This is a genomic window from Pseudomonas sp. NFPP02, assembly GCF_900119355.1.
Taxonomy (GTDB): Bacteria; Pseudomonadota; Gammaproteobacteria; order Pseudomonadales; family Pseudomonadaceae; genus Aquipseudomonas; species Aquipseudomonas paracarnis.
Genome location: NZ_FPJI01000007.1, coordinates 1 through 115,343 on the forward strand (window position 1 = coordinate 1; position 115,343 = coordinate 115,343).

Here is a 115,343-nt window from a genome sequence, read left to right on the forward strand (position 1 = left end):
GTCATCAAACAGTAGGCGTATATTTTTATGCCAAATGCGTCCTTAAGCTCTCGAAGGTCTCTCACGTAGCGCTGGTAGTCCTCCTCGGCAGCAAAGACCACCTGGCGGTTGTGACCACGCTGTACAACATGATGAGGATAGTTGGGCAAAACGACACGTCCCACTCTGGGCATAGGTAACCTCCTTCCTTAGAGAGTTACAGCCTAGCAAATGGAAAAAAATAAATCTGTCCCCTTTTTTCTATCAGAAAAAAATAAATCTGTCCCCTTTTTTCTGTCATCAAACAGTAGGCGTATATTTTTATGCCAAATGCGTCCTTAAGCTCTCGAAGGTCTCTCACGTAGCGCTGGTAGTCCTCCTCGGCAGCAAAGATCACCTGGCGGTTGTGACCACGCTGTACAACATGATGAGGATAGTTGGGCAAAACGACATGTCCCACTCTGGGCATAGGTAACCTCCTTCCTTAGAGAATTACAGCCTAGCAAATGGGGAAAAAATAAATCTGTCCCCTTTTATCCAGTCCCCTTTTATCCAAAACCTTACCCGATGCTGATGCAAACGCGTTCGGCGGCAAGGGCCGAGGTCAGGAGAAATGGACAACCAAAGAAGGTTAAGTAAGTGCCATTCAAATCTGTCCCCTTTTTTCTATCAGAAAAAAATAAATCTGTCCCCTTTTTTCTGTCATCAAACAGTAGGCGTATATTTTTATGCCAAATGCGTCCTTAAGCTCTCGAAGGTCTCTCACGTAGCGCTGGTAGTCCTCCTCGGCAGCAAAGATCACCTGGCGGTTGTGACCACGCTGTACAACATGATGAGGATAGTTGGGCAAAACGACACGTCCCACTCTGGGCATAGGTAACCTCCTTCCTTAGAGAATTACAGCCTAGCAAATGGGGAAAAAATAAATCTGTCCCCTTTTTTCTCAATGCGAGTGAGCTTTTGGCTTCGGCATCAGCAATGGCGAATGAACAGGCGTTTTCCTCAAACGGATCACAGCGACTTCAAACCTTCGGGTTGGCCCAGCTGATCGAAAGCGCGCACCTTCTAGTAAACGATGCTCTGAAAAAAACGAGTCCAGTAACCCTCTGATTTTTAATGGAGAAAAATAGATGAGGATAGGTTACGCAGTTTTATTCGAAATATCGTGGCCTACCCCATCTATCACTTATATTTAAACAATTGAATACTTACAAAAAAATGGTGCCTTATAGACATCCATTTTGGCTAACTATAAAGCTAGCAGGTACCAAAAAATAAAACCACGTTATTAAACAGCAAACCGCCAATAGAGCAATCAAATAAATCTGCCCCTTTTCCACTCCAACTAGACTGAAAATTTTTTTGAGTAACGCTCTTCTAATCTTTCAGCAGACCTTAGAACGCCATCCCCATCATCAGGAAAGAAAGCAGAATAAACATCTGCTGCAATTTTCATCAGGGAAACGTAGTCAGGCACTGGGATACTTGAAGTTTCCACTTCGCCCAAAAAGAAACTAACCTCATTGAAACTTTCTGGATCGTCCCAGTCCTGATCAAGGGCGTAAAAAAAACCTTCACTCACAGAGAAGCCAAATCCCTGCGAAGCGTCATAGATGAACGCTGGAAAATTAGTCCTTCCCCTCGCCATAGAAGCCTCTATCAATTCGTAAAGATCTTCATAGTCCAGACCAGTTGAAGCAAATGACTCCTTGAACCTCTTAAGCCAAGCCAAGCTATCCATTAGTTTGTCCTCGGGGGCATAGTGATAAAGGAATTTGTTATTTCTCCTGTCTTGCTATTACGTGTCACTTGGAAGTGATAGCCATCAACTTTAATACTAGCTTCTCTCAACGCTGGGTTGGTTTTAAACAAAGACTCGGCTTGGACTGCCGCTCGACTAGACATATCAGCCACCCTGCTATCCGGCAGAACCTTTGGATCGTAAGTCGTTTTCGTGGATGTAGGCTTATACTCACCCATTTTGCCACCTGTCAGCGAAAACGCGTAACCAGAGGGCCTAACATTTCGCCAGTAAAGTACCGAGTTCCTAAGTCTTTAGCAGGCTCCATCCCTCCGTAATACTCCTTCATACGAACTCTATCAGAAATCTCTTTCAGATATTTCTGCAGTAGAAGCATAACTTTATCAACATCACTAAAAACAGAATCGTCAAAACACAGCTCTACGTCAACACCGCCCCCACATTTTACAACTCTAAGTAATACAAAAAAATCGGAGGAAGCAGATACAATATCAAAACCATACAACTTAGCAGACACACAAACATCACCTTCAAAACGACAAAGCTCCGCAACCATACTTTGATCAAGGCCCAAGCAACTCGCAATACCGAGCACTTCTGAAGCTGTCACATCGTCGACGCGCTCCGAATGACTCTCCAAATCCTTCAGAAGAATAATAATATCGTCTTCAACCACACCACCTAGAACAACCTCATATAACTCTTTCATAAATTAGTCGACAAACCCTTTAAATGCCCCATCTAAATTCAACCGTATGCCACGCCCGTCGCCAAGACGTTTCTCTATAAATGGAATTCCTTTTTCTGTTGTCACCGACTTAAACTCGCCGGGAGCACGTATTATTTCACGTAACTGCTTCATAGCCTGCTCGTTCCAAGTAGCCATAGACCCTGTAGTCTTACCCCAAATATCAGGATTTCTACCCGCGTGCTTCGATAGTGCATGACCGATAACGGTGGAACCTTTGTAAGGTAATTGAACGAAAAAAAATGGACAGATTTATTTTTTCAGAGACTCATCCGCTACGTCTCAAGATCTTCACAAAGCCCAAACCTCAAAAAACCTGCCCCCTTTTCTTGTCAAGTAAGTGACGCTCAAATTTGCCCCATTTTTTCTTCTAGCCTCACCCCGACTCAACAATGAAATCTTTCGCTAGAATCATCGCCTCAAAAAAACCAGAGAATGGAACTCTCAAAGTCGCGCTACTTAAGTCAGCAAAGATCTCCACCTCTAAAGCGTCCACCCCTTTATCCTGATTAACTTGAGCAATTGGTTCGCCTTTATATTGAATCTCCGCAGTCAGCCTTTTATAGCGATTATCACTAAAGCCCAGAACTTCAAAATCCGAATTACTTTCAAGTTTCATGGTTTCGCCTTAGGGTCCAAAAACCCAGAAAATGAGCCATCATTATTGTAGCGCAGACCTCTTCCATCGGGAGCCCGGACCTCTAGCCCACCGCGACTCAAATTTGAGAATGTTGAATTTGGATTCTTGAGAACGTCATCAATAATACCGAGTGCAGTTGCATTTTGCTTTTCAATTCCACCTGTGAGTTTTGGGAACGTTCCAGTAGCTCGCTGGCCAGAAGCATGCTTTGTGAGCGCCCTAGCAGCCTCTGTCAGACCTTCCTTATTGATAGGATTTGAAGCTGCGGCAGATAGATCATCGAAAGTGCGGCCGCCGAAATTTTGCAGGGCGGAAGGCAATCCTTTTGCACCTCCCATCACAAGCCGACCTAATACTGCCGCCAGCCCAGCACCTGTGAGTTCACCGGCCATAAAATAGCCCCAAGCCTTGACGAACTCGTTAGCCGGTTGAACCCCTTCAAAACCTTGTCCTTGGGCCAGCTCCAGCTGTGCTTGGGCAATTTGGTCGTTAGTGGCACCTTTTTCCAGCATGTCCTTTGCCAGAGTAGTCGCCGCTGATCCGTATTCACTTAAGCCTGGTGGCAGATGCTCCAGAAAATTGTATTGCGTCAGGTTTTGCGCAACCCAAGCCCCTTTCTCGATCTTGGCAGCGTCCGCATCTTTCTGCCCCGCAGCCGCCAACACACCCACGATCTGCGAACTCATCGTCAGCAACTCTTCGTTGCCGTTAACCAGCGTATTCAGATGAGTAACCAGCGCCTCATTCGCCCCCGCTGCCAACGCACCGGTTTTAAAATCGCCGCCCGTAGCCTCAGCCAGCAAACCACCTACCATCGCGTGAATCGCAATCTTGGGTGCCGACCCATCGGCAACTACACCTTGGGTGTAATTTCCCACCAGATTGAAACTAGCTGCCGCCAACGTATTGAACAGCGCACTTTTTAATGCATCGCTGGCGCTACCGCCCTGCCCGAGTGCCTTGCTCAGCAGCATGGATGTGCCGCTTTGCAACGTCTGGTTGGCGGCAAATTTACCGACACCGCTCCATGTATTCAGTAGACCTGGCGTCGTGACTTTCCCAGTGATTGTGTTTGTTTGAGTCCCCGTCCAATCACCAAAATATGCAGCGGTCATGCCAGCCGTGACGCCAGCAATCACATACCCCTTCATCGCATCCGAAGAAGTCACGTCCTTGAGTACCGCGCCCAAGTTGCCACGGTTGTTAACGACACTGACCGTAGCGTTGGTCGCTGCTCCTGCAGCCACTGCTCCAGCTCCAGCTGCCACGCCAACGCCCGCCCCTGCGCTGGCAGCCGCACCCGCAGCCAACGGCCCAACCACCGCCGCCATCACAATCGCAATAATGATCTGCGACGCAGGCCCCAACCCTGAGTTGCTGTACTTGAAGCTGTCATGAATCTCCTTGACCTGCCTCCAGTCCACATCCCCACGAGCCTCTGCATCCTTAATCCAGGCCAGTTGCGGATCGGCCTTGACCATCGCCTCAATCGATTGGCTGACGGTCTGTTGATTGACCTGATTGACGTCGATCTTCAGGCCTTCCACCGCCTTGATCGCGATGTTGCCCTCGGCAACCATCTGGGTCTGGCGCAGTGTTTCGTCGGTGTTGCCTTTGCCTTTGGAGGACACCCAGAAGGCATTGTTATTGCTCTTCTCATGACTCTCCTGATGCAGATCCTTCACCGCCTCAAACGTCACCGCCCCTCCACTGACAATCGCAATATCCCCACCACTCTCAAGCTTCGCCGCCTGATACTTCTGATCCCCACCGCTCTCCAGCGTCAGGTCTCCACCCGTCTTGACCTCACTCCCGACATTCTTCACATCGGTCACTTCATCACGCTGGGTCTTCTTGCTGCCCCAACTGCCCTTCTTGCTCATGTCATACAGCGAGTAATGACTGTCCTGCGCCGCCAACATTTGCAGTTCGTTATCCGCATGCACATAGGCTTCATTGCCCGCGCTGATTTTGCTGGCGACTAGCGTGAGGTCGGTGCCGGCGATGGCGATCAGGTCGCCGCCGGCTTTGAGTTCGGCGCTTTGTTGGGTGACGTCGTCCAGTTGAGTAGTGGTTTTGGTGCCGCCTTTTTTACCTTTGGAGTAGTCGTGTTGTTCGTTGGCGGCAGCAGCCAGGGTCAGGTTTTCGCCGGCTTTGACGCTGAGGTCTTTGGCCGCGCTTACGGTGCTGGCGACCACGGCGATGTCGCGGCGGGCGTCGATGGCGAGGTTGCCGCCGACGTCCACGGCGGAGGTATGTTGCAGGATGGTTTGCTCGGTGCCGCTGATGCGACGGCGTTGGTAGGCGTAGTCGTCCTGTTCGGTCTGGCTGGCGATCAGTACGTCGCGCCCTGCGGTTACGCTGGCGTTGCCACCGGCCTTGAGGTTGCTGCCGAGGTTAAGCACGTCGCGCCCGGCGTTCAGTTTGAGCGTGTCGGTGGCTTCGAAACGGGAGGCTTCGCTGGCCACGTCGTTGCGCAGTTGGTAGCCCTGGCCTTCCTGTTTGAAGGTGGTGACGGTGCGTTCGTTGATGATATCGCCGGTCACGGCGGTGGCGCTGATGTCGCGGCCATTGATGATGCCGCCACGGCTGTTGCGGATCGAGTCGGTGGCGAGCATTTCCAGGCGGTTGCCGGCTTGCATCAGGCCGCTGTTGTCGATGTTGTTGGCAACCATGTTCAGGTTGTTGGTGGCACGCAGGGTGCCGCTGTTGTGCAGGTCGCCGCCGGTGACCAGGCTCACGTCCTGGCCTTGGATCAGCGCGCCGTTGGGGGCCAGGCGGTTGTCGGCCTGGGCCAGGTAGAGCACCGGGGTGAGGACTTTCTGGCCGTTGATCTCGGCTTCTTCCATCCAAACGATGTCGTGGGTCAGTGCCGCGACTTGCTCGGCGGTGAGGGACACGCCGAGTTGCAGGTTGAGCGAGTCCTTGTAGGAGATGGCGTTGTCCATCAGGTAGCGGAACAGTGCGTCGTCGCTGGCGAGGCCGTTGATGTAGCGTTGGCCGGTACGAGCCACAACGGCTTCGCGGATCAGACGTTGCTCGTACAGGCCGTCGCCCAAGCGCTTCCAGCTGGTATCGGGGTTGTAGCCGAGTTTGCCGAGCAGGTAGTCGGAGCTCATGAACTGCTTGAGGTCGGTGAGCGCCGGGTTGGTTTCGATCAGATATTTGTGGCTGTTATCCGCCGGGGTGATGTCCGGCATTCCTTGAACACGGATGACGGAGGGCGCGCGGTTGTCCAAGGCCAGCGGGCCCTGGCCGTTGACTGCACCGCTGACGGGCTGGCCATCGAGGCTGAAACCGCGTTCTTGCACGGCGTTGTAGTCGAGGGTTTTCTCGCGCTCGGCGGCGCTGATTACACGTCCACTCACGCTGAAGTCACCGCTACCGGTAGCCGCGTTACCCGCTGCACCACCCTTCGCGGCCTGGCCGCTGAGACGGAACAGGCCGTTCTGGCTGGTCGGCAAACTGAAGCCGGGCAAGGTCACCGGGTTGACCTGGCGTTGGGCCAGATCTGGCGGTAGCTGTGCGGTGATCGCCGGCTTAACGGTGGAGGCAAATACCTCGGAATTGGTGTTGCGGTTGGCCGCCGGGGTGTCGATGTGGGTAGCGTTGGGGCGGATGACGCTGTTGTCGATCCTGGAGGTCGCATTGACCGTCACCGCACCTGCGGCCTGAATCACCGCCTGTGCAATCACGCTGCCGGTGGTGGGCACTACATAGCTACTGCTTTCATAGAAATTGCCAACGCCTGCCCTGACCTGGTCCATCGTCATCTGGCCCGGGCGGTAGTCGCCTGAGTTGGGATTGTTGTAGATGTTGAACTGGTTCTGGCGCTCCATGAAGGTGTTGTAGATGCCACGGTCGCGGGTATAGAGCCCGGAATTGAAGTGACGCTCTTCGCCGCCTGCCGCGCCGCGGTTGGTCAGCACATCGGTGTTGATCAGGATATTCCCGGCGGCGGATACCGAGCTGTAAAGGTTATCGAAGGTCTGGCTGCCCACAGTCAGGTCGCCACCGGCGTTGATGAACGCAGAGGCCGAGCTGCCGGTGATGACATCTTCGTATTTCTCCACCGAGTTGAAGTACAGCTCGCAGCCTTTGCCTTTGCAGTAGTCGTTCCAATAGATATTGAGGTTGCCCGACACCAGCTTCATTTCAGTGGTGAACTGGTCACGACGGTTGCTCAGGGTGTCTGCCAGCAAGCGCATGCCGGTGCCACTTTCCAGGCTGCCGGAGACGTTCTCGATCAGGCTGCTGCGCGCGCTCGCATCATCCCGGGCGATGTCCAGGGCGCCGAGGCTGTAGACGTCGCCATAGCGGTTGCTGAAATCATTGACGCGCAACGCCATGTCGTTGCCGCTGAAGAGCAAGCCCTTGTCATTGACCAGGTGCGTGGCGTTCAGCCGGACTTTTCCGGCGCCGCCCAGGGTGCCGTAGTTGTTCAGGGTGGTGGCATTGACTGTCAGGTCGCCGATGGCAGTCAGGCGCCCGTGGTTATTCAGGCTCGTGCTAGTGACCTGGTTGAGTGCGCCGCCGGCAATGCGGGCGTTCTCGCCCAGGTCCATGCTGGCGCTGGTGAGGCTCATGTTGCCCAGGCTGCTGACGCGGCCGTTGCCGCTGTAGCCACCGGTGAGCGTCACACTGAGGGTGCCATCACTGGCCAGAAGGCCGTCGTTGGTCCAGGTGTCGCCAATGCCGACCAGGCTTTGTGCACCGAGCAACTGGCCGCTGGCGGTCTGGGTGAACTGGCCGATGTCGAGGTTCAGGCGCCCGGCCTGGATCACGCTGCTGTTGGTCCAACTGGCAGCCTTGATGTCCAACTGGCCGTTGGTGACGAAGCTGCCGCCGGCCCGGGTGACTTGGTCGGAGGTCAGGTCGAACGTACCGGTGCCGGTGTGTACGATGCGCCCGCCGTTATTGTCCAGGCCGGCGGCTTGCAGGTTCAGGTGTTCGTTGGCGCTTTCAAGCACGCCGAAGCGGTTATCGAACAGGCCGGAAACATCGATGTCGGTCGTGCCCGTACGGCCCATGGCCCGCAGGTTACCGCCGACGTTGTTGATGGTTTGCGCAGCAAGGCGCAGGACGTCGTCGCTTTCAATCAGGCCATAGCCATTGCTCAGGGCGCCAGTGAGGCCGAAGTCGATATTGCGTGCACCGACCTTGCCGCCCTTACCGGCCGCCGTGCCCTGGTTATCGAAAGCCTGGGCAGTGACCTTGAGCAAGGTATCGGCGTAGACACCGCCGCCCTGGTTATTGAAGGTCGTGGTGACGATGCGGCTTTCACCGCCGAGTGCGGACAAATGCCCCATTTGGTTGAGCAGCCCGCCCTTGGCTTGGATATCCAGCGACTGCGCCTGAGTGATGCCGTTGCTGTTAGTGAACAACCCAGTGACCAGTTTGACCCAGCCCTTGCTGCTGTTGAGTACGCCACCGGCCGTGTTGGCTACACTGGCGGTTTCCAGGTCCAGGTTGCCACTGAGGCTGTCGACGCGGCCGCCCTGGTTACTCAGGGCGCCGCTGAGGCGCAGGCGGTTATCGGTCTGGCTTTGCAGCGTGCCTTGATCGTTGGTGAGGGCGCGGGCGGTAAGGTCGAGCTTGCCCTTCTGGCTGAACATCAGGCCGTCTTGCTGGTTTTGAACGTCACCGGCCAACAGCTTGATCACCAGGTCTTTCTGGCTGGCAAGCGTGCCTTTGGCGCTGTTGTCCAGGTCGCCATTGGCGAGGGTCAGGTCAAGGCGATCCTGGCTGACCAGTTGGCCGCCTCGGTTGCCCAGGCTGGCGGCGTTCAGCAACAGGGCTGCGCCACTGGCCAGGCGCGCATTGTTGGCATTGATCAGCGCGCCACTGAGGGTGCCGTCCAAGGTGCCCTGGCTGATCAGTTGGCCAGCACTGTTGTCGAGACTCTCGCCGATAAAGGTGATGTTGGCGGCGTTGATACGCCCACCACGGTTGAGAATTTGACTCTGGGCATTATTGAAGCCCAGGTGTTGAGCTGCGGAAATCAGGCCGTTGTTGCTGTTATCCAGGCGACCGGCAACGTTGAGGTCGACATCGGCCTGGCCGGAGATGATCCCCTGATCATTGTTCAGGCTGCCCGCGATGAGCGTTTGTTTGCCCATGCTGACCAGGGCACCCGCCGCGTGGTTATCCAATACACCGGTGAGGTCAGTGTGCAGGGTGCCACTCTTGCTCGACAACGTGCCCTCGGCGCTGTTGTCGAGGCCATTGCCGACCACCGTCAGACCGTTCCAGCCGGAGATCAAGCCCTTGTTGGTGTTGACCACGGTATCCGCTTCAAGGCGCAATTGATCGGCACTGAGGATGACCCCGCGATCACCGTTATCGATGCGTTTGGCGGCGATGGTGAACGCCGTCTGGCTGGAGATTTCGCCTTGTTCTCGGTTGGTCAGGTTAGCCAGGCGCGCGAAGGTCAGCGGACCTTTGGCGCTGATCAAGCCTGCGCTGTTTTCGAGATTTCCGCCTTGCAGATCGAGGCTCACAGCGCGTTCGCCGATCAAGCGACCCTGGCGCTGGATCAGCTGTTGGACGATGAGTTTCAAGTCGCCCTTGGCTGAGATTTCGCCATCCAGGCTTGAGTCGACTGTTTGCCCGGTCAGAGTCAAATCAGCCTGGCTGTTGATCAACCCGGCAGTGTTATCGAGGTTGGCAGTGGTCAGGTTCAACGCCTGTTGACTGCCGATCACACCCGCGCGGTTATCCACATTGGCGGCGGTGACCGTCTGGCTACCATCGCTGACGATTCGCCCGCCCTGGTGATTGTCCAGCGCGCCAGTGTTGAGCGTCTGGAGCGTGCCGGCCGAAAGGCTGCCTTTGTCGCTGTTGTTCAAGGAGCCTGAGGTGGTCGTCAAAACCGTAGCGGCGGTGATCTGCCCTTGGTTATGGTTATCCAGCGCGCCGGTGACCTTCAGCTCCAGCGCACCACGGCTGGCGAGCGCGCCACCGGCCTGGTTGTCCAGGCTGTCGGCTACCACCTGCAGAACGCTCCCGGCGGACAGTACACCTTCCACACTGTTATCCAGCGCCTTGGCGATACGTACCTGCAGGCTGTCGCCACTGATGACTTTACCGCCGCGGTTATTCAGCGCATCGGCCATCAACAGGAATGATTGGGTGCTGGAGATTTCACCGCCCTGACTGTTGTCGACGGTGCCCAGGTTGTTCAGCAGCAGTTGGCCCGGTGTCGCGATCAGGCCGTGGTCACGGTTGATCAGTTGCCCATGGCTCAAGTCCAGGTCGATGCTGGTATTGCTGATCAGTTCGCCACGATCATGTTGGTCCAGCCCGGTCAGGGTTGCCTTGACCGTGGACTTGGCGAAGATCGAACCTTGTTGGCTGTTGTCCAGTCGCCCTGTGTTGAGGGTGATGCCAGCGTCACTGCTGATGCCGCCGCGCTGGCTGTTGTCCAGGCCGGCGCTGCGCACGTCCACCTGTTGCTTGGCGCTGATCACGCCGCCCTGGCTGTTGTTCAGCGCCGTGCTGGCCAGCGTGGCGATGCCATCAGCCAGCAGCTTGCCAGCCTGATTGTTCAGTTGGCCCTGAGTGGTGATCGACAGCGCATTGGCCGCAGAAAGAATACCGCCCCGGCTGTTATCCAGGGTGCCAGCCCTGACGGTCAGTCCGCCCTCGCTCAGCAGCGTGCCCTGCCCTTGGTTGAGCAAGTCTCCGGTCAGGCTAATGGTCAGGTCTTTTTGGCTGGTAACGCGGCCACCCAGGCTGTTATCCAGTTGGTCGCCATTCAATGCCAGGCTCTCACGCCCCGCCAGCAAGCCGTTGCTCTGGTTGAGCAGGCGCTGCACCGTGAGCGTCAGGCCGCTGTCGCCGATGACCTTGCCGGTGGTGTTGTTCAGTTGATCGGCGACCACCAGCACCTTGGCCTGGCTGGAGATCTCGCCTTGCTGATTGAGGATGGTCTGGCTGCGCAGGTCCACGCCCTTGGTGGCAGCGATAAGGCCGCCGTTGCGGTTATCCAGGGACGCGCCGGTCAGGTTCAGCGCACCGTCGCTGACGAGTTCGCCCGCTTGTTGATTGAGCACACCGACGGTTGCCTGCAGGTCGCCCTTGGCGCTGATGCGACCGGCGCCGTTTTCGAGCTGGTTGGCGTTGAGGGTCAGCGCACCATCGCTGCCCAACTTGCCGCCATTGATGTTGTTCAACTGGTTCAGTTGCACGTGCGCGGCGGCCTTGGTGCTGATCACGCCCGCTTGGCTGTTATCCAGATCGCCGCCGGTGAGGGTCAGCGCGCCGTCGGCAATGACCAGGCCACCGTGGTTGATCAGGCTGTCGCCGTGCAACGCCAGGGTGGTTTTGCTGGACACCAGGCCGCCCTGGCTGTTGTTCAACTGCCCTGCGGTTATTTGTTGAGCCCCCTGGCTGACGAGGTTGCCTTCATTGCGATTGTCCAGCAGCCCGGCGACGGTCAGGTTCATCACGCCTTGGGCGGCGATGGAACCTTTGTCGCGGTTATCCAGGCTGGCCGCCTGTACTGTCAGGCTGGACGCAGAGAAAATCCCCAGGCGGTTATCGATGGTACCGCTGGCGGTTACGTTGAGGTTGCTGCCCAGCAATTTGCCTGAACGGTTATCCAGGTTCGTGGCAATCACGGTTGTGTGGCTGGCAGAGATTTCACCCGCCTGGTTACTCAGTTGCCCTGCGGTTACACGGGCCTGCGCCTGGCTGGCGACCAGGCCGTTATCGTTAGTCAGTTGGCCAGCGTTGAGCGTCAGGTTCTTGAGGCCGATCACGCGACCGTTCTGGTTATCCAGCGCGGCGGTCACCGTAACGTCGGTGCTGTTTTCACTGTGCAGCAGACCGTTGGTGCGGTTATCCAGACCGGTGGCCGTGACCTTGAGCGAGTCCTTACCCAGTACACGACCGCCACGGTTGTCGAGTTGACCGGCGTTAATCACGGCGGTGGTACCGCTCAGAGTGCCGCCTTGATTGTTCAAGGTTTGGTTGGCCGTGGCGGTAAGGGTTCGGCTGGCAACCACGCTGCCGCTATTGCTCAGGTTTGCCGCGCGCAGACTGACATCGCCACCGGCATTGCGGCTTTCATCGGCGTTGACACCGGCTTCGATGATGCCGCTGTTGACCAGCGCCCCACCGCTGGTCACGGTGATGCTGTCGCGGGCCGCCAGGCTTTTCTGGTTGCTCAGGCCTGTCGTGGTTTGTACATCGACTCGCGTGCCGGCATACACCGCACCCGCAGCGTCCAATTGACCGGCCTTGATCACCACCGCTTCGCTGGCTTTGGCATTAGCCAAACTCAGTCGTCCAGTGGCATCGAGCTGAATATCACCGCCACTGGCCATTAACGTACCGTCGAGCTTCACGCCCACCCCGGCCTCGGTGCCCACCAGTTTGATCGCCCCGGCATACATCCCACCCAACGCCGTCGAATCAATCGCGAGCTCGGGCTTAGCGCTGCCGTCGTCGGCGCGGGCAGTGGCTTGCAGGCTTTTAGCATCGACGTCATTGCGCCCGGCAACCACACTCAAGTTGCGCGCATTGATCTGTGCGTTAATCCTGGCCGAGCGGGTGATGATTTCAAAGCGGTCGACGTTATCGGCGTTCAAGCCCTGGCCGTCGATGGTCACGGCGCCGCCATCAACCTGGTAACGTTGCAGTTGGCCGCTTGCGTCGAGTATCGGTTTGCCGGTGGTCAGGGTGACGTTGGGGGTGTTGATGAAGCCGCAGCCGCTGCAAGTAATGCCATAGGGGTTGGCGACGATGACCTTGGCCGACTGGCCCGCCACTTCGGTGTAGCCGCGCAGTTGGCTGGGACTGCCGCCGTTGACTTCGTTGAGGATGATGTTGGCGGCGCGGCCTTGCAGGTTCGGGTTGCCGAGGATGATGCCGCCCAGTTGCGTCGATTGGGTACGGTCGGTGGCGTTGTTGAGTATCACGCCGTTGGCGCCGACGTTGTAGTCCTTGAACTGGTTGTGGGACAGGCCACTGCCATTGGGGGCGGCGATGTTTACCACCGGCACGCCATTGCCCGCCTGGCCGACCGTGGTGCCCGGCGCGCTGACCACGATGCCTTCGGCCTGGGCCAGCAGCGGTTGCCAGAACAGCGCGTTGGCCAGGATCAGCGCCACGCCACGTTTGGGCAGGCCCAGGAACGCGTCACGGCTTTTCAGGGCAGCAGAAGGCTGGCGAACCAGGAAGGCAAATTGGCGAACATCCATTTCAAATTCTCGTTGCAACTGGGCGTTGAATTACAGGAAGAAATCCATGCGGAAGTAGATCGGTGCTTCGCGCTCAAGCAGCGCGGCCGGTCGTTCCAGCGAGTGGGCAAAGGTCACGCTGGTGCTCACGTGTTGGCCGCGGGCGAACAGCTCAAGGGAGTTGCTCGAGACGCGGCCGTGCACTTCGCCGTTGTAGCGACCATTGCGGATCACGCCTTGGTCGTAGCCCACGCTGGCACCGTACTCGCCGAACACCGGGCGCAGCCAACCGAGGGTCACCGGGCGGCTCCAGCGCAGGTCATTGCGCCAGTAACCGCCGCTGTCGCCGGTCAGTTGCTGATCCTTGTAGCCGCGTACCGACGCCGAGCCACCGAGGCTCATGCGCTGGGGGCTGAACAGCACGTCTTCGCTGCGTTGGCCGGTGGCCAGGCTGGTGAAACTGAACGACTCTCCCCACAGCGTGAAGGGTTGCAGGTAGCTGACGGTGGCGGTGTATTTGCGGTAGCGCGCATCCGGCACGCCAGGCATGGGGTTGTGATTGCCTTGGGCGTCGAAGGCGCCGGTGCCGTTTTGCATGCCCACATCGACGTTGACGAACGCACTGCCGATACGACGACCATGGTTGATGCCCAACTGCAGTTCACTGAGGCGGTTGCTGCTCTCTTTGAGGCGGCTGCTATCGATGTAGTTGTTGGTGCGCAGGTGGGACAGGCCGACGTTGAGCGACGTCTTGCTCACGGCATCACGGTGGATCACCCGCTCAGCGCGTAACTGATGGTTTTCACTGTCACCGGTTTGCTTGAAGTCGAAACCGTCGCCCTGGACGACCGAACGGTAGTCGCTCTGGTTGTAGCTGTAGCTGAAGTTCCACCAGCCCCAGGGCACGTTGTAGTAGAGCATCGCGTTCTTGGAAGTTTTCTGATGGTCGCTGACCGCGTCATGGCCGCCGCGCAGAATCAGCTGATCGGCCAGGCCCAGCGGGCTGTCCCATTCAAAGCCGGTGCCCCACTGCTGTTCGCCGGTGCTTTTCTGGCCGTCGTTGTTACGTGAAAGGCTGGCGCGCCATGGCTTTTGCGGGTTGTTTTTGACCAATACCGAGCTGCCGCCCACGGCCTCGCCCGGGGTCAGCTCCATCTGGGCTTGATTGGACGGCAAGCGATTGAGTTGGTCGACGGCCTGCTCGATTTCTCGCAGGTTCAATATCTCGCCGCTTTTGCCGGGAAAGGCCATGGCCAGCTCGCGGTCCGTCAACTTGCTGTTGTCGGCGCCCTTCAAGCCTTCGAGTTTGCCCTCCACCACCAGCACTTGCAGATGCCCCTTGGACATGTCCTGTTGCGGCAAGTAGGCGCGACTCGTCATCAGGCCTTTGTCGATGTAGAAGTCGGTGAGGTCTTTGAGCAGGGCGTTGAGTTGTGAGACGCCCAGGCATTGACCGATGTACGGTTTGAGCAGACGCTCGCGTTCAGGGGCAGGCAGGTGGTCGGCCCCCTGGAGTTCAATGGTTTGGATCGGGAAGCAACGGCTGTCCACCGGGGCTGCTGGCGCTTCGGGCCTGGCCTCTTTGCCGGGCAGTTCCTTGAGTTGTTCAAGGCGGCGTTGCTGATCTTCCAACAGGCGGTTTTGCCGGTCGCGGATCAGGTCCTGATCACCCGGAAGGGTTGCCGCCATCACGCTGGGGGAGGCGAGGCAGACAAGCAGGGCAATGCTCAGTGAATACCGAGTCCGTGGCGGTTGGGAATTCATGTTCGATCCATCGAATTTACGAAGGGTGGCAAACTAACATCGACCGCCTTTCTCGCCAATAATCTGACCCACCTTTGGGTAACACCCTAAAAAAACTGTAACTAGCTGACAAATAAAGAAAATAATCGAATAAGAATGGATATTGCTTGAAGTTATTGGTTATTTTCCGACCAGCGGTATCAGATTTGATACACATCGAGCACCCACACGAACGCCCGGACTATTGGGTCAGCACCGGTCCGCATATGAATATTTGAATTTAAGGAATTTTTGGACGACAACGGAAATTTGCGCAGACGTTGACCCAACGTCGACTCGGGCAGGCCAAATCACAGGCAAAAAAAAACCCGGAAATCCTCACTTGCGTGGGCCTTCCGGATTTTCTAAACCGCCAAAAATGGTGGGTCGTGTGGGATTCGAACCTACGACCAATTGGTTAAAAGCCAACTGCTCTACCAACTGAGCTAACGACCCGCTGTGTGGTGGCGCGTATAATACTGATTTCTAAGGATTATTCAACACCTTATTTTAAATAAATCAGAAAAAACGCATTTGAACGGTAATTCGGTGGGTAGAACGCCTATCGCAGCAGCCGGATCAGCGCCCCGGCTCGTCGTTCCACAGGTACTTGTGCAGCTGCAATTGCAGGCGTACCGGCAGGTTGTCCGCCACTACCCAATCCGCCAGGTCACGGGCATTCAGGTCGTGATGGCTTGGCGAGAACAGCACCTCGCCCGCTCGACGCTCCAGGCCATACTGGATCAGCTTGGAGGTGGCCCAGTCATAATCGTCACGGGAACAGATGACGAACTTGACCTGATCGTTGGCCGTCAGCAAGTCCATGTTCTCGTAGCGATTGCGGTGGGCTTCCTTGGAGTCCGGGGTCTTGAGGTCAACCACTCGGCTGACGCGCGGGTCGACCGCGGAGATGTCCAGGGCGCCACTGGTTTCCAGGGAGACCTCGTAACCGGCATCACACAGCTGTTTGAGCAACGGAATGGCGTTGGGTTGCGCCAGAGGCTCACCGCCCGTCACGCAGACGTAGCGCGGCCGGTAACCGGCAACCTGCTCCAGGATGTCGTCGAGGGTGCGCACAGTGCCGCCGCTGAAGGCGTAGGCGCTGTCACAGTATTGGCAACGCAACGGGCAGCCGGTCAACCGTACAAAGACAGTGGGCAGGCCAGCAGTGCGCGTTTCACCCTGCAACGAGTAAAAGACTTCGGTAATACGTAATGTGTCTTGCATAGTCGCCACGGGCGTAACAGCTAAACAGGCTGTCCGCCTCCGTCAGGCACTTCAAGGGATTGCGCCAACGCGTCAACCCCAGGAAGCGTGTTTCATAAAAGGGCGTGGATTCTAACGAAAAAACCCGCGACAAGCGCGGGTTTCTTCTGAACGGGCTGCATTGCTTACAAGCGTTGCAGGTCCCGCTGGGCCAACTGCGCCGCGGAGGTACCCGGATACTGGGCAACCACCTGCTGCAGAATACCTTTGACCTTGTCGGTGTGACCCAGGCGGCGTTCTACGTCAGCTAGTTTGTACAGCGAATCCGGAACCTTGGCGTGCTTGGGGTACAGCTGGCTGACCTTGGCAAAAGCCTGGCCCGCGCCCTGCAAATCACCCTTTGCCAGGTTGACCTCACCCAACCAGTACTGGGCATTGCCCGCGTACTGGCTGTTGGGGTACTTGCGCAGGAAAGCGGTGAAGGCCTGACTGGCCTTATCGAAATCCTTGGCCTTGATCAGGTCGAAGGCTGCATCGTAATACAGTTTTTCCTTCGCCGGATCACCCGGTTCACTGCTGGCGGCAGGGGCAGCCGCGGCGGCCCCCGCTGCTGCGCCACCGGCAGCGGCACTGGGTGCGCCACCGGTAGAAGAATTATCAGGAGTAGCGGCAGGTGCAACACCGGCTCCAATACGACGGTCAAGATCCTGGTAACGCTCCAGGCCTTCTTGCTTCAGCTGGTTCACTTGGTTCTGCAGAACTTCAATGGCGCCTTGTTGCTGGGCCAACTGATCCTGCATGCGTTGCAGCTGGTTGAACAGTTCGCCCTGTGCCGAGGGAGCGGACGTAGCCGCTCCCCCCGCATAGGCGCCGTTCGTGCCATAACCCGCTGGCGGATAACTGCTCCCGCTATTGTTATAGCCTGAGTTGCTATCCGTTACAGGAACCGCAGCCCACACCGCAAGCGGTGCGAAGCTGAGAGCCAATACAGTTAGAGCACGACGGCACGTTCGCATGACGAATTACTTACGCAGTTCGACGCGACGGTTCTGAGCCCACGACTGTTCGTCGTTGCCAGTTGCAACTGGACGCTCTTTACCGTAGGAAACCAGTTCCAGTTGGCCTGGAGCAACACCTTGCAGTACCAGGTAGCGCTGAACGGCTTTCGCACGACGCTCGCCCAGTGCCATGTTGTACTCACGAGTACCACGGGCGTCAGTGTTACCTTCCAGAACAACGCGAGCGCCGTTAGCTTTCAGGTCCTTGGCGTGAACGTCCAGAGCGCGCATGGCTTCTGGCTTCAGGTCCGAACTGTCGTATTCGAAGTAGAAAGTGGTGATAGCGCGCAGAGCAGCTTCTTCGCTCAGGGAGCCGTCGACCGCACCAGTGTTGGCGCCGTAACCAGCGTTTGGATCAACAGCTGCGCCTTCACCGGCATTGTCGCCGCCTTTAGAGGAGCAACCAACGGCTACGGACAGAGCCAGAGCCAGAGCAGCAAACTTACCAAACTTCAGCATTTCCATCGTGAAACTCCTAATGAACCCCAGTGTGTTAAGTACTTCTTTTTGTAGCGCCGCGTCAGTTCAGGTAAGGGGACCAGGATGGTTCTCTGACTTCGCCTTGTGCGGTAGGAAGTGGGAGCCTTACGCGTCCGTTGATGGACACGAGCATCAAGACTCCCCGGCCCTGCTGGCGGGTGGCGTAGATTACCATGGTGCCGTTGGGCGCAACAGTGGCTGACTCATCAAGGTTGGTATCTGTAAGGATTTTTACGGTTCCGCGCTGCAAATCCTGGGCCGCAACCCGGAAATTAGTGAAACCATCCTGACGGTGAATCATCACCAACGTCTTTTCATCGGCCGAAAGCTTGGGGTTGGCGTTGTAGTTACCAATAAAGGTCACACGTTCCGCACCGCCGCCGTTCACATTTGCCTTGTAGACCTGAGGCTTGCCGCCACGGTCGGAGGTGAAGTAGATGGTCGAGCCATCCTTGCCCCAGAACGGTTCGGTGTTGATGCCCGGGCCGCTGGTCACACGCGAGAGTTGACGCGAGGCCATGTTCATCACGTAGATATCCGGGTTGCCGTCCTTGGACAGCACGAAAGCCAGGCGCGAACCGTCCGGCGACCAGGCTGGCGCACCGTTGAGGCCTTCGAAGTTGGTGATCTGCTCACGACGGCCAGTATCGATGTGCTGCACAAAGATACGCGGGCGACGCTGTTCGAACGATACGTAGGCAATACGCTTGCCGTCCGGCGCGAAGCGCGGCGACAGGATTGGCTCACGGGACTGCAGCAAGGTCACTGCACGAGCACCGTCGTAGTCCGAACGCTGCAGGGTGTAGCGGGTATTGTCTACAGAGAAACGCTCAGCCGTGACATACAGTAGGCGCGTCGAGAACGCCCCCTTGATACCGGTGAGTTTTTCAAACGACTGGTCCGAGATGTAGTGAGCCATGTCGCGCAGTTGTTCGGCGGTACCCGATACGCTGCCGGTCAAGACCTGCTGTTCGGTGGCCACGTTGAACAACGTGTACTGGATCTGCAGGCGACCGCCGGCCGGCGTGATGCTGCCGACCATCAGGTACTGGGCACCCACCGCCTTCCAGTCACGGAAGATGACTTCGCTGGCCTGGGTTGGCTGGCTGATCATGTTGCCTTTTGGAATCGGCGCGTAGTAACCGGAGTTACGCAGGTCGTCGCTGACGATCTGGGCCATGTCGTCCGGCAGCACGCTGCCGCCCTGCCAACCGAACGGCACGACTGCAATCGGGGTGGCCCGATCACTGCCGCTGGTTACCAGGATGTTCTTTTCATCCGCCGCCGCTATCCCTGCCATACAGCAAATAACGACAAGCATTCCTCGAAGAAGGTTTCTCACAAGGCTAGATCCTCAGGTGTGAATGTCATCTTGAATGAACGATAGGGAGCGAAGTCACTTGGTTTCATTCCCTGCATCTCGGTCAACCGGCCAATATTCTTGACCGCGGCAACCGCCGAACTGTCGAACGAACCGTCACCACTGGACTTGGCCACGCTGACCGAAGTCACCGTACCGTCCGGCAACATGCCGATCTGCAGCACTACTGTCATGCCTTTACGTGCCGAAGGTGGACGTGTCCAACCTTCCGCTGCCCGCGCCCGAATCAGGTCGTCGAAACTGCCCGCGACTTCATCGCCACGCTCATCGGCCAAGGCTTGCTGACGCTGCGGCGTGTCGGAAAGCAAATCTGCCAGGGCCTGGGCCTTTTTCTCTTCGGCGGATTTGCGTGCTGCTTCCTGGGCCTTTTTCTTGGAGGCGTCGGCGGCAGCTTTCTTCTTCGCTTCGTCGGCGACTTTCTTCTTCGCCTCGTCTGCTTCAGCTTTTTTCTTGGCGTCTTCGGCGGCTTTCTTTTTCGCGTCTTCGACTATCTTTTTCTTGGCTTCTTCAGCGGCCTTTTTCTTGGCCTCTTCTTCGGCAGCCTTTTTGGCTTCTTCTTCCGATTTCTTCTTGGCTATATCAGCCAATTGTTTCTCTTCGGCCTTTTTCGCTTCGGCAGCTTTCTCGGCTTTCTTGGCTTCATCAGCCTTTTTAGCCTCGTCGGCCTTCTTGGCTTCGTCAGCCTTTTTCGATTCCTCGGCCTTTTGAGCCGCCTCTTCTTTCTTTTGTTCCGCAGCAGCCTTCACCGCTTCCTGCTCGACCTTCTTCTGTTCCATCTGCTCGACTTCAGTCTGGCGCGCGGCCGACTTCTGGGCCTCACCCGCAATCTTCTGATTGGTCTGGGTGGTGGCCTGACTTTTCGATTTCAGCTGATACAGGGTCGCCTGCACGATCGGCTTGGCTGGCGGCAGGTCCGGGGTCATGGCAAAGCTGACGAACAGCATGCCGAACACCAGGACGTGCAGGGCAATTGCCCACACGCCAGGCCAGAAGTAGCTTTCCGAGGCGGACGGCTCTCGCTGTTGCTGCATCAGGGCGCCTCGGTAATCAAGCCAACGTTACCGACGCCGGCCTTCTGCAGCCCGCCCATGGCGCCCATGACGGAGCCGTAGTCGACCGATTTGTCACCCCGGATAAACACCTGGGTGTGCTTGCCGCCTTCGTTGCCGGAGCGAATGATCTTGGTCACCGCATCGGTCATTGCAGGCAAGGTCAGGGCCTTGTCCTGCTGCTTTTGCGTATCGACTTCGCTGCCAAGGTTCCAGTAATAGGTCTTGTCAGCCTTGATCGAAATGGTCAGGACCTGAGTGTTGTTGTCCTGCGGCAAGGCTTCACTGGAAACCTTGGGCAGATCAACTTTCACGCCCTGGTTGAGCATCGGCGCGGTCACCATGAAGATCACCAGCAGCACCAGCATCACGTCGATGTAGGGCACTACGTTCATCTCGGCGACCGGCTTGCGCTTTTTGCGAGCTCGAGCGATTAAAGCCATTGGGAATTACCTGCTTATTCTTCGCTGGTGTGCACTTTACGGTGCAGGATCGCCTGGAATTCATCGGCGAAGGTGTAGTAACGGCCGATCAAGGTTTCGCTGGTTGCGGCAAAACGGTTGTAGGCGATTACTGCGGGGATAGCGGCGAACAGGCCGATCGCGGTGGCGATCAGGGCTTCGGCAATACCCGGGGCCACGGTGGCCAGTGTGGCTTGTTGCGCCTGGGCCAGGCCGCGGAAGGAGTTCATGATGCCCCATACGGTACCGAACAGGCCGATGTACGGGCTGACAGAACCCACGGTGGCAAGGAACGGCAGGCCCTGCTCGAGTTTCTCTTCTTCGCGGGAGATGGCCACGCGCATGGCACGGGCCACACCTTCCATCACCGCTTCAGGATCGACACCTGGCTGCTGGCGCAGGCGCGAGAACTCCTTGAAGCCAGCACGGAAGATCTGCTCGACGCCCGAATCCGGATCCGGGTTGCTGCCTGCCTGGCGGTACAGTTTGGACAGGTCGATACCCGACCAGAAGCGCTCTTCAAAGCTCTCCAGGGCACGTCGACCGGCGCGCAACATGTTGCTGCGCTGAAAAATCATGACCCAAGAGGTAACCGATGCGGCTACCAGGGTCAGCATGACCAGTTGAACCACGACACTGGCATTGCTGACCAGGCTCCACATGGAGGAATGGTCGACGACGGTAGGTTCCACGCTAAATCTCCTGCTTTGATTGTTGACCCGCGCCGCTCACGGCGGCAAAGGCCGCGCGTAGAGTTTCGGGAATGGCCCGAGGTTTCAAGCTGTTGGTGCGCACACACGCCACCAGGAACTGCCCCTCACAGAGCAGCGTTGCATCCGTGGCCCGCCTGACCTGCTGCTTGAAACGCAGGCTGGCACGGTTCAATTCGATGACTTCAGCGCTGACCAGCAACTCATCGTCCAGTCGCGCCGGCGCGTAATACCGCGCCTCGCTGGAATGCACGACGAATAACAGGTCGTCGCCTACCAGCTCGGACTGGGCAAAACCCAACTCCCGCAGCCGCTCGGTTCGAGCCCGTTCCATGAATTTCAGGTAATTGACGTAATAAACGATGCCGCCGGCATCGGTGTCCTCGTAATAAACGCGACAGCGATGTGCGAACGACTGATCCCCGTTTTGCGCGCGCATACTCTAGTGCTTACTCCTCAGGTTGCCAATTGGCTGGGCAACTGTTTTTTCATTCCTGAACGCTTTCAAATGACGACGCCAGACACTGGGACAGCACAAAGCTCGGATAAATCACCCCACATGACAAATACCCTGTAGGAGCGAGCTTGCTCGCGAAGAACCTGAGCACGCCGCGTATAACCAGACATACCGCGTTATCGTTGGCGTTTTTCGCGAGCAAGCTCGCTCCTGCAATTTTTTAATCGTCCACTGCATCGAGGAATTCGTCTACCACGGGCATCTCTCCCAATCGTGACGGAATGTTTAGCCCGAAGTGCAAATAGGCATGACGCGTCACCACCCTGCCCCGCGGGGTACGCATGATATAGCCCTGCTGGATCAGGTACGGTTCCAGCACATCCTCAATGGTATGGCGCTCCTCACTGATGGCTGCGGCCAGGCTGTCCACGCCGACCGGGCCACCGTCGAATTTCTCGATCATGGTCAAAAGTAGGCGTCGATCCTGGTGATCAAAACCATGTTCGTCCACATCCAGCAGGTTCAAGGCAAGGTCCGCCACGGCCTTGGTGATGTGGCCCTTGGCACGCACCTCGGCAAAGTCTCGCACGCGGCGCAGCAAACGGTTGGCAATTCGTGGCGTACCGCGAGCGCGTCGAGCGATTTCAAAGGCGCCTTCCGGGTCCAGGGGCAAGCCGAGGATACTCGCCGACCGGCTGACAATGGTCGCCAGATCGGCGGTGCTATAGAACTCTAGACGTTGAACAATGCCGAAACGGTCTCGCAGCGGGTTGGTCAACATGCCCGCGCGGGTGGTCGCGCCCACCAGGGTAAAGGGCGGCAGGTCGAGCTTGATCGAACGGGCCGCAGGACCTTCGCCGATCATGATGTCGAGCTGGAAGTCTTCCATGGCTGGGTACAGCACTTCTTCGACAATCGGCGACAAGCGATGGATTTCGTCGATAAACAGCACGTCATGGGGTTCAAGATTGGTCAGCAACGCGGCCAAGTCGCCAGGACGCTCAAGCACCGGGCCGGAGGTGGACTTGATCGACACGCCCATTTCCTGGGCGATGATATTGGCCAGAGTGGTCTTGCCCAAACCCGGCGGGCCGAAGATCAGGGTGTGGTCCAGGGACTCACTGCGCCCGCGAGCGGCCTGGATAAACAGCTCCATCTGCTCGCGCACGGTGGGCTGGCCGATGTATTCGGCCAGGCTCAACGGGCGGATGGCCCGGTCCTGGACTTCTTCACGGTCACGCGGGCCGGTGGCCGCGATCAGACGATCGGCTTCAATCACTTAAATCATTCCCTTCAGGGCACGGCGAATCATGTCTTCAGCGCTCAGGTTCTTGTCCTTGATGGCCGATACGGCCTTGCTGGCTTCCTGGGGCTTGTAGCCCAGGGAGATCAGCGCATTGACGGCATCGCTCTCGGCGTTGGCGACCTGGGCCGCCGGCATATCCGGCTGGTTCGGTACCAGGGCGAACATGCTCGGCACCACCTCCCAGGCTTTGAAGCGGTCCTTGAGCTCGACCAACAAGCGCTCGGCGGTCTTCTTGCCCACCCCCGGCACCTTGGTCAGGGCCGAGGTATCCTGGGCCGATACAGCCCGGACCAATTCATCCACTTCCAGGCTCGACATCAAGGCCAGGGCCAATTTGGGCCCCACGCCATTGAGACGAATCAGCTCGCGGAAGAAATCGCGGTCACGCTTGCCGATGAAACCATAGAGTAGTTGCGCGTCTTCGCGCACCACTAAATGAGTGTGCAAGGTTATCGGCTCGCCGACCGACGGCAGGCGATACAGGGTGGTCATGGGCACTTCCAGCTCATAACCCAACCCATTCACATCCAGAATCAGGTGCGGCGGCTGTTTCTCAGCCAGGGTGCCGCGCAAGCGTCCAATCACGGTTCAGATCCTTAAAGCTTGGGGGTCAGATCGGAGCCTGACCGCAAAAATAACGATTGCGCTGATGCTATCAGAGACGCAGCCGCCCGCCACGACTACGTGCTGCGCCCAAGCCGTGAGGCAACAGGCTGGAGCGGGTATGGGCATGGCAAATGGCGATGGCCAGGGCATCCGAGGCGTCGATCTGCGGCTTTGAAGTGAGCTTGAGCATGTGCATGACCATCATTTGCACCTGCTCCTTGTTGGCGCCACCGGTGCCGACCACGGCCTGCTTGACCTGGGTCGCGGTGTATTCAGCGATCTCCATGCCCTCCTCGGCACCTGCCACGATGGCAGCGCCCCGGGCCTGCCCGAGCTTCAACGCCGAGTCGGCATTCTTGGCCATGAAGACTTTCTCTATGCCCATGGTGACCGGGCCGTAGGTCTGGATGACTTCACGTACGCCGCGATAGACGATCTGCAGCCGCTCGGCCAATTCCCCTGCGCCAGTGCGGATGCAGCCCGAGGCGACGTACACACAGCCGCGTGGGGTCTGCTGCACCACGCCAAAGCCGGTGATGCGCGAACCGGGGTCGATACCTAGGATTAAAGTCATAACGCCTGCGGGTTGGATTTACAACGGTATGTGCCAGGCACACATTTGTGTAACAGCATAGAAGCCCTGTGGGAGCTGGCTTGCCTGCAATGCGGGCACCTCGGTGCTTCTGTCAAATCGAGGTGATGCTATCGCAGGCAAGCCAGCTCCCACAGCGGATATTCATCGTTCTTACGCGAGCTGTTCGGCCACAGACTCAGGGATGTCGGCATTCGAATACACATTCTGCACGTCATCCAGGTCTTCAAGCATGTCCAGCAGCTTCAGCACCTTCTGGGCACCGTCCAGGTCCAGTTCGGCACTGGTGGTCGGCAGCATCACGATCTCCGCGTCGGTGCCGCTGAAACCAGCGGCTTCCAGGGCATTACGCACGGCGTAGAAGCTGGCGAACGAGGTGAACACATCGATGGAGCCGTCTTCGTTGGTGACCACGTCATCGGCATCCGCTTCCATCGCGGCTTCCATCAGCGCGTCTTCATCAGTGCCCGGTGCGAAGGTGATCTGCCCCTTGCGCTCGAACAGGTAGGCCACCGAGCCGTCCGTGCCAAGGTTGCCGCCACACTTGCTGAACGCATGGCGCACGGCTGCCGCGGTACGGTTGCGGTTGTCGGTCATGCATTCGACCATCACCGCCACGCCGCCCGGGCCGTAGCCTTCATAGGTCAGCTCGACCATATCGTCGGTGTCGGCCGCACCGGCACCACGGGCCACGGCGCGGTCGATGATGTCGCGGCTCATGTTGGCGCCCAGCGCCTTGTCCAGCGCCAGGCGCAGACGCGGGTTGGAGCCCGGGTCACCGCCACCCTGACGGGCAGCGACGGTCAGTTCGCGAATCCACTTGGTGAAGATCTTGCCTTTCTTGGCATCCTGACGCTCTTTGCGGTGCTTGATGTTCGCCCACTTGGAATGGCCAGCCATAACACAACTCCGAATTCTCTAGAAACCTTATCAATCCCGCCCCAGGCGAGATTTCCCTCTTTTAAACGCAAAGGCGCATCCGAAGATGCGCCTTTTTGACTGCGTACAACCTTATCGCGCTTTCACGCTGCAGCCTTACTCAGCCTTCGGCGTCTCGCGCAGGCGGATGTGCAGCTCGCGCAGTGCCTTGGCATCAACCACACCCGGAGCCTGGGTCATGACGTCCGCAGCGCTCTGGGTTTTCGGGAAGGCGATCACTTCACGGATCGACTGGGCGCCGGTCATCAGCATCACCAGACGGTCCAGGCCGAACGCCAGGCCACCGTGCGGCGGCGCGCCGTATTTCAGGGCGTCGAGCAGGAAGCCGAATTTCTCTTCCTGTTCCGCTTCGTTGATGCCCAGCAGGCGGAAGACCGCTTGTTGCATCTCTTTGCGGTGGATACGGATCGAACCGCCACCCAGTTCAGTACCGTTCAACACCATGTCGTAGGCACGGGACAGCGCGCCTGCAGGGTTGGCTTCCAGCTCTTGCGGGGAGCACTTCGGTGCGGTGAACGGGTGGTGCAAGGCGCTGAAGCTGCCGTCGTCGTTCTCTTCGAACATCGGGAAGTCCACAACCCACATCGGCGCCCATTCGCAGGTCAGCAGGTTCAGGTCGTGACCGAGCTTGATACGCAGCGCGCCCAGGGCCTCGCTGACGATCTTGGCCTTGTCGGCACCGAAGAACACGATGTCGCCGTCAACCGCACCGACGCGATCGAGGATCGTGTTCAGGTTGGCTTCAGGGATGTTTTTCACGATCGGCGACTGCAGGCCGTCGACACCGTTGGCGCGCTCGTTGACCTTGATGTACGCCAGACCCTTGGCACCGTAGATGCCGACGAACTTGGTGTAGTCGTCGATCTGCTTGCGCGGCATGCTCGCGCCGCCAGGCACACGCAGGGCGGCGATGCGGCATTTAGGATCGTTGGCCGGGCCGCTGAACACCTTGAAGTCGACGTCCTTGAGCTGGTCGGCCACGTCCACCAGCTCCAGCGGGTTACGCAGGTCTGGCTTGTCGGAACCGTAGCGGCGCATGGCTTCTTCGAAGGTCATGTGCGGGAATTCGCCGAACTCCAGGTCCAGGACTTCCTTGAACAGGTTGCGGATCATCTGCTCGGTCAGGCCCATGATCTCTTTTTCATCGAGGAAGCTGGTCTCGATGTCGATCTGGGTGAATTCCGGCTGGCGATCGGCACGCAGGTCTTCGTCACGGAAGCACTTGGCGATCTGGTAGTAGCGGTCGAAACCAGCCACCATCAGCAGTTGCTTGAACAGCTGCGGCGATTGCGGCAAGGCGAAGAAGCTGCCGGCATGGGTACGGCTCGGTACCAGGTAGTCGCGCGCGCCTTCCGGGGTGGCCCGGGTGAGGATCGGGGTTTCGACGTCGAGGAAGCCGTTTTCATCCAGGAAGCGGCGGATGCTGGTGGTCATGCGCGAGCGCAGGCGCAGCTTCTCGGCCATTTCCGGACGACGCAGGTCCAGGAAACGGTAGCGCAGGCGAGTTTCTTCGCCCACGTCGGAGTATTCGTTGAGCGGGAACGGCGGGGTTTCCGACTCGTTCAGCACTTCCAGCTCATAGCCCAGCACTTCGATGCCGCCGGACGCCATGTTCTTGTTCACGGCACCGGCCGGACGCAGGCGTACCTTGCCGGTGATCTTCACGACGTATTCGCTGCGCACGCGGTCGGCGGCGGCGAAGCTTTCGGCGCGGTCCGGGTCGAACACTACCTGGGCCAGACCATCACGGTCGCGGATATCGAGGAAGATTACCCCGCCGTGGTCGCGGCGACGGTGAACCCATCCGCAAAGGGTGATTTCCTGACCTTCCAGGGTCTCGTTCAGTTGGCCGCAATAGTGGCTGCGCATCATGGTCGTGGTTTCACTTCTCGTAATTCGAAATTCGGTGGCAGGCCCGCCTCGTCACCGCACATTAAAGCAGGGGACGGATAATGCAGGAGCCTGCGCGTAGAGTTCAACTCAGTCTGCTTTGTCGCCGCCGGCCAGGTTCTTCTTGGCACCGGTCTTGAAATCAGTCTCGTACCAGCCGCTGCCGCTCAGGCGGAAGCCCGGCATGGACAACATCTTCTTCAACTCAGGTGCCTGGCAGGCAGGGCAATCGACCAGCGGCGCGGCGCTGATCTTCTGAATGGCTTCCAACTGATGACCACAGGAAGCGCATTGATAGTCGTACATGGGCATGGAGATGTCTCGGCGATCAGATCGTTACAGCGCCACGCCCTGCCCTGTGCATAAAGCCCGGCATGCGCAGCAAAGCGCGGGATTATATCTGGTAAATCAATACAGCGCAGCCGGCTTTGTGCCCAGGACCCGGCCCGTCGGGCTGAAGGCCCGGCCATCGGACTACTGCGCGAGCGTATCCCCGGACGTGAGGGCGCCCCGACCTTTGAGGACGTGAACCACGCACACCACCCTCACCAGCCCACTGAAGTTCTTCACGCCTCCGTAACGCAAATGCACTTCCCGATCGACATAGGACAACAGCGCACTGACCGAACAGGTATTGAGCCTGGCGATTTCCGTCAGGATATTCCAATAGATCTGTTCAAGCCGCAGGCAGGTAGAAAACCCATTGAGCCTGACCGAACGGGACAGTGGCTTGGCCAGCCCCATATCAAAACCCTTGGTAAAAGGGTCGACCTTTATCTTGTGAAAACCACAGGCTTCCATCATTCCCTTACCCACTCCACGTGACATACACCTGACACTCCATTGCCAAACAGCAGCCAATGGGCTTCTCCCATTGGACGATGGCCTATAAAACAGCAGCCAGCGCAGAGCAGCCAGAAGACGGGGAGTTGTTAGTTGTAGGACAACGCCAGGAAGCGCAGGGAAACCAGCAGGCGGCGCCGAAAAGGCGCCGCCTGGGTTCGACAGTTACTGGTTTTCAAGCAGGGAGCGCAGCATCCACGCGGTTTTCTCATGAACCTGCATACGCTGGGTCAAGAGGTCCGCCGTCGGCTCATCACTGACTTTGTCGAGCAATGGGAAGATGCCTCGCGCGGTACGCGTGACTGCTTCCTGACCGGCCACCAACTGCTTGATCATCTCTTCGGCGCTCGGCACCCCCTCTTCTTCCTTGATGGAAGACAGGCGGGCGTAAATCGAATAGGCACCCGGCGCCGGGAAGCCCAGGGCACGGATACGCTCGGCGATGGAGTCCACTGCCAGCGCAAGCTCGTTGTACTGCTCTTCGAACATCAGATGCAGCGTACGAAACATGGGGCCTGTGACGTTCCAATGGAAATTGTGGGTCTTCAGATACAGAACATAGGTATCGGAGAGTAGGCGGGAAAGTCCGTCGACGATGGATTTACGGTCTTCTTCACTGATACCAATATCGATTGCCATGTGTTTCCCCTTCAATTGACGAGCATTCATTGATCAGGTGCAGTTCCACTCTAGCAAGAGAGTGCGCCACGTGCAGCCCGACACACTCGGGCTGCATGCGGCAAATCGCCCCGCACCGACTGCGGGATCTGACTTGGCAAGCCTATTTACCTGTAGGAAGGGTCTAGGCCACCACTGAAAAAATCCCGCACCTGTCTAGGACAAGCGTTTGACGCAGAAATGCCGTGGCCGTGGCAACACCCCGAAATGCTTGATTTGAGTAGGCACAGCCTTTGCTGTTAAATAGACGCGGTGTGGCTGCCGTTTATTCCTGCGGCACGTCACATAGGCTGATACCCGCGCACGTGCTCAACGCCTCCCATTGTTCAGAAGCGAACCGTGCCAGTCAGCTCTTCCTTGTGATCCGTCTTAACGTGAGTTAACCAAAATGTTGAAAATCGTCCACCTGCTAACGGGCGTCGCAGCCTTGCTGCTGTCCTTTATTCCGAGCCTGCAGCCTGAAAGCCTGCCCTACCTGGAACAACACGACGCCCTGTACCTGGCCTTGTTCGGCCTTCTTAACCTGACGCTCGCGCCGGTAATCCCTTACTGGAACAAAGGCACGCGTCATCAACTGCAAAACCTGGTCAGTGCGCTGCTGGTGCTGACTGTTGTCGTACAAACCCTCACCCTCCTGGCGCCCATGCCTGAAGTCGGGGGCCATCCGGCCATCCTGCTCAGCCTGGTGATCGCTGTGGTCGCCATCGTTCTTCACCTGGCCATCAGCTTCTACCGCTCGTCTCCAGCGGCCGCGTCGCAAAACTATGACATGACCAACCGGGATACCGGGACCGTCAAGTGGTTCAACACCTCCAAGGGCTTCGGCTTCATTTCCCGCGACTCGGGCGACGATATCTTCGTCCACTTCCGAGCCATTCGTGGCGAAGGCCATCGCGTCCTGGTCGAAGGCCAGCGCGTAGAGTTCTCGGTGATGAACCGTGACAAGGGCCTGCAAGCCGAAGATGTCATCGCTGCCCTGCCGCGTCGCTGATCCCAGCCCTCGCAGCAAAAAAAAACCGCGATCCAGCCTTGGCTGGGTCGCGGTTTTTTTATTGCTTGCGCACTCAATAGTGTGGCGGCGGCGCTTCCTCTTCGGATGACTCGAACTGCCCGCCCATTTCTTCCTGGCGCTTGAGCAGTGCATTCATTTGCAATTGCAGACGTTCGACGGCCCGCTGCTGGGTGACCAGGATGTCGTTGAGGGTCTCAATGGTGTCGTCCTGGAAGGCCAGGCGGCTTTCCAGGTCGGTGACGCGTTCTTGCAGGTCCATGGTTCAGTCCTGGGTAAAGATGAAGTCGGCAGGCAATAGCTCTCGCAATCGGCTGCGAGTCGCGGCCACCTGCTCTTCGGTGTAGGGCCGGGCCGGGTGCTTGCCCCACACCGGGGCTGGCCAGGCGGCGTCGTCGCGCTTGCGCACAATCACATGCACATGCAACTGGCTGACCACGTTACCCAGCGCGCCGATGTTCATCTTGTCGGCCGCCAGCCCGTCGTTAAGCAGCTGCGCCAGGGCCGTCGTTTCTTGCCACAAGGTTTGTTGATCTGCGACATCCAGTTGAAACACTTCGCTGATACCTTCGATGCGCGGCACCAGGATGAACCAGGGGTAATTGGCGTCATTGGACAGCAGCAGGCGACAGAGCGGGAAGTCCCCAATGGCCAAGGTATCTTGTTGCAGGCGTTGATCTAAGGCGAACACGTGGCACTCCGTTCGGCAGGTCGGTAACAGGTGCCCAGCATACCTTCGAATGCCCAAGGCTTCACGGGCAATGCTGGCGGCCTTGAGGCAACCAGGCAAAAAGATGCACCCTTTAGAGGCAACAGCCCAGGTGAGCAACGCTAGGCCGGGCCTCAACGGGATGCACCAAAATAACCCACCTGTGCCTCAAAGGGATCCGCCGATTACCCACTGATAAGGGTCAACCGGTAACGTTTTACCCAGGTACAGGATTCAGGTACCACCGAACCGGGGTAACACCCTGGCGTCAAGCCCAACCGAAATGGCGTAAAACCCCCGTGCTTATGCGGTTTTTACAGGCTCATCACACTTTTCACGAAAAAATGACATTCGGTAAGTGGTTTGAGCACGCTTGTTGCATTCACCCCCATATCGTCGGCAACGACACCCGTTTGGACACAGGTGTTTCGCGATAAAAATAGTGGCGTTTCAATGTGTATCAGGGATGCGTTCAAACTTTGAAAGAAGTCTGAAAACAGCATTGAAGTTGTCAGCCTGGATACATTTCAGGCTGTGAATTTGCGACATGGATCTAGCGATTTACGACAGCCTCGTAAAGAAGCTGAAAGGATAATTGAGTAAGTATCGTCAATAGGGTCTGCGTGAGATAACTTTGCGCCGACACAAAAAGAAAGAGCCGCCCAGATAAAAATACAGGTGGGACGGCAGTACTCTTCCTAAAACCAAAGGAGCAAATCACGATGCGCGTGATGAAGTGGAGCATGATCGCCCTGGCTGTTTCAGCAGGCACCTCGCAGTTCGCAATGGCGTCCGCCCAGGACGATTCCAAGGGCTTTGTTGAAGACAGCACGTTCAGCATCAATACTCGCGCGCTGTACTTCAGCCGTGACTTCCGTAACAACCCGTCGGGCCCAGGCTCCAAGAGCCGTGCTGAAGAAACCGGCCTGGGCTTCAATGCCCTGTACGAATCGGGCTTCACCCAGGGCACCATTGGTGTCGGTGTCGACGTGATCGGCCTGATGGGCGTCAAGCTCGACAGCGGCAAGGGCCGCGCCGGCACCGGCCTGTTCCCAACCGGTTCCGACGGTCGCTCGCAAGATGACTATTCCAAAGGCGGCGGCGCGGTGAAGTTCCGCATCTCCAACACTGTGCTGAAAGTCGGTGACCAATACACCACAGCCCCAGTGTTTGCCTCCGACGACAGCCGCCTGCTGCCAGAGCTGCCGCAAGGTATCTCCATCACCAGCAACGAAATCAAGGGCCTGAAGCTTGAAGGCGGTCACTTCACTTCCAGCGTCGCGCAGAACCAGACCTACCACGACAGCCTGGGCCTGACCAAAACCGACTTCGTCGGCGGTGTGTATGCCTTCACTCCAGAAGTCACCGGCAGCCTGTACTACGCGAAAACCGAAGATTACTTCCGCAAGTACTACAGCAACCTGAACTGGACCCACGCCCTGAGCGATGATCAGTCGTTCGCCCTGGACTTCAACATCTACGACACCAAGAGCGACGGCGCCGGCCTGCAACGCGCAGAGAAAGATGGCGTGACCAAGCTCGACAACCGCGCCTTCAGCTTGCAGGGCGCGTACACCATCGGTGCTCACACCTTCACCCTGGCAGCCCAGAAAGTCACCGGTGACGGCGACTACGGTTACGGCGTAGACGGCGGCGGCACTGTGTTCCTGGCCAACTCCATCGCCCGTTCCGACTTCAACGCCGAAGGCGAAAAGTCCTACCAGGCGCGTTATGACATCAACATGGCAACCTTCGGCATTCCGGGCCTGAGCTTCATGACCCGTTATGTAACCGGTAGCGGCGCCAATACGGGCACCACCTCGAATGGCAAAGAGTGGGAACGCGACATCGAAGCCAAGTACGTGATCCAGAGCGGCCCGGCAAAAGACCTGAGCCTGCGCCTGCGTCAAGCGACTTACCGTTCCGGTGATGGCGTGTACTACGGTTCGCCGTCGATCGACGAGCTGCGTCTGATCGCCAACTACCCGCTGAACATCTTGTAATTGCCGGTTCAATTACAACGATGACTTGAGGCTTCGGCCTTAAACAAAAAGCCGCTCCTCTGTTTAAACAGGGAGCGGCTTTTTTATTGCAGTTTTATTTCAACCAACAAAACAACTAGCAAGCTAAGTAACTAGTTTTTCAAAGCTGACCTTTCGGCCAACTTCGATAGCATCACGCCAAGTTACTTCGGCGCACTTTCCTGCATCACCCGAATAACCCGTTGCGGAAACGGAATATCAATCCCGGCCGCTTTCAAACGGTCACGCGCCAGTTCATTGAACATAAACATCACGTCCCAATAATCCGGTGTGTTGGTCCAGCAACGCAGGGAGACGGTGATGGAACTGTCGCCCAAGGTCGACACCACCGCCACGGCGGCAGGGTCCTTCAGTACACGCGGGTCTTCAGCCAAAGCCAGCAGCACTTCACGGGCCTTCTGCAGGTCCGCCTCATAGTCCACACCCACGTCAAACACAACCTTGCGGGTCGGCTGGCGGTTGGTGTTGGTGATAAGGCCGTTGGACAGGCTGCCGTTGGGAATGATCACCGTCTTGTTGTCGCCGGTGCGCAGCACCGTGTGGAAGATCTGGATGCTGTCGACGGTACCCGAGGTACCCTGGGCTTCGATCCAGTCACCGATACGGAACGGGCGGAACAACAGAATCAACACGCCGCCGGCAAAGTTCGCCAGGCTGCCTTGCAAGGCCAGGCCGATTGCCAGGGTAGCGGCACCGATCGCCGCAACGAACGAGGTGGTGGCCACACCAATCATCGAGGCCACGTTGACCACCAGCATGACTTTGAGCGCGATGTTCGCAAGGCTGGTGATGAAGTGTTGCAGTGCCAAGTCAGCGTTACGCATGGCCAGCAGACGGCCCACGCGGTGAGTCAAGACGTTGATCAGCCACCAGCCGATGGCCAGGGTGACCAACGCCAGCAATACGCGGCTGCCGTATTCCATGATCATGGGGAGCCAAGACTGGGAGGTCTTGATCAGGTGATCCATTTCAGCGTTCAAATCCATCTACTTTCTCCTGTTGTGCGGCGATAAGGCTGTATTGACTGCCTGAAAACGCAATTGAGCCCCGAAGGGCTCAATTGTAGGCACTGATGCTGGGGCGTGGGACGCCAAAAGTGCCCACAGGTTCCCCAAAGTGCCATCAGTCGCGGAAGTTATTGAACTGCAGCGGCATGTCAAATGTCTTGGCGCGCAGGGCCGCAATGGCCTCTTGCAGGTCGTCACGCTTCTTGCCGGTGACACGAACCTGCTCGCCCTGGATGGCGGCCTGGACCTTGAGCTTGGCGTCCTTGATGTGCGCCACGATCTTCTTGGCCAGCTCTTTGTCGATGCCTTCCTTGAGCACGGCTTCCTGCTTCATCAGTTTGCCTGAGGCGTAGGCGTCCTTGACTTCCAGGCACTGCACGTCGATCTTGCGCTTGACCAGGGCCAGCTTGAGGATCTCGATCATCGCTTCCAGCTGGAAATCGGCTTCAGCGGTCAGGTTGACGGTCAGTTCCTTTTCCTTGAATTCGAAGCTGCCCTTGCCTTTCAAGTCATAGCGACGGTCCAGTTCCTTGACGGCGTTCTCGACGGCGTTGGTGACTTCGTGTTTGTCCAGTTCAGATACCACGTCGAACGAAGGCATGTGATTTCTCCAATATAAGGGGCGGGCTCAGTAGAGATGGAGCGCGCCCGAGCTAAAATGCCGGGGCATTATAGCGGTTCTTTCGCGCCGTTCACCGCTGGCGACCTTATGGAGTACACACTGATGTCGACCCCGTGGCATATTCTTGGCGCCGGCAGCCTGGGCACCCTCTGGGCCACGCGGCTGGCACGTGCGGGGGTGCCCGTCAGGCTGATTCTGCGCAATGAGGCGCGCCTGGCCGACTATCGAGCCGGCCAAGGGCTGACCCTGGTCGAGCAGGGTGTGGAACAGACTTACCCGGTAGTCGGTGAAACGCCTGACAGCCCGGAGCCGATTCATCGCCTGCTGGTCGCGTGCAAAGCCTACGATGCTCAAAGCGCTATCGCCCAGTTGCACCCTAGACTTGCGCCCGACGCCGAACTGATCCTGCTGCAAAACGGCCTTGGCAGCCAGGACGCAGTGGCTGCACAAGTGCCGTTGGCCCGTTGCATCTATGCCTCAAGTACCGAAGGCGCGTTTCGCGAAGGCGACTGGCGGGTGGTATTTGCCGGCCATGGTTACACCTGGCTGGGGGATGCGAGCCACCCCACGCCACCGCTGTGGCTGAACGACCTGCAAGCGGCCGGCATTCCCCACGATTGGGCCAGTGATATCCTCACACGCCTGTGGCGCAAGCTGGCGCTCAATTGCGCCATCAACCCGCTGACCGTGCTTTACCAGTGCCGCAACGGCGGTTTGCAAGCCCACGCGTGTGAAGTGGCAACCTTGTGCGCTGAATTGGCCGAGCTGCTGGAATGCTGCGGCCAGCCTGCTGCCGCACAGGACCTGCACAGCGAAGTGCAGCGGGTGATCCAGGCCACGGCGGCCAATTACTCGTCCATGCACCAGGACGTGGCCAACCACCGACGTACCGAGATCAGCTACCTGCTGGGCTATGCCTGCCAGGCGGCGGCCCGCCATCAATTGGTGTTGCCGCACCTGCAACAGTTGCAAGCGCGCCTGGTCGAATATCTGCGCGCACGCGGATTGGCCAGCGACTGAGGCACGCGCTACCCTGCCTACCTGTCTATCACCTGGGAAACCCCTGATGCCATTGCGCCAGCGTCTTGAAAATCTACCGGTAGGGCAGAAACTGCTGGCGGCCCTGCTGGTGTTGTTGACCACCGTATTGCTGGTGGCCAACCTGACGTTTATCAGCGCCGCCTACTGGATCTCCCAGGAAAGCATGGCCCCCCAGGCCTTGCAGTCCATTGGTCGACTGGTGTCCAACCCCGCGCTTGCCGCCGAGGCTCTTGAGTCTCCGACCAAGGCCGAGGCGCTGCTCAATGAGCTGACCAGCTATTCACCGTTGCGCGCCGCCGCTTTGTACGATGGCGAAGGCAACCGCCTGGCGCAGATGCAGCACGGCGACCGCCTGCACCTGCCGGACCACTACCGGCATATCGAAGCGTGGCGCCTCACTGAATTTCGAAGTAACCAGGTCATCACCCTGCCCCGTGGTACTCAGCCTTCGGGGCATTTGTTGCTGGTGGCCAGCAGTGAGCTGCCGGTGGCGTTCTATACCGGCACGCTGACCGCCAGCCTGGGCATCCTGATTTTCAGTGTGTTGTTGTGGCTGGTCATCGCCCGGCAGATCAAACGCCTGATCACACGGCCAATTCATGAACTTGAAGAACTGTCCCGCCAGGTGACCCGCGAGGAGAACTACGCTTTACGCGCCGGGCGTGGCAACCGTGATGAAATCGGCAGCCTGGCCGAAGCGTTCAACACCATGTTGTCGCGCATCGAAGCCCGCGAGCAGCAACTCAAACGCGCGCGCGACGACTCCCAGGCCGCGTATGACCAGGCCCAGGGTTTGGCCGAAGAAACCCGGCATACCAACCGCAAGCTGGAACTGGAGGTCCAGGTACGCAGCAAGATCGAGAAAAAGCTCACGGGCTTCCAGAACTACCTGAACAGCATCATTGACTCGATGCCCTCGGCGCTGATCGCCCTGGACGAACAACTCTATGTCACCCAGTGGAACCAGGAAGCTACCGCCCTCTCCGGTACGCGTCTGGACGAAGCCCTGAACCAGCCGGTGTTCCTGGCCTTCCAGCCGCTCAAGCCGTACCTGCCACAGATCAAGGCCACCGTGGAGCAGCACACAGTGGAGCGGATAGAACGGGTCACCTGGATCAAGGACGACGAGCCCAAGCATTATGCGCTGACGTTCTACCCGTTGATGGGCGGCGCCGGGCGCGGTGTGGTGATCCGAATCGACGACATCACCCAGCGCCTGTCCCTGGAAGAAATGATGGTGCAATCGGAAAAAATGCTCTCCGTGGGCGGCCTGGCCGCAGGTATGGCCCATGAGATCAACAACCCGTTGGGCGCGATCCTGCATAACGTGCAGAACATTCGGCGGCGCCTGTCCCCCGAGCTGCCCAAGAACCTTGAACTTGCCGAACAGGTGGGCATCGAGCTGGAGACGGTCAACCGATACCTGCAAGGCCGCGAAGTCCCGCAACTGCTCGACGGCATTCAGCAGGCCGGGGCGCGTGCCGCGAAAATCGTTACCCACATGCTCAGCTTCAGCCGCCGCAGCAATCGCCAGATGGCGCCCTGTGATTTGCCAGCGCTGATCGACCAGGCCGTGGACATCGCCGGTAACGACTTTGACCTGACCATCGGTTTCGATTTCAAGGGCCAGGCGATCATCCGCCAGTTCGATCCGCAACTGGGCCCGGTGCCCGGCACCGCCAACGAGCTGGAGCAAGTGCTGCTCAACTTGCTGAAAAACGCTGCCCAGGCGATTCACCTGCGCGAGGACGACAGCGAGCCGGGGCGCATCATCCTGCGCACCCGCCTCAACCCGCCGTGGGCGGAAATCCAGGTGGAAGACAACGGCATCGGCATGAGCGAAAACGTGCGCAAACGCACGTTCGAACCGTTCTTTACCACCAAGGAAATCGGCCAAGGTACCGGGCTTGGGCTGTCAGTGTCGTATTTCATCATCACCAACAACCACAAGGGCCAGATGGAAGTGCATTCCACCCTGGGCCAGGGCACCTGCTTTACCTTGCGCCTGCCTTTGGCCGGCAGCCAATTGCCCCCCACTGAACTTACCCAACTGGAGCACTGACCATGGGCTTTCGCCTGTCGAAGATCTACACCCGTACCGGCGACAAAGGCGAGACCGGCCTCGGCGACGGCCGCCGCGTGCCCAAGGACCATCCACGCGTGGAAGCGATTGGCGAGGTGGATACGCTGAACAGCCAACTTGGCCTGCTGCTGGCCAACCTTGAAGAACAAAGTGGCAAGCACCCGGCGTTGAAGGACGTGATTGAAGTGCTCACGCCTTGCCAGCACCGTCTGTTTGACTTGGGCGGTGAACTGGCAATGCCGGTATACAAGGCGCTGAATGCGGCGGAAGTGGATCGGCTGGAAGCAGCGATTGATCGCTGGAACGAGGAAGTCGGGCCGCTTGAGAATTTCATCCTGCCCGGCGGCTCAGCCTTGATTGCCCAGGCCCATGTGTGCCGCAGCCTGGCGCGCAGCGCCGAGCGCCGCTGTCAGCACTTGAATGCGGTGGAGCCACTGGAGGGTGTGGGGTTGGCGTACATCAATCGGTTGTCGGATTTGCTGTTTGTGGCGGCCAGGGTGATTGCCAAGCGCCAAGGCGTTGCGGAAGTGTTGTGGCAGGCGGCGGCCAAGCCACACTGACCTGATCGCTCCCACGCTCTGCGTGGGAATGTATCAAGGGACGCTCCGCGTCCAAAACGTGACGCAGAGCGTCACAGGAGGCATTCCCACGCAGAGCGTGGGAATGATCATCATCAGAGCTGCATCACACCTGCGGCCAGAACGCTCGAATACCTGCCACACCTTGCGCACCAGCCTCCCAGGCCTGCTCCCGCTGCGCCGGCCCAACCCCGCCCAACAGAAACACCGGCTTGCTGAACCCGGCGATCAACTGCTGCGCCTGCTCCCACCCCAACGGCTGGGCATCCGGATGGGTCTGGGTCGGCTGCACCGGCGACAGGGTGACGAAATCCACGTCCATCATTTCTGCCAGGGCCAGCTCTTCCGCGTTGTGGCACGAAGCCGCCAGCCAACGGTCTTTGGGCAGTGGGCGGCCCTTACTGGCGTATTTGCGCAACTGCGCCGAGGTCATGTGCCAGCCGGCAGCTGGGAAATCCCCCAGCCACTCGAACGGCCCCTTGAGCATCAATTGCGCCTTGCCGGCACACAGGCCCACCGCATCTACCGCCAGGTCACGGTATTTGGGGTCATAGCCGTTGGGCGCACGCAGTTGAACCAGCTTGATGCCACCAGCAATAGCCTTTTGGATACCGCGCAACAGCGTCGGGGTCTCCAGCTCGCCAGGGGTGATCAGGTACTCGGCGGGCAAGCGTGCCGCGGCGACAATCGGCGCATTCGCCGCCGGAAATTCATAGTTGACCAGGTCCCGCGGTGCCACCCACGCCAACGGCTGCCCTTCAGCGCCATGGGGCTCGCCGGTAAAAGCCGAGACTTCCCAGACATCCAGCAATACCTGCTTGTCCGGATAGTCATGTTGCACCTTGATCAGCGGCCGCGCCGTGGTGACCTGGATGCCCAGCTCTTCCTGCAATTCACGGGACAAAGCCGTGGCAACCGACTCATCAGCCTCCACCTTGCCGCCGGGAAACTCCCAGAGCCCGCCTTGATGCTGAGTATCGGCACGGCGCGCCAGCAGGATCCTGCCATCGACACCGCGGATCACCGCTGCTGCTACATGCACTCGTTTCACGCCACTGCTTCCTCTCGTCGTAGCCCTTTGTAGGAGCGAGCTTGCTCGCGAAGAACGTCAACGATAACGCGTGCATCCAGGATAACCGCGATGGCATTGAGTTTTTCGCGAGCAAGCTCGCTCCTACAGGGGGAGGGTCATTTTCAGGTACGGTATTCCGCGTTGATCTTCACGTACTCGTGGGACAGGTCGGTGGTCCAGATGGTTTCGCTGCAGTCACCACGACCCAGTTCGATACGGATGGTGATTTCTTCCTGCTGCATCACCGCCGAGCCCTGGGCTTCGGTGTAGGTTTCGGCGCGGGCGCCACGGCTGGCGATGCACACGTCACCCAGGAACACGTCGATCTTGCTCACGTCCAGGTCCGGCACGCCAGCACGGCCGACAGCCGCGAGGATACGGCCCCAGTTCGGGTCCGAAGCAAACAGCGCGGTCTTGATCAGCGGCGAGTGCGCCACGGTGTAGCCCACATCCAGGCATTCCTGATGGTTGCCGCCACCGTTGACTTCAACAGTGACGAACTTGGTCGCGCCCTCGCCGTCACGCACGATGGCCTGGGCCACGTCCATGCACACTTCAAACACTGCCTGTTTCAACGCCGCGAACAATGGACCTTCGGTGGACGTGATTTCCGGCAGGTTGGCCTGGCCGGTGGCGATCAGCATGCAGCAGTCGTTGGTGGAGGTATCACCGTCGATGGTGATGCGGTTGAACGACTTGTTGGCGCCGTCCAGCATCAGGCGTTGCAGCACATCACGGGAGACCTTGGCGTCGGTGGCGATATAACCGAGCATGGTGGCCATGTTCGGACGGATCATGCCTGCGCCCTTGCTGATACCGGTGACGGTGATAGTCACGCCCTCATGCACGAACTGACGGCTCGCTCCTTTTGGCAAGGTATCGGTGGTCATGATGCCGGTAGCGGCAGCCGCCCAGTTATCCGCAGACAGGTCATCGAGCGCGGCTTGCAGGGCACCTTCGATTTTTTCCACCGGCAGCGGCTCACCGATCACACCGGTGGAGTACGGCAGCACCTGGCTGGCATCGACGCCGGTCAACTGGGCCAGCTTGGCGCAGGTGCGCGCCGCCGCGACAAGGCCCGGCTCTCCGGTGCCGGCGTTGGCATTGCCGGTATTGGTCAGCAGGTAGCGAATCGACCCGGCCACTCGTTGCTTGGCCAGAATCACCGGCGCAGCGCAGAAGGCATTGAGGGTGAACACGCCCGCCACGGTCGAGCCTTCCGCACAACGCATCACCACCACATCCTTGCGCCCCGGGCGCTTGATGCCCGCCGAAGCGATACCGAGTTCAAAACCGGCAACCGGGTGCAACGTGGGCAAAGGACCAAGACCAACAGCCATGAATGCGCTCCTCAAAAATAGGTGATGTCTGTGCCGTCGCTATCGACGGTGGGAATTAATGGCAAAACGCCGCGACGGCAAAGGCCGGTCGCGGCGCGGGGTGTTGCAGCGTCAGGCGAAAATCTTATTCGATCTGGCCGTGGCAGTGTTTGAATTTCTTGCCCGAACCGCAGTAGCACAGCTCGTTGCGGCCCAGCTTCTGGTCATTGCGAACCGGGGTCTGGGCCAGGGCCACATCGACCTCTTCACCCAATGCTTCAGGCTCATCCAGACCCGGCGCTTCGTCATGCTGGAACTGCATGCGCGCCGCCAGTGCTTCGGCTTCCTGACGCAGGCGTGCTTCTTCCTCGATCGGGTCTTCGCGACGCACCTGAACGTGGGACAGCACGCGGATCGAATCGCGCTTGATCGAATCCAGCAATTCGGAGAACAGCGTGAACGACTCGCGCTTGTACTCCTGCTTCGGGTTCTTCTGGGCGTAGCCACGCAGGTGGATACCGTGGCGCAGGTGGTCCATGGTCGACAGGTGGTCTTTCCACAGGTCATCCAGCACGCGCAATACGATCTGTTTCTCGAAGGTGCGCAGAGCTTCGGCACTCGCCTGCTCTTCTTTCTCGTTGTACGCCGCCAGCAACTCGGCCATCAGTTTTTCGCGCAGGGTTTCTTCATACAGGTGGTCGTCTTCGTCCAGCCATTGCTGAACCGGCAAGTCCACACCGAAGTCGCTCTTCAATGCCGCTTCCAGGCCGGCAACATCCCACTGCTCAGGCAGCGACTGTGGCGGAATATGCGCGCTGACAGTGGCGTTGAGCACGTCCTGACGGAAATCAGCGATGGTCTCGCCAATGTTGTCGGCGGCCAGCAACGTGTTACGCATGTGATAGATCACTTTACGCTGTTCGTTGTTGACGTCGTCGAACTCGAGCAGTTGCTTGCGAATATCGAAGTTGCGGCCTTCTACTTTGCGCTGGGCCTTCTCGATGGCGTTGGTCACCATGCGGTGCTCGATCGCTTCACCGGACTGCATGCCCAGGGCTTTCATGAAGTTCTTCACCCGGTCCGATGCGAAGATACGCATCAGGCTGTCTTCCAACGACAGGTAGAAACGGCTGGAACCGGCATCACCCTGGCGGCCGGCACGGCCACGCAGCTGGTTGTCGATACGACGCGATTCGTGACGCTCGGACGCGATCACCTGCAAGCCACCGGATTCCAGCACAGCCTGGTGACGCTTCTGCCAGTCGGCCTTGATCTGGGCGATCTGCTCAGGCGTTGGGTTGTCGAGCGAGGCCACTTCCACTTCCCAGTTGCCGCCCAACAGGATGTCGGTACCACGACCGGCCATGTTGGTGGCGATGGTCAATGCGCCTGGGCGACCGGCCTGGGCAATGATCTCGGCTTCTTTTTCGTGGAACTTGGCGTTCAGTACCTTGTGCTCGATGCCTTCCTTGTTGAGCAGGTTGGACACGTGCTCGGAGGTCTCGATGGTGGCGGTACCCACCAGGATCGGACGGCCCTTGGCCATGCCGTCCTTGATGTCGTTGATGATCGCCGCGTATTTCTCTTCGGCGGTCAGGAACACCAGGTCGTTGTAGTCTTTACGCGCCAACGGTTTGTTCGGCGGAATGACCATCACGGCCAGGTTGTAGATCTGGTGGAATTCGAACGCTTCGGTGTCGGCCGTACCGGTCATGCCGGACAGCTTGTTGTACAGACGGAAGTAGTTCTGGAAGGTGGTGGACGCCAACGTCTGGCTTTCGGCCTGGATGTTGAGGTGTTCCTTGGCTTCGATGGCCTGGTGCAGGCCTTCGGACAGACGACGACCGGGCATGGTACGACCGGTGTGCTCGTCAACCAGTACCACCTGGCCGTCCTGCACGATGTATTCGACGTTGCGATGGAACAGCTTGTGGGCGCGCAGGCCAGCGTACACGTGGGTCAACAGGCCCAGGTTGTGCGCCGAGTACAGGCTTTCGCCTTCGGCCAGTTCGCCGATCTGGGTCAGCATTTCTTCGACAAACTGGTGACCGGCTTCGTTGAGTTCGACCTGGCGGGTCTTCTCGTCGATGGTGAAGTGACCTTCTTTGGTCACCACGCCTTCCACTTCCTCGATGTGCTGCTCAAGACGCGGGATCAACTTGTTGATCTCGGTGTACAGGCGCGAGCTGTCTTCGGCCTGGCCGGAGATGATCAGCGGGGTACGGGCTTCGTCGATGAGGATGGAGTCGACTTCGTCGATCACGGCAAAGTTGAGTTCACGCTGGAATTTTTCATCCATGCTGAACGCCATGTTGTCGCGCAGGTAATCGAAACCGAATTCGTTGTTGGTACCGTAGGTGATGTCGCAGGCGTACGCGGCGCGCTTCTCTTCCGGCGGCTGGAACGGCGTTACCACGCCGACGGTCAGGCCGAGGAATTCATACAACGGGCGCATCCAGTTGGCGTCCCGGCGAGCCAGGTAGTCGTTCACCGTCACAACGTGCACGCCCTTGCCGGACAGTGCGTTGAGGTAAACGCCCAGGGTTGCCACCAGGGTCTTGCCTTCACCGGTGCGCATTTCGGCAATCATGCCTTCATGCAAGGTCATGCCGCCGATCAACTGGACGTCGAAGTGGCGCATGCCCATGACGCGCTTACCGGCTTCACGGGCGACCGCGAAGGCTTCGGGCAGCAGCTTGTCGAGGGTTTCACCTTTGGCTATGCGGGCCTTGAACTCTTGGGTCTTGGCGCGCAATTGCTCGTCCGACAGAGCAACCATCTGCTCTTCGAAGGCATTGACCAGCTGCACCGTCTTGAGCATGCGTTTGACTTCGCGCTCATTCTTGCTTCCAAAAAGTTTCTTTAACAAAGGCGCAAACATATCGGCAGGTTCTTCCACACATAGGGATGGAGGGCGCACCGTGAGTGGCCCGAGCAGCCCTCACGGCCGCATTGCGAACGCGCATTCTACCCGGAATCGTGGGTGAGGAAAGTGGCGTTGTTCCCTGAGACAGGCACGGCATAGTGAGAGGGCATGTTTAAAATAAGGGCTTTTGCTGGAACTTCAACCCACCAGGCGCAGAAGTTACTTATTGATTTGACGGAGAAAGCCCTGCCGACGCAGAGCCTCGGGGCATACAGGCGCTTTCTGCTAAGATAGCCGCTCTGTTACCTAAGGTGTCTAGACATGGCATTTCGCCCTCTCACAGCCCGCGCCCCCGGCGCGTTGCTCCGCGAAGCCAAACCGCTGAAAGCTATCTTCGGCCAGGCGCAACGCTTGGGCCATCTGCAACGCCTGCTGGAAAGCCAACTGCAGCCGGCCGCCCGGGAACATTGTCACGTCGCCTCCTGGCGTGAAGGCAACCTGCTATTAATTGTCACCGATGGGCATTGGGCCACCCGCTTGCGCTACCAACAGAAGCGCTTGCAGCGCCAGTTGATGGCGTTCGACGAATTTGCCAATTTGACGCGCATTCAGTTCAAGGTACAGCCACCCACCGTGCCGCAAGGCGCAGTGGGGCATACCATGGACCTGTCGGAAACGGCCGCCGAAACCCTTCAGGCCACTGCTGAAGGGATCAACGACCCGGGGTTGCGCGCTGCCCTGGAACGGCTGGCCGCCCATGCCCGGCCCAAAGCCTGAAGCGCTATTTGCGTTTGCTGCCGCCCAGCAACGAACCCAGCAACCCCCGCACCAACTGGCGCCCCATCTGATTGGCGGCCTGCTGCATGGCTGATTTCAACGCCTTGCCCGCCGTGGTCCCCAGGAATGCACCCGCCTTGTCGGTGAAGCTCGGCTCTTCGGCGGCCGGAGCAGCCTGCTCGGCAGGCCCAAGCTCCTTGCGGGCCATCAGCACCTCATAGGCAGACTCACGATCCACTGGTTTGTCATAGCGCCCCAACAGCGGCGAACTGGCAACCAACGCTTTACGTTCGGCTTCGGTGAGCGGCCCGATCCGCGATTGCGGGGGAGCAACCAGTACGCGCTGGACGACTTCCGGCGTGCCCTTTTCCTGCAAGGTTCCCACCAATGCCTCACCGGTGCCCAATTCTGTAAGCACCGACAAAGTATCGAACGTCGGGTTGGGCCGAAAACCGTCCGCCACCGCTCGCAGGGATTTCTGCTCTTTGGCGGTGAATGCGCGCAAACCGTGCTGGATGCGCAGGCCCAGTTGCGCCAGTACCGTATCCGGCAGGTCGCCCGGCGACTGGGTGACGAAGTACACGCCAACCCCTTTGGAACGGATCAGGCGCACCACTTGCTCCAGACGCTCCTGCAAGGCTTTTGGCGTATCGGCGAACAACAAGTGCGCTTCATCGAAAAACAACGCCAGCAACGGTTTGTCGGCATCGCCGCGTTCCGGCAATTGTTCGAACAACTCTGCCAGCAGCCATAACAGGAAGGTCGCGTAGACCTTCGGCGCTTCATGCACCAGGCGGCTGGCGTCCAGCAGGTGGATGCGACCACGCCCATCACTGGCGGGCTGCAAAATATCCTCCAGTTGCAGGGCCGGCTCGCCAAACAAGGCTTCGGCGCCCTGCTGCTCCAGCACCGCCAGGCGTCGTAACAAGGCCTGGCTGGAACCGGTGGTCATCAAGGCGGCGTCTTCGCCCAGCAGTTCCGGGTGATAGCGCAGGTGATTGAGCAGTGCCTTGAGGTCCTTGAGGTCCAGCAGCAACAGGCCTTCGCGGTCGGCCACTTTGAACGCCGCATAGAGCGCCGACTGCTGGCTGTCGGTGAGTTCCAACAGGCTGCCGAGCAAGAGCGGGCCCATTTCACTGATGGTGGTGCGCAACGGATGACCGGATTGGCCGTGGATATCCCACAGGGTGACCGGGTACGCCTGGGCCGTGTAATCAAGGAAGGGCATACCGGCGATGCGCTCGGCCACTTTGCCCTGGGGGTTGGCGGCGGCGCCCAGGCCGCAGAGGTCGCCTTTGATGTCGGCAGCGAACACCGCCACGCCCGCATCACTGAAGGCTTCCGCCAGGCGCTGCAAGGTGACGGTCTTGCCGGTGCCGGTGGCGCCGGCGATCAACCCATGACGGTTGGCCAGGCGCATGGACTGGGCGATGGGCTGGCCGTCAGGGCCTGCACCGATAAGCAGTTGTGTGGAGTCAGGCATTTCGTCACCTATGGTTAATCTTTAGTGCCGCGAGGTCGATATAGACGGATGTAAGCCCGACAAAGACTAAAAAACGGTCAGATAATTCCGATACGGACCAACGGAGCTATCACCAGAAATACCACACCTTTTTTAACGCTGCCATTTCGCGCCTCCCGCATTGGATGCGCCTCGGATATTAAGACCTTAGCGGACCCTTCAAGCCATGAACAAAAATCTGCGCTTCAGCCACAAGATCCTGCTTGCAGCCTCCCTTATCGTCATCGCCGCCTTTGCGTTGTTTACCCTCTACAACGACTATCTGCAGCGCAACGCGATTCGCGACGACCTCAACAACTATCTGCACGAGATGGGCGACGTTACCGCCAGCAACATCCAGACCTGGCTCACCGGACGTATCGCCCTGGTGGAAAACGCCGCACAGAACATCGCCATCAACCCTGAAAAAGCCGTCGTCGCCAGCCTGCTGGAGCAGAAAGCGCTGACCTCGTCATTCATGGCGACCTACGTCGGTGACAGCCAGGGCACGTTCACCATCCGCCCTGACACCAAGATGCCCGACGGCTTCGACCCGCGTGTTCGCCCCTGGTACAAGGGCGCCCAGGCCAGTAACGGCTCGACCCTGACCGAACCCTATATCGACGCGGCGACCGGGCAACTGATCATCTCCGTTGCCACGCCAAGCGCCAAGGGCGGCCAGAGCATCGGCGTGGTCGGTGGCGACCTGAGCCTGCAGACCCTGGTGGATAACATCGGCGCGCTGGATTTTGGCGGCATGGGCTATGCATTCCTGGTCAGCGCCGACGGCAAAGTGCTGGTGCACCCCGATAAAGCCCTGGTGATGAAGACCCTGTCGGACGTTTATCCAAAAGACACGCCGAAGATCAGCGGCGACTTCAGCGAAGTGCAAGCCAATGGCAAGACCAATATCGTGACGTTCACACCGATCAAGGGCCTGCCATCGGTGAACTGGTACCTGGGCGTTTCGGTGGACAAGGACAAGTCTTTCGCCATGCTCAGTGAGTTCCGCACCTCGGCGGTGATCGCCACGATCATCGCGGTGGTGATCATCATCGCCCTGCTCGGCATGCTGATCCGCGTCTTGCTGCAACCTTTGCACCTGATGACCCGCGCCATGCAAGACATTGCCGATGGTGAAGGCGACCTGACCCGCCGCCTGACCATCCAGAACAATGATGAATTCGGCACCCTGGGCAATGCTTTCAACCGCTTCGTCGAGCGCATTCATACCTCGATTCGCGAAGTGTCTTCAGCCACCGAGCACGTCAATGAAGTAGCCCTGCGGGTGGTCAGCGCCTCCAACTCGTCGATGGTCAACTCTGACGAACAGGCCAACCGCACCAACAGTGTCGCTGCCGCCATCAATCAACTGGGGGCCGCAGCCCAGGAGATCGCACGCAACGCCGCCCAAGCCTCCAGTCAGGCCAGCGACGCCAGGCACTTGGCCGAAGACGGCCAGCAGGTGGTTGAACGCAATATCAAGGCGATGACGCAGTTATCCAGCATGATCAGCACCTCAAGCACCAATATCGAAGCACTTAACAGCAAAACGGTGAATATCGGCCAGATTCTTGAGGTGATCACCAGCATTTCCCAGCAAACCAATCTGCTGGCGCTCAATGCGGCGATCGAAGCGGCGCGCGCCGGGGAAGCCGGGCGTGGCTTTGCGGTCGTGGCCGATGAAGTGCGCAACCTCGCTCATCGCACTCAGGAGTCGGCGCAACAGGTGCAGACGATGATCGAAGAGCTACAGGTGGGTGCCCGGGACTCGGTGACTACCATGAGCGAAAGCCAACGCCACAGCCTGGACAGCGTGGAAATCGCCAACCTGGCAGGCGAGCGCCTGAACAGCGTGACCCAGCGCATTGGCGAGATCGACGGCATGAACCAGTCGGTCGCCACCGCAACGGAAGAACAAACCTCGGTGGTGGAGTCGATCAATATGGACATCACCGAGATCAACACCCTCAACCAGGAAGGGGTGGAAAACCTGCAATCGACCCTGCGCGCCTGCTCGGACCTGGAACAACAGGCCTCGCGCTTGAAGCAATTGGTGGGCAGCTTCCGGATTTGAAATTCACCCGTAGGAGCGAGCTTGCTCGCGAAAAACGTCAACGATAACGCGGGCTGCCTGAAGAAACGCGACGTCTGCGAGTTTTTCGCGAGCAAGCTCGCTCCTACAGCGTGCGTTTGTCCACTCCCGCCACCGTCATGCTGCGAATCTAAACCGAACATCTATCCTTACCTCAGGTCCATCTAGGGAGAGCAATGGATCGGAGGGATGTTCATCGTGCATATCGCTGACATAACCATGTTCTACGCCCCGGCCAGCGGTGGCGTACGCACTTACCTTGACGCCAAGCACCGGCGTCTGGCGCTCAAGCCGGGCATTCGCCATAGCCTGTTGATTCCTGGCGCACACTTGAGCGAGCAGGACGGCATCTTCAAAGTACCGGCGCCCGCCCTGCCCTTCGGCAAAGGCTATCGCTTCCCCCTTCGTTTGGCGCCTTGGCGAAATGTCCTGCACGATTTACAGCCCGACCTGATCGAAGTGGGCGACCCTTACCTGACCGCCTGGGCCGCGCTGGATGCCCGACGCCAATTGGATGTGCCGGTCATCGGCTTTTACCACTCCGACCTGCCACTGCTGGTGAGCAACCGCATGGGGCCTTGGTTTACCCCCAATGTTGAAGCCTATGTGCGCAAACTCTATGGGAATTTTGACCGAGTGCTCGCCCCCAGCCAGGTAATGGCCGACAAGCTCACCGGGCTTGGCGTCAGAAATGTCTTCGTGCAACCCCTGGGCGTAGACCTGCAAACCTTCACCCCTGAGGTACGTGACCCCGGCCTGCGCGCCGAACTGGGGATTGGCGAAGACACTCGGCTACTGATCTTCGCCGGGCGCGGCTCCAAGGAGAAAAACCTGCCGGTGCTGCTCAACTGCATGAAACGCCTGGGGGAAGGCTACCACTTGCTGCTGGTGGGCTCCGGCATGCCGGCCAGCGTGCCAGACAATGTCACCGTGGTTGACGGATTCCGGCCCGCCCAACATGTCGCTCGGTTGATGGCCAGCGCCGACGCCTTACTGCATGGTGGCGACCAGGAGACCTTCGGCCTGGTGATCCTGGAAGCCATGGCCTGCGGTATTCCAGTGGTCGCCGTGGCGGCCGGGGCCTTTACCGAGATTGTCGACGAGCGTTGTGGCCTGCTGTGCGCGCCAAACAACCCCAAGGCCATGGCCGAGGCGGTGCACGAGCTGTTCAGTACCGACAGCCGACGCCTGGGTGCTCAGGCTCGGCGCCATGTCGAGCAGCATTATGCGTGGGACACGGTAGTCGACAGCCTGCTGGGGCATTACTGCGCCGTGCTGGGCAGCCATGAACCGATGCTCGCCCATGGCTGAGCGCGCGCTGATGCTGGTACTGCACGACGTGGCTCCGCACACCCGGGCCGACTACCGGCCGTTCGTCGAGGCCGTCGATGCACTGGGCCACGTGCCCATCACTTGGCTGGTGGTGCCAGACTTCCATCACCATGACGACTTGGCCGCCCACCGCGATTTTCGGCGCCTGCTCGACAGCCGTGTCGCCAAGGGCGATGAGCTCACCTTGCACGGTTACTACCATTGCGACGACCAACCTCGGCCGCGTACGCCAAAAGAATGGTTTATGCGACGCATCTATACCCACGAAGGCGAGTTTTACCAGCTGTCCGAAGCCGAGGCGTTGCGGCGGTTGACCGCCGGCATTGAGGTATTTGAGCGCAATGGCTGGCCGCTGCATGGCTTTGTTGCGCCCGCCTGGTTGATGAGCGACGGCACCCGGCAGGCATTGCGTCAGTTGCCGTTGAGCTACACCAGCGACCCACAACATCTTTATCGCCTGCCGGACTTTACGCCTATCAACGCCCCCGGCCTGGTGTGGAGCGCCCGCAGTGCCTGGCGCCGGGGATTGTCCAAAATCCTCAGTGATCGCCGTGAACAGCGGTGGCAGGAGGCCCCGCTGATCCGACTGGGTTTGCACCCGGTGGACATGCGCCACAGGTTTTCCCGCGATTATTGGCTAGACACCCTGCAACGCCTGCTCAACACGGGGCGCGTCCCCCAAACCAAGGCCGCCTGGCTGGCGACGCAGCCATGGGCCGACTGATCTGGTTAGTGTTGGCGCTCTTGGTGGCGCTGGTGATCCCATTGTGGCTGGGCGGCGGCGAAAGCATTGCGCGCCTGCGCCAGTTTCCCTTGCCCCAGTTACTGGGGATGTTCGCCATGATCATTGGCTGCTGGCTGATCAACAGTCTGCGTATCCGCCTACTGCTTGGCGAGCATCGCGGCGAGTTAGGCCCGCTTAAAAGCCTTGGCGTGGTGATATCCACCGAGTTCGCCATGTGTGCAACACCCGGCGGCAGCGGCGGGCCGTTGACCCTGATGGCCCTGCTGGCACGCAATGGCATCCGCCCCGCCCAAGGCAGCGCGGTGTTTGCCATGGACCAGTTGAGCGACCTAGTGTTTTTTCTCTGCGCACTGGTGGGGATCTTGCTCTATGCGCTGTTCCATAGCCTCAGCCCGCGTCTGGAGTGGTTGCTGGGGCTCAGCGCCGTGTCGATGGTGGGTGGGGTAATCAGTGGCTGGGCCGTGGTGCATTTTCACCGACGGCTGATTCGCCTGGCGGGTTTGGCACTCAAGGCCATGAAGGTCAGTGCTACCACCCGCCGACGCTGGGCACGCCGGTTGCTGCGTTTTCTTGCGGCGTTCAGCGCCACCCTGAAACTACCCCGGAGCACCTTGCTTGGGGTCTTTGCGCTGACCAGCCTGCATTGGCTGCTGCGTTACAGCGTGCTGTACCTGGCGCTGCGCGGGTTGGGGGGCGAGGTGCAGTGGGCCTGGAGCTTTCTGATCCAGATGTTATCCCTGACTGCCGGGCAGTTCAGCCTGGCGCCAGGCGGGGCCGGCGCTGCGGAGTTGACGTCAGCGGCACTGCTGGCGCCCATGGTGGGCACATCCACAGCGGCTGCGTCGATTCTGATCTGGCGCGCGGTGACCTACTACTTCTATTTGCTGGCCGGTGCGCCAGTGTTTCTATTGATGGTCGGCAAACCGCTGCTCAAGCGTCTTTTTCAGGGGCGGCAGGCGGCTGGTCCTGCGCCTGTGTCTGTTCCCATAAACGCGCCGCGCCTGGAAAATCAGTACCATCCTCGGCATCCAGCGCGTCCGGGTCGTAACGACTCAAACAGCCCTCGCCCAAGGTAGCAGGCGCCCGTGAGGTGGCTTTATCCAGCGGGTCGCTCATGGGAATCTCCTGAAACAGAAATAAAAAAGGGCCTGGAGAGTTTTACCTCCAGGCCCCGGTGTCTTCAATCAAAACCGCTGGGTCAGAAGACCACGGTCTTGTTGCCGTGCACCAACACGCGATCTTCCAGGTGGTAGCGCAAGCCACGGGCCAACACCATCTTCTCGACATCACGGCCGAACCGCACCATGTCTTCAATACTGTCGCTGTGGCTGACGCGCACCACGTCCTGCTCGATGATCGGGCCGGCGTCCAGCTCTTCGGTCACGTAGTGGCAGGTTGCACCAATCAGCTTCACGCCACGCAGGGAAGCCTGGTGATAAGGCTTGGCACCGACAAAGGACGGCAAGAAGCTGTGATGGATGTTGATCACCTTGCCAGCGTATTCGCGGCACAGCTCCGGTGGCAGGATCTGCATGTAGCGCGCCAGCACCACTACATCCGCGTCATGCTGCTTGACCAGGCGCGACACTTCGGCGAATGCCGGCTCCTTGTCCTGTGGGTTGACCGGCACATGGTAATAAGGGATGCCATGCCATTCGACCATGCTGCGCAGGTCGTCATGGTTGGAGATCACGCAGGCAATCTCGCAATCGAGTTCATCGCTGTGCCAGCGGTGCAGCAGGTCTGCCAGGCAGTGGGATTCGCGGCTGGCCATCAGCACCACGCGTTTCTTCTGCTCTGTATCGGTGATGTGCCAGGTCATCGAAAACTCTTCGGCAATCGGCGCAAACGCCTCGCGGAAGGCTTCCAGGCCAAAGGGCAACGTATCGGCACGGATTTCGTGACGCATGAAAAACCAACCACTGAGATCGTCCGAGTGATGGCTCGCCTCGGTGATCCAGCCATTATGGGAAGCCAGAAAGTTACTGACCTTGGCAACGATGCCAACCCGGTCCGGGCAAGCAATCACCAGCCGAAAAGTGCGCATTAGGGGGAAACTCCAGAACTTCACAAAGGCCGCTATTCTAGCGATTACGCAGAAAAACTGCAGTATTCCCTTGCACCTTATCTTGAGGCATGGCCGTGGTAACACCCCTTAATCGTGTAAGGTTTTACCAGCGCTATATGACGATACAACGGCATGCTCAGGCCGGTAGCAAAAAATTAAGGTGATTATCTTTTGCGCATAACGCTTACTAATTAACTCATCGGCCAGGTTTTCTCCCACACATTCAATGTCATTCGCCTAAATACCGTCTTAAATGTTTACTTGATGAAATTGCCTGACTATTATTAGGCCACTCACCCTGTCAATCAGCGTTCTACATAAGGTAGTCCACATGTCACTGATCAACGAATACCGCGCCACCGAAGAAGCTATCAAAGAGCTGCAAGCCCGTTTGAAGAACCTGTCCGAAGACGACAAGCTGAAAACCGAGCTGGAATTCGAAGGCAAATTGCGCACCCTGATGGGTGAATACTCCAAATCCCTGCGTGACATCATCGCGCTGCTGGATCCAGAGTCGAAAGTTAAAGCACCGCGTGGCGCTGTGAAAACTACCGGCACCAAGCGTGCTCGCAAGGTCAAGCAGTACAAAAACCCGCACAACGGCGAAGTGATTGAAACCAAAGGTGGCAACCACAAAACTCTGAAAGAGTGGAAAGCCAAGTGGGGCGGTGACGTAGTTGAAGGTTGGGCAACCCTGCTGGGCTAAGCCCGGTCGGACGTTCACCCGATACGTCACACATGAAAAACGCCAGCTTGCTGGCGTTTTTTATTGTCTGAATATTCTGTAGTTATGCACCTACAGATTCAGGCGCGCCGCTAAGGAATCCACATAGTCCTGCCATTGCGCCAGTACCTGGCACTGAAACGATGTAGCACTAACCGCCAACTCCTCACGCGCCTGCTTAAATGCCAAGAGGGTATTCGGCGCCCCCCACTGTGCATCCGACAAACGTTGCTGACAGAAAAGTTTCCAGCGTTGTTGCTCCTCATTGTTCAAGGTTTCAGGAAAGTTACGCGCCCGGTAGCGAAATAATAATTCCGGCAAACGATGATCATCGAACGGCCACTGCTGACGGGCTAATTGCGCGGGCTCTGCCATGCGAACTTGCTCACATAAACGGCGGTCACGGTCACCAATAAAACCCTCGTAGAGCTGCTGCTCCGGGTCCGAGTTTGACGCAAAGTCTTCCTCGGCATAAATGGCCGCTAACTTGTCCCGCCAAACTTCATGTGCGTCAGTTAGCCGCAGCGCCCGCGCGAGGCAAGCTTCCTTATCCAATTGAAGGCGCTCGAGGTCTTGAGGGCGCAGCACCTTCAACGGCGCAACCACCGGGCAGCGGTTGATATGCAGCAACTTGAGCGGAACCGGCAGTTCACCTTCGGCTAGCTCATCGCGGCGCGTGTAAAGACGCTGACGCAGCGTCGTCGCATCCAGGTCCAACAGCCCTTGTGGATCGAGCCCCAGGTCACAGACGATCAAGGCATTGCGATTGCGCGGGTGCCACGCCAGGGGCAAGACCACGCCCAGATAATGGCGCTCGGCGGAAAAACGCCCCGAGATATGCACCATCGGTTGCAGCAACCGCACCTGATCCATGACCCGCTGCTTGCTGCGCAATTGAAACAACCATTCATACAACTTCGGTTGTTTCTCCCGGACCAACCGCGCCAGGGCGATGGTTGCACGCACATCCGACAACGCATCATGGGCCTGGCCATGGTCGATGCCGTTGGCCTCGGTCAAGCGTTCGAGCTTGAGGGTCACACGCCCATCCTGCTCGGGCCAGTTGATGCCCTCCGGCCGCAGGGCGTAGGCGGTGCGCATCACATCGATCAAGTCCCAGCGACTGTTGCCGCCCTGCCACTCGCGCGCATACGGGTCGAAAAAATTGCGGTACAGACTGTAGCGCGTCATTTCATCGTCGAATCGCAGGGTGTTGTAGCCGGCGCCGCAGGTACCTGGCGCGGCCAGTTCGGCGTGCACCCGAGTCATGAAATCGGCTTCGGCAAGGCCCTTCTCGGCGAGGACACCCGGCGTGATGCCCGTGATCGCGCACGCTGCCGGGTGAGGCAGGATATCGTCGCTGGGCTGGCAATAAAGATTGATCGGCGCACCGATCTCATTGAGCTCAAGGTCGGTGCGGATCCCGGCTACCTGGAGCGGGCGATCATTGCGCGGGTTGATGCCAGTGGTTTCATAGTCGTACCAGAAAATCGAGGTCACGGGCTATTCCTGTGCTGAAGATCGACAAAGTCTAGGCGCTGCAAGGCGTTGGGAGCCAGCGATACCTGACTGTATAAATATCCAGAAAACCCTCGAATGGTTGCTTCCACCGTCGACACTGCTAGCATCCGTGTCTCGCAAGTCGCCTCGCACTGCCAAGGATCGCAATGCCATCAACGCCTTTGGATACCCACTATCAGATAGAAACGCCGGAGGGCATCGACCTGCCCCTGCGTCCTGCTGGCCTGCCCTCTCGGGCATTGGCCTTTGCATTCGACCTGGGCGCGCGAGGGATCATCATGGGGATCCTGCTAGTGCCGCTGGCGCTGCTCGGCAATGTGGGGATCGGGCTGGGTTCGCTGCTGCTGTTCGTGGTGAGCTGGTGGTACATGGTGTTGTTCGAAGTGCTCAACCAGGGCTGCTCGCCGGGCAAGCAGGTCATGGGCCTGCGCGTGGTGCAGGATGACGGCACGCCCATTGGCTGGTCGGCATCATTGATCCGCAACCTGCTGCGTTTTGTCGACATGCTGCCCTTCGGTTATTTCCTCGGCGCGATCAGTTGCCTGCAGCATCCGCACTTCAAGCGGCTCGGCGACCTGGCGGCAGGCACGCTGGTGGTCTACCGCGATCTGCCGCTGGTACGCCCGAGCATCCCTCAAGCACCCGCCCTGCGCCTACCCTTCGCACTGGAGCTGAGCGAACAGCGGGCCATCCTCGGTTTCGCCGAACGCCAGGCGGAACTCTCGGCCGAACGGGTGCATGAACTGGCCGCCATCCTCGCAGGGCCCCTGCAGGTGCCTGCACCGCGTGCCGTGGAGCAACTCAACGGTGTAGCGCGTGGCTTGTTGGGGCCGACATGAAGCAAAGCCTTTTTGAAAGCCGCCACCAGCATCAATGGCAAACCTTCGCCGAGCAGTTGAAGCAACTGGAGCAAGGTAAAGCCAAGGCCGCCGATGTCGCCGACTTCCCGCATCAATATCGACGCCTGTGCCAACATCTGGCCCTGGCTCAGCAACGCGGCTACAGCAGTTACCTGGTCGATCCGTTGCAACAGCTGGCATTGCGCGGCCATCAACAACTGTATCGTCATCGCAGCCAACTGACGGCAAACATACTGGCGTTTCTTCTCGCCGACTTCCCACGCCTGGTACGCGAACAATGGCGCTTCGTGCTGATCGCCGGCCTGCTGTTCTTTGGCAGCCTGGCGGGGATCGCCCTGCTGGTGTACCTGTTCCCCGACCTGGTCTACAGCATCATCAGCCCCCAGCAGGTGGCCGAGATGCAGGGCATGTACAACCCCGATGCCAACCGCCTGGGCCGCGCTGCCGAGCGTGCCGCCAGCGAAGACTGGATGATGTTTGGCTATTACGTGATGCACAACATCGGCATCGCCTTCCAGACCTTTGCCGCCGGCCTGTTGTTTGGCCTGGGCAGTGTGTTCTTCCTGATTTTCAACGGTTTGGTCATAGGTGCGGTCTCCGGGCACCTTACCGACATTGGCTATGGCCAGACCTTCTGGTCGTTTGTCATTGGTCACGGCGCATTCGAGTTGAGCGCCATCACACTGGCCGGTGCCGCAGGCTTGCAACTGGGCTGGTCACTGGTCGCCCCCGGGCGCTTGGCGCGCAGCGAAGCCCTGCGCCTGGCCGCGCGCAAAAGCGTAAGGATGCTCTGTGGTGTCATGGTGTTCCTGTTGATCGCCGCCTTTATCGAAGCCTACTGGTCCTCAACCACTCGCATTGAGCCCTGGTTCAAGTACGCGGTAGGCGCCGCCCTCTGGCTGCTGGTGGCCGCTTACCTGACCCTGGCCGGGCGGAGTCGCCATGCGCCTGACTGACGCCAGCGTAGTCATTCGCCCGCGCACTTCCTGGGAAGCCATGGACTTGGGTGTGCTGATGGCGCGGGAACACCGTTTCTTGCTGATGAGCAGTTGGGCGCTGGTGAGCCTTCCGATATTCAGCCTGTTGACGGTGCTGCTCTGGAGTTACCCGTCTCTGGTCATGTTCCTGTTCTGGTGGCTCAAGCCGGCCTTCGACCGCTTGCCGCTGTACATTCTTTCCCAGGCCCTGTTTGCTGAGCCCCCCAGCCTCAAACAGGCCGTTCGCCATTGGCCGCAGTTGCTCAAAGGGCAACTGTTCGCCAGCCTGACCTGGCGGCGGCTGAGCATGAGTCGCAGCGTCACCCTGCCCGTCAGCCAACTGGAAGGCCTGGACGGTGACGCACGTCAACGACGCCTTGGGGTGTTGCTGCAACGTAACGCTGGCGCCGCACGCTGGCTGACGACGATCGGCGTACACCTGGAAATCGGTCTGTGGTTTGGCGGCATGGCCCTGTTCTATCTCTTCATCCCGCAACAGGTTGAACTGGACTGGGACTGGCAACGACTGGTATTGGCATCAGGCTCGGACGTGCTTTGGCTTGAGCACCTGAGCAATGCTTTCTATGCCCTGGTCCTGGTGTTCTGGGAACCCATCTACGTCGCCTGTGGCTTCAGCCTGTACCTCAACCGCCGCACGGTGCTGGAGGCCTGGGACCTGGAACTGGTATTCCGTCGCCTGCGCCAGCGCCTGAACAACGTTGCACCGCTGCTGTTGCTGGTCGTTGGTCTGGCACTGCTACAAATCAGCCCACCGACCATGGCAGATGAAACCACAGCCCATAAGCCACTTAGTACCCAGACCGCCAGCCAATCCATCCAGGCATTGCTGGAAAAGCCACCTTTCAAGAACCCGGAAACCGTCACACGCTATCGGTTTGGCGAAGAAAAAGCGCCGGTTGAAAACAAGGCCAAGGGCGACGGCAAATTACCCGGCTGGCTCCAGGCACTGCTCGACAACCTTAACAGCGACACCTTCAAATACGTCGCCAAAACCTTGGAAATACTGCTCTGGAGCCTTGTGATTGGCGGCCTGGCCCTGGTGTTCTGGCGTTACCGTGAATGGTTGCGCACGTTCGTCAGCCGCCTTGGACCCACTCGCACTACCGCCCCCTCGCCCGTTCCCGCTCAGTTGTTCGGCTTGGAGCTGGGCGCCGAGACATTGCCCGAAGACATCGCCAGTACCGCCGAACAGCTATGGCCTACTCAGCCACGGGAGGCCCTTGGCCTGCTGTATCGCGGGTTGCTCAGCCGGCTGCTGCATGAGTTCGACCTGCCACTGACAAGCGCCGATACCGAGGGGCAGGTGCTGGAGCGCGTTCATCGTTTGCAACAACCGCAATTACTGGCGTTCAGCGACGAACTGACGCGCCACTGGCAAAACCTGGCCTATGGTCACCGTCTGCCGCCCTCTTCAGCCCAACAAAAACTGTGCAGCGACTGGCGTGCTCTTTTCAGTGAAGGAGCGAGCCAATGAATCGCGCGCTATTGTGGACAGCGCTGTTGTTGGCGTGCCTGCTGGGTGCGGGCGGCTTATATGCCTGGCACAAAGCAATTCCCTACGACGAAGTGGTTGACCGGGGCCCGTCGCCAGAGGCACGCGCCAACCCTTACCTGGCCGCCGAGCACTTTCTACGCCAGCAAGGCGTGGTTGTGGCGCACGCCAATGGCCTTGAACGACTCGCCGACCTGCCTGCCAAAGGCCATAGCCTGTTGCTGCTGGGGGAGCGCAGCAACATGACCCCGCGCCAGGTCGAACAACTACTGGGCTGGGCAAAAGCCGGTGGCCACCTGCTACTGGTCGCCGAGGCATTATGGGATGAAGACGCCGGCACAAGCGGTGACCTGCTGCTTGATCGCCTCACTATCCGTCAAACCTTGAGCGACACCTTCGACGAACCCGTGCCACCGCGTAAAAAAAACAAGCCGGATCTGACAAAGCTCTACGTCGACAACGAAACCGCCCCGGCGTACTTCAGTTTTGACACCGACTTCAACCTCACCGACCCCAAGCACCTGGCGCAGTTTTCCGCCAACAGCGCCAAGTCCAGCCACCTGATGCAACTTGACCTTGGGCAAGGCCACGTAACGGTGATCACCGACAGCGACCTGTGGAAAACCGCCAATATCGGCAAACATGATAACGCCTGGTTGCTGTGGTACCTGAACCAGGGCACTGACGTCACCCTGCTGTTCAACAGCGACACAGACGATCTGTTTACTCTATTGCTCCGTTATTTCCCCCAGGCCCTCGTCGCCCTGGTTGCGCTGCTTGCTCTGGGGCTGTGGCAGGCAGGCATGCGCCAAGGCCCGATCCAGGCACCGGCTCCCAAGGCGCGTCGCCAGTTGCAGGAACACTTGAAGGCCAGCGCGGACTTCCTATTGCGCCGCAGCGGCCAGGGCACGTTGTTGCAAGCCTTGCGACACGACATTCTGCGCGCAGCCCGGCGACGTCATCCCGGGTTCGAACACCTCGATGCGCCAAGGCAACGGCAGGTGCTGGAACACCTTACGCGACAACCCCCTCACATCATCAGCCAGGCGCTTGAGCCCGTTGCGCTGAAGCGGCTCTCCAACGCCGACTTCAGCCGACAGGTGGCGCACCTGCAAACCCTCAGGAATGCCTTATGAGCGACTCTCCACTGGCCACCACCCTGACCGCCGAAAAGCTTCAGCACGCCAGCCAGCAGGCCCAGGCGCTGCGCGTGGAATTGCGCAAGGTCGTGATTGGCCAGGACCTTGTGATTGACGACGTGCTCACCGCCCTGATCGCAGGCGGCCACGTATTGCTGGAAGGCGTGCCAGGCCTGGGCAAGACCTTGCTGGTACGAGCCCTGGCCCGCTGCTTTGGCGGTGATTTCGCCCGTATCCAGTTCACCCCGGACCTGATGCCCAGCGATGTCACCGGCCACGCCGTTTACGACCTGCAGACCGAACAGTTCAAACTGCGCAAGGGGCCGATATTCACCCACCTGTTGCTGGCCGATGAGATCAACCGTGCCCCCGCCAAGACCCAGGCAGCGCTGCTGGAAGCCATGCAGGAACGTCAAGTGACCCTGGAGGGCGAGGCGTTGCCCATCGGCCAGCCCTTCATGGTGCTGGCGACCCAGAACCCCATCGAACAGGAAGGCACCTACCCACTGCCCGAGGCCGAGCTGGACCGGTTCATGCTCAAGGTGCGAATGGACTACCCAGATGCTCTACAAGAGCTGGATATGGTCCGCGAAGTGACGCGCTCGTCCAAGGCCGACATGCTGGAGGTACAGCCGTTGCGTACGGTGCTGCAAGCCGCGGACGTAGTAACGATGCAGCAAATTGCCAGTGACCTGCCACTCGATGAGCAGGTGCTCGACTACGCCGTGCGCCTGGCCCGTGCCACGCGCAGTTGGCCGGGGCTGGCCATCGGTGCCGGCCCCAGGGCCTCCATCGCCCTGGTACGCGGGGCACGTGCCCGTGCGCTGTTGCGCGGTGGCGAATTCGTCACCCCCGATGACATCAAGGGCTGCGCCCTGGCGGTACTGCGTCACCGGGTACGCATCGCACCAGAACTGGACATCGACGGCTTGGAAGTCGACCAGGTGCTCCAGCAGTTACTCGACCAGATTGCAGCACCAAGGCAATGACGCGGCCATGAAACCGACTCGTCTGCTGCTGACCTGGCTGGGCGTTCTGCTCGGTTTGAACATCTTGTTGGGCGCCTCGGCAGCGTTGCAGTTCAAAGTGCCCGCCACCTTGCATTCGGTAGCCTGGGGCCTGCTGCTGGCCCTGCTGCTGCTGGCGATGCTGGATGCTGCACGCTTGCGTCGCCGCCCTTCGGCCCGCGTGTACAGAACATTGCCTGGTAGCCTGGCGCTGGGGCGCTGGGAGGAAGTACGCCTGTGCCTGGAGCACGATTACCCACAACCTCTGACCGTGCAGGTGTTCGATCATGTGCCCGACGGCCTGAATGTGGAGAACCTGCCTCAATCCATTCAACTACGCCCCGGTGAACGCGCTGAGCTGGGCTATCGCGTACGCCCCTTGCGGCGCGGGCACTTCCATTTCAGTCGCTGCGAACTGCTGCTGCCCAGCCCATTGGGGCTGTGGTCGGCACGACGCTGGGTCGAGACTCACGATGCCACTCGTGTTTACCCGGATTTCGCACGTTTATACGGTGCGCAGTTGCGGGGTGTGGATAACTGGCTCAGCCAACTGGGCGTGCGCCAACATCAGCGGCGAGGATTAGGCCTGGAGTTTCATCAACTGCGCGAGTTTCGTGAAGGTGACAGCCTGCGCCAGATAGACTGGAAAGCCACCGCCCGCCAACGAACGCCCATTGCCCGGGAGTACCAGGACGAACGCGACCAGCAAATCGTGTTCATGCTCGATTGCGGCCAGCACATGCGCAGCCAGGATGATGAACTGTCCCATTTTGACCACGCGCTCAATGCCTGCCTGCTGCTGAGCTACGTTGCCTTGAGACAGGGCGATGCCGTAGGGCTGTGCACGTTTGCCAGCGACCAGCCGCGGTACCTGAAGCCGGTCAAGGGCAGTGGCCAATTGAACCTGTTGCTCAATGCGGTCTATGACCTGCAGACCACGCGAAAAACCGCCGACTACCAGGCGGCCGCCAGCCAGTTGTTGGCACGTCAAAAACGCCGGGCGCTGGTGATCATCGTCACCAACCTGCGGGATGAGGAGGATGAAGCGCTGATGGCTGCCGTCCAGCGTATCGGCAGGCATCACCGGGTACTGGTGGCCAGCCTGAGGGAAGAGGTCCTCGACCAACTACGCCAGGCGCCTGTGCAGACACTGCCCGAAGCGCTGGCTTACAGCGGCACGATCGATTACCTCAACACCCGCAACCAACGCCATGATCGCTTGAGTGCTCATGGCCTGTCGGTGCTGGATACCTTGCCATCGGCGCTGGGTGCCGGGCTGGTCACGCGCTATCTGGAGTGGAAAAAGGCCGGGGTATTCTGAGGATGACTGCGCAGGGGCATGGCCAGGAAACGGCCACGACCCCACGCATAATTCAGACAGAGGCCTGCAAAGGATAAAAGCTGAAGTACTGCAACAGCGCGTTGATCAGGTGCCGGTACTCTTCGGGCGCCTCAAGCACGCTGAACCCCGAGTCGTAATGCTGCGGGGTGACATCTTCATGGCTCCACAAGCAGGTTGCCGTGAGGTCAATTGCCTTGAACTCGCCCTGCGCCACCGGCACTTTCAAGCGCAGCTCGAAATCCACGTCGGTCATCATGGGTAACGAGCTGATCAGCATCAGACCGTTTTCAGACACATTTCCAAGATAGCCGATTGGCTTGTCAGTAATACGATTGAACACCTGCAGAAAATACGGCAGTTGATGCCGCTCGATCCGTCGTTCGGTAAACATGGTGAAGTCGCCATTCAATAGCCAAAAATCTGGCCGTGCCAGTGATTCGGAACAAGCAATCGCTCGCTCTCCCTGGATCTCGGTGTGACAACAGCTACCGCTTGTCACCAAACAGCTGCCGAATCCGGGCATTGCATCCGTTCGAATGGGTACTGCACAAACAGACATTCAAAGAATAGCGCAAGACTGGCGACAGGCCAGCCATGAAGCGACAAATACCCTTACAACGACGCAGGCCTTGGTTTTGCCAGGCCTGCAGCCGGCAGATGCCCCAGTTGCTGCAAGGTATCGAGCCGCGCACGGGCTCGATAGGCGTACTCGCTCGACGGGTAGTGGCCGATGATGAACTGATAGGTCTGTGCGGCATCGACAAAGAGTTTCTGGCGTTCCAGGCACTGCCCGCGCAACATCGAAACCTCAGGTTGCACGTAGCGGCGAGTTCGGCTCTCGCGATCGACCTGGGACAACTCCAGGGTGACACGCTGGCAATCACCGACCCCATAGGCACGGTAAGCGTTGTTCAAATGGTGGTCCATCGACCAGCGGGTACAGCCGACAACACTGACGGCCAGGGCAGCAACGAGCAAAATTCGCATGGGGTTCTCCTGTCTTGTGCAGTGTATCGACCCCTGGTCGAAAATCTTCAAGGCGTTTGCCCATTCAACCGCAGCCAAAACAAGCCAATCGTCGATAAGTAGTGCAAACGAACAATGACTACAACGAAAGAGCATAGTAGCCTTCCCCAGCGCTTGAACTCAGGAGTCCGTGCATGTCCGTCCGTCGTACCAAAATCGTCGCCACCCTTGGCCCGGCCAGTAACTCGCCGGAAGTCCTCGAACAGCTGATTCTGGCTGGTTTGGACGTCGCCCGTCTGAACTTCTCCCACGGCACCCCGGACGAGCACAAGGCTCGCGCCAAGCTGGTGCGTGACCTCGCCGCCAAGCATGGCCGCTTCGTTGCACTCTTGGGCGACCTGCAAGGCCCGAAAATCCGTATCGCCAAATTCACCAACAAGCGGATCGAGCTGAAGATCGGTGACAAGTTCACCTTCTCCACCAGCCACCCGCTGACCGAAGGCACCCAGGACGTGGTGGGCATCGACTACCCGGACTTGGTCAAGGACTGCGGCGTCGGTGACGAACTGCTGCTGGACGACGGCCGTGTGGTGATGCGCGTTGACACTGCCACGCCGACCGAACTGAACTGCACCGTGATCATCGGCGGCCCGCTGTCCGACCACAAAGGCATCAACCGTCGCGGTGGTGGCCTGACGGCGCCGGCCCTGACTGAAAAAGACAAGGCCGACATCAAGCTCGCCGCCGAAATGGAAGTGGACTACCTCGCCGTGTCCTTCCCGCGCGACGCCGCCGACATGGAATACGCCCGTAAGCTGCGCGACGAAGCCGGCGGTACCGCCTGGCTGGTAGCGAAGATCGAACGTGCTGAAGCCGTGGCCGATGATGAAACCCTCGACGGCCTGATCAAGGCCTCCGATGCCGTGATGGTTGCCCGTGGCGACCTGGGCGTTGAAATCGGTGACGCCGAGCTGATCGGTATCCAGAAGAAGATCATCCTGCACGCACGCCGTCACAACAAAGCGGTGATCGTTGCGACCCAGATGATGGAGTCGATGATCCAGAACCCGATGCCGACCCGTGCCGAAGTGTCCGACGTGGCCAACGCCGTACTCGACTACACCGACGCCGTGATGCTCTCGGCTGAAAGTGCCGCCGGCCCTTACCCGCTGGAGGCCGTACAGGCCATGGCGCGTATCTGCGTCGGTGCCGAAAAGCACCCGACCAGCAAGACCTCCAGCCATCGCATCGGCAAAGTCTTCGAAAGCTGCGACCAGAGCATCGCCCTGGCTGCCATGTACACCGCCAACCACTTCCCGGGTGTCAAGGCCATCATCGCCTTGACCGAAAGTGGCTACACGCCGTTGATCATGTCGCGCATCCGCTCCTCGGTGCCTATCTACGCGTTCACCCCACACCGCGAAGCCCAGGCCCGCGCGGCCATGTTCCGTGGCGTGTACACCATCCCGTTCGACCCGGCGTCGCTGGCACCGAACGAAGTCAGCCAGAAGGCGATCGACGAGCTGGTTAAACGCGGCGTCGTGGAGAAAGGCGACTGGGTCATCCTGACCAAGGGCGACAGCTACCACACCACCGGTGGCACCAATGGAATGAAGATCCTGCATGTGGGCGACCCGCAGGTCTGAGTGACAGGCTGAAAAACAAAAGCCCCGCCCTGTGAATGGCGGGGCTTTTTGCATTTCAGTGCAGGCAAGCCAGTTCCCACAATAGTCAGACAACTCGGTCTACTGTGGGAGCTGGCTTGCCTGCGATGGCGTCATCAGCACCCGGCGATAAACTCAGATACCGACTTGAGCAGACTTTTCATAAAGTGAAAGGGCGGGATAGAAACACATCCGCCAGCAATTGATTACGCGGCAGTCCCGCCAGGAACAAGCGCTTGGAAAAGGCCTCGACGCTGGCAGGGTGCCCGCAAAGCAAGGCCAGGGTATGCCGGGAAACCAGCCGCAGTTGCGCCAATGCCGGCTGCAACTGCGCCGCGGTCCATAGCTCCACGGTCAGGTTCCCATGCCGGGCGGCAAGGGCTGCCAGGGGTTCAGCCAGATAATGACCTTCGGCCTCATGGGCCAGGTGAATCACGCGAATGTCGCCCTGGTGATCCTGGCGCAGCGCCTCGCGCAACACCCCCCACAAGGGCCCCAGGCCAGTACCGGAAGCCAGCAGCCACAACGGCCGCGATTGCCAGTCAGGGTCATAGTGCAGTGCTCCGCCCCGCAGTTCACCCAGGCGCAAAGGATCACCGACCTTCAACTGTCGCGCCGCATCGCTGAATGCACCGGGTTGACGGCAGTCGATATGAAACTCCAGGTACGGCTCTTCCTGGGGCAAGCCCGCCAGAGAATAGGTGCGCGCCACCTGCCCCGCCCACAGCACCAGATGCTGCCCGGCGTTGTACCGCAGGGCACGTTCCGGTTGCAGGCGCAGGCGCAGTACCGTCGAACTCAGCCAATCGGCGCCCACCACCTGGGCGGGCAGGCCATCGCGCTGAGGGTCAAACGCTTCGACCTTCAGGTCCGCACTGACCCGGCACTGGCACGCCAGGCGCCAACCTTGCTGGCGCTGCGTCGGGCTCAGGGCTTCGGGCTGCTGGTCGTCAACCTCACCCTCGCAACGCACCAGGCACGCATGGCAACTGCCGGCCCGGCAACTGAAGGGCACGGCCACACCGGCCTGATTCAAGGCATCCAGCAGGTTGCTGCCGAGGGATACAGACCAGTGGCGTTCGCCGACATACAGTTCAGGCATATAAAGACTCAATCATAAGGAGCGCCGCACAGGGAATCATGCCTGCGACAGTTTGACCATAGTCGGGTGTATCGGCCACCGTGCCGGGTTATACTGCCGCGCCTTTTTAGCGTCGCGCCTGCACCATTCTGGCGTGCCTTGGAAAGATGGCTTCAGCCGACCGATGCAACACTGGCGCCATCTTTATTGAATGTTCCCTTATAGAGGAGCGCGACTCATGACCGTGATCAAGCAAGACGACCTGATTCAGAGCGTTGCCGACGCCCTGCAATTCATTTCCTATTACCACCCCGTTGACTTCATCCAGGCCATGCACGAAGCCTACCTGCGCGAAGAATCGCCGGCAGCCCGTGACTCCATCGCCCAGATTCTGATCAACTCGCGCATGTGCGCCACCGGCCATCGCCCAATCTGCCAGGACACCGGTATCGTCACGGTGTTCGTGCGCGTGGGTATGGACGTGCGTTGGGACGGCGCCACCATGGGCCTGGACGACATGATCAACGAAGGCGTGCGTCGCGCCTACAACCTGCCAGAAAACGTCCTGCGCGCCTCGATCCTCGCCGACCCGGCAGGCGCCCGCAAGAACACCAAGGACAACACCCCCGCGGTCATCCACTACTCCATCGTCCCGGGCAACACCGTGGAAGTGGACGTGGCGGCCAAGGGTGGCGGCTCCGAGAACAAGTCGAAAATGGCCATGCTCAACCCGTCCGACTCGATCGTCGACTGGGTGCTCAAGACTGTTCCGACCATGGGCGCCGGCTGGTGCCCACCGGGCATGCTCGGCATCGGCATCGGCGGTACCGCCGAGAAAGCCGCGGTAATGGCCAAGGAAGTGTTGATGGAGTCCATCGACATCCACGAGCTGAAAAAGCGCGGCCCGCAGAACCGTATCGAAGAAATGCGCCTGGAGTTGTTCGAGAAGGTCAACCAACTGGGCATCGGCGCCCAGGGCCTGGGTGGCCTGACCACCGTGCTCGACGTGAAGATCATGGACTACCCGACCCACGCCGCGTCCCTGCCGGTGTGCATGATCCCCAACTGCGCCGCCACCCGTCACGCGCACTTCGTGCTGGACGGCTCGGGCCCGGCGTCGCTGGAAGCGCCATCGTTGGACGCCTACCCGGAAATCGTCTGGGAAGCCGGCCCATCGGCCCGTCGCGTCAACCTCGACACCCTGACTCCGGAAGAAGTGCAGAGCTGGAAGCCGGGCGAAACCGTACTGCTCAACGGCAAGATGCTTACCGGTCGCGACGCGGCGCACAAGCGCATGGTCGAGATGCTGAACAAGGGCGAAACCTTGCCGGTGGACCTCAAGGGCCGCTTTATCTACTACGTCGGCCCGGTTGATCCGGTGCGCGAAGAAGTGGTTGGCCCGGCGGGCCCGACCACCGCGACGCGGATGGACAAGTTCACCCGTCAGATCCTCGAGCAAACCGGCCTGTTGGGCATGATCGGCAAGTCCGAGCGCGGCCCGACCGCCATCGAAGCGATCAAGGACCACAAGGCCGTGTACCTGATGGCCGTGGGCGGCGCCGCTTACCTGGTGGCCCAGGCCATCAAGAAGTCGCGCGTGGTTGCCTTCGCCGAACTGGGTATGGAAGCCATCTACGAGTTCGACGTGAAAGACATGCCGGTCACCGTTGCAGTGGACAGCAAAGGTGAGTCCGTCCACATCACCGGTCCTGCCATCTGGCAGAAAAAGATCAGTGACAGCCTGGCGGTAGAAGTGCAGTAAGCACCTCATCCAAAAGAATAAAGGCGACTGCGGCCCCATGGCCCAGTCGCCTTTTTTTCTGCCGGGAGCAAGGGGGCTAGCTCCCACACAAGCTCCTTGGTCACAAGATATGAGCTGCCCATGCTATGGTGCTCGCCCCTTACCGTGCCTGTTCATCATCGTATGATCGTGATCCCTCGCCCCCTGCGCCTGACCTTCTATTCTCTGTTGATCATCGCCGGTGCGGTGCTGGCTGCCGCCTTGGCCACGCGCCATGCCGAACGCCAGGCCCTGGTGGACGACGCCGCCCGTGCCAATCAGCAGCTCGCGCTGTATGCCAACTCGCTGCACACCCTGATCGAACGCTACCGTGCCCTGCCCGCCGTACTGGCGCTGGATTCGGAGATGATCAGCGCCTTGAAGGGCCCGCTGGACGCCGCCACGCAAGACCGGCTCAACCGCAAGCTGGAGCGCATCAACGGCGCTGCGCAGTCTTCGACTCTGGAACTGATGGACCGCACCGGCCTGGCCGTGGCCGCCAGCAACTGGAACCTGCCCAGCAGTTATGTCGGCCACAACTACGCGTTCAGGCCGTATTTCAGCCAGACCTTGAGCCAGGGCACCGGACGCTTTTATGCAGTGGGCGTGACCACGGGTATTCCGGGCTACTTTCTTTCCAGCGCGGTCGTGGATGAGCACGAGCAGTTCCTCGGTGCCATGGTGGTCAAGCTGGAGTTTCCGGAACTGGAGCGCGAATGGGCCCAGGGCAATGACCTGCTGTTGGTCAGCGATGCGCGGGGCATCGTGTTTATCGCCAACCAGCCGGGCTGGCGTTATCGCAACCTGCGGCCGTTGTCCGAAAATGATCTGGCTGAACTCAAAACCACCCGCCAATACGACAAGAAGCAACTGCAGCCGCTGGACACCCAGCCCCTGCAACGCTTTGACGAAAACAGCCACTTGATCCGCGTCAACGGCCCCGACGGCAACGCCAATTACATCTGGGAGTCGCTGCCGCTCAAGCGCGAAGGCTGGACCCTGCACCTGTTGCGCAAACCCCAGTTTGCCTTTGAAGACCAACGTAACGCGGGCCTTGCCGCTGCGGGTTCGTGGCTGGCATTGGTGTTCCTGGGGCTGTTCCTCAGCCAGCGCTGGCGCCTGGCCCGCTTGCGCCAGCGCAGCCGTGAAGAACTGGAGCAATTGGTCGAAGAACGCACCCAGGCGCTGCGCACCGCCCAGGATGGCCTGGTGCAGTCGGCCAAGCTGGCGGCATTGGGACAGATGTCGGCCGCCCTCGCCCATGAAATCAACCAGCCGCTGACCGCCCAGCGCATGCAACTGGCGACGCTGCGGCTGTTACTCGACCATGGTCGCGTGGACGATGCCTACAGGGCTCTCACGCCATTGGATGACATGCTCACGCGCATGGCGGCGCTCACCGGCCACCTCAAGACGTTCGCGCGCAAGAGCCCCAGCGGCCTGCGCGAAAAGCTGGACCTGGCAACGGTGGTCGACCAATCCTTGCACCTGCTGGACGCGCGCCTGCGTGACGAAGCCATCGGTGTGGTGCTGGACCTCACCCGCCCGGCCTGGGTACGTGGCGACGCGATCCGCCTGGAACAGGTGCTGATCAACCTGTTGCGCAACGCCCTCGACGCCATGGCCGACAAACCGCGCAAGCGCCTGGAAATCCGCCTGCACGCCGATCAGCAGCTGTGGCAGTTGAGCGTCTGCGACAGCGGCGGCGGGATTGCCGAAGAACATTTGAGCAGCGTGTTCGACCCGTTTTTCACCACCAAACCAGTGGGCGACGGGCTCGGTTTGGGACTCGCGGTGTCCTACGCTATCGTGCATGAACTGGGCGGACGCCTGGGTGCCGCTAACCGTGGCGATGGCGCGACTTTCACCTTGACCCTGCCTATCGCCCTGGAGACGCCGGACCTATGTTGAACGCGGTGATTGTGGTCGATGACGAAGCCAGTATTCGCACGGCCGTCGAGCAATGGCTGAGCCTGTCGGGGTTTGACGTGCAGTTGTTCAGCCGCGCCGAAGAGTGCCTGGCGCAACTGCCCAAGGACTTTGCCGGGGTGATTCTGAGCGACGTGCGCATGCCGGGGCTCAGCGGCCTTGAACTGTTGGCCGAGGTGCAGCGCCGCGATGCCGATTTGCCGGTGATTTTGCTCACCGGCCATGGCGACGTGCCAATGGCCGTCGAAGCCATGCGCGACGGCGCCTACGACTTCCTGGAAAAACCCTTCAGCCCCGACGCCTTGCTCAACAGCCTGCGCCGGGCGTTGGACAAGCGTGGCCTGATCCTGGAAAACCGCCGCCTGCATCAACAGGCCGATCATCGCGCGCAGTTGGAGTCCAGCCTGCTGGGTGTGTCCAAGGGCCTTCAAAGCTTGCGCCGCCAAGTGCTGGACCTGGCGAGTTTGCCGGTCAATGTGCTGATTCGCGGTGAGACCGGCAGCGGCAAGGAGTTGGTTGCCCGCTGCCTGCACGACTTCGGCCCACGCGCCAAGAAGCCGTTTGTGGCCCTCAATTGCGCGGCAATCCCCGAGCAGTTGTTCGAAGCCGAACTGTTCGGACATGAAAGCGGCGCCTTCACCGGCGCCCACGGCAAACGCATCGGCAAACTGGAATATGCCCACGGCGGCACCTTGTTCCTGGATGAAATCGAAAGCATGCCCCTGGCCCAGCAAGTGAAATTGCTGCGCGTATTGCAAGAGCAGAAGCTGGAGCGGCTGGGCTCCAACCAGAGTATCCAAGTGGACCTGCGCATCATCGCTGCCACCAAGCCCGACCTGCTGGAAGAAGCCCGTGCCGGGCGCTTTCGCGAAGACCTGGCCTATCGGCTCAACGTCGCGCAACTGCGCCTGGCGCCATTGCGTGAACGTCGCGAAGATATTCCGCTGTTGTACGAGCATTTTGCGCAAAGCGCCGCCGAGCGTCTGGGCCGCCAGGTCGAGCCTTTGAGTGGCCCACAGTTGGGGCGCCTGCTCAGCCATGACTGGCCGGGCAATGTGCGCGAACTGGCCAACGTCGCCGAGCGCCAGGTGTTGGGGCTGGACGAGCCGGAACCGCAAGGGATCGAAGCCGGGCAGTCGTTGGCGGCGCAGCAGGAGGCGTTCGAGGCACACTGCCTGAAGGCCGCGTTGACGCGTCACAAGGGCGATATCAAGGCGGTGCTGGCCGAGTTGCAACTGCCGCGTCGCACCTTCAATGAGAAGATGCAGCGGCATAGGTTGGTAAGGGAAATGTTTGTGTAGCGACCTATGGATCGCCATCGCGGGCAAGCCCGCTCCCACACTGATCGTTCCCACGCTCCGAGTGGGAACGCAGCCTAGGCCGCTCTGCGTCGCTTTTTAAAGGCGCGACGCGGAGCGTCACAACAGGCGTTTCCACGCAGAGCGCGGGAACGACTACTGCAGCCATAAGCGGATTTCCGCTCACCACCCCAAAACCATCAGCGAATTTCCGCTCAATAAAATCCCGCAACCCTTCTATTCCGGGCCTTCCTCTACCTGGCACAGCTCCTGCTATAGCCCCAACAGGCTGCGCACGCGCCGCTCCATAAAAACAACTAGATGAAGGATCCTTCAATGGATAACTCCAACACCGTGCCTCTGGGATCGACGGCCGTCAAAGCGCAGGAGCGCACCACCTCCAGCCGCATCAAGTCGATCTTCAGCGGATCGGTCGGCAACATGGTCGAATGGTACGACTGGTACGTCTACGCCGCCTTCTCGCTGTACTTCGCCAAAGCCTTCTTCCCCAAAGGCGACACCACTGCCCAACTGCTCAACACCGCCGCGATCTTCGCCGTAGGCTTCCTGATGCGCCCGATCGGTGGCTGGCTGATGGGCCTGTACGCCGACAAAGTGGGGCGTAAAAAAGCCTTGATGGCCTCGGTGTACCTGATGTGCTTCGGCTCGCTGCTGATTGCCCTGAGCCCCGGCTATGAAATCATTGGTATCGGTGCGCCGATCCTGCTGGTGTTTGCCCGCCTGCTGCAGGGCCTGTCGGTCGGCGGCGAATACGGTACCTCTGCCACTTACCTGAGTGAGATGGCCACCAAGGAACGCCGCGGTTTCTACTCCAGCTTCCAATACGTGACCCTGATCTCCGGCCAGCTCATCGCGCTGGCGGTGCTGATTGTGCTGCAACAGGTGCTCACCACCGAGCAGTTGTATGCCTGGGGCTGGCGTATCCCGTTCGCCATCGGCGCCCTGTGCGCAGTGGTCGCGCTGTACCTGCGTCGCGGCATGGAAGAAACCGAGTCGTTCACCAAGAAAGAAAAAGCCAAGGAAAGCGCAATGCGCACCTTGATGCGCCATCCCAAGGAGCTGATGACCGTGGTCGGCCTGACCATGGGCGGCACCCTGGCGTTCTACACCTACACCACCTACATGCAGAAATACCTGGTGAACACGGTCGGCATGAGCATCTCCGACTCCACCACCATCTCGGCGGCGACGCTGTTCCTGTTCATGTGCCTGCAACCGATCATCGGCGGGTTGTCGGATAAAATCGGCCGCCGCCCGATCCTGATCGCCTTCGGCGTGCTTGGCACCCTGTTCACCGTGCCGATCCTTACTACCCTGCACACCATCCAGAGCTGGTGGGGCGCGTTCTTCCTGATCATGGCGGCGCTGATCATCGTCAGCGGCTACACCTCTATCAACGCCGTGGTGAAGGCCGAGCTGTTCCCGACCGAAATCCGCGCACTGGGCGTGGGCCTGCCGTATGCCCTGACCGTGTCGATCTTCGGCGGTACCGCTGAATACATCGCGCTGTGGTTCAAGAGCATCGGTATGGAAACTGGCTACTACTGGTACGTGACCGCGTGTATCGCCGTGTCGTTGATGGTGTACGTGACCATGAAAGACACGCGTAAACACTCACGCATCACCACCGACTAAAAAATGTGGGAGCGGGCTTGCTGTGGCGAGCGAGCTTGCTTGCGCTGGGGTGCGAAGCGCCCCCAAAAAGCTGGCTCCAGCTACGCTGTCGAACGGGAGCAAGCTCCCTCGCCACAGCAAGCCCGCTCCCTCATTTAGCCTTAGGACAACTCTGCGGCCTCATTGCGCCCATAGCGCCGCTGCGCATACGACGCGCCAGCAATCATCACCACCAGCACCGCAGCCAATACCGCGGATGAACCGATGGTGCCGAAATCCAAGCCGCCTTTTTCATGGGGTTTGGTCAGGAAATCTCCCAAGGTCGCGCCAAACGGCCGTGTCAGTACAAACGCCACCCAGAACAACAGTACCGACGAGATGCGGGTGAAGTACTTGAGTACCACCACCGCGGCGATGGTTGAGCCGATCAACAATGCGCCACCGGCGAAGCCCAGCCCCGAATCGTCCGCGAGGAAATCGCCCAATGCGGTGCCCAAGGTGTTGGAGAACAGGATCGCCATCCAGTAAAACAGCTCCCCTCGGAAGGTCTGCACCTTGTTCACGTTCAGCGAGTCACCACTGAGGTGCCACAATGCAAAGATGATCATCAGGATCACGATCAGGATCATCGACCCGGTGGCGTAGCCCAGCCCCAGCGTGCGGTCCATGAAGTCGGACATTGTGGTACCCGCCGTGCTGGTAGACAAAATCACGATCCAGTACAGCACCGGGTTGTAGGTTTTCGACCAGAGTTGCGTCACCAGGGTCACCAGGAACACGCTGATGAGGATCATGGAGCTGATGGCGTAGCCAACATTCAAGGTCATCGACAGCAAGTCCCCGGCAGTTTCGCCCAAGGTAGTTGCGCAGATTTTCATGACCCAGAACGCCAGGGTGATCTGAGGAAGTTTGTTCATGCAGTGGATAGCTCCAAGGCTCAGTCTTATAGGGGGTATTGACCTTGGGCGCAGACTGAAGGGGAAACTGTGAAAAATAGGTGGCAGATGTATGAAAAATCCATGGGCACGATGGAAATTCACCGCCATGAATTGCACTATGACCGCCTCCCAAACCGCGTAGCAGGAACCCCGGCCATGCCTGACGACATCCACTATTACGAACCCGCCAACGGCCACGGCCTGCCCCATGACCCGTTCAATGCGATCGTCGGCCCACGCCCGATTGGCTGGATCTCCTCGCACGATCGCGAAGGCCGCCTGAACCTGGCGCCCTACAGCTTCTTCAATGCGTTCAACTACATTCCACCGATCATTGGGTTTTCCAGTGTCGGGCGTAAAGACAGCCTGAACAATATCGAACAGACTGGAGAATTCGTCTGGAACCTGGCCACCCGCCCGCTGGCCGAGCAGATGAACCAAAGCTGCGCGGCCGTATCGCCCGAGGTGAATGAATTCGAACTCTCCGGGCTGACGCCGGTGGCTTCGAAAATCGTTGGCGTACCACGGGTGGGCGAGAGCCCGGTGTCGTTCGAGTGCAAGGTGACGCAGATCATCCAACTGCAACGTGCCGACCAACAGTTGGTCCCAAGCTGGCTGGTGCTGGGCGAGGTGGTTGCGGTGCACATCGCCAAATGGTTGCTCAAGGATGGGATCTACGACACTGCTGCCGCCGAGCCGATTTTGCGCGGGGGTGGCCCGGCGGATTATTTCCAGCTGGGGCCTGAGGCCCTGTTCAAAATGCACAGACCAGGCGCCACCAAACCCTGACTGAAATGCAATCAAAACTGTGGGAGCTGGCTTGCCTGCGATAGCGGTGGGTCAGTTAACCCAAGAGTGACTGATACACCGCTATCGCAGGCAAGCCAGCTCCCACATTGGTTAGGTGTGCTGCCTCAGCGTTCAGCAGTCGCCCAGGTCAGTTGGCCTTCTGCATCCACATCGACCAGATGCTCGAGTTGCAACGTCGCCGCATCATCGGCATCGGACGCAGTCTTGAACGTCTGCCCATCAAGGATCTTGTGAAACCTGGGTGCGCCCATGCCATCCAGTGCCTTGACGGCGACGGCGGCGCTGTAGCCACCTTCGCCCGGTACTACGGCGGAAACGGCTTCGTGGTGGGCAAATTGTTTACGTGCCATGTTGCAGGTCCTGGCCAATGGAAAGTCGGCCATTCTAACCGTTAACCGGCCAGTTGCAGGTACTCGCCGTAGGCCTGTGCCGCCGATGCGTCGGTGAAGGTCTGGAAGTCCATGCTGCGCACGACCATGTCGTTCAGAAGCTCGGTGAAGATCATCAGGGCCGGAGAGTTGAAGTAGGCGCTCATGGCCTGCTCGCTGCTCCAGAACCCGGACACCAGCCAGACATCGGGATCGACCTGGGAGTGCTGCAACGAGAATTGCAGGCAACCCTGGGCCTGGCGACCTGGTTCGATCAAACTGCTCAAGCGTGCACCGAGTTCGGTGCTGCACCCGCTACGGGCGCGGATAAAGGCCATATGGCTCGCGGGAATGGGGGTGGACATGTTCGACTCTCCCGTTGAGAAGTGATGCTCGGCAAGCACAATGAGGGCGTGTTGCCACAGGATCAAAGATAACGGCGCGGGGGTGGGCACGGTTAGTCAATTCCTGCAGGCTTATTGCACAATCCTGCGAGAAGCGTAGGGAGGACGTTCTGCCCCAGGATTTATTCCAGGCCCAGGCCTCATGTTTCAGGGTGATGACAGGCTGCGCACTTGCCTGATCCACGCTATCTCGCAGGATCAGGCAAGGATGCTGCAGAATCGACGTAACACTTTTTGAAAAGCCGCCGCTAAGCTGAGCCCATCAAAGCAGCGTGTAGAGGACGCCCCATGCCGTCGCCCGAATCCAAGTTCATTCCCCTCGATGCCGAGATGGAGAAACAACGCGCCGAGCTGGCCAGTATCGTGCACCGCCATACCTGGGAGGACGGCTCCTACGGCACGGCGATCACCTCGCTGTACCTGAACCGCCACAACGCGCCGCGGGATTTCATGCCGGTGCTGGTGGAACCCGCGCTGTGCATCCTCGCCAGTGGCAGTAAGGAAGTGCGCCTGGCCGACGAGATCTTTGCCTACGACCCGCTCAACTACTTGGTGTTCTCGGTGGCGATGCCGGTAGCCGGCCGCATTATCGACGCCACCGCCGAGGACCCGAACCTCTCGGTGCGTATCAATATCGACCCGGCGCAGCTCACAGCGCTGATCGCAGAGGCCGGGCCGATGGGCGTGCCCTCGCGCCCGACCTCGCGAGGCATGTACGTCGACCGCATCGATCACGCACTGCTCGACGCGGTGCTGCGCCTGACCCGCTTGCTGGACACCCCTAAAGACATCGCGATGCTCGCGCCCTTGATCAACCGTGAAATTCTCTACCGCTTGCTGCGTGGCCCGCAGGGTTATCGCCTGTATGAAATCGCTGTGGCTAACAGCCAGAGCCATCGGGTGAGCCAGGCGATCACCTGGTTGAACGGTAACTACGAACAGCCGCTGCGTATTGACGACCTGGCCAAAGAAGTGAACCTGAGCGTCTCGACCCTGCACCATCGCTTCAAAGCGATCACGGCCATGAGCCCGCTACAATACCAGAAGCAACTGCGCTTGCAGGAAGCCCGGCGGCTGATGATTGCCGAAGGGCTGGAGGCCTCGGCGGCGGGCTATCGGGTGGGGTATGAAAGCCCGTCCCAGTTCAGCCGGGAGTACAGCCGGTTGTTTGGTGCGCCGCCGCTGCGCGACCTGGCCCGGTTGCGCCAAAGCATCTGATGTACGCAGAGCAACATGTGGGAGCTGGCTTGCCTGCGATGGCGGTGTGTCAGTCACTAATGAGTCAACTGAACCACCGCTATCGCAGGCAAGCCAGCTCCCACATTTGATCTCAGGTGTTTGTTAGTCCAAGGTTCTTGGTAGTTGCAGGGTAACGCGCAGGCCGCCTTCACGCAGGTTCTGCAAACTCACTTCGCCCCCATGGCTGTGGGCAATATTGCGCGCAATCCCCAACCCCAATCCGTAACCCTGCTGCTGGCCGGCCAGGCGGAAGTGCGGCTCAAACACCTGCTCCAGTCGCTGCTGCGGCACACCGGGGCCCTCGTCATCCACATGCAGGATGAACTGCACGCCATCGTCCTCGATATGCAAATGCGCGTTCTGACCGTACTTGAGCGCGTTGTCGATCAGGTTGCCGATGCAGCGCTTCAGCGCCAGCGGCTTGCCTGGGTAGGCTGACAGGGCCGCGCCATCAAGGGTCACTCGGCCATTGCCATGGGGTGCCAGGTACGGCTCCACCAGGCATTCGAGGACGTGGTTGAGATCCACCGGCTGGATGTTTTCGTGGATGTCGGTGTCTTTCACGCATTGCAGCGCGCCCTTGACCAGCAATTCCAGCTCATCCAGGTCACGGCCGAATTTGTTTTGCAGGTTCTCGTCTTCCAGCAATTCCACACGCAGGCGCAGGCGGGTGATGGGCGTGCGCAGGTCATGGGAAATCGCGCTGAACAACTGGCTGCGCTCGGTCAGGTAACGGCTGATGCGTTCACGCATGGCATTGAATGCACGGCCCACTTCCACCACTTCACTGCCGCCGCCTTCAGCCACCGGCTCCACATCGGCGCCCAGGGACATGTCCCGCGCCGCTCGCGCCAGGCGCTTGAGCGGTCGGCTTTGCCAGTGCACCAGCAGGCCGATGAACAGCAGCAGAAAACCGCTGGTGAGCACGATGAACCACACCTGCTGGGACGGCAGGCCTTGCTCTTCCAGGCTGGTGTAGGGCTCGGGCAATAGCGAGGCGATGTACAGCCATTCACCGGGTGCCAGTTGGATCTGGGTGACCAGCACCGGCGGGTTCACCGGCTCCAGGGTCAACGCGTAATGGGCCCAGGAGCGTGGCAGTTCGTCGAGCTTCAGGCCGGCATTGAAGATGCGCAGGTCTTCGGCGCTGACGAACTCCACCGAGATATGCACGTCGGCACCCAGGGTCTGGCGCAGCACTTCATCCACTGCCACCAGCACCGCCTGCTTGCGCGGGGTTTCAGGCAGTATCTGCATGTCTAGCGGGCGATCGTTGAGGGTCACCACAAAACGCGTGCCGCCCATGCTGCGCAATTGGTCCAACACCAACGGGCGATAGGCCACCGGCAGCGACCGGAAGTAACTCACGCTGGCGGTCATTGAATGCGCCAAGCTGCGGGCGCTGGTGACCAGGCCCTCCAGCTGGGTGGCGCGCAATTGCGACACCCAGATCACGCTGGACAGCGCCTGGGCGAACAGCACCGCCAGTAAGGTCAGCAGTAACATGCGCCCCAGCAGCGAGCGGGGTACCGGGAAGCGGTGACGGCGTTCGTTCAGCGCTTCAGTGGGCATTGCCGGCAACCACGCTGGCTGCCAGTTGATAGCCGCTGCCGCGCACGGTGCGGATCAGCCGCGGAGGTTTCTCGGTGTCGCGCAGGCGCTGGCGCAAGCGGCTGACGGCCATGTCGACGATACGGTCCAAGGGCATGAGGTCGCGGCCACGGGTGGCGTTGCCGATGGTGTCGCGGTCGAGGATCTGTTGCGGGTGGTCGAGAAACAACTTGAGCAAGGCGAAGTCGGCACCGGAGAGGATCACCTCTTCACCATCCACATGAAACAAGCGGTGGCTGATCATATCCAGGCGCCATTCATCGAACACCCACACATCACCGCCGCTGCTGCGCTCCTGGCCGAATTGGCAGCGGCGCAGCAGTGCCTTGATACGCGCCTGCAACTCGCGGGGGCTGAACGGCTTGCCGATATAGTCATCGGCACCCAGCTCCAGGCCGATCACGCGGTCGGCTTCGTCGGAACTGGCGGTGAGCATGATGATCGGCACCTGCGCCTGGCGCGGGTGCTGGCGAATCCAGCGGCACAGGCTGAAGCCGTCTTCGTCTGGCAACATGACATCGAGGATAACCAGGTCGCACGGCGCCTCGTTCATTGCCTGGCGGAACCCCGCACCGTCGGACACGCCACGGACCTGGAAGCCGGCGCGACTGAGGTAGGTTTGCAGCAATTCGCGGATTTCCTGGTCGTCGTCGACGAGGAGAATGGATTTACTGATTACGCTCACGGGGGCCTCCTTGTTGTTATGGCCTGGCTTAAATCATCGGGTGCGCTTTAGGCCGTCATCGCAGGCAAGCCAGCTCCCACACTTGGAATGCATTCCAGACTGTGGGAGCTGGCTTGCCTGCGATGGCGCCATTATGACCTATGCAAAAGCTTGCTCAAGCGCCACACCAGCCCCAGTCAACCCGGAATACGGCGCTGTCACCAGCCACACCGGAATACCTTTGAAGTAGTCGCTCATGCAGCCTTTGTCGCGAAAACTCTGGGCAAAGCCACTGTTGATAAAGAAGTCGGCAAACCTCGGTATCACCCCACCCACGATGTACACGCCACCGCGCCCACCGGTGGTCAAGACGTTATTGCCCGCCACTCGGCCCAGCCAGATGCTGAACTGGTCCAATACTTCCATGGCCACCGGATCGCCGGCCAGGCCCGCCGCCGTGATGGCTTCGGGGGTGTCGAGCACCGGCTCGTGCCCATCCACCGCACAAATCGCCCGGTACAGCCGTGGCAGGCCGCCACCGCTCAACGCGGTTTCGGCGCTGACATGCCCGATCTCGCTGTAGATGTGTTGCCACAGCTGGGTTTCCCGTGGGCTGCTCAGGGGCAGGTCGACATGCCCACCCTCCCCCGGCAATGCTGCCCAACGGCCTGCGCCGAGGTCCAGCAAGGTGCCGACACCAAGACCCGTACCCGGGCCGATCACCACGGCCGGGCGCAAGGGCTCCGGCGTGCCTTCGCAGACCACGCGGAATTCGTCGGGCTTGAGCCGGGTCATGCCCAGGGCCATGGCCGAGAAGTCGTTGACCAGCAACAGTTCATCCACCTGCAGGGCCTGGCAAAACGCGGTTTTGCTCAGGCGCCAGTGGTTGTTGGTGAACTTGAATTCATCGCCGCTCACCGGCCCGGCCACCGACAGGCACACCGCACCGATGTCCCCGATTTCCAGGCCTTCCTCTTTGAGATAGACCTTGATCGCCTCTTCAGGGCTGCCGTGATCCGCCGTGGCATGCACGCGGATCGAATGCAGTTCCTGATCCCGCCATAACGCAAAACGGGCGTTAGTCCCCCCGATGTCACCGACCAGCGCAAGCTTCACTTAAGCGTCTCCAAGGCAGAGGTAAAGGCGCTGGCGCCCTGCTCTGCGGAGCTTGCGGCCAAGCGCATGAATGCAAACAGCTCGCGGCCGGCCCCCACGTTATTGCCCAACAGGCCCGTGGCAGGCGTGCGCGCTGCAAATACTTCGGCGTCCACCTTAAGCTCCAGGGTGCCGGTAACGCCATCGACGCGGATGATATCGCCATCCTGGACCCGCGCCAGCGGCCCGCCGCTCTGGGCTTCGGGGTTGACGTGGATCGCGGCAGGGATCTTACCCGACGCGCCGGACATGCGCCCGTCTGTTACCAACGCCACTTTGAAACCACGGTCCTGCAACACGCCCAGGAACGGGGTCATCTTGTGCAGTTCCGGCATGCCGTTGGAGCGCGGCCCCTGGAAGCGCATCACCGCGACAAAGTCTTTTTCCAACAGGCCAGCCTTGAAGGCATCGGCCAAGTCCTGCTGGTCCTGGAACACCACCGCGGGCGCTTCGACAACCTGATGCTCCGGCGCTACCGCCGAAACCTTCATCACGCCACGGCCTAGGTTGCCTTCCATCACGCGCAAGCCGCCTTCCGGCGAGAACGCACGGGCCACCGGGCGCAGGATGGTTTCGTCGAGGCTTTCGATCGGGCCGTCGCGCCAGACCAGTTCGCCATCCACCAGGAAAGGTTCCTGGATATAGCGGCTCAGGCCCTTGCCGGCCACGGTGTTGACGTCTTCGTGAAGCAGGCCGGCTTCCAGCAGTTCGCGGATCAGGAACGACATACCGCCCGCCGCCTGGAAGTGGTTGATGTCAGCCTTGCCATTTGGATACACGTGGGACAGGGTCGGCACCACCTCGGAGAGGTCGGCCATGTCCTGCCAGGTCAGGATGATGCCTGCCGACATGGCAATGGCCGGCATGTGCAGGGTGTGGTTGGTGGAGCCGCCAGTGGCGTTGAGCGCAACGATGGAGTTGACGATGGACTTCTCGTCGACAATCTCGCCAATCGGCGTGAAATTGCCATTGGCCTTGGTCAAACGCGTGACCTGATGCGCAGCTTCACGGGTCAACGCATCCCGCAGGGGCGTGTACGGGTTGACGAACGAAGCGCCGGGCAAGTGCAGGCCCATGACTTCCATCAGCAACTGGTTGGTGTTGGCGGTGCCGTAGAAAGTGCAGGTGCCGGGGCTGTGGTAGGACTTCATCTCCGATTCCAGCAGTTCTTCGCGGCTGGCCTTGCCTTCGGCATAGCGCTGGCGCACATCGGCCTTCTGCTTGTTGGAGATACCCGAGGGCATCGGCCCGCCTGGCACGAAAATCATCGGCAGGTGGCCGTAGCGCAGCGCGCCCATCATCAGGCCAGGAACAATCTTGTCGCAGATGCCCAGCATCAGCGCGGCGTCGAACATGTTGTGGGACAGCGCTACCGCCGTGGACATGGCAATGACTTCGCGGCTGAGCAGGCTCAGCTCCATGCCCGGCTCGCCCTGGGTCACGCCGTCGCACATGGCGGGGGTGCCGCCAGCGAACTGGCCGACCGAGCCAACTTCGCGCAGCGCCTTTTTGATTTGTTCGGGGAAATGCTCGTAGGGCTGATGCGCCGAGAGCATGTCGTTATAAGAAGAAACAATTGCCACGTTGGCGGCATTCATCATGCGCAGGCTGTTTTTGTCTTCGGTGCCGCAACCGGCCACGCCGTGGGCGAAGTTGGCGCATTGCAGCTTGCCGCGCATCGGACCGTCGCTGGCTGCGCCGCGAATGAGCGCAAGGTAAGCCTCGCGGGTGGCGCGGCTGCGGGCGATAAGCCGTTCGGTGACCTCAAGAACGCGGGGATGCATGTATAGAACTCCAGGCTAACGGATGTGGCGACCTGAGTGTCTATGCTGATCAAACGCCCACGGCTCATGGGATGGCAGGGGGTCGTTTGGATCATCGGACCAGTTGATTCAGGTCACTCGTTGTAGATTGAACAAAATATTGCCACTAAAAAGGCTTGTTTTCTATTTTTATGCGAATAATCTTGTAATTCTTACAACAAATCGACGACAGGCACTTTCCGATGACTCTTCGAATCGCAATCAATGGTTTTGGCCGTATCGGCCGTAATGTCCTGCGCGCACTGTATACCCAAGGCTATCGCCAGGATCTGCAGATCGTCGCCATCAACGATTTGGGCGACAGTTCGATCAATGCCCACCTGCTCAAGTACGACACCGTACACGGCACTTTCGACGCAGAGGTTGCCCACGATCAGGAAAGCCTGACCGTCAATGGTGACCGGATTGCCGTGAGTGCCATTCGCAACCCCGCCGACCTGCCGTGGGCTGCGCACAAGATTGACGTGGTGTTCGAATGCACCGGCCTGTTCACCGACCGTGACAAGGCTGCCGCGCATATTAGCGCTGGCGCGCGCAAGGTGATCATTTCGGCCCCGGCCAAAGGCGCGGATGCCACTGTGGTTTATGGCGTAAACCATGACATCTTGCGTCAATCCCACCAGATCATTTCCAACGCATCGTGCACCACCAACTGCCTGGCGCCGGTGGCCCAGGTGCTGCACCGCGAGCTGGGTATCGAAAGCGGCCTGATGACCACCATTCACGCCTACACCAACGACCAGAACCTTACCGACGTGTACCACACCGACCCGTACCGCGCGCGCTCGGCCACCCAGAACATGATCCCGAGCAAGACCGGCGCCGCTGAAGCGGTGGGCCTGGTGCTGCCGGAACTGGCAGGCAAGCTGACCGGCATGGCGGTGCGTGTGCCGGTGATCAACGTGTCGCTGGTAGACCTCACCGTGCAGTTGAAGAAAGAAGCGACGGCCGATGAAGTCAACGCCCTGCTCAAACACGCCAGCCAGCATTCGAAGATCCTCGGCTACAACACCCTGCCGCTGGTTTCCAGCGACTTCAACCATAACCCGCTGTCGTCGATCTTCGATGCCAATCACACCAAGGTCAGTGGCAAATTGCTCAAAGTGCTCGCGTGGTATGACAACGAGTGGGGCTTCTCCAACCGTATGCTGGATAACTGCCTGGCGTTGTGTAACGCCGAGTAACTCCACAAGATCGACCAGATCGTTCCCACGCTCTGCGTGGGAATGCCACCCTGGACGCTCCGCGTCCTGCTCTTAAAGTTGTGACGCGGAGCGTCACAGGATGTGTTCCCACGCAGAGCATGGGAACGAGCGGCACAATCTCCAAGGCATCTCAAAGTGCCACTTGCCATTTCAGTTGATGATAAGCATTATCATTCACTGCAAATCGGTCTGGTATCACTGTGAGCCAATCTCGCTTCAACCACGTCTTCCTCACCCAACGGGTGATCCTGCTACGAACTCTGCAACGCATGGTGCATAACCACAGCACTGCCGAGGACCTGTTGCAGGAAACCTACCTGCGCGTGACTCGGGCCCTCAGCGAGCGGCCAATCGACCACCTTGAACCCTTTGTCTACCAGACGGCGCGCAACCTGGCGCTGGATCACTTGCGTTCGCGCAGGATTCAGGCGCGTACCCTGCAGGAGGATGTCCCGCTGGATGTCCTACAAAGCGTCGCCGCGCCGGCCAGCACGCCGGAGGAAGCTACCCAGGCCGAGCAGCTACTGGAGCAGCTGAGTGTCAGCCTCGGCCAGTTGAGCGCCCGCCAGCAGCGGATTTTCATCCTCAGCCGTCTGCACGGTTGCAGCTATCAGGAAATTGCCGATCAGTTGGGTGTGTCCTTGAGCACGGTGCAAAAGGAACTCAAATTGATCATGGCTATCTGTGTGGGTGTGGCCGAACGGCTGGATCAGCCTTAAGCTTCACCCGACAGAGGTGTCGATCCAAGCTGTAGGAAAAATGAATAGAACGTGGCGAAGACCCGAGGAACACCGTGACGGACCCGAATAAACTGCGCCCCCATGCGTTGGCTCATGAGGTGTTGCAAGACGCGGCCATGGACCAAGCCCTCGATTGGCTGATCGCCTTGCAGTGCCCGCAACCTGGGCAGCAGGCCGCGTTCGACGCCTGGCTGGCCCAGGACCCGGCGCATGTCCACGCCTTCAGCAAGGCCCAGGCCGCCTGGGGTGACGCGCCGGTACACAGCGCCGCCGTGGCCCTCGCCGCACCGCGCAAGCCCAGCGGCTGGCGCCGGATCAGACCGCACTGGAAACCCCTGGCCACCGCCGCCGTGTTACTGCTCGGCCTGTTCAGTTTCAGCAACCTGCCGGTGCGTTTGCAGGCCGACCATCTGACGGTGGTCGGCGAGCGCCAGCGCCTGCAACTGGACGATGGCTCCAAGGTACTGTTGAACACCAACTCGGCATTTTCCAGCACCATCAACCACCACCAGCGCATTGCCCGCCTGTACCAGGGCGAAGCGTTCTTTGAAATAGCGCCCACCCGTGGCCTGCCCCTGGAAATAGACGCCGGCCCGGTGCGCGCCAGCGTGCGTGACACCGCCTTTGCCGTGCGCTACCTCAATGGCGAAGCCCAGGTCCAGGTGCAGCGCGGCGATGTCGACCTGAGCAACACGTTCGACGATGCCCGTGTGCGCCTGAGCGCCGGTGAAAGCATCCGCATCGGCCCCAAGGGTTTCGGCCAACCGGCCAAGCTCGATCCCAGCAAGGACCTGGCCTGGGTGCAGGGCCGGCTGGTATTCGAAAACTGCCCGCTGAGCGAAGTGCTGGCTGAGCTGCGCCGCTATTACCCCGGCTGGATCGTCAACAACAACGAGCAGTTGGCCAGCGTCGCCGTCACCGGCAACTACCGCCTCGACCAGCCCCTGGACGTGGTGCGCTCCCTGGCCCACATCACCTCGGCCAAGCTGTCGGAGTACCCGGCGCTGGTGATCCTGAACTAAATGAGAATTATTTTTACTCGATGTTAACCGGCGATACGTCTCGTTATAGCCAATGCAACTGATTCCTATTTGGTTCGGTTCGCAACTATAAGATTCGTATTCCCGGAGCGCTCTCGATGTCCTCTCGTTTCAACCGCCGGTCTGCTTCGCCCGTTTTGTCCTTGCTGACCGCCGCGATCCTGCTGGCTGGTGCGCCCGTCATGAGCGCCACCGCCGCGGAACCTGCCGCTCGCAGCCACGCCAATTACACGTTCAGCATCGAACAGCAGCCATTGGTGTCGGCACTCAACGCTTTCACCGCAGTGACCGGCTGGCAAGTGGGCCTGCCGGCCGAACTGGGCCAGGGCGTATCGTCCCCTGGCGTGCGCGGCCCGCTGCCAGCGGAAAAAGCCCTGGACCGGCTGTTGGTGGGGACCAACCTGAGCTATCGCAAACTGGGCACCAACAACATCGTGCTGGAAAAACGTAGCGCCGGCAGCGCCCTCGCCCTGCAACAGGTGACCATCAGCGCCACTCGCAATGAACAGGATGTGAACAGCGTACCGAGCACCGTCAGCGTGCACGACCGCGCAGAACTGGACCGCCAGAACGTCAACAACATCCGTGAACTGGTGCGCTACGAACCCGGCGTCTCCGTCGGCGGCGCCGGTACGCGCTCGGGTAACGCGGGCTACAACATTCGTGGCATCGACGGCGACCGCGTCCTCACCCAGGTGGATGGCGTCGAAGTGCCGGACAATTTCTTCAACGGCCCTTACGCCAAGACCCGCCGCAATTACGTCGACCCGGAAATCGTCAAGCGCGTGGAGATCTTGCGCGGCCCGGCCTCGGCCCTGTACGGCAGCAGCGCCATCGGCGGCGCGGTGAGTTATTTCACCCTCGACCCGGATGACATCATCAAGCCAGGCCAGGACGTCGGTGCCCGCCTGAAGACCGGCTACAGCTCCGCCGACGAGAGCTGGCTGACCTCCGGCACCTTCGCCGGGCGTGTGCAAGACTTCGACGGTTTGCTGCACCTGAGCCAGCGCAATGGCCACGAAACGGAATCCTACGATGGCAACAACGCCACCGGCCTGGCCCGTACCGGCGCCAACCCGGAAGATGCGCGCACCACCAACGTGCTGGCCAAGCTGGGCTGGAACTATGGCGATGACAACCGCCTGGGCCTGACCTACGAGAAGTTCAAGGATGACCGCGACGTCAATCTGAAAAACGCAGTGGGCGGTCCGTTCATCGGTGGCCGGGGCATGAACCTGTACCGCGATCGTCGCGGTAACGACACCATTACCCGCGAGCGCTTCGGCCTGGAAAACACCTTTGCCCTGGAGTCGCCGATTGCCGACCGCATCAAGACCAGCCTCAACTACCAGATCGCCAAGACCGACCAGACCACCGCCGAAATCTACCAGACCGGCCGTCGCGTCCTGCGTACCCGCGACACCCTTTACGAAGAGAAGCAGTGGGTCTTCGACGCGCAACTGGACAAGGCCTTCAGCCTCGGCGAAACCGACCACCAGGTGACCTACGGCACCACCCTCAAGCAGCAGAAAGTCACCGGTTCACGCGAAGGCTCGGCCTCGTGCCTGGCCATCGGCGCCGGCTGCACCGCCATCGGCGCGCCAAGCCCGCAAGCGAGCGACAGCGTGAAGAAGGCCAGCGACTTCCCCGACCCAACCATCAACACCTACTCGCTGTTCGCCCAGGACCAGATCACCTGGGACAAATGGACCTTCCTGCCCGCCGTGCGTTATGACTACACCCGGCTCAAGCCCAAGCTGACCCAGGAATTCCTCAACACCGTCAACCCGACCGGCGCCTATGCCGTCGATGGCAAAGACAAGACCTGGAACCGCGTAACACCCAAGTTCGGCCTCACCTATGCCCTGACCGACAACTACACCTGGTTCGGTCAATACGCCGAGGGCTTCCGTACGCCGTCTGCCAAAGCGCTGTACGGTCGCTTCGAAAACCTCAACCTGGGCTACACCGTCGAACCCAACCCCGACCTCAAGCCAGAAACCAGCAAAGGCATCGAAACCGGGATTCGCGGCAAATTCGACGAAGGCTCCTTCGATATTGCGGTGTACTACAACAAGTACCGTGACTTTATCGACGAAGACAACGCCGTGGTCGGCGGCACCGTGGAGCAATTCAAGGCGGTCAACATCAAGCGCGCCACCGTCAAGGGCGTGGAAGCCAAGGGCCGCCTGAACCTGGATACCTTCGGCGCGCCGAAGGGCCTGTATACCCAAGGCTCGGTTGCCTACACCTACGGTCGCAACGACGACAATGGCGAGCCGTTGAACAGCGTCAACCCGCTCAAGGGCGTGTTTGGCCTGGGCTACGACCAGGACAACTACGGTGGCCTGGTGAGCTGGACCTTGGTGAAAAAACAGGACCGCGTCGACAGCACCACCTTCCACGCGCCCGACGGCGGCACCGACGGCCCGTTCAAGACCCCGGGCTTCGGCATCCTCGACCTGACCGCTTATTACAAGGTGAGCAAAGACGTGACCGTCAACGGTGGCCTCTACAACCTCACCGACAAGAAGTACTGGAACTGGGATGACGTGCGCAGCTACGACAGCGTCGGCGAAGCCGGTGTGACCGGCCCGGCCAACCTCGACCGCCTGACCCAGCCCGGTCGCAACTTTGCGATCAACGTGATCTGGGACATCTGACCCTTCCGCCTCACCTCGCCGCCATTGCATCCGCGGCGAGGTGAGGATTTTTTACTGTGCCGCGTCTTCTTGTTCGTCTAGTTGATAACAGCTCTCTTCAGGGCGCCCAGGCGCTTCTCTTCTCAAGGATTTTTTTCATGACCACTTCTTCCACCGCAGAACGTCCAAGCCTGCGCTCCCAACGCCTGAACCAGATCACCAACGAGCCGCACACCAAGCTCGACGCATTGGTGAAGGCTCACGCGCCGTTCGAAACCCAAGCCAACTTCGCCCGCTTCGTAGTGGCCCAGTACCTGTTCCAATCGGAACTGGTGGCCTTGTACAACGATGCCGAACTGAACCAGATCATCCCTGACCTGGCCGCCCGCTGCCGCGCCGAAGCCGCCAAGCTCGACCTGGCAGACCTGGACACCGAAACCCCGGCCCCGGTTGCCGGCGCGGTGAACAACCCCAGCAAAGCCGAAGCTTTGGGCTGGCTGTTCGTCTCCGAAGGCTCCAAGCTGGGCGCTGCGTTCCTGATCAAGCGCGCCGTGGGCCTGGGCCTGAGCGAAACCTTCGGTGCCCGCCACCTGGGCGAGCCGGCCGGTGGTCGCGCCGAGGGCTGGAAAAGCTTCACCCGCACCCTCGACGGCCTGGCATTCAGTGCCGAAGAAGAAGCTGCCGTGGAAAAAGGTGCGATTGATGCGTTTGTGCGCTTCACCGTGTTGCTGGAACAGGCGTACGCTAGCGCACCAGAACTGGCGTAAGTGTTCTGGTAGACAGCGGTTCAATGTGGGAGCTGGCTTGCCTGCGATGGCGGTGGGTCAGCGCCAGATGTTTAACCTGATACACCGCAATCGCAGGCAAGCCAGCTCCCACACTTGGGTGCATTTCATGGCTGATAATGTGTAAACCTTCCCACCAGAAAACTGCAGCATGACCGGCAAACCCCAATCCTCCTCCAAAATCGCCCAAGTCCTCTTTGGCCTGCTGGCCTACGTCAGCCTGGGGATCGGCTTGGTGGCGATTGTGATACCGGGGTTGCCCACCACCGAATTCATCTTGCTCGCCGCCTGGGCCGCCACCAAAAGCTCGCCGCGCCTCAGCGCCTGGCTGGAAAACCACCGCCTGTTCGGGCCGATCCTGTCCAACTGGCGCAATGGCAAGATCATCGCCCGCCGCGCCAAGGTCAGCGCCACCGTGAGCATGTTGCTGTGCGCCGTGCTGATGCTGGTGATGCTCGATCACGGCTGGCCGGTGTACCTGGCAATTGCCGGAATGAGCCTGGGCAACCTGTGGATCTGGTCCCGCCCCGAGCAGCTCGCACGCCCCGTATAACGGCCGGTGTAGGCATTTTCCTACCGCTCATCGCCTATTGCTCATGAATTGATTTGTGACGCCGATGTTTCAGGTACGGCGCCGAATGGACTTGGCTCTTCTGCGTGCATTCCAACAAGTCCATTCGTGAGTGAACCTATGTTCGACACCCTCTCCATCCGCTTGAAAATCGTGTTGCTGTCCGGCCTGTGTCTGCTGGGTGTGATTGCACTGGTGGTCGGCATCAATATCTACAACACCAACCAGAACGATCGGCTGGTCAGTGATTCAAGCTCACGAATGCTCACCGCCAGCGTGGAGCAGTTGCTGCAATCCAAAGCGGCCGAACAGGCCGGCCACTTGCAGCAGACCTTCGGCGAAAACCTGCTGGTGGTCACAGCCCTGGCCGACCAGATCAAAGACCTGCGTCAGTTGGGCATCCAGCGTTCCCTTGAAGCCGGGGCCCTGCGTGAAGAGCTCAACCGCAGCGTCAAAACCGCGTTCGAGCGCAACACCAAGGTGCTGGGCATCTGGTTATCGTTCGAACCCAACGGGCTGGATGGCAAGGACAGCGAATTCATCGACGACAAGGCACGCGTCTCCAATGAAAAAGGCCGGTTTTCCAGCTACTGGAGTCGTGCTGGCGGCGAAGGCCAGAACACCATCATGGTCGAAGATGACCTGACCAAGACCACCCTCAACCTCAGCGGCACGCCCTACAACATCTGGTACACCTGCCCACGAGACACGCGCAGTACGTGCCTGCTGGACCCGTACGAAGACACGGTGGCCGGCAAACCGGTACTGATGACCACCATTTCCCTGCCGCTGATCGTCGACGGCAAAGTCATCGGTGTCGTCGGCGTGGACATCGCCCTCACCGCCCTGCAAGCGACCACCGATGCTGCGCAGAAAGACCTGTTCAACGGTGCCGCCCACCTGGAGATTCTGTCCAGCACCGGCCTGATCGCCGCCTACAGCGGTGAACCAGCCAAAGTCGGCAAGAACCTGATCGACAGCATCGGCGCCGAAGGCAAAGAGATCGTGCAACTACTGGCCAATGACCGGCCTGTTATCCGTGAACAGGACGACACCATTCGTGCCGTGTACCCGCTCAAGCCGATTGCCGGTGCCAAATCCTGGGGCGTGGTGATCAAGCTGCCCAAAGCGGTGATGCTGGCCGACAACGAAAAACTGCAAGCCGTACTCGACGAGGCCCAGGCAACGGGCACGCTCAAAGCCCTGCTGGTGGCCGCCGCCGCTGGCCTGCTGGGCTTGCTGTTGATCTGGCTGACCGCTACTGGCGTGACCCGCCCTATCAATAGCGTGGCCGCCATGCTCAAGGACATCGCCAGCGGTGACGGCGACCTCACCCAACGCCTGGCCTATGCCAAGAAAGACGAACTGGGCGAGCTGGTGAACTGGTTCAACCGCTTCCTCGACAAACTGCAGCCGACCATTGCGCAGATCAAGCAAAGCATCACCGAAGCTCGTGGGACGGCCGATCAGTCGTCCGCCATTGCGCGCCAGACCAGCGAAGGCATGCAGGTGCAGTTCCGTGAAATCGACCAGGTCGCCACCGCGTCGAACGAAATGAGCGCCACCGCCCACGACGTGGCCAACAGCGCCTCCAATGCCGCCAGCGCGGCACGCGGTGCCGACCAGTCGGCCCGCGAAGGCATGTCGATCATCGAGCAGAGCACCCGCGATATCACCACCCTGGCCGACGAAGTCAGCAAAGCCGTGGGCGAAGTCGAAGCCCTGGCGGTCAACAGCGAGCAAATCGGTTCAGTGCTGGAGGTGATCCGCAGCATTGCCGAACAGACCAACCTGCTGGCGTTGAATGCGGCGATTGAAGCGGCACGCGCCGGGGAAAGCGGACGTGGTTTTGCGGTGGTGGCCGACGAGGTGCGCAACCTGGCCAAACGCACCCAGGACTCGGTGGAAGAAATCCGCCTGGTGATCGAGCGTATCCAGAGCGGCACCCGTGGCGTAGTGGCGACCATGCACTCCAGTCAGCACCAGGCGCAGAGCAATGCCGGGCAGATCCATCAAGCCGTGCAAGCCCTGGGCAAGATCAGCGACGCGGTCACCGTGATCAGCGACATGAACCTGCAAATCGCCAGCGCGGCCGAACAGCAGAGCGCGGTGGCCGAAGAGGTCAACCGCAACGTCTCGGCGATTCGCACCGTGACCGAAACCCTCACGGGTCAGGCCACCGAGTCGGCGGCGATCAGCAGCCAGCTCAATGCGCTGGCCAGCCAGCAGATGAAGTTGATGGATCAGTTCAGGGTCTGACTCGGTTCTGAAACATTGCCCCCTGTAGGAGCGAGCTTGCTCGCGAAAAACGTCAACGATAACGCGTGCTTCCTGAATAAACGCGGCGCCTTTGAGTTCTTCGCGAGCAAGCTCGCTCCTACATATAGAGCAGGGCAGTGGTGAATTACCGGCCGGGCCAGGCCTGGACGAACGGCGTCAGGTCTTCCTTCGGCGCCGTACGCGGTGGGTTCTGCGGCGTGCCCAGGTAGAGAAAGCCAATCACTTCTTCATTCGCCGCCAACCCCAGGCCTTTAGCGACATGGGCTGAGTAGGACAATTCGCCGGTACGCCACACCGCACCAATACCCTGGGCATACGCCGCCAGCAGAATGCCGTGGGCCGCACAGGCGGCGGCCAGCAACTGCTCGGACTTGGGCACTTTGAAATGCTCTTGCACACGTGCAATCACCACCACCACCAGCGGCGCACGCAGCGGGCCGTTCTGGGCCTTGTCGATGGCGGCTTGCGGTGCGTCGGCGTCTTGCAGACGAGCGGCTTCGGCCAACAGCGTGCCCATCTGTTCACGGGCTGCGCCTTCCACGGTGAGGAAACGCCACGGGCGCAGTTGACCGTGATCGGGCGCGCGCATGGCGGCGGCGAACAGCAGGTCGCGCTGCTCCTGGGTCGGTGCCGGGTCGAGCAAACGGGGCACGGAAACACGGTTGAGCAAAGCGTCGAGAGCCTGCATTGGCCACCTCCATAAAAAAATGTGCAGCCATTCTAGCGGGAAAGAATCGGGATGCCACCAAACGATAATTGCTCTTATTCAATCTGCCCTGCCCTGTTAGACTTTGCGCCTTAATTTTCTGCCCTCGTCCAGGAATCTCGATGTTCCGTGCGCTTTTGTACCTGCCTGCAGCGTTGATGGCTTTAAGCCTGACTGCTTGCGATGACGCCCCTCGCTTCACGAAAGCAGAGCCGGGTGAATCGCGGGCCGGTGGCGCGGCGACGGTAAACAAGCGCGACCAGAACGCCTTTTCCTTACCCTCGGCCAACCTGGCGCCGACGCGGCGCCTGGACTTCAGCGTCGGCAACAGTTTCTTTCGCAACCCGTGGGTGATTGCGCCGTCCACCACCACGGCGCGCGATGGCCTGGGCCCGCTGTTCAATACCAACGCCTGCCAGAACTGCCATATCAAGGATGGCCGTGGCCACCCGCCACTGCCCGACGCGCCCAATGCCGTATCGATGCTGGTGCGCCTGTCCATCCATCCCTCTATTACAGAGCAGCCAGCCTACGCCAAGCTCATCGAACAGATCGGCGTGGTACCCGAGCCGGTCTACGGCGGGCAACTCCAGGACATGGCGGTGCCTGGCGTTGCGCCGGAAGGCAAGGTGCGGGTCGACTACACACCGGTCAACGTCAGGTTCAAGGACGGCACGCTCGTTGAATTACGCAAGCCCGACCTGCAGATCACCCAACTCGGCTACGGCCCGATGCACCCCGACACACGCTTCTCGGCGCGTATCGCCCCGCCGATGATCGGCCTGGGCCTGCTCGAAGCGATCAGCGATGCCGATATCCTGCGCAACACCGACCCCAAGACCGCCGACAAAGAGGCCATCCTGGGCCGCGCCAATTGGGTCTGGGATGACGCTCAGGCCAAAACTGTCCTCGGGCGTTTTGGCTGGAAAGCCGGGCAGCCCAACCTCAATCAACAAAACGTTCACGCGTTTTCTGGTGATATGGGCCTCACCACGTCCCTGAGACCCTTTGATGACTGCACCGACGCCCAAGTGGCCTGCAAGCAGGCGCCCAACGGCAATGGCCCGCAGGGTGAACCGGAAGTCAGCGATAACATCCTGCGCCTGGTGCTGTTCTACACCCGCAACCTCGCGGTGCCCGCACGTCGGGACGTTGATACGCCGCAAGTGCTGGCCGGCAAGAACCTGTTCTACCAGGCCGGTTGCCAGGGCTGTCACAAGCCCAGCTTCACCACCGCCGCCGATGCCGCCGAACCTGAACTGGCCAACCAGTTGATCCGCCCTTACAGCGACCTGCTGCTGCACGATATGGGCGAAGGCCTGGCCGACAACCGTAGCGAATTCAAAGCCACCGGCCGCGACTGGCGCACCCCGCCGCTGTGGGGTATCGGCCTGACGCAAACCGTGAGTGGCCACACCCAGTTCCTGCATGACGGCCGCGCCCGCAACCTGCTTGAAGCCGTGCTGTGGCATGGCGGTGAAGCTCAAGCGGCGCAGCAACATGTGTTGTCGTTCAATGCCGAGCAGCGTGCCGCGTTGCTGGCGTTCCTGAATTCTTTATAAGCTTTGCCCCACTTACAGAAGGGAGCTCGACATGTTTCGTCCCAAGTTGTTGTTCACCAGCCTCGCCGCCCTGGCCTTGGGCGCTTGCTCGCCCCAAGACCCGCAAGCAGTGACCTCGGCAGCCATCGCCAAACAAGTGATCCTGCCAACCTATAGCCGCTGGGTTGAGGCCGACCGTCAACTGGCCGTCAGCGCCCTGGCCTACTGCCAAGGCAAGGAAAGCCTGGACACCGCCCGCGCCGACTTCCTGCACGCGCAAAAAGCCTGGGCCGAGTTGCAACCGCTGCTGATCGGCCCGCTGGCCGAAGGCAACCGGGCGTGGCAGGTGCAGTTCTGGCCAGACAAGAAGAACCTGGTCGGCCGCCAGGTCGAGCAACTGGTCAGTGCACAGCCGCAGATCGACGCCGCGGCCCTGGCGAAATCCAGCGTGGTGGTGCAGGGCCTGTCGGCCTACGAATACATCCTCTACGACGCCAAGCCCGACGTCGCCGACGAAGCCCAGAAAGCCCGCTATTGCCCGTTGCTGATGGCTATCGGCGAGCGCCAGAAAGTCCTGGCCGAAGAGATCCTGGCCAGTTGGAACAGCACCGACGGTATGCTCGCGCAAATGACCAAGTTTCCGAACCAGCGCTACGCTGATTCCCACGAAGCCATCGCCGATCTGCTGCGCGTGCAAGTGACCGCCCTGGACACCCTGAAGAAAAAACTCGGCACCCCAATGGGCCGCCAGACCAAGGGCATCCCGCAACCGTTCCAGGCCGATGCCTGGCGCAGCCAGTCGTCCCTGCAGAGCCTGGAAGCCAGCCTCGCCGCGGCTCAGACCGTGTGGGTAGGCGTCGATAACAAAGGCCTGCGTGGCCTGCTGCCGGCGGACCAGAAGCCACTGGCCGAGAAAATCGACGCCGCCTACGCAGCGTCGCTGAAACTGTTCGCCAGCAACCAGCGCACCCTCAACGAACTGTTGAACGACGACGTCGGGCGCCAGCAACTCAACGACATCTACGACAGCCTCAACGTAGTCCACCGCCTGCATGAAGGTGAACTGGCCAAGGCGCTGGGCGTACAACTGGGCTTTAACGCCAACGACGGTGACTGATGATGCTCAGGCGACAGGCTTTGGCGGTGGGCAGCGTGCTGCTCAGCGCTATCACCTTGGGTGGCTGGACGCTGTTCAAGCACAAAGACAAAGGCCCGCTGCTGCTGTCGGCGCGCGATGACGCCGACGGCAAGCACTACGCTGTCGGCTATCGCCTGGACGGCAAGCCGGTATTTGCAACCCAGGTCGGCCAGCGCTGCCATGACATCATCAACCACCCGACGTTGCCGATTGCGTTGTTCGTCGCCCGTCGCCCAGGCACCGAGAGTTACCTGATCGACCTGCGCGATGGCAGGCTGCTGCAAACCATCACCTCCAACGCCAACCGCCATTTCTATGGCCATGCGGTGATCCACAAGAGCGGTGACTGGCTGTACGCCACCGAGAACGACACCTCCGACCCTGGCCGCGGCCTGTTGGGTGTGTATAAGTTCGAAGGTGAGCGGCTGGTGCACAGCGGCGAGATATCCACTCACGGCATCGGCCCGCATCAAGTCTCGTGGATGCCCGACGGCGAGACGCTGATCGTGGCCAACGGTGGCATTCGCACCGAAGCCGAAAGCCGGGTAGAAATGAACCTCAACGCCATGGAGCCGAGCCTGGTGCTGATGCGCCGTGACGGCAGCCTGATCAGCAAGGAAACCCTGGCCCAGCAGATGAACAGCGTGCGGCACATGGGCATCGCCAGCGATGGCACCATCCTCACCGGGCAACAGTTCATGGGCCCGTCCCAGGAGCGTTCCGAGTTGCTGGCGATCAAGCGACCGGGGCAGCCGTTCGTGGCGTTCCCGGTGGCTGACGAACAGTTGCAGGCGATGGGGCATTACACCGCCAGCGTGGCGGTGCACAGCGAACTGCGCCTGGTGGCGTTGACGGCACCTCGTGGCAATCGCTTTTTTATCTGGGACATGGACACCGCCGAACTGCGCCTGGATGGGCCCTTGCCTGACTGTGCGGGGGTGGGTGCGGTGGCGGATGGATTTGTGGTGACATCCGGTCAGGGCCGTTGCCGCTTCTATGATTGCCGCCAGGAAAAGTTACTGGCAACACCACTGGAGTTACCGGCGGGGTTCTGGGATAACCACCTGCACCTGGTCTAAAGACCGACGACATCAAAATGGCTGATCGTTCCCACGCTCTGCGTGGGAATGCGACCCGTGACGCTCTGCGTCACTGGCGCTAACGGACGAGACGCAGAGCGTCTCAAGAGGCATTCCCACGCAGAGCGTGGGAACGATCATGAACGCGCCCATCCTGGATGAACGTGTCGTCTGCGGTTTTTTGGCGAGCAAGCTCGCTCCTACAACAGTTGTGTCTGACACCTCAACTTTGCGGCCTCATCGCTTGAGACATGCCGAACATGAATAACAACAGTTCATGGTCGGGCTTGGCCGCCACACTCGTCTTGGCAATGCGTGGCAGCAGGCATTGCCCGCCACCGTCTACCGCACTCAACACTTGTGTACGAGGTTGTTCCCATACCGCCAGGGCCAGGGCTGCAACACCCAATGCCCCGACCAGAAAAAAACCTCGTGCTATTTCTAGCTTCATCTGGTTAAACCCTTGATAGCGCTGCCAAACGCCGTCTCGTAAAAGTAGCTGAGTTTTTTCCAGTCGGTATCATTCCACGACGAATGGCGACGCAATTGCAGCATGTCGTGGGACGCGGCCCGATAAGCGGTCAGGCGCTGGCGGCATTTCTCAAAGTCCAGCAGGGCCACTTCCACAGTCGCCGCATCAGGCTCACCGGTCACCCGCACGAAAATGTGCTTGATATACAGGCAACCGTGTTGCCAGCGGCCTTTGTGCATACGGGCCAAGGTGCCGGCCAACTCTTGCAGCAGGCGCTCGTGGACCGCCTCGCCATACTGTTCGCGGCCACCGGCGGCGTACCAGTTTTCAATCTCGTCGAAACCGTCCAGGGACGCGGTGACCAACAGGGCTTTCCATTGGTGCTCCGGGTCGCGACGTGCTTCGCAAAACACCAGTTCCGGCACACGCACATCCAGCAAACGCAGGCCTTTGAGGGCATCGCGTTCACGCAGCACGGTCGGACGCCCAAAGGGGTGCAGCCAGCTACGGTAAATGTGGCCGGTCTGGCGCTTGCAATAGAGCAAACGGCCATTAGGGCTTATGACCCGTTGCACGCCACTTTCACCACCACGTCGGCGGTTGGGTTCTTCGACCCACTCACCCTGTTGACGCCAGAAAAAATCAAATCGTTCTTCGGGAGCTACATGACTGCCTACTACGCACTCAACTGCCATCCTGTTACCTCTTGCGCAATACATACACTCGCCACATGGCGTAGAGCGGTATGAAGTCCAGGGATTCCTGAACACGGAAACCGGCCTGCTCGAATTCTGCCTCGACAGTAGCAGCCGGTAACACAAACCGGTTTTGGTAACCTTCTTGCTCACCTTTTTTGCGACGACGCACTTCGCTGCGCTTGCGCTTCCAAGCCTTGAAATTGCCGTCTACCCACAGCGAAATAATCACGCTGTCGCGGGTAACACGTTGAAACTCGCGAAGTATTGTCAGCCTGTGCTCTGGCTCACCGATGTGGTGCATCAAGCGCATGCAAAAAATACTGTCGACGGAGTTATCTGGCAAATCGATATCAAAGGCAGAGGTCTGCAAAGGGCGTACCCGTTTCACCACCTCTGCCGGTTGGGCAGCTGTGGCGATCTTCAACATCGACGCCGAATTGTCAGCTCCGATAATCACACGGTTGGGTTTTTCGGCCAGCAACGGCCAGAAACGTCCAGCACCACACGGTAGGTCCAACACCAGCCCCGGCTCGCCGGCCATGGCCAGCGCACCGCGCGCCAACTGCTCGTCGCGCTTGTGGGACAACCGGCGAGCCAGATTGTCCTGATGCTTGAGCAAATATTTCTGGGCGTGTTGATCGTCGTACTTATCAGAAAATTCCAGCTTGATCGGGGAAGGCATCTTACGTCTCCAGTAACTGATGCCTACGACCTTAAGCAGCGAACTGTGATCAACAGGTCAACTCGTTGTGAAAATCTTGTCCTGTCCAATTGCATACATTTCAAGACTTTACAGAAACATTCAGTAGCACCGGGCCATCTTCGCCGAAAAGCACGCAGTCTGCATCAGCAAAACGACAGACTGAATGGTCAGGTTTTGACTGGGTTGAGCTCCACATGAAAACGGCAGCCATTAGGCTCCATGGTGCTCAGGCTCACGCTCCAACCCTGGTTTTCGCAGATCCGCTGCACCAGTGACAAGCCGAGGCCAAGGCCCTCGCCACGCTTCTCGCTACCGCGCACGAACGGCTCGAACATCGCTTCGCGCTTCTCTTCGGGGATGCCGACACCGGAGTCCTCCACCGTGAAACCACTGGGCTCCAGGGTCAGGCGGATAAACCCGTGCTCGGTGTAATGCAGTGCGTTGCGCAGCAGGTTGCCCATCACCGCATGCAAGAAGGTGGTGTTGTAGCAGGTGTCCAGGGGGTTGCCTGGCAGGTAGATCAACGTCAGGCCTTTTTTCTCGATGGGCTCGCGCCAGATACCGAGCAGGTCTTCGGCCACCTGGGTGAGGTTGCCTTGGGGCGAACTGGCGGCGTCGTCGTGTTTGGCGCGGGCCAGCATCAGGAAGGTTTGCACCAGTTCGCGCATTTCTTCACAGGCACGGGCAATTCGTTCTACCTGATTGCGACCGCGCTGATCGATGGCCGGGTTTTCGCGCAACAGTTCGCAGGAGCTGGCCAGGACCATCAAGGGCGTGCGCAACTCATGGCTCACATCGCTGGTAAACAATTGCTCACGTGACAGCGCCTGGCGTAAACGACCCAAGGTGGCGTCGAACGCCACCGCCAGTTCGCCCACTTCATCGGCGGCGTAATCCGGCGCCAGGGGCGGTGCCAGGCCCAACAGTTGGTCACGATGACGGACCTGACGGGCCAGGCGTACCACCGGCGCCATCACCTTGCGGGCCAGCACCCAGCCGAGGAACGCCGCCAGCGCCAGGCTGAGTACGAACCCCACCAGCACCACCGCAAACAGCACGCGCTCACGCTCTTCGAAATCGCTCTGGTCTTGCAGCAATACATAACGCCGGCCGTCGACCACTTCGACCATGGCGTGGTACGACAGCGCCTCGCGAAACACCTCATGGAACCCCGGGTCCAGATGGCGCAGATCCTTGGGCAGTTCAAAATCGCCACGCCCGCCGCTGAAATAGAACAGCTGGTCCGGTTCTGGCCGGTGGCTCCAGTCTTCAACGCTGTCCATCAGCAACAGGCGCTGCAGGTCACCGCCCAGGCCAGCCGAGATCAACTTCTCCTCCACCAGGTGCACCGTCGCGATGATGCCGATGGCGAAGGCCCCCGCCACCAACGCACTCATCAAGGCGAAGGCGATGATGATGCGCTGGGCAAGGCTTTGCTTAAACTCCATCACGACCCTCGGCCAGGCGATAACCCACACCGTGCACCGTTTGCAGTAGCGGTTTGGCGAAGGGCTTGTCGATCACTTGACGCAATTGATGAACGTGGCTGCGCAGGCTGTCGCTGTCCGGGCAGTCGTCGCCCCACAGGGCTTCTTCGAGAATCTCCCGGCGCAGAACGTGCGGGCTTTTTTGCATCAGCACGGCGAGCAGTTTCAGGCCTACGGGGTTGAGCTTGAGCAAGCGCCCTTCGCGAGTGACTTCCAGCGTATCGAGGTCGTAGTTCAGGTCACCCACTTGCAGGGCACGACGCCCGCCGCCCTGGGCACGGCGCAACACCGCTTCGATACGGGCGGCCAGTTCCGACAAGGCGAAGGGTTTGAGCAGGTAATCATCGGCGCCGGACTTGAAGCCCTGCAGCCGGTCGTCCAGTTGATCGCGAGCGGTAAGCATGATCACCGGAGTGTCGCGGCGCGCGTCTTCGCGCAGGCGTTTGCACAGGGTGTAGCCATCGATGCCGGGCAACATGATGTCGAGCACGATCAGGTCGTAATGCTCGGTGGCTGCCAGGTGCAGGCCCGACAAACCGTCCTGCGCACAGTCCACTGTGTAGCCTTTGAGCCCCAGGTAGTCGGCCAGGTTGGCGAGGATATCGCGGTTGTCTTCAACCAATAGAATTCGCATGGGCAGTGTCTCCGTACGCGGTAACGGCCGTGTTGGCTCGCGCAGCTTAAGGCCAAGCGGGGCTCAGGGATAGAGCGCAGAGCCCCGCCGATAAAGCTTTTCAACTGTTTTTAGAGCCAAACAAGTTTTTCACTATAGCTTCACAAACTAACTACAGTGTCAGGACGAAGATCGCCCCCCATTGATATAAGGAACTTGGACATGGGTTTTTTCAAAACAGCGCCAATGCGCTATTTGCTGTTGATTACCGGTGCCTGGTTACTGGTTTTCCTGCTCACCCGCAGCGTGCTGCTCATTACCCACCTCAATGAGGTCAGCGGCAACCTGTTGTCCGTGTTTGGCGTGGGTTTGCTCTACGACTTGGGTTTCCTGGCCTATGCAGCCTTGCCGCTTGGCCTGTATCTGCTGCTCTGCCCACCCGCCCTATGGCGCCGCCGTGGCCATCGCTGGTTCCTGCAAGCGGTGCTGACCGTCAGCCTGTTCGCCATGCTGTTCACCTCTGTAGCCGAATGGTTGTTCTGGGATGAGTTTGGCGTGCGCTTCAACTTTATCGCTGTCGATTACCTGGTGTACTCCGATGAGGTACTGAACAACCTGCTGGAGTCTTATCCGATCGGCAAGCTGCTGAGCCTGCTGGCAATGCTGGCGTTGATTCTGAGCGTGGCTCTGCGCAAACCCTTCAATGCCGCGATGGCAGCGCCATTGCCTCCATTGCGTGGCCGTGTGATCAACGCCCTGGGCCTGCTGGTGCTCGCCGGCCTCAGCCTGCAACTGGTCAGCCAGGACAGCCCGCGCACCCAAGGCGGCAACGCGTACAACAACGAATTGGCCAGCAATGGCCCCTATCAGTTCTTTGCCGCGTTCCGTAACAACGAACTGGACTACACCCAGTTTTACAAAAGCCTGCCGACCGACGTCGTCGCCAAGCAGTTGCGCGCCGAACTGAGTGAACCCAACGCCCGCTTTATCGACCAGGACCCGCTGGATATTCGCCGTGCCATCACCAACCCCGGCACACTGCGCAAGCCCAACATCGTACTGGTGACCATCGAGAGCTTCAGCGCCAAGTACATGGGCAGTAATGGCGATACGCGCAACCTCACGCCCAATCTGGATGCGTTGCGCCAACAGAGCCTGTACTTCAATAACTTCTACGCCACCGGTACACGCACCGACCGCGGCCTGGAAGCCATTACCCTGGCAGTCCCGCCGACGCCGGGGCGTTCGATCGTCAAGCGCATCGGCCGCGAAAGCGGGTTCGCCAGCCTGGGGCAACAGCTCTCGGCCATCGGTTATGACAGCGTGTTTGTCTATGGCGGGCGCGGTTACTTCGACAATATGAACGCGTTCTTCAGCGGCAACGGCTATCGGGTGGTGGACCAGAGCAGCGTGCCAGAGTCGGAGATCTCGTTCAAAAACGCCTGGGGCATGGCCGACGAAGACCTGTTCAAACAGACCTTGAAACTGGCCGACGCCGACTACGCCAAGCAACAGCCGTTCCTGCTGCAACTGATGACCACCTCCAACCACCGTCCTTATACCTACCCGGACGGGCGCATCGACATCAAATCCGGCAAGGGCCGCGACGGCGCGGTGAAATACACCGACTACGCCATCGGCCAGTTCCTTGAGGCAGCGCGCCAGAAGCCGTGGTTCGATAACACGATCTTCGTGTTCGTCGCCGACCACACGGCCGGCAGCGCGGGCAAGGAAGACCTGCCTATCACCAACTACCAGATACCGCTGTTTATCTACGCGCCCAAGCTGATCGACGCACGGGAATCCGCCCAACTGTCCAGCCAGATCGACCTGGCGCCAACCTTGTTGGGCCTGCTCAACCTGAGCTACGAATCGACATTCTTTGGCCGCAACCTGCTGCAAGACAACCCATTACCTCCACGGGTGGTGGTGGGCAATTACCAGCACCTGGGTCTGTTTGATGGCAAGGACCTGGCAATCCTCAGCCCGCGCCAAGGCTTGCGTCGCCACGACCAGGCCCTGGGCGAGAGCCAGGAGCTGCGCGTTGGTAGCGATGACCCCTTGATTCAACGGGCGATCACCTACTACCAGGCCGCCAGTTATGACTACAAACAGCAACTGCTGAGCTGGAAAGCGCCCAAGGAAGAGGCACCAGTCTTAAGCAAACGCTAATCAAAAAGCCCCGCGCAGGTGAGCGCGGGGCTTTTTTACCAAGGTTCGAGATGAAATCCCCCTCCTCTTTACCGGTTTCCAAACCGCTTGATTTTTGGCTGTGCCTGGGCCTGCCTGCCAGCGCTGCAGTGGCCTTGCTGTTGCTGGAGCTGACGTCACTGGACATGGACCTGGCCAGGCTTTTCTACAGCGCAGAGGCTGGCGGCTTCATTGGCCGCTATAGCTTCTTCCTTGAAGACATCCTGCATGACCGTGCCAAGCAACTGGTGATCCTGTTTTCGGTGCTGGCGATTCTGGGCCTGGTCGGCAGCTTCATCCTGCAGCGACTCAAGCCGTACCGCCGTGAACTGGTGTGCCTGGTGCTGTCGCTGGGAATGGCGACGGCGTTCGTGTCGCCGTTGAAAACCATCACCGCCGTGCAATGCCCCTGGAGCCTCAAGGAGTTCGGCGGCCAGGAAACCTACAGTGAACTGCTCAGCCCGCGCCCACCTACCGATAAACCCGGCCGTTGCTGGCCCGGCGGACATGCCGCCACCGGGTTCGCCTTGTTCGCCTGGTTCTTTGCCTTGCGGGATCGACGGCCGCGGCTAGCCCGATATGCGTTCATCTTTGCCGTCAGCCTGGGCAGCGTGTTTTCAGTCAGCCGTATGCTGCAAGGGGCGCATTTCTTTTCCCACAATGTATGGACAGCGATCTTTTGCTGGCTGATCTGCCTCGGGCTGTATTGCTTGTTGCTGTACCGACCTAATCGCATTCTCCTGTAGGAGCGAGCTTGCTCGCGAAAAACGCACAGGCGCCGCGTTTACTCAGCAAGCACGCTTTACCGTTGACGTTTTTCGCGAGCAAGCTCGCTCCTACAGAGGAAGGCAAGCCGCTCATAAAAAAGCCCCGCCTGCATCACTGCAGGCGGGGCTTTTTAAAGCGCCGGGTAGGCTGGCTTACATCATGCCGCCCATGCCACCCATGCCGCCCATGTCTGGCATACCGCCGCCAGCCGAGCCTTCTTTCTTCGGTGCTTCAGCGATCGCAGCTTCGGTGGTCAGGATCAGACCGCCGATGGAGGATGCTGCTTGCAGCGCGGAACGAGTCACCTTGGTTGGATCCAGGATGCCCATTTCGATCATGTCGCCGTACACGCCAGTCGCAGCGTTGTAACCGTAGTTACCTTTGCCGTTCTTGACTTCGTTGACCACAACGCTTGGCTCGTCGCCGGAGTTAGCAGCGATCTGGCGCAGCGGAGCTTCAACGGCACGGCGCAGTACAGCGATACCGACGTTCTGGTCAGCGTTGTCGCCGGTCAGGTCAGTCAGGGCTTCCAGAGCACGGATCAGCGCAACGCCACCGCCAGGTACCACGCCTTCTTCAACGGCTGCACGGGTTGCGTGCAGGGCGTCTTCAACGCGGGCCTTCTTCTCTTTCATTTCAACTTCGGAGCCAGCGCCAACCTTGATCACTGCAACACCGCCAGACAGCTTGGCCAGGCGCTCTTGCAGTTTTTCACGGTCGTAGTCCGAGGAAGTCTCGGCAACCTGGGCACGGATCTGAGCGATACGGGACTCGATGTCGCCTTCAACGCCAGCACCGTCAACGATGATGGTGTTTTCCTTGGACAGGGTCACGCGCTTGGCACTACCCAGGTTTTCCAGGGTGGCGCTTTCCAGGCTCAGGCCGATCTCTTCGGAGATAACGGTACCGCCGGTCAGAACGGCGATGTCCTGCAGCATGGCCTTGCGACGGTCGCCGAAGCCTGGAGCCTTGACGGCTGCAACCTTGACGATGCCACGCATGTTGTTCACAACCAGAGTCGCCAGGGCTTCGCCTTCAACGTCTTCAGCCACGATCAGCAGTGGGCGGCCGGCTTTGGCAACGGCTTCCAGCACTGGCAGCATTTCGCGGATGTTGGAGATCTTTTTGTCGACCAGCAGGATCAGCGGGCTGTCCAGTTCGGCAACCATGGTGTCCGGCTTGTTGACGAAGTACGGGGACAGGTAGCCACGGTCGAACTGCATGCCTTCTACAACCGACAGTTCGTTTTCCAGGCCCGAGCCTTCTTCAACGGTGATCACGCCTTCTTTACCGACTTTTTCCATGGCTTCGGCAATGATGTCGCCGATGGAGCTGTCGGAGTTGGCAGAGATGGTGCCTACCTGAGCGATGGCCTTGGTGTCGGCGCATGGCTTGGACAGGTTCTTCAGCTCTTTGACGATGGCGATGGTCGCCTTGTCGATGCCGCGCTTGAGGTCCATCGGGTTCATGCCGGCAGCAACGGCCTTCAGGCCTTCGTTGACGATCGACTGAGCCAGTACGGTTGCGGTGGTAGTACCGTCACCTGCGTCATCGTTGGCACGGGAGGCAACGTCTTTGACCAGCTGCGCGCCCATGTTTTCGAAACGGTCTTCCAGTTCGATCTCTTTGGCTACGGAAACGCCGTCCTTGGTGATGGTCGGAGCGCCGAAGCTCTTCTCGATGATCACGTTACGGCCTTTCGGGCCCAGGGTCGCTTTTACTGCGTCAGCCAGCACGTTGACGCCAGTGAGCATTTTCTTGCGGGCGGAGTCGCCGAATTTAACTTCTTTAGCAGCCATGATCGATATTCCTTAAATACTTTGTAGTAACGGGAAAATGAGCGGGGAAATCAGCCTTCCAGTACAGCGAGAATTTCGTTCTCAGCCATTACCAGCAGGTCTTCGCCGTCGACTTTCACAGTGTTGCTGCCGGAGTAAGGGCCGAAAACAACCTTGTCACCCACTTTCACGGCCAGCGCACGTACTTCACCGTTTTCCAGGGTCTTGCCTGGGCCAGCAGCGACGATCACACCGTGGTTGGCTTTTTCAGCAGCCGAACCTGGCAGAACGATCCCGCCAGCGGTTTTCTTTTCTTCTTCGCTGCGACGGATGACGACGCGGTCGTGCAGAGGACGAAGCTTGCTCATTGTCGATCTCTCCTAATTGTGTTTTTCATCGGCCGGTTCAATCCGGCGGGTTAAATTCCGGCGGTGCCGGTCGCGGCTCGCTGGGCGAGACGCGGAAGTCTGTCTAGTGTCACCACCAGAAACCTTGCGGTGACCGTTACATAAGGGCGCCCAGGCTTATTACAAGGGGCCGAGGATGAAATTTTTTGTGTCGGCTCAAGGGTAAATGCAACACGGCACCCGAAGGTGCCGTGCCGGTGAAGCGGTTATTTGTTGTCGCGGTGTTCGAATTCGCCTTCGATCACATCACCTTCACGCCCCAGGGGTTGGCGCGGAGCCGGACCGCCACGGGGTTGCAGGTCGTCGGCGAACGCACGCTGGCGCATGGCGGCCTCTTCAGCACGCTGGCGCATTTTGCCGGCCAGCAGCTTGCGGGTGAATGGCAGCAACAGCACCAGGCCAAGCACGTCGCTGATAAAGCCCGGCAGGATCAGCAAGCCACCGGCCAGGGCCATCATCAGGCCCTCAAGCATGGTCTGGGCCGGCAGTTCGCCGCGGTTCAGGCTTTCACGGGCACGCAGCGCGGTCGCCAGGCCGGCGACACGCAGCACCAGGACGCCGAGCATGGAGCCTACGATGATCAGCAACAGCGCCGGGAAAAACCCGATCGCACCGCTGACTTTAACGAATACGAACAGCTCCAGCACCGGGAACAGCAGAAAGAGCAATAAAAAAGGGCGCATCAAATGGTTCCTCAACGCAAGAATGCCTTGCCAGTCCACCTTAGATGACGTCGCCGTTGTGTAAATTCAAGCGTCAACCGTGGTTTTTTTCGGCCACACCTCGGCGTGAGCCAATGAAACCAGGGCTTCGCGTACTTGTGTCGGTGTGTTGCAAGGCGTCTCGAAAGGCAACCAGTGCAAGGATTGGCCGATACGCAAGTGCATGCCTTCGCTGTCGATGCCGGCCAGCTGTGCCGGCTCGCTGGTCGGCAAACCGCCGAGGTCGACGTAATGGGCGATGGCCTTGGTGTGATCGCTGTTCATGTGCTCGATCATGCTGCGCTCGGCCTTGCCCGCAAACGGGTTGGCCAAGGTTAACTGGTCGACCCAATGGATCGCGCCAAACCCACCGATGTAACGGTGACGGACGGGGTTGAGCACCCAGAAATCGAAATCGTGGGCCTTGTGGTAGTTGGCCGAATCAGGGAAGTAGCGGTAGTAGCGCTCGGCCGCAGCTTCGATGACGGCCGGGTCTTCCAGCTTCTCGGCTTCGGCCAGGTAGGTCAGGCGCCCCACGGCTTGCACATCATCGGCCTCGCGCTCACCCACCAACAGCGAACACTTGGGATCTCTTTGCAGGTTGTGGGTGTGCTGGGCAATGCGGCTGATCAGGATCAGCGGGCGGCCCTGCTCGTCCAGGCAGTAGGGCACCACCGAGCCAAAGGGAAAGCCGGGCATGGCTTTGGACTGTGTGGCGAGCGCCCCACGGTATTCCTTGAGCAACAGCTCTCGGGCGTTCTTGGCAACCTGCGTGCTCAATAGATGACTCCTCGGGTGTTCCGCCGCCCATGGCATATGGGAATGGATCTCAACACAAGGTAATCAATATCTGCGCAGGTTGCCAGAGTGGCCGACGCCGGTTTACCAGGCCACGCCGAAGCCTGCGGTGTAACGGGTCTTGCTCAAGCTGCTATCGGAGTCGCCGCTGATGACGTCACGCTCGGCCTTGAGATTGAGGGACGCCCATTCGGTGACTTTGTAGCGCAGGCCCATCTCGGCATCCAGGGAGTAATCGGCCGGACCGTCCAGAGGCTTGCCCAATTCGCCGTTGGTGAAGAACTCCACGGTCTTGCCCACCAAGTAGCGGTTGTAGTTCCACTTCATGGCCAGAGAGTAGAAGTTGTCCTTGCCGCCGTCGGCATATTCGTAATCGGTACGGTTGACCAGCGATCCGAGGGAGAACGCGCCCAACTCATCGTCCCAGAACTGGTAGCCCGGGCCGGTACCCACGGTGCGCTGGCGCGCCAGGTCTTCGACCTTGTCGCGCTTATAAGTCAGGCGCCCCTGCCAGAACCAGTGCTCGGTGATAAAACGGTCCAGGTCGTATTCCAGGGCCCAGTTGTCGGTGGTGGTGACGTCGTCCTGGAACTCCCGGTTATATTCGCCCTTGCCCGTATGACGCCACTGGCCGTGACGGGCCGAGGTCTTGAAGTCGATGTCGTAGTCGTTGGTGTCTTTGTCCGCGCGTTTGTAGTCCAGCGCCAGGTCGACATTACCCTTCCACACCAGGTCTTCGATCACGGGCTTGGGCTTCATGATCTGTTGGATACTTGCCAGTTCCACCGTCTTGGGCGCCTCGCCATTGGCCAGCACCACCTTGCCGTCATCCGATGCCTGCAAGGACTTGGCCTTTTCACCGCTGTAGGCGTCCTGCTTGACCAGCAGCTCCTGGTCACTTTCCAGGGTTTTGACCTGCTTCCAGTCCACCGGAATGGAGCCTGCGTAGTCGGTTTGGATCAGCAACTTGCCACCGTCGAAGACTTTGATCTTGCCGGTGAGCCGGTCACCGTTTTTCAACCAGACGGTATCGGCGAGCAAGGGCGTGGAAGCACTGAAAACAGCAAGGCACAACAGGGTTCTGGACAACATAAGCAAGTACGGGACTCGGGGTTGGCGAAAATAAGGGGCGTTATAGTGTTACATGGCTAGAACTGACTCAAGGATTTATATTGAGTTCAATACTCATCGTCATGTTTACAGACGTTTCTGACAAAACAACGACGATCTCAACGGATATCCCCACAGTGATCCTACCCGCCGATACGCCACAAAGCCCCGCCGAGATGCGCCGCACCGCACTCTACCTGACGTTGTCGCAGGTGCCCGAAGGCTGCGTGGTGAGTTACGGCGAGCTGGCCCACCTGGCCGGTTTGGGGCGGGCTGCCCGCTGGGTCGGGCGCACCCTGAGCCAGTTGCCGCAAGACACGCGGTTGCCCTGGCATCGGGTGCTGGCTGCCGGTGGTCGGATAAGTTTGCCGGTGGGCAGTGCCTCGGGTGACGAACAACGTGCGCGTTTACGTAGCGAAGGCGTCACCATCCTGAACAATCGTGTTGATATTCAGCGTCATGGCTGGCGCCCGGTAGAGCACAGCGGTTAGAGTGCGCGCTTTGTTTCCGCAAATCTGAGGCAGACTCCAGCCCATGCCCCGTAAAACCTGGCGCGCCGCGCTCGCCGCCTATGCCAGCCCTTCGACGTTAGTGCTGTTGTTGCTCGGTTTCGCCGCCGGCATGCCTTACATGTTGGTGTTTTCGACGCTTTCGGTGTGGCTGCGTGAAGCCGGTGTGGCCCGCGAGACCATTGGCTATGCGAGCCTGATCGGCCTGGCCTACGCCTTCAAATGGGTCTGGTCGCCGCTGCTCGACCAATGGCGCCTGCCGTTGCTTGGCAAACTGGGGCGTCGTCGCTCCTGGCTGGTGCTGGCCCAGTCGCTGGTGATCCTCGGATTGATCGGCATGGGCTTTTGTGACCCGCAAAAACACCTGTCCTGGTTGATCGCCATTGCGGTGGTCGTCGCCTTCGCGTCGGCCACGCAAGACATTGCCGTGGATGCCTACCGCCTGGAAATCGCCGACGACAGCCGTCAGGCCGCCCTGGCGGCAAGCTACATGTCCGGTTATCGCATCGCCGCTCTACTGGCTACCGCCGGTGCGCTGTTCTTTGCCGAAGGCTTTGGCTCCACCGGCTTCAACTATAAACACTCGGCCTGGACCGGCACCTATGTGTTGTTCGGCGTGTTGATGGTGCCGGCGTTGCTCACCACCTTACTCATGCGTGAACCTGATGTGCCACTGCGCACCCAGTTGCAGGCCGGACGCTACAGTTTCATGCACCAGTTGGTGTCGGTGTTTGTACTGATCGTGCTGTTGGTCTCGGTGCCGGCGATGTTCACCCAGTTGTACAACACCGACTTCGCCAGCGTGCTGTTCCAGGGCGTGAGTTTGTGGGAACTGCTGATGGAAGACCGCGCGTTCCTGCGCGCCATCCTCTATATCATCCTCACTACCCTGTGCCTTTCAGCCATGGGCCGCCGGGGCCTGGCGCCCGTGCTCACGCCGGTCAACGACTTTATCCTGCGCTACCGTTGGCAGGCGCTGCTGCTGCTCGGGCTGATTGCCACCTATCGCATGTCCGACACGGTGATGGGCGTCATGGCCAACGTGTTCTATATCGACCAGGGATTCACCAAGGACCAGATTGCCGGGGTGAGCAAGATCTTCGGCCTGATCATGACCCTGCTCGGCGCCGGCATGGGCGGCCTGTTGATCGTGCGGTTCGGGATACTGCCGATCCTGTTCATCGGCGGCGTAGCCTCGGCCGGTACCAACCTGCTGTTCGTGATGCTCGCCGACATGGGCCCCGACCTGCAGATGTTGATCGTCACCATCTCCCTGGACAACTTCAGTTCGGGCATGGCCACTTCGGCGTTCGTGGCGTACCTGTCGAGCCTCACCAACCTCAAGTTCTCCGCCACCCAATATGCGCTGCTCAGTTCGATCATGCTGTTGCTGCCGCGTTTGATCGGCGGCTATTCAGGGGTGATGGTGGAGAAGTTCGGTTATCACAACTTCTTTATGATCACCTGCCTGCTGGGTGTGCCGACGCTGCTCCTGATTGCGCTGCACTGGTTCCAGGAGAACCGCCGCGCCCGACTGAATCCCCCGCCGGAAGACTGATACGACTCGGTCAATGTGGGAGCTGGCTTGCCTGCGATAGCGGCGTTGGGTTCACCATCGCTATCGCAGGCAAGCCAGCTCCCACACAAGCGACGGTTACGACAGATACACCCAGCTACCTCACGCCTGTACTCCGGCGACAAGCGCCCGTACAATCCCAAGTCATTTCAAGTCCAAGCAACCGACAACGGCCTACCATGCGTACCAGTCAATATTTGCTCGCCACACAGAAAGAAACGCCTTCCGACGCGGTTGTGATCAGCCATCAGCTGATGCTGCGCGCCGGTATGATCCGCAAACTGGCCTCGGGCCTGTACACCTGGTTGCCCATGGGCTTGAAGGTGATGCGCAAGGTCGAAGCCATCGTTCGTGAAGAAATGAACGCGGCCGGCTCTCTGGAAGTGTTGATGCCGAGCACCCAACCGGCTGAGTTGTGGCAGGAATCCGGGCGCTGGGAAGAGTACGGCCCTGAGTTGCTGCGCTTTAAAGACCGTCATGGCCGCGATTTCTGCGCCGGCCCGACCCACGAAGAAGTCATCACCGACCTGATGCGCAACGAGCTGAGCAGCTATAAGCAGTTGCCGCTCAACCTGTATCAGATCCAGACCAAGTTTCGTGACGAGATCCGCCCACGCTTCGGCCTGATGCGTGGCCGCGAGTTCATCATGAAGGACGCCTATTCGTTCCACGCCGACCAGGCTTCCCTGCAAGCGACCTACGACCGCATGCACCAGGCCTACTGCAACGTGTTCACGCGCCTGGGCCTGAAGTTCCGCCCGGTTGAAGCGGACAACGGCTCCATCGGCGGTGCCGGCTCCCACGAATTCCACGTGCTGGCCGAGTCCGGCGAAGACGATATCGTGTTCAGCAACGGTTCCGACTACGCGGCGAACATCGAGAAGGCCGAAGCCATACCACGTGAAACCTCGCGCCCTGCTCCCACCGAGGAGCTGCGCCTGGTCGACACGCCAGACACCAAGACCATCGCGGCCCTGGTGGAGAAATTCAATCTGCCGATTGAAAAGACCATCAAGACCCTGATCGTGCGCGCCGAAGAAGAAGGCAAGCTGATCGCCCTGGTGATCCGTGGCGACCACGAGCTCAACGAAATCAAGGCCGCCCAGCAACCTGGCGTGGCAAGCCCGCTGGTCATGGCCACCGATGCCGAACTGCGCGACGCCATTGGCGCCGGTGCCGGCTCCCTGGGCCCGCTGAACCTGCCGCTGCCGATCATCATCGACCGTTCGGTCGAGCTGATGAGCGACTTCGGTATCGGCGCGAACATCGACGACAAGCACTACTTCGGCGTGAACTGGGAGCGTGACCTGCCGGTTCCGACCGTGGCCGACCTGCGCAACGTCGTGGCCGGCGACCCGAGCCCGGATGGCAAGGGCACCCTGGAGATCAAGCGCGGCATCGAAGTCGGGCACATCTTCCAGCTGGGCAACAAGTACAGCAAGGCGATGAAGTGCGAAGTACTGGGTGAGAACGGCAAGCCGATCACCCTGGACATGGGCTGCTACGGCATTGGCGTATCCCGCGTGGTTGCCGCTGCCATTGAGCAGAACAACGACGAGAAAGGCATCATCTGGAGTGACGCGCTGGCGCCGTTCCAGGTAGCCCTGGTGCCATTGCGCTATGAAACCGAGCAAGTACGCGAAGCCACCGACAAACTGTACGCGGAACTCACCGCTGCCGGTTTCGAAGTGCTGCTCGATGATCGGGACAAGAAAACCAGCCCGGGCATCAAGTTCGCCGACATGGAACTGATTGGCATCCCGCACCGGATCGTGGTCAGTGACCGCGGCCTGGCGGATGGCAATCTGGAATACAAGAGCCGGACCGAAGCCGAAGCCCAACCGTTGCCGGTGGCTGACGTGCTGTCTTTCCTCCAGGCGCGTATTCGTCGCTGAAAACCAGATCAAGAGAAGTCATGTTCAAGCGAAACACCAGAGCCCTGGGGGGCGCCGCCTTGTGCGGCGCCCTGCTGGTCAGCGGCTGCGCCAATCAGATGTCGCAACGCAGTGAGCACGAGGAGCGGGTCGAGCGTAAGTTGCTCGACCACAGCCTGCAGATCGATGTAGGCGAACCCACAGTGCTGGAACTGCCGCAACGCCGGGTTCGCATTCATGAGCAGAAGACCTTCGAGGTCACCGAATTCGAAGTCACCCGTCGTTATGACCGCTACACGCCCTACCAGCCCTGGCGCAAACTCTACGAGATGCCCTTGGGTGCCGTGGCGCTGGTGGCGGGCGTGGGTGCCAACGTGGCGAATATCTTCGCCCTCGGCAACCTGCCCACGAGTGTGACCCATGACTGGTTGAGCTACGGCGTGGACGGCATCAACCCGTTCATGAACGTGCAATCCCACGGCCGTGCACAACAGAACCTGGCGGCTATCGATGAAGTCCAGCGTGACAAGCGCCTGGAGTATTCGAGCCTGCCCTGGAGCGAGCGCCCGGTGCAAGTCACTGCCGGCAAGCAGACCCATGAGCTGACCACCGACCGTAACGGCATCCTGCGCCTTAACCTGTTGGACAGCCCCTTTGCCGAGCAGGACCTGAACCGCGTCACCACGCTGAAAATCACTGTGGCGGATGGCCAGGACGACGTGCATACCGACTCGACCCTGGCGGTCAGCAACACGCTGCGCAGCAAGCTGCTCGAAGCCCATGCCCTGATCTATGACGACCTGGAAGATGACGAAGTGAACCAGTGGGTACACCGGGTCAAACGCCTGTCGGAGCTGGGCCTGGAAGAAGAAGCCAGCGAGCTGGAACAAAGCCTGATCGAACTGACGCGCAATGATCCGGAGTTGCAGCAGGAGTTTGTGCAGGCGTTGACCAAGGACGGGGGGCGTTTGGTGGCGGATCCCGGCGCACGCTGATCGCTCAATACCTGTGAAGATCAAACTGTGGGTGCTGGCTTGCCTGCGATAGCGGTGTATCAGTTAAAGCATTCGTGACTGACACACTGCTATCGCAGGCAAGCCAGCTCCCACATTTGTTTCGGGTTTTTACCAGGAAAACTCGAGCTGTTCGTTGCCGCCGCTCAGGTCCAGCAACCGTACGCCTATCCCCAACAACCGCACCGGCTTGCCCCCGCGATTGAACGCCTGGGTCATCAACTGTTCATAACTCTCCAGATCCCGCCCTGCCCCCGCCTGCTCCAGCGTCGTCTGGGTAAAGTCATGAAACTTCACTTTCACGAACGGCTTGCCCGCCCGGTAGCTACTGTCGATACGCGCCATGCGCCCGGCCAGGGTCTCCATCAACTCCGGCAGTTTCGCCAGGCAACTTGAAAGATCGGGCAAGTCCACGTCGAAGGTATTTTCTACACTGATGGATTGCCGCCGGCTGTCGTTTTGCACTACACGATCATCAATCCCACGGGCCAGGCTCCAGAGGCGCTCGCCAAAACTGCCGAATTCGCGCACCAGCGCCAGTTTGTTCCAGTCGCGCAATTGCAGGCAGTCTTCGATGCCCAGGCGCGCCAGCTTGTCAGCGGTGACCTTGCCCACGCCATGCAGCTTGCTGACACGCAACTGCGAGACAAAGTCTTCAACTTGATCCGGCGTGATCACAAACAGGCCGTTGGGCTTTTTCCAGTCGCTGGCGATCTTGGCCAAAAACTTGTTGGGCGCCACGCCGGCAGACACAGTGATATGCAGCTGGTTGGAGACCCGGCGCCGAATGTCCTGAGCAATACGCGTGGCGCTGCCGCCAAAATGCGGGCTGTCAGACACGTCGAGGTAAGCCTCATCCAGCGACAACGGCTCGATCAAGTCGGTGTAGTCGCGGAAAATCAGCTGGATTTCTTTCGACGCTTCTTTATAGGCATCCATGCGCGGCTTGACGATGGTCAAGTCCGGGCACAGCTTCAGGGCGTGACGTGACGACATCGCCGAACGCACCCCATACGCCCGCGCCTCATAATTGCAGGTGGCGATCACGCCGCGCCGATCTGCCGAGCCACCGACAGCCAAGGGCTTTTGCGCCAGGCTCGGGTCGTCGCGCATCTCGATGGCGGCGTAGAAGCAATCACAGTCGACGTGGATGATTTTGCGCTGCGTCATATAAACGGGGTGTTAACCAACGGGTGGCCAGTATCGCACTCACCCCTGTATATAGCACCAGTAGTTTGAATCTTCTGTCTGAGCGGTAGGAACTTTCGTAGACGAATATATTTTCTCAATCGAATCGAGCATCCCAATAGAGCTGAAAGCCCTGCCCTGCCTGGCTTCAAGCCCTCAAGAAGCCCCTCATCAAGCGCTAACCAATTGAAGCAAAAGCGCTTTTCTTCGATTCACAGGTTGACACACTCGCGTTCCTCTGTAGAATGCCGACACACAGACGCGGGATGGAGCAGTCTGGTAGCTCGTCGGGCTCATAACCCGAAGGTCGTCGGTTCAAATCCGGCTCCCGCAACCAAACATCAAAAAAGGCTACTCGAAAGAGTGGCCTTTTTTGTGCGTGTTCGTTTTGCGCCTGTACACCTGCACAATGCAGCCAACACCTTGATTTCAGAATAATTAGCGCTTATTTCAGCGATCGGCTCATTAACGGTTGACACCCCGCCATTGGGCTGTAGAATGCCGCCCACAGACGCGGGATGGAGCAGTCTGGTAGCTCGTCGGGCTCATAACCCGAAGGTCGTCGGTTCAAATCCGGCTCCCGCAACCAAACATCAAAAAGGCTACTCGAAAGAGTGGCCTTTTTTGTATCTGGCGAAAAAGTTCTTCTGAAACAATGGCATGGCATCTTTCATGAAACCGTAGACGGTTTGCAGAGTCCATCTCATTGCACGCTATGCTCAATGCTCAAGCGCTACCCCTCTACGACCAATGGCCGCAGTCGCCGCGCCCGGTGATCCGCGTTAATATTTGTAATTATTTTGTCCATAGGGATTGGTAACTTGGCTGGATACCTCCATCCTGTCGCGCACAATCCACGAGGTGATTGATGCGCGCCAACTCGTCTGAACCACAAGACACCGTCACAGCAGAACAACCGATCACTCCCACCCGTTTGCGGTGGCTGGACCTGTTGAGCAAGTACCGCCAGCCCATCGGCCTGGCCGTGACGCTCCTGCTGTTTGCAATCGCCCTGATCGCCTGCCGGCACCTGCTGCTAGAGCTGGACCTCTACGCCCTGCACGATTCGATCCTGGAAGTGCCCAAGCCTGCCCTACTGGGGGCCTTTTCGGCGGCAGTCGCCGGTTTTGTGATCCTGCTCGGCTATGAATTCTCCGGCGCGCGTTATGCCGGCGTGCAATTGCCCGCCAAGACCCTGGCCCTGGGTGGTTTCACCGCCTTTGCTATCGGCAACGCCATTGGTTTGTCGATGCTCTCGGGCGGTTCGGTGCGTTACCGTTTATATGCACGCCATGGCATCGGCGCCTCGGAAGTGGCGCACATGACCGTGTTCGCCAGCCTGGCCCTGGGCTGTGCGCTGCCGCCGCTGGCCGCGCTGGCCACGTTGAGCAACTTGCCAGCCGCCTCCACTTACCTGCATTTATCGCAAAGCCTGCTCGGCGGCATTGCCGGCGCCGTGCTGCTGTTGTCGGCCCTGCTGTGCATCGGCATCTATCGCCGCCGCCTGCCGGAACAGCCCTACCCCGACAACCTGCTGGTCAAGGCCGGGCGCCGCACCCTGCGCCTGCCTGGCCGACGCCTGACTTTCCTGCAACTGATCATCACCGCACTGGACGTCGCCGCAGCCGCTACCGTGCTGTATCTGCTGTTGCCCGAAGCGCCGCCCTTCGGCCCGTTCCTGTTGGTGTACCTGCTGGCCCTGGCCGCCGGTGTGCTCAGCCATGTGCCGGGCGGCGTGGGCGTATTCGAAGCGATCCTGCTGGCGGCCTTTGCCGACAAACTCGGTGCCGCGCCCCTGGCTGCTGCCTTGCTGCTGTACCGCATGATCTACGTGGTGCTGCCACTGTTGATCGCTTGTGTATTCCTGCTGGTCAACGAGGCCCAGCGCCTGTTCCAGACCCAGCAAAGCCTGCGGGTAGCGTCGGGGCTGGCAGCGCCAGTATTGGCCGTCCTGGTTTTTTTGTCCGGCGTGGTCCTGCTGTTTTCCGGCGCCACGCCAGAGATCGACTCACGCCTGGAAAACATCGGCTTCCTGATTCCCCATCGTCTGATTGACGCGTCGCACTTCGGTGCCAGCCTGATCGGTGTGTTGTGCCTGTTGCTCGCCCAGGGCCTGCGCCGGCGGTTGTCGGCCGCCTGGATGCTGACTATGGTGTTGCTGCTGGTTGGCGCCCTGCTCTCGCTGCTTAAAGGCTTCGACTGGGAAGAAGCCAGCCTGATGACCATGACCGCAGTGCTGCTGGCCATCTTCCGGCGCTCGTTCTACCGCGCCAGTCGCCTGACCGAGTTACCGTTTTCGCCGCTGTACCTGGTGGCCAGTGTCTGTGTGCTCGGCGCCTCGATCTGGCTGCTGCTGTTTGCCTATCAGGACGTGCCCTACAGTCACCAACTCTGGTGGCAGTTCACCCTCGACGCCAACGCCCCGCGTGGTTTGCGTTCGCTGCTCGGCGCCGCCGTGTTGCTGGTGATCGTGTCGCTGACCTGGCTGCTGCGCACGGCACGCCCGGTCATCCACCTGCCGACCCCGGAAGAACTGGAGCGCGCCAGCAAGATCCTGATGGCCTCGTCCCAACCTGACGGCGGCCTCGCGCTCACCGGCGACAAGGCGCTGCTGTTTCACCCCAACGATGAAGCCTTCCTGATGTATGCCCGTCGCGGGCGTAGCCTGGTGGCTTTGTACGACCCGATCGGCCCGACCCAACCCCGCGCCGAGATGATCTGGCAGTTCCGCGACCTGTGCGACATCCACCACGCCCGTCCGGTGTTTTACCAGGTACGCGCCGAGAACCTGCCGTATTACATGGACATCGGCCTCACCGCGATCAAACTGGGTGAAGAAGCCCGCGTCGACCTGAAACGCTTTGACCTGGAAGCCAAGGGCAAAGAAATGAAGGATTTGCGCTACACCTGGAACCGTGGCACCCGGGACGGCCTGTCCCTGGAAATCTGCGAACCGGGCAAGGCGCCGATGGATGAATTAAAAGTCATCTCCGATGCCTGGCTTACAGGTAAGAATGTGCGGGAAAAGGGCTTCTCCCTGGGCCGTTTCAGCGATGACTACCTCAAGCACTTTCGTATCGCGATCATTCGCTTCGAAGGGCGCCCGGTGGCCTTCGCCAATTTGCTCGAAACCTACAATCATGATCTGGCCAGCCTCGACCTGATGCGTGCCCACCCGGACGCGCCCAAGTTGACCATGGAGTTCATGATGGTGGGCCTGATTCAACATTATAAGAGCCACGACTACGCGCGCTTCAGCCTCGGCATGGTGCCGTTGTCGGGCTTGCAACCGCGCCGTGGCGCACCGCTGACCCAGCGCCTGGGCTCGATGGTGTTCCGCCGTGGCGAGCAACTGTATAACTTCCAAGGTTTGCGCCGCTTCAAAGACAAGTTCCAGCCCGACTGGGAACCCCGTTACATGGCCGTGCCCGCAGGACTGGATCCGCTGGTGGCATTGGCCGATACCGCCGCCCTGATCGCGGGCGGCTTGACTGGATTGGTGAAACGCTGATGATTCGACGCTCCTGGCGGTATGTATTGGCTTTAGTGGTGCTGCTTGCGCTGATCGCGGCGGGTGGCTTCTGGTACTGGAACCGCCCTGCTCCGCAACCGACCCTGGAGCACTTGCCCCAGGCCGACGGTTCGGTAATGACCCGCGTAACCCCG

Annotated in this window: 96 protein-coding genes, 3 tRNA genes and 3 pseudogenes (1 of these 102 running past the window's edge); 44 read left to right on the plus strand and 58 right to left on the minus strand. The window is 59.8% G+C overall.

Translation table 11 applies throughout. The features are described 5' to 3' along the window. From BT204_RS13550 to BT204_RS13670, 26 genes and pseudogenes are all read right to left on the minus strand, one after another. Positions 1-173 (minus strand): annotated as a pseudogene (locus BT204_RS13550) (transposase); the annotation flags it as partial. 101 nt (positions 174-274) lie between these two features. Then, positions 275-448, minus strand: a pseudogene (locus BT204_RS13555) (transposase); the annotation flags it as partial. 231 nt (positions 449-679) lie between these two features. After that, a pseudogene (locus BT204_RS13560) lies at positions 680-853 on the minus strand (transposase); the annotation flags it as partial. Between the two features lie 471 nt (positions 854-1,324). Further along, positions 1,325-1,720 carry a hypothetical protein gene (locus BT204_RS13565; protein WP_072447133.1) on the minus strand — a complete coding sequence of 132 codons (396 nt, stop codon included), beginning with the start codon at positions 1,718-1,720 and terminating at the stop codon, positions 1,325-1,327. Between the two features lie 250 nt (positions 1,721-1,970). Beyond that, a complete protein-coding gene (locus tag BT204_RS13570) occupies positions 1,971-2,450 on the minus strand; it encodes a hypothetical protein (RefSeq protein ID WP_054897996.1) in 480 nt (159 codons plus the stop codon). 3 nt (positions 2,451-2,453) lie between these two features. After that, positions 2,454-2,603: a hypothetical protein gene (locus tag BT204_RS27890; RefSeq protein ID WP_164919369.1), complete on the minus strand. Its 150-nt coding sequence runs from the start codon at positions 2,601-2,603 to the stop codon at positions 2,454-2,456. Between the two features lie 262 nt (positions 2,604-2,865). Beyond that, the gene (locus BT204_RS13575; RefSeq protein ID WP_054897997.1) at positions 2,866-3,108 is read right to left on the minus strand and encodes a hypothetical protein; all 243 of its coding nucleotides are present in this window, start codon (positions 3,106-3,108) and stop codon (positions 2,866-2,868) included. Then, positions 3,105-13,334, minus strand: coding sequence for a two-partner secretion domain-containing protein (locus tag BT204_RS13580; protein WP_239695916.1), 10,230 nt, complete (start codon positions 13,332-13,334; stop codon positions 3,105-3,107). The genes BT204_RS13575 and BT204_RS13580 overlap by 4 nt, the downstream gene beginning before the upstream one ends. Before the next feature lie 30 nt (positions 13,335-13,364). Beyond that, positions 13,365-15,077 carry a ShlB/FhaC/HecB family hemolysin secretion/activation protein gene (locus tag BT204_RS13585; RefSeq protein ID WP_072447136.1) on the minus strand — a complete coding sequence of 571 codons (1,713 nt, stop codon included), beginning with the start codon at positions 15,075-15,077 and terminating at the stop codon, positions 13,365-13,367. 398 nt (positions 15,078-15,475) lie between these two features. Beyond that, positions 15,476-15,551, minus strand: a tRNA-Lys gene (locus BT204_RS13590). Positions 15,552-15,674: 123 nt separating this feature from the next. Then, complete coding sequence (gene queE / locus BT204_RS13595; protein WP_034128580.1) at positions 15,675-16,322, minus strand: 7-carboxy-7-deazaguanine synthase QueE; 648 nt, start codon at positions 16,320-16,322, stop codon at positions 15,675-15,677. Between the two features lie 164 nt (positions 16,323-16,486). Continuing rightward, positions 16,487-17,317: a tol-pal system protein YbgF gene (gene ybgF, locus BT204_RS13600; RefSeq protein ID WP_054898000.1), complete on the minus strand. Its 831-nt coding sequence runs from the start codon at positions 17,315-17,317 to the stop codon at positions 16,487-16,489. 6 nt (positions 17,318-17,323) lie between these two features. Next, positions 17,324-17,824 (minus strand): peptidoglycan-associated lipoprotein Pal, encoded by a 501-nt coding sequence (pal, locus tag BT204_RS13605; RefSeq protein ID WP_003193861.1) that lies wholly within the window; start codon positions 17,822-17,824, stop codon positions 17,324-17,326. A gap of 55 nt (positions 17,825-17,879) precedes the next feature. After that, positions 17,880-19,160 carry a Tol-Pal system beta propeller repeat protein TolB gene (gene tolB / locus BT204_RS13610; protein WP_032874245.1) on the minus strand — a complete coding sequence of 427 codons (1,281 nt, stop codon included), beginning with the start codon at positions 19,158-19,160 and terminating at the stop codon, positions 17,880-17,882. Positions 19,161-19,177: 17 nt separating this feature from the next. Next, on the minus strand, positions 19,178-20,251 hold the full coding sequence (tolA, locus tag BT204_RS13615; protein ID WP_003193863.1) for a cell envelope integrity protein TolA: 1,074 nt from the start codon (positions 20,249-20,251) through the stop codon (positions 19,178-19,180). After that, positions 20,251-20,703 (minus strand): protein TolR, encoded by a 453-nt coding sequence (tolR, locus tag BT204_RS13620; protein ID WP_161793227.1) that lies wholly within the window; start codon positions 20,701-20,703, stop codon positions 20,251-20,253. The genes tolA and tolR overlap by 1 nt, the downstream gene beginning before the upstream one ends. A gap of 23 nt (positions 20,704-20,726) precedes the next feature. Further along, on the minus strand, positions 20,727-21,422 hold the full coding sequence (gene tolQ, locus BT204_RS13625; protein ID WP_003193865.1) for a protein TolQ: 696 nt from the start codon (positions 21,420-21,422) through the stop codon (positions 20,727-20,729). Between the two features lies 1 nt (position 21,423). After that, positions 21,424-21,879, minus strand: a complete 456-nt coding sequence (gene ybgC / locus BT204_RS13630) for a tol-pal system-associated acyl-CoA thioesterase (protein WP_072447138.1) — start codon at positions 21,877-21,879, stop codon at positions 21,424-21,426. Between the two features lie 238 nt (positions 21,880-22,117). After that, positions 22,118-23,176, minus strand: a complete 1,059-nt coding sequence (gene ruvB / locus BT204_RS13635; RefSeq protein WP_003193867.1) for a Holliday junction branch migration DNA helicase RuvB — start codon at positions 23,174-23,176, stop codon at positions 22,118-22,120. Next, the gene (gene ruvA / locus BT204_RS13640; RefSeq protein ID WP_054898002.1) at positions 23,177-23,788 is read right to left on the minus strand and encodes a Holliday junction branch migration protein RuvA; all 612 of its coding nucleotides are present in this window, start codon (positions 23,786-23,788) and stop codon (positions 23,177-23,179) included. A gap of 70 nt (positions 23,789-23,858) precedes the next feature. Continuing rightward, positions 23,859-24,383, minus strand: a complete 525-nt coding sequence (gene ruvC / locus BT204_RS13645) for a crossover junction endodeoxyribonuclease RuvC (RefSeq protein WP_019821257.1) — start codon at positions 24,381-24,383, stop codon at positions 23,859-23,861. 171 nt (positions 24,384-24,554) lie between these two features. After that, entirely contained in the window at positions 24,555-25,301 is a 747-nt protein-coding gene (locus tag BT204_RS13650) for a YebC/PmpR family DNA-binding transcriptional regulator (protein WP_034128583.1), read from the minus strand. Between the two features lie 135 nt (positions 25,302-25,436). Beyond that, entirely contained in the window at positions 25,437-27,212 is a 1,776-nt protein-coding gene (aspS, locus tag BT204_RS13655; protein WP_005790914.1) for an aspartate--tRNA ligase, read from the minus strand. Between the two features lie 108 nt (positions 27,213-27,320). Beyond that, positions 27,321-27,542 carry an FmdB family zinc ribbon protein gene (locus BT204_RS13660; RefSeq protein ID WP_003193872.1) on the minus strand — a complete coding sequence of 74 codons (222 nt, stop codon included), beginning with the start codon at positions 27,540-27,542 and terminating at the stop codon, positions 27,321-27,323. 162 nt (positions 27,543-27,704) lie between these two features. Next, on the minus strand, positions 27,705-28,058 hold the full coding sequence (locus BT204_RS13665) for a ribbon-helix-helix domain-containing protein (protein WP_034128584.1): 354 nt from the start codon (positions 28,056-28,058) through the stop codon (positions 27,705-27,707). 180 nt (positions 28,059-28,238) lie between these two features. Continuing rightward, positions 28,239-28,712, minus strand: a complete 474-nt coding sequence (locus BT204_RS13670) for a Dps family protein (protein WP_003193874.1) — start codon at positions 28,710-28,712, stop codon at positions 28,239-28,241. Positions 28,713-29,139: 427 nt separating this feature from the next. Between BT204_RS13670 and BT204_RS28290 the strand changes: the two genes are divergently transcribed. Continuing rightward, positions 29,140-29,742: a cold-shock protein gene (locus BT204_RS28290; protein WP_003193875.1), complete on the plus strand. Its 603-nt coding sequence runs from the start codon at positions 29,140-29,142 to the stop codon at positions 29,740-29,742. A 73-nt stretch (positions 29,743-29,815) separates the two neighbouring features. Here the strand turns inward: BT204_RS28290 and BT204_RS13680 are convergent, their stop codons facing one another. Together BT204_RS13680 and BT204_RS13685 are read right to left on the minus strand one after the other, a co-directional pair. Continuing rightward, a complete protein-coding gene (locus tag BT204_RS13680) occupies positions 29,816-30,022 on the minus strand; it encodes a SlyX family protein (protein ID WP_072447140.1) in 207 nt (68 codons plus the stop codon). A 3-nt stretch (positions 30,023-30,025) separates the two neighbouring features. Further along, positions 30,026-30,451 carry an HIT domain-containing protein gene (locus BT204_RS13685; RefSeq protein ID WP_054898003.1) on the minus strand — a complete coding sequence of 142 codons (426 nt, stop codon included), beginning with the start codon at positions 30,449-30,451 and terminating at the stop codon, positions 30,026-30,028. Between the two features lie 740 nt (positions 30,452-31,191). Between BT204_RS13685 and BT204_RS13690 the strand changes: the two genes are divergently transcribed. Continuing rightward, positions 31,192-32,472: an OprD family porin gene (locus tag BT204_RS13690; protein ID WP_034128586.1), complete on the plus strand. Its 1,281-nt coding sequence runs from the start codon at positions 31,192-31,194 to the stop codon at positions 32,470-32,472. Positions 32,473-32,654: 182 nt separating this feature from the next. On the opposite strand, the gene BT204_RS13695 is transcribed toward BT204_RS13690, so the two are convergent. Both BT204_RS13695 and BT204_RS13700 read right to left on the minus strand, forming a co-directional pair. Beyond that, positions 32,655-33,497 carry a mechanosensitive ion channel family protein gene (locus tag BT204_RS13695; protein ID WP_054898004.1) on the minus strand — a complete coding sequence of 281 codons (843 nt, stop codon included), beginning with the start codon at positions 33,495-33,497 and terminating at the stop codon, positions 32,655-32,657. Positions 33,498-33,633: 136 nt separating this feature from the next. Continuing rightward, positions 33,634-34,119 (minus strand): YajQ family cyclic di-GMP-binding protein, encoded by a 486-nt coding sequence (locus BT204_RS13700; RefSeq protein WP_003193880.1) that lies wholly within the window; start codon positions 34,117-34,119, stop codon positions 33,634-33,636. 123 nt (positions 34,120-34,242) lie between these two features. Between BT204_RS13700 and BT204_RS13705 the strand changes: the two genes are divergently transcribed. The 3 genes from BT204_RS13705 to BT204_RS13715 are packed head-to-tail and all read left to right on the plus strand — an operon-like array spanning position 34,243 to position 37,824. Continuing rightward, positions 34,243-35,160, plus strand: a complete 918-nt coding sequence (locus BT204_RS13705; RefSeq protein WP_072447142.1) for a putative 2-dehydropantoate 2-reductase — start codon at positions 34,243-34,245, stop codon at positions 35,158-35,160. Between the two features lie 46 nt (positions 35,161-35,206). After that, positions 35,207-37,243, plus strand: coding sequence for a sensor histidine kinase (locus BT204_RS13710; protein WP_054898005.1), 2,037 nt, complete (start codon positions 35,207-35,209; stop codon positions 37,241-37,243). Between the two features lie 2 nt (positions 37,244-37,245). After that, on the plus strand, positions 37,246-37,824 hold the full coding sequence (locus tag BT204_RS13715; RefSeq protein ID WP_032895497.1) for a cob(I)yrinic acid a,c-diamide adenosyltransferase: 579 nt from the start codon (positions 37,246-37,248) through the stop codon (positions 37,822-37,824). Positions 37,825-37,948: 124 nt separating this feature from the next. Here the strand turns inward: BT204_RS13715 and BT204_RS13720 are convergent, their stop codons facing one another. The 3 genes from BT204_RS13720 to secA form a co-directional block, all read right to left on the minus strand. Next, positions 37,949-38,893 carry a Nudix family hydrolase gene (locus BT204_RS13720; protein ID WP_047711674.1) on the minus strand — a complete coding sequence of 315 codons (945 nt, stop codon included), beginning with the start codon at positions 38,891-38,893 and terminating at the stop codon, positions 37,949-37,951. A gap of 143 nt (positions 38,894-39,036) precedes the next feature. Beyond that, complete coding sequence (gene argJ / locus BT204_RS13725) at positions 39,037-40,254, minus strand: bifunctional glutamate N-acetyltransferase/amino-acid acetyltransferase ArgJ (RefSeq protein ID WP_034128590.1); 1,218 nt, start codon at positions 40,252-40,254, stop codon at positions 39,037-39,039. Between the two features lie 124 nt (positions 40,255-40,378). Next, positions 40,379-43,114, minus strand: a complete 2,736-nt coding sequence (secA, locus tag BT204_RS13730; protein WP_014719726.1) for a preprotein translocase subunit SecA — start codon at positions 43,112-43,114, stop codon at positions 40,379-40,381. 306 nt (positions 43,115-43,420) lie between these two features. Between secA and BT204_RS13740 the strand changes: the two genes are divergently transcribed. Continuing rightward, positions 43,421-43,876 carry a DUF721 domain-containing protein gene (locus tag BT204_RS13740; RefSeq protein WP_034128591.1) on the plus strand — a complete coding sequence of 152 codons (456 nt, stop codon included), beginning with the start codon at positions 43,421-43,423 and terminating at the stop codon, positions 43,874-43,876. A 4-nt stretch (positions 43,877-43,880) separates the two neighbouring features. Here the strand turns inward: BT204_RS13740 and BT204_RS13745 are convergent, their stop codons facing one another. Next, positions 43,881-45,359, minus strand: a complete 1,479-nt coding sequence (locus BT204_RS13745; protein ID WP_054918416.1) for a helicase HerA-like domain-containing protein — start codon at positions 45,357-45,359, stop codon at positions 43,881-43,883. 205 nt (positions 45,360-45,564) lie between these two features. Between BT204_RS13745 and BT204_RS13750 the strand changes: the two genes are divergently transcribed. The 4 genes from BT204_RS13750 (at position 45,565) to BT204_RS13765 (ending at position 50,625) form a co-directional block, all read left to right on the plus strand. Next, positions 45,565-47,454: a methyl-accepting chemotaxis protein gene (locus tag BT204_RS13750; RefSeq protein WP_034128593.1), complete on the plus strand. Its 1,890-nt coding sequence runs from the start codon at positions 45,565-45,567 to the stop codon at positions 47,452-47,454. A gap of 207 nt (positions 47,455-47,661) precedes the next feature. After that, entirely contained in the window at positions 47,662-48,783 is a 1,122-nt protein-coding gene (locus BT204_RS13755; RefSeq protein ID WP_072447144.1) for an N-acetylglucosaminyl phosphatidylglycerol synthase, read from the plus strand. Continuing rightward, entirely contained in the window at positions 48,776-49,528 is a 753-nt protein-coding gene (locus tag BT204_RS13760) for an N-acetylglucosaminyl phosphatidylglycerol deacetylase (protein ID WP_072447147.1), read from the plus strand. The genes BT204_RS13755 and BT204_RS13760 overlap by 8 nt, the downstream gene beginning before the upstream one ends. Further along, positions 49,516-50,625 (plus strand): glucosaminyl phosphatidylglycerol flippase, encoded by a 1,110-nt coding sequence (locus BT204_RS13765; protein WP_072447149.1) that lies wholly within the window; start codon positions 49,516-49,518, stop codon positions 50,623-50,625. The genes BT204_RS13760 and BT204_RS13765 overlap by 13 nt, the downstream gene beginning before the upstream one ends. A 122-nt stretch (positions 50,626-50,747) precedes the next feature. Here BT204_RS13765 and purU read toward each other — a convergent pair whose 3' ends face one another. Beyond that, a complete protein-coding gene (gene purU / locus BT204_RS13770) occupies positions 50,748-51,596 on the minus strand; it encodes a formyltetrahydrofolate deformylase (RefSeq protein WP_019821236.1) in 849 nt (282 codons plus the stop codon). Positions 51,597-51,948: 352 nt separating this feature from the next. On the opposite strand from purU, the gene mvaT reads away from it, so the two are divergent. Continuing rightward, a complete protein-coding gene (gene mvaT / locus BT204_RS13775; protein WP_019821235.1) occupies positions 51,949-52,323 on the plus strand; it encodes a histone-like nucleoid-structuring protein MvaT in 375 nt (124 codons plus the stop codon). A gap of 90 nt (positions 52,324-52,413) precedes the next feature. On the opposite strand, the gene sbcB is transcribed toward mvaT, so the two are convergent. Further along, positions 52,414-53,841 (minus strand): exodeoxyribonuclease I, encoded by a 1,428-nt coding sequence (sbcB, locus tag BT204_RS13780; RefSeq protein WP_072447151.1) that lies wholly within the window; start codon positions 53,839-53,841, stop codon positions 52,414-52,416. Between the two features lie 167 nt (positions 53,842-54,008). Between sbcB and BT204_RS13785 the strand changes: the two genes are divergently transcribed. Genes BT204_RS13785 through BT204_RS13810 form a run of 6 tightly spaced genes read left to right on the plus strand, consistent with a single transcriptional unit; the run spans position 54,009 to position 60,679 of the window. Beyond that, on the plus strand, positions 54,009-54,701 hold the full coding sequence (locus BT204_RS13785; RefSeq protein WP_072447153.1) for an RDD family protein: 693 nt from the start codon (positions 54,009-54,011) through the stop codon (positions 54,699-54,701). Continuing rightward, entirely contained in the window at positions 54,698-55,678 is a 981-nt protein-coding gene (locus tag BT204_RS13790; RefSeq protein WP_072447155.1) for a stage II sporulation protein M, read from the plus strand. Before BT204_RS13785 ends, BT204_RS13790 begins: the two co-directional genes overlap by 4 nt. Beyond that, positions 55,665-57,194 (plus strand): DUF4129 domain-containing protein, encoded by a 1,530-nt coding sequence (locus BT204_RS13795; RefSeq protein WP_072447157.1) that lies wholly within the window; start codon positions 55,665-55,667, stop codon positions 57,192-57,194. Before BT204_RS13790 ends, BT204_RS13795 begins: the two co-directional genes overlap by 14 nt. Further along, complete coding sequence (locus tag BT204_RS13800) at positions 57,191-58,348, plus strand: DUF4350 domain-containing protein (protein ID WP_072447159.1); 1,158 nt, start codon at positions 57,191-57,193, stop codon at positions 58,346-58,348. Before BT204_RS13795 ends, BT204_RS13800 begins: the two co-directional genes overlap by 4 nt. After that, complete coding sequence (locus tag BT204_RS13805; RefSeq protein ID WP_034128602.1) at positions 58,345-59,340, plus strand: AAA family ATPase; 996 nt, start codon at positions 58,345-58,347, stop codon at positions 59,338-59,340. Before BT204_RS13800 ends, BT204_RS13805 begins: the two co-directional genes overlap by 4 nt. A 7-nt stretch (positions 59,341-59,347) precedes the next feature. After that, positions 59,348-60,679, plus strand: a complete 1,332-nt coding sequence (locus BT204_RS13810; protein ID WP_072447160.1) for a DUF58 domain-containing protein — start codon at positions 59,348-59,350, stop codon at positions 60,677-60,679. Positions 60,680-60,731: 52 nt separating this feature from the next. On the opposite strand, the gene BT204_RS13815 is transcribed toward BT204_RS13810, so the two are convergent. Next, complete coding sequence (locus tag BT204_RS13815; protein WP_034134388.1) at positions 60,732-61,091, minus strand: PilZ domain-containing protein; 360 nt, start codon at positions 61,089-61,091, stop codon at positions 60,732-60,734. A gap of 221 nt (positions 61,092-61,312) precedes the next feature. Next, positions 61,313-61,687 (minus strand): tetratricopeptide repeat protein, encoded by a 375-nt coding sequence (locus BT204_RS13820; RefSeq protein ID WP_003193903.1) that lies wholly within the window; start codon positions 61,685-61,687, stop codon positions 61,313-61,315. A gap of 173 nt (positions 61,688-61,860) precedes the next feature. Between BT204_RS13820 and pyk the strand changes: the two genes are divergently transcribed. Then, positions 61,861-63,312 carry a pyruvate kinase gene (gene pyk / locus BT204_RS13825; protein WP_003193904.1) on the plus strand — a complete coding sequence of 484 codons (1,452 nt, stop codon included), beginning with the start codon at positions 61,861-61,863 and terminating at the stop codon, positions 63,310-63,312. Positions 63,313-63,490: 178 nt separating this feature from the next. On the opposite strand, the gene BT204_RS13830 is transcribed toward pyk, so the two are convergent. Then, positions 63,491-64,432, minus strand: coding sequence for an iron-sulfur-binding ferredoxin reductase (locus BT204_RS13830; RefSeq protein WP_072447162.1), 942 nt, complete (start codon positions 64,430-64,432; stop codon positions 63,491-63,493). A gap of 217 nt (positions 64,433-64,649) precedes the next feature. Here BT204_RS13830 and BT204_RS13835 point away from each other — a divergent pair, with 217 nt between their 5' ends. The 4 genes from BT204_RS13835 (at position 64,650) to BT204_RS13850 (ending at position 71,074) form a co-directional block, all read left to right on the plus strand. Further along, positions 64,650-66,173 carry a fumarate hydratase gene (locus tag BT204_RS13835; RefSeq protein WP_034128606.1) on the plus strand — a complete coding sequence of 508 codons (1,524 nt, stop codon included), beginning with the start codon at positions 64,650-64,652 and terminating at the stop codon, positions 66,171-66,173. 162 nt (positions 66,174-66,335) lie between these two features. Further along, the gene (locus BT204_RS13840; RefSeq protein WP_072447164.1) at positions 66,336-68,102 is read left to right on the plus strand and encodes an ATP-binding protein; all 1,767 of its coding nucleotides are present in this window, start codon (positions 66,336-66,338) and stop codon (positions 68,100-68,102) included. Then, complete coding sequence (locus BT204_RS13845; RefSeq protein WP_057975092.1) at positions 68,096-69,421, plus strand: sigma-54-dependent transcriptional regulator; 1,326 nt, start codon at positions 68,096-68,098, stop codon at positions 69,419-69,421. The genes BT204_RS13840 and BT204_RS13845 overlap by 7 nt, the downstream gene beginning before the upstream one ends. Positions 69,422-69,754: 333 nt before the next feature. Further along, a complete protein-coding gene (locus BT204_RS13850) occupies positions 69,755-71,074 on the plus strand; it encodes an MFS transporter (RefSeq protein WP_034128609.1) in 1,320 nt (439 codons plus the stop codon). A 140-nt stretch (positions 71,075-71,214) separates the two neighbouring features. Here the strand turns inward: BT204_RS13850 and BT204_RS13855 are convergent, their stop codons facing one another. Continuing rightward, positions 71,215-71,970, minus strand: coding sequence for a COG4705 family protein (locus BT204_RS13855; protein ID WP_019817341.1), 756 nt, complete (start codon positions 71,968-71,970; stop codon positions 71,215-71,217). Between the two features lie 177 nt (positions 71,971-72,147). Between BT204_RS13855 and BT204_RS13860 the strand changes: the two genes are divergently transcribed. Beyond that, entirely contained in the window at positions 72,148-72,780 is a 633-nt protein-coding gene (locus BT204_RS13860; RefSeq protein ID WP_054897657.1) for a flavin reductase family protein, read from the plus strand. A 125-nt stretch (positions 72,781-72,905) separates the two neighbouring features. Here the strand turns inward: BT204_RS13860 and BT204_RS13865 are convergent, their stop codons facing one another. Further along, positions 72,906-73,151 (minus strand): hypothetical protein, encoded by a 246-nt coding sequence (locus BT204_RS13865; RefSeq protein ID WP_019817340.1) that lies wholly within the window; start codon positions 73,149-73,151, stop codon positions 72,906-72,908. Positions 73,152-73,192: 41 nt separating this feature from the next. Beyond that, positions 73,193-73,534, minus strand: coding sequence for an antibiotic biosynthesis monooxygenase family protein (locus BT204_RS13870; RefSeq protein WP_003193915.1), 342 nt, complete (start codon positions 73,532-73,534; stop codon positions 73,193-73,195). Between the two features lie 327 nt (positions 73,535-73,861). Between BT204_RS13870 and BT204_RS13875 the strand changes: the two genes are divergently transcribed. Further along, positions 73,862-74,791 carry an AraC family transcriptional regulator gene (locus tag BT204_RS13875; protein ID WP_057975091.1) on the plus strand — a complete coding sequence of 310 codons (930 nt, stop codon included), beginning with the start codon at positions 73,862-73,864 and terminating at the stop codon, positions 74,789-74,791. A 123-nt stretch (positions 74,792-74,914) separates the two neighbouring features. On the opposite strand, the gene BT204_RS13880 is transcribed toward BT204_RS13875, so the two are convergent. The 4 genes from BT204_RS13880 to edd form a co-directional block, all read right to left on the minus strand. Continuing rightward, positions 74,915-76,384 carry an ATP-binding protein gene (locus BT204_RS13880; protein WP_072447166.1) on the minus strand — a complete coding sequence of 490 codons (1,470 nt, stop codon included), beginning with the start codon at positions 76,382-76,384 and terminating at the stop codon, positions 74,915-74,917. After that, entirely contained in the window at positions 76,374-77,108 is a 735-nt protein-coding gene (locus tag BT204_RS13885) for a response regulator (protein ID WP_003193918.1), read from the minus strand. The genes BT204_RS13880 and BT204_RS13885 overlap by 11 nt, the downstream gene beginning before the upstream one ends. A 138-nt stretch (positions 77,109-77,246) precedes the next feature. Continuing rightward, positions 77,247-78,203 carry a glucokinase gene (locus BT204_RS13890; RefSeq protein ID WP_072447167.1) on the minus strand — a complete coding sequence of 319 codons (957 nt, stop codon included), beginning with the start codon at positions 78,201-78,203 and terminating at the stop codon, positions 77,247-77,249. Further along, positions 78,200-80,026 (minus strand): phosphogluconate dehydratase, encoded by a 1,827-nt coding sequence (edd, locus tag BT204_RS13895; RefSeq protein ID WP_014719752.1) that lies wholly within the window; start codon positions 80,024-80,026, stop codon positions 78,200-78,202. Before edd ends, BT204_RS13890 begins: the two co-directional genes overlap by 4 nt. Before the next feature lie 221 nt (positions 80,027-80,247). Here edd and gap point away from each other — a divergent pair, with 221 nt between their 5' ends. The 7 genes from gap to BT204_RS13930 all read left to right on the plus strand — a co-directional run bounded on the left by gap (position 80,248) and on the right by BT204_RS13930 (position 89,307). Next, positions 80,248-81,249 (plus strand): type I glyceraldehyde-3-phosphate dehydrogenase, encoded by a 1,002-nt coding sequence (gene gap, locus BT204_RS13900; RefSeq protein WP_003193921.1) that lies wholly within the window; start codon positions 80,248-80,250, stop codon positions 81,247-81,249. A 221-nt stretch (positions 81,250-81,470) separates the two neighbouring features. Continuing rightward, positions 81,471-81,989, plus strand: a complete 519-nt coding sequence (locus BT204_RS13905; protein ID WP_072447169.1) for an RNA polymerase sigma factor — start codon at positions 81,471-81,473, stop codon at positions 81,987-81,989. Between the two features lie 74 nt (positions 81,990-82,063). Continuing rightward, complete coding sequence (locus BT204_RS13910) at positions 82,064-83,032, plus strand: FecR family protein (RefSeq protein ID WP_072447170.1); 969 nt, start codon at positions 82,064-82,066, stop codon at positions 83,030-83,032. Between the two features lie 116 nt (positions 83,033-83,148). Next, complete coding sequence (locus tag BT204_RS13915) at positions 83,149-85,713, plus strand: TonB-dependent receptor (protein WP_072447172.1); 2,565 nt, start codon at positions 83,149-83,151, stop codon at positions 85,711-85,713. Between the two features lie 137 nt (positions 85,714-85,850). After that, complete coding sequence (locus tag BT204_RS13920) at positions 85,851-86,459, plus strand: biliverdin-producing heme oxygenase (RefSeq protein ID WP_034128616.1); 609 nt, start codon at positions 85,851-85,853, stop codon at positions 86,457-86,459. Between the two features lie 169 nt (positions 86,460-86,628). Further along, positions 86,629-87,030: a YbaN family protein gene (locus BT204_RS13925; protein WP_014719757.1), complete on the plus strand. Its 402-nt coding sequence runs from the start codon at positions 86,629-86,631 to the stop codon at positions 87,028-87,030. Between the two features lie 138 nt (positions 87,031-87,168). Next, entirely contained in the window at positions 87,169-89,307 is a 2,139-nt protein-coding gene (locus BT204_RS13930) for a methyl-accepting chemotaxis protein (RefSeq protein WP_034128617.1), read from the plus strand. 145 nt (positions 89,308-89,452) lie between these two features. Here the strand turns inward: BT204_RS13930 and BT204_RS13935 are convergent, their stop codons facing one another. Then, on the minus strand, positions 89,453-90,016 hold the full coding sequence (locus tag BT204_RS13935) for an NAD(P)H nitroreductase (RefSeq protein ID WP_038451385.1): 564 nt from the start codon (positions 90,014-90,016) through the stop codon (positions 89,453-89,455). A 140-nt stretch (positions 90,017-90,156) separates the two neighbouring features. Between BT204_RS13935 and BT204_RS13940 the strand changes: the two genes are divergently transcribed. Genes BT204_RS13940 through BT204_RS13950 form a run of 3 tightly spaced genes read left to right on the plus strand, consistent with a single transcriptional unit; the run spans position 90,157 to position 93,792 of the window. Next, the gene (locus BT204_RS13940; protein ID WP_072447174.1) at positions 90,157-91,596 is read left to right on the plus strand and encodes a di-heme oxidoreductase family protein; all 1,440 of its coding nucleotides are present in this window, start codon (positions 90,157-90,159) and stop codon (positions 91,594-91,596) included. A 31-nt stretch (positions 91,597-91,627) separates the two neighbouring features. After that, positions 91,628-92,692, plus strand: coding sequence for an imelysin family protein (locus BT204_RS13945; protein ID WP_054897663.1), 1,065 nt, complete (start codon positions 91,628-91,630; stop codon positions 92,690-92,692). Positions 92,693-92,694: 2 nt separating this feature from the next. After that, positions 92,695-93,792 (plus strand): DUF1513 domain-containing protein, encoded by a 1,098-nt coding sequence (locus BT204_RS13950; protein ID WP_032902721.1) that lies wholly within the window; start codon positions 92,695-92,697, stop codon positions 93,790-93,792. Between the two features lie 223 nt (positions 93,793-94,015). Here the strand turns inward: BT204_RS13950 and BT204_RS13955 are convergent, their stop codons facing one another. The 5 genes from BT204_RS13955 to colR all read right to left on the minus strand — a co-directional run bounded on the left by BT204_RS13955 (position 94,016) and on the right by colR (position 97,786). Beyond that, the gene (locus tag BT204_RS13955) at positions 94,016-94,243 is read right to left on the minus strand and encodes a hypothetical protein (RefSeq protein ID WP_072447176.1); all 228 of its coding nucleotides are present in this window, start codon (positions 94,241-94,243) and stop codon (positions 94,016-94,018) included. Continuing rightward, positions 94,240-94,959, minus strand: coding sequence for a lipopolysaccharide kinase InaA family protein (locus tag BT204_RS13960; protein WP_019817333.1), 720 nt, complete (start codon positions 94,957-94,959; stop codon positions 94,240-94,242). Before BT204_RS13960 ends, BT204_RS13955 begins: the two co-directional genes overlap by 4 nt. Before the next feature lie 4 nt (positions 94,960-94,963). After that, positions 94,964-95,644, minus strand: a complete 681-nt coding sequence (locus BT204_RS13965) for a class I SAM-dependent methyltransferase (RefSeq protein ID WP_003193934.1) — start codon at positions 95,642-95,644, stop codon at positions 94,964-94,966. A gap of 188 nt (positions 95,645-95,832) precedes the next feature. Next, positions 95,833-97,113 carry a sensor histidine kinase gene (locus BT204_RS13970; RefSeq protein ID WP_072447178.1) on the minus strand — a complete coding sequence of 427 codons (1,281 nt, stop codon included), beginning with the start codon at positions 97,111-97,113 and terminating at the stop codon, positions 95,833-95,835. Next, positions 97,103-97,786: a two-component system response regulator ColR gene (gene colR, locus BT204_RS13975; RefSeq protein WP_003208587.1), complete on the minus strand. Its 684-nt coding sequence runs from the start codon at positions 97,784-97,786 to the stop codon at positions 97,103-97,105. Before colR ends, BT204_RS13970 begins: the two co-directional genes overlap by 11 nt. Before the next feature lie 201 nt (positions 97,787-97,987). Here colR and BT204_RS13980 point away from each other — a divergent pair, with 201 nt between their 5' ends. Next, a complete protein-coding gene (locus tag BT204_RS13980; RefSeq protein ID WP_057975084.1) occupies positions 97,988-99,937 on the plus strand; it encodes an LTA synthase family protein in 1,950 nt (649 codons plus the stop codon). Positions 99,938-99,987: 50 nt separating this feature from the next. Beyond that, on the plus strand, positions 99,988-100,701 hold the full coding sequence (locus BT204_RS13985; RefSeq protein WP_034128623.1) for a phosphatase PAP2 family protein: 714 nt from the start codon (positions 99,988-99,990) through the stop codon (positions 100,699-100,701). A gap of 174 nt (positions 100,702-100,875) precedes the next feature. Here the strand turns inward: BT204_RS13985 and groL are convergent, their stop codons facing one another. The 5 genes from groL to BT204_RS14010 all read right to left on the minus strand — a co-directional run bounded on the left by groL (position 100,876) and on the right by BT204_RS14010 (position 105,499). Further along, complete coding sequence (gene groL, locus BT204_RS13990) at positions 100,876-102,522, minus strand: chaperonin GroEL (protein ID WP_034128624.1); 1,647 nt, start codon at positions 102,520-102,522, stop codon at positions 100,876-100,878. 50 nt (positions 102,523-102,572) lie between these two features. Then, positions 102,573-102,869: a co-chaperone GroES gene (locus tag BT204_RS13995; protein ID WP_017846112.1), complete on the minus strand. Its 297-nt coding sequence runs from the start codon at positions 102,867-102,869 to the stop codon at positions 102,573-102,575. Between the two features lie 245 nt (positions 102,870-103,114). After that, positions 103,115-103,591, minus strand: coding sequence for an FxsA family protein (locus tag BT204_RS14000; protein WP_034128625.1), 477 nt, complete (start codon positions 103,589-103,591; stop codon positions 103,115-103,117). Between the two features lie 66 nt (positions 103,592-103,657). Further along, complete coding sequence (locus BT204_RS14005) at positions 103,658-104,389, minus strand: HugZ family pyridoxamine 5'-phosphate oxidase (RefSeq protein ID WP_057975083.1); 732 nt, start codon at positions 104,387-104,389, stop codon at positions 103,658-103,660. A gap of 102 nt (positions 104,390-104,491) precedes the next feature. Next, complete coding sequence (locus BT204_RS14010; RefSeq protein WP_034128627.1) at positions 104,492-105,499, minus strand: DUF481 domain-containing protein; 1,008 nt, start codon at positions 105,497-105,499, stop codon at positions 104,492-104,494. A 155-nt stretch (positions 105,500-105,654) separates the two neighbouring features. Here BT204_RS14010 and BT204_RS14015 point away from each other — a divergent pair, with 155 nt between their 5' ends. The 4 genes from BT204_RS14015 (at position 105,655) to BT204_RS14030 (ending at position 110,471) form a co-directional block, all read left to right on the plus strand. Then, positions 105,655-106,008 carry an MGMT family protein gene (locus BT204_RS14015; protein WP_081095696.1) on the plus strand — a complete coding sequence of 118 codons (354 nt, stop codon included), beginning with the start codon at positions 105,655-105,657 and terminating at the stop codon, positions 106,006-106,008. 43 nt (positions 106,009-106,051) lie between these two features. After that, complete coding sequence (locus BT204_RS14020; protein WP_057975081.1) at positions 106,052-107,584, plus strand: AmpG family muropeptide MFS transporter; 1,533 nt, start codon at positions 106,052-106,054, stop codon at positions 107,582-107,584. A gap of 197 nt (positions 107,585-107,781) precedes the next feature. After that, positions 107,782-109,497: a proline--tRNA ligase gene (locus BT204_RS14025; RefSeq protein WP_034128629.1), complete on the plus strand. Its 1,716-nt coding sequence runs from the start codon at positions 107,782-107,784 to the stop codon at positions 109,495-109,497. Positions 109,498-109,517: 20 nt separating this feature from the next. Continuing rightward, positions 109,518-110,471 (plus strand): hypothetical protein, encoded by a 954-nt coding sequence (locus BT204_RS14030; RefSeq protein WP_057975080.1) that lies wholly within the window; start codon positions 109,518-109,520, stop codon positions 110,469-110,471. A 129-nt stretch (positions 110,472-110,600) separates the two neighbouring features. Here the strand turns inward: BT204_RS14030 and dinB are convergent, their stop codons facing one another. After that, on the minus strand, positions 110,601-111,659 hold the full coding sequence (gene dinB / locus BT204_RS14035) for a DNA polymerase IV (protein ID WP_003193948.1): 1,059 nt from the start codon (positions 111,657-111,659) through the stop codon (positions 110,601-110,603). A gap of 278 nt (positions 111,660-111,937) precedes the next feature. Here dinB and BT204_RS14040 point away from each other — a divergent pair. The 4 genes from BT204_RS14040 to BT204_RS14055 form a co-directional block, all read left to right on the plus strand. Next, positions 111,938-112,014, plus strand: a tRNA-Met gene (locus BT204_RS14040). A 175-nt stretch (positions 112,015-112,189) separates the two neighbouring features. After that, positions 112,190-112,266 (plus strand) — tRNA-Met (locus BT204_RS14045). Positions 112,267-112,545: 279 nt separating this feature from the next. Then, on the plus strand, positions 112,546-115,188 hold the full coding sequence (gene mprF, locus BT204_RS14050; protein WP_072447180.1) for a bifunctional lysylphosphatidylglycerol flippase/synthetase MprF: 2,643 nt from the start codon (positions 112,546-112,548) through the stop codon (positions 115,186-115,188). Beyond that, positions 115,188-115,343, plus strand: the 5' end (the start) of a protein-coding gene (locus tag BT204_RS14055) for a virulence factor family protein (protein WP_034128631.1). Its footprint extends 1,125 nt past the window's final position; only the first 156 of its 1,281 coding nucleotides appear in the window; it begins with the start codon at positions 115,188-115,190; its stop codon lies beyond the right edge, outside the window. The genes mprF and BT204_RS14055 overlap by 1 nt, the downstream gene beginning before the upstream one ends.

What these genes read in the sequence shown, in the direction of transcription:
- BT204_RS13565 (WP_072447133.1), bottom strand. Translation starts at nt 1,720, where the DNA reads ATGGATAGCTTGGCTTGGCTTAAGAGGTTCAAGGAGTCATTTGCTTCA.
- BT204_RS13570 (WP_054897996.1), bottom strand. Translation starts at nt 2,450, where the DNA reads ATGAAAGAGTTATATGAGGTTGTTCTAGGTGGTGTGGTTGAAGACGAT.
- BT204_RS27890 (WP_164919369.1), bottom strand. Translation starts at nt 2,603, where the DNA reads ATGAAGCAGTTACGTGAAATAATACGTGCTCCCGGCGAGTTTAAGTCG.
- BT204_RS13575 (WP_054897997.1), bottom strand. Translation starts at nt 3,108, where the DNA reads ATGAAACTTGAAAGTAATTCGGATTTTGAAGTTCTGGGCTTTAGTGAT.
- BT204_RS13580 (WP_239695916.1), bottom strand. Translation starts at nt 13,334, where the DNA reads ATGGATGTTCGCCAATTTGCCTTCCTGGTTCGCCAGCCTTCTGCTGCC.
- BT204_RS13585 (WP_072447136.1), bottom strand. Translation starts at nt 15,077, where the DNA reads ATGAATTCCCAACCGCCACGGACTCGGTATTCACTGAGCATTGCCCTG.
- queE (WP_034128580.1), bottom strand. Translation starts at nt 16,322, where the DNA reads ATGCAAGACACATTACGTATTACCGAAGTCTTTTACTCGTTGCAGGGT.
- ybgF (WP_054898000.1), bottom strand. Translation starts at nt 17,317, where the DNA reads ATGCGAACGTGCCGTCGTGCTCTAACTGTATTGGCTCTCAGCTTCGCA.
- pal (WP_003193861.1), bottom strand. Translation starts at nt 17,824, where the DNA reads ATGGAAATGCTGAAGTTTGGTAAGTTTGCTGCTCTGGCTCTGGCTCTG.
- tolB (WP_032874245.1), bottom strand. Translation starts at nt 19,160, where the DNA reads ATGCTTGTCGTTATTTGCTGTATGGCAGGGATAGCGGCGGCGGATGAA.
- tolA (WP_003193863.1), bottom strand. Translation starts at nt 20,251, where the DNA reads ATGCAGCAACAGCGAGAGCCGTCCGCCTCGGAAAGCTACTTCTGGCCT.
- ybgC (WP_072447138.1), bottom strand. Translation starts at nt 21,879, where the DNA reads ATGCGCGCGCAAAACGGGGATCAGTCGTTCGCACATCGCTGTCGCGTT.
- ruvC (WP_019821257.1), bottom strand. Translation starts at nt 24,383, where the DNA reads ATGACTTTAATCCTAGGTATCGACCCCGGTTCGCGCATCACCGGCTTT.
- BT204_RS13650 (WP_034128583.1), bottom strand. Translation starts at nt 25,301, where the DNA reads ATGGCTGGCCATTCCAAGTGGGCGAACATCAAGCACCGCAAAGAGCGT.
- aspS (WP_005790914.1), bottom strand. Translation starts at nt 27,212, where the DNA reads ATGATGCGCAGCCACTATTGCGGCCAACTGAACGAGACCCTGGAAGGT.
- BT204_RS13660 (WP_003193872.1), bottom strand. Translation starts at nt 27,542, where the DNA reads ATGCCCATGTACGACTATCAATGCGCTTCCTGTGGTCATCAGTTGGAA.
- BT204_RS13665 (WP_034128584.1), bottom strand. Translation starts at nt 28,058, where the DNA reads ATGTCACGTGGAGTGGGTAAGGGAATGATGGAAGCCTGTGGTTTTCAC.
- BT204_RS13670 (WP_003193874.1), bottom strand. Translation starts at nt 28,712, where the DNA reads ATGGCAATCGATATTGGTATCAGTGAAGAAGACCGTAAATCCATCGTC.
- BT204_RS28290 (WP_003193875.1), top strand. Translation starts at nt 29,140, where the DNA reads ATGTTGAAAATCGTCCACCTGCTAACGGGCGTCGCAGCCTTGCTGCTG.
- BT204_RS13680 (WP_072447140.1), bottom strand. Translation starts at nt 30,022, where the DNA reads ATGGACCTGCAAGAACGCGTCACCGACCTGGAAAGCCGCCTGGCCTTC.
- BT204_RS13690 (WP_034128586.1), top strand. Translation starts at nt 31,192, where the DNA reads ATGCGCGTGATGAAGTGGAGCATGATCGCCCTGGCTGTTTCAGCAGGC.
- BT204_RS13695 (WP_054898004.1), bottom strand. Translation starts at nt 33,497, where the DNA reads ATGGATTTGAACGCTGAAATGGATCACCTGATCAAGACCTCCCAGTCT.
- BT204_RS13700 (WP_003193880.1), bottom strand. Translation starts at nt 34,119, where the DNA reads ATGCCTTCGTTCGACGTGGTATCTGAACTGGACAAACACGAAGTCACC.
- BT204_RS13705 (WP_072447142.1), top strand. Translation starts at nt 34,243, where the DNA reads ATGTCGACCCCGTGGCATATTCTTGGCGCCGGCAGCCTGGGCACCCTC.
- BT204_RS13710 (WP_054898005.1), top strand. Translation starts at nt 35,207, where the DNA reads ATGCCATTGCGCCAGCGTCTTGAAAATCTACCGGTAGGGCAGAAACTG.
- BT204_RS13715 (WP_032895497.1), top strand. Translation starts at nt 37,246, where the DNA reads ATGGGCTTTCGCCTGTCGAAGATCTACACCCGTACCGGCGACAAAGGC.
- argJ (WP_034128590.1), bottom strand. Translation starts at nt 40,254, where the DNA reads ATGGCTGTTGGTCTTGGTCCTTTGCCCACGTTGCACCCGGTTGCCGGT.
- secA (WP_014719726.1), bottom strand. Translation starts at nt 43,114, where the DNA reads ATGTTTGCGCCTTTGTTAAAGAAACTTTTTGGAAGCAAGAATGAGCGC.
- BT204_RS13740 (WP_034128591.1), top strand. Translation starts at nt 43,421, where the DNA reads ATGGCATTTCGCCCTCTCACAGCCCGCGCCCCCGGCGCGTTGCTCCGC.
- BT204_RS13745 (WP_054918416.1), bottom strand. Translation starts at nt 45,359, where the DNA reads ATGCCTGACTCCACACAACTGCTTATCGGTGCAGGCCCTGACGGCCAG.
- BT204_RS13750 (WP_034128593.1), top strand. Translation starts at nt 45,565, where the DNA reads ATGAACAAAAATCTGCGCTTCAGCCACAAGATCCTGCTTGCAGCCTCC.
- BT204_RS13755 (WP_072447144.1), top strand. Translation starts at nt 47,662, where the DNA reads ATGTTCATCGTGCATATCGCTGACATAACCATGTTCTACGCCCCGGCC.
- BT204_RS13760 (WP_072447147.1), top strand. Translation starts at nt 48,776, where the DNA reads ATGGCTGAGCGCGCGCTGATGCTGGTACTGCACGACGTGGCTCCGCAC.
- BT204_RS13765 (WP_072447149.1), top strand. Translation starts at nt 49,516, where the DNA reads ATGGGCCGACTGATCTGGTTAGTGTTGGCGCTCTTGGTGGCGCTGGTG.
- purU (WP_019821236.1), bottom strand. Translation starts at nt 51,596, where the DNA reads ATGCGCACTTTTCGGCTGGTGATTGCTTGCCCGGACCGGGTTGGCATC.
- mvaT (WP_019821235.1), top strand. Translation starts at nt 51,949, where the DNA reads ATGTCACTGATCAACGAATACCGCGCCACCGAAGAAGCTATCAAAGAG.
- BT204_RS13785 (WP_072447153.1), top strand. Translation starts at nt 54,009, where the DNA reads ATGCCATCAACGCCTTTGGATACCCACTATCAGATAGAAACGCCGGAG.
- BT204_RS13790 (WP_072447155.1), top strand. Translation starts at nt 54,698, where the DNA reads ATGAAGCAAAGCCTTTTTGAAAGCCGCCACCAGCATCAATGGCAAACC.
- BT204_RS13795 (WP_072447157.1), top strand. Translation starts at nt 55,665, where the DNA reads ATGCGCCTGACTGACGCCAGCGTAGTCATTCGCCCGCGCACTTCCTGG.
- BT204_RS13800 (WP_072447159.1), top strand. Translation starts at nt 57,191, where the DNA reads ATGAATCGCGCGCTATTGTGGACAGCGCTGTTGTTGGCGTGCCTGCTG.
- BT204_RS13805 (WP_034128602.1), top strand. Translation starts at nt 58,345, where the DNA reads ATGAGCGACTCTCCACTGGCCACCACCCTGACCGCCGAAAAGCTTCAG.
- BT204_RS13810 (WP_072447160.1), top strand. Translation starts at nt 59,348, where the DNA reads ATGAAACCGACTCGTCTGCTGCTGACCTGGCTGGGCGTTCTGCTCGGT.
- BT204_RS13815 (WP_034134388.1), bottom strand. Translation starts at nt 61,091, where the DNA reads ATGTTTACCGAACGACGGATCGAGCGGCATCAACTGCCGTATTTTCTG.
- BT204_RS13820 (WP_003193903.1), bottom strand. Translation starts at nt 61,687, where the DNA reads ATGCGAATTTTGCTCGTTGCTGCCCTGGCCGTCAGTGTTGTCGGCTGT.
- pyk (WP_003193904.1), top strand. Translation starts at nt 61,861, where the DNA reads ATGTCCGTCCGTCGTACCAAAATCGTCGCCACCCTTGGCCCGGCCAGT.
- BT204_RS13830 (WP_072447162.1), bottom strand. Translation starts at nt 64,432, where the DNA reads ATGCCTGAACTGTATGTCGGCGAACGCCACTGGTCTGTATCCCTCGGC.
- BT204_RS13835 (WP_034128606.1), top strand. Translation starts at nt 64,650, where the DNA reads ATGACCGTGATCAAGCAAGACGACCTGATTCAGAGCGTTGCCGACGCC.
- BT204_RS13840 (WP_072447164.1), top strand. Translation starts at nt 66,336, where the DNA reads ATGATCGTGATCCCTCGCCCCCTGCGCCTGACCTTCTATTCTCTGTTG.
- BT204_RS13845 (WP_057975092.1), top strand. Translation starts at nt 68,096, where the DNA reads ATGTTGAACGCGGTGATTGTGGTCGATGACGAAGCCAGTATTCGCACG.
- BT204_RS13850 (WP_034128609.1), top strand. Translation starts at nt 69,755, where the DNA reads ATGGATAACTCCAACACCGTGCCTCTGGGATCGACGGCCGTCAAAGCG.
- BT204_RS13855 (WP_019817341.1), bottom strand. Translation starts at nt 71,970, where the DNA reads ATGAACAAACTTCCTCAGATCACCCTGGCGTTCTGGGTCATGAAAATC.
- BT204_RS13860 (WP_054897657.1), top strand. Translation starts at nt 72,148, where the DNA reads ATGCCTGACGACATCCACTATTACGAACCCGCCAACGGCCACGGCCTG.
- BT204_RS13865 (WP_019817340.1), bottom strand. Translation starts at nt 73,151, where the DNA reads ATGGCACGTAAACAATTTGCCCACCACGAAGCCGTTTCCGCCGTAGTA.
- BT204_RS13870 (WP_003193915.1), bottom strand. Translation starts at nt 73,534, where the DNA reads ATGTCCACCCCCATTCCCGCGAGCCATATGGCCTTTATCCGCGCCCGT.
- BT204_RS13875 (WP_057975091.1), top strand. Translation starts at nt 73,862, where the DNA reads ATGCCGTCGCCCGAATCCAAGTTCATTCCCCTCGATGCCGAGATGGAG.
- BT204_RS13880 (WP_072447166.1), bottom strand. Translation starts at nt 76,384, where the DNA reads ATGCCCACTGAAGCGCTGAACGAACGCCGTCACCGCTTCCCGGTACCC.
- edd (WP_014719752.1), bottom strand. Translation starts at nt 80,026, where the DNA reads ATGCATCCCCGCGTTCTTGAGGTCACCGAACGGCTTATCGCCCGCAGC.
- gap (WP_003193921.1), top strand. Translation starts at nt 80,248, where the DNA reads ATGACTCTTCGAATCGCAATCAATGGTTTTGGCCGTATCGGCCGTAAT.
- BT204_RS13915 (WP_072447172.1), top strand. Translation starts at nt 83,149, where the DNA reads ATGTCCTCTCGTTTCAACCGCCGGTCTGCTTCGCCCGTTTTGTCCTTG.
- BT204_RS13920 (WP_034128616.1), top strand. Translation starts at nt 85,851, where the DNA reads ATGACCACTTCTTCCACCGCAGAACGTCCAAGCCTGCGCTCCCAACGC.
- BT204_RS13925 (WP_014719757.1), top strand. Translation starts at nt 86,629, where the DNA reads ATGACCGGCAAACCCCAATCCTCCTCCAAAATCGCCCAAGTCCTCTTT.
- BT204_RS13930 (WP_034128617.1), top strand. Translation starts at nt 87,169, where the DNA reads ATGTTCGACACCCTCTCCATCCGCTTGAAAATCGTGTTGCTGTCCGGC.
- BT204_RS13935 (WP_038451385.1), bottom strand. Translation starts at nt 90,016, where the DNA reads ATGCAGGCTCTCGACGCTTTGCTCAACCGTGTTTCCGTGCCCCGTTTG.
- BT204_RS13940 (WP_072447174.1), top strand. Translation starts at nt 90,157, where the DNA reads ATGTTCCGTGCGCTTTTGTACCTGCCTGCAGCGTTGATGGCTTTAAGC.
- BT204_RS13945 (WP_054897663.1), top strand. Translation starts at nt 91,628, where the DNA reads ATGTTTCGTCCCAAGTTGTTGTTCACCAGCCTCGCCGCCCTGGCCTTG.
- BT204_RS13950 (WP_032902721.1), top strand. Translation starts at nt 92,695, where the DNA reads ATGCTCAGGCGACAGGCTTTGGCGGTGGGCAGCGTGCTGCTCAGCGCT.
- BT204_RS13955 (WP_072447176.1), bottom strand. Translation starts at nt 94,243, where the DNA reads ATGAAGCTAGAAATAGCACGAGGTTTTTTTCTGGTCGGGGCATTGGGT.
- BT204_RS13960 (WP_019817333.1), bottom strand. Translation starts at nt 94,959, where the DNA reads ATGGCAGTTGAGTGCGTAGTAGGCAGTCATGTAGCTCCCGAAGAACGA.
- BT204_RS13965 (WP_003193934.1), bottom strand. Translation starts at nt 95,644, where the DNA reads ATGCCTTCCCCGATCAAGCTGGAATTTTCTGATAAGTACGACGATCAA.
- BT204_RS13970 (WP_072447178.1), bottom strand. Translation starts at nt 97,113, where the DNA reads ATGGAGTTTAAGCAAAGCCTTGCCCAGCGCATCATCATCGCCTTCGCC.
- colR (WP_003208587.1), bottom strand. Translation starts at nt 97,786, where the DNA reads ATGCGAATTCTATTGGTTGAAGACAACCGCGATATCCTCGCCAACCTG.
- BT204_RS13980 (WP_057975084.1), top strand. Translation starts at nt 97,988, where the DNA reads ATGGGTTTTTTCAAAACAGCGCCAATGCGCTATTTGCTGTTGATTACC.
- BT204_RS13985 (WP_034128623.1), top strand. Translation starts at nt 99,988, where the DNA reads ATGAAATCCCCCTCCTCTTTACCGGTTTCCAAACCGCTTGATTTTTGG.
- groL (WP_034128624.1), bottom strand. Translation starts at nt 102,522, where the DNA reads ATGGCTGCTAAAGAAGTTAAATTCGGCGACTCCGCCCGCAAGAAAATG.
- BT204_RS13995 (WP_017846112.1), bottom strand. Translation starts at nt 102,869, where the DNA reads ATGAGCAAGCTTCGTCCTCTGCACGACCGCGTCGTCATCCGTCGCAGC.
- BT204_RS14000 (WP_034128625.1), bottom strand. Translation starts at nt 103,591, where the DNA reads ATGCGCCCTTTTTTATTGCTCTTTCTGCTGTTCCCGGTGCTGGAGCTG.
- BT204_RS14010 (WP_034128627.1), bottom strand. Translation starts at nt 105,499, where the DNA reads ATGTTGTCCAGAACCCTGTTGTGCCTTGCTGTTTTCAGTGCTTCCACG.
- BT204_RS14020 (WP_057975081.1), top strand. Translation starts at nt 106,052, where the DNA reads ATGCCCCGTAAAACCTGGCGCGCCGCGCTCGCCGCCTATGCCAGCCCT.
- BT204_RS14025 (WP_034128629.1), top strand. Translation starts at nt 107,782, where the DNA reads ATGCGTACCAGTCAATATTTGCTCGCCACACAGAAAGAAACGCCTTCC.
- BT204_RS14030 (WP_057975080.1), top strand. Translation starts at nt 109,518, where the DNA reads ATGTTCAAGCGAAACACCAGAGCCCTGGGGGGCGCCGCCTTGTGCGGC.
- dinB (WP_003193948.1), bottom strand. Translation starts at nt 111,659, where the DNA reads ATGACGCAGCGCAAAATCATCCACGTCGACTGTGATTGCTTCTACGCC.
- mprF (WP_072447180.1), top strand. Translation starts at nt 112,546, where the DNA reads ATGCGCGCCAACTCGTCTGAACCACAAGACACCGTCACAGCAGAACAA.